Genomic DNA, 115,343 nt, shown 5'->3' on the forward strand with positions numbered 1-115,343 from the left:
TCCAATTTGGGGAACACTTACAAATATGAAGTATAAAGTTTTTCATGATCGGAACTCCGAATTCGGTATGATTCACTTCTGGATGAAATTGTACGGCATAAATATCTTTATTTTTATGAATTAAAGCTGCAATAGCACAAGAAGAAGTATGTCCAATTACTTTTAATTCTTTTGGAATATTTTTTATTTCATCAAAATGACTCATCCAAACAATAGATTTTTTAGGAATTCCGTGGAATAAATCATTTTTACAATGATCTATCATAAAAATAGATTTTCCATATTCTTTATACTTTGATCTTTCTATTTTCCCTCCAAAAAGAAAAGAAATAAGTTGCATTCCATAACAAATTCCAAGTATAGGAATATTTAATTTAAATATATTTTTAGATATTAATGGAGGATTTTCGTCATAAACAGAAAAAGGACTTCCAGATAAAACAATCCCTTTTGGTTTTTTGGATAAAATATTATGAATAGAAATATCATAAGGATATAAAACTGCATATACCCCTATATCTCGAATTCTTCGTGCAATCATCTTGCTATATTGGGAACCAAAATCTAATACCAAAATAGAGTCTTTTTTCATTATATTTTTTTTTGTATCATTGGAATTTTTTTTAAAAAAACTATAATCCAATATCTTTCCTAAAATATAAGTTTTCAAAATGAACTTTTTTTACCTTATTATAAGCTTTTTTTCTAGCGGAATCGATTGTCCTCCCTATTCCTATGATATTTAAAACTCGTCCATGTGATGTCATCCATTTTTCTTTTTCTTTTTTAGCCCCAGCAATATAAAAAGGTTCTTTTAAAGAATTTAATCCATTTATAATTTTTCCACTTTCATATTGTTCCGGATAGCCTTTTGAAGATAGTACGATACAACAAGAACATAATTTTTTCCAAGAAATAGATATTTCTTTTTGAAGAAATACCGACTGGATTATCTGAAAAAAATTACTTTCCATTAATGGCAATAAAGTTTGAGTTTCAGGATCTCCCATACGAGTATTATACTCTAATAAGTATACACTATTTGAAGTGATCATTAATCCGAAATAAATAAATCCGAAAAAAGTTAATTTTTCTAAAAAAAGTCCTTTTAAAGTTGGTTCCAATATATTTTTTTTAAAATCTATCCAAACTTCATCGTTCATATAGGGATTAGGTACTATCGTACCCATTCCTCCTGTATTGCCCCCAGTTTCTTTTTCTCCAATTTTTTTGTAATCTTTAGCGGATAAAAAAGGAATAATATCTTTCCCATTAAAAATGGATATAATAGAGGATTCATTACCTTTCAAAAATTCTTCTATGATAACTTTATTTCCAGATTTTCCAAATTTTTTATCTATCATAATAGAAGTCAAAGCCTTCTTTGCTTCGTTTTTATTTTTCACTAATATTACTCCTTTCCCTCCTGCTATACCACTTGTTTTTATAGCTACAGAATAATTTTTTTTTTCTAAAAAATCTAAAGCTTTTTGATAAGAAGAAAAAACTTCGTATTTAGGAGTCCGTACTCCATATTTTTTCATAAATGATTTAGAAAAAACACGATCACCTTCTAATCTAGCAGCAAGGTAATGTGGACCCATAATTTTTAGTCCAAAATTTTTAAATACGTCTACAATTCCATCCAATAGAAAAGTTTCTGAACCAACAATAGTTATATCTATTTCATTTTTTTTAGCATATAAACATAAATCTAATGTTGTATAAGTATTTTTAATATTTTTTCCTATTTCATCGGTTCCTCCATTACCAGGATAAAAATAAAGATCTATATTAGGAAAATCTTTTAAAATTTTTTTTCCCATAGCATGTTCACGTCCTCCATTTCCGAGAATTAAAACTTTCATAATATTTTTTTTAATGTTTAAAATGTCTTTTTCCCGTAAAAGCCATAGCTATTCCATGTTCATCACAAGCTTTTATAGATTCTTTATCACGGATAGATCCTCCTGGTTGAATAATTGCTCTTATTTTACCGGATATCGCAGCTTCATCTATTATATCCCGAAAAGGGAAAAAAGCATCCGAAACAAGGACTAAATCCTCTTTGCTTTTTTCTAAAGCTCTTTCTATAGCTTGACGAGCTGCCCAAATTCTATTTGTTTGACCGCCCGAAATTCCTAAAGTTTGTGTACCTTGAGCTACAACAATAGCATTTGATTTTACATATTTTACTACTTTTTGAGCAAAAAATAAAGATCTTATTTCTTGATCAGAAAACTTTTTTTTGGTTACTATTTGATAATCATAAGATAAAGGAGGATCTACTTGTTGGACCAATATTCCTCCATCTATTTTTACATATTCCAATTTATCAGAAATAGGATTTTTTATCCTAATGATTCTTATATTTTTTTTTTGTTTTAAAATACTCAATCCATTTTTTTCATAACTAGGAGATAAAATAACTTCTAAAAATAGACTATTCATTTTATTCGCTAATTCTTTTGTTATTGGAACATTTAATGCCATAATTCCTCCAAAAGAAGAAATAGAATCCGCATAATAAGTTTTTTGAAATGCATCTATAACATTTTTTCCTAAGGCAACACTACATGGTGTTGCATGTTTCACAGTACAACAAGCTGGTTCAGAAAATTGCGATACTACTTTCCAAGCTATATCCATATCTCTTAAATTATTAAAAGAAAGATTTTTACCATGTAATTGATGAAAATTACACATTGCTCCATTATGAATAGTACTAATATAATAAGCGGCTTCCTGATGAGGATTTTCCCCATAACGAAGATTCATTTTTTTTTCATAAGAAAAATGTAAATAAGTAGGAAAATTTTCTTCCATTAAAAGATATTGAGAAATTGCAGAATCATAAGCAGAAGTAAGATTAAATACTTTTCCTGCTAATTTTTTTCTCAACTTTAATGAAGTATTCCCATAGTTTTCAATTTCATTTTTTACTAATATATAATCTTTTTTATCTGTAATAGGGGTTACATGAAAAAAATTTTTAGCTGCTGCTCGCAACATAGATGGTCCTCCTATATCAATAAATTCAATTATAGAATTAATTGATTTTTTATGGAATTTATCAAAAAATGGGTAAAAATTTACCAATACAATATCAATAGGATTAATTCCGTGAAAATGAATACTTTTCATATGTTTATCAATAGAACGATTAGCAAGAATACCCCCATAAATAGATGGATGAATAGTTTTTATTCTTCCATCTAAAATTTCAGGAAAAGAAATGATATTTTCTATTTTTAGAACATTAGATATTCCATTTTTTTTTAAGTATTGATAAGTACCACAAGTAGAAATTATTTGATATTCTTTTTTATCTAAAAAACAGACAAAATCAAATAATTCTTCATTTTTTTCATAAACACTAATCAAAGCTCTTTTCATATATATAATATAATTAAAGAATTCGAAATTTTTATGGGATATAAAAAAAAATAATATAATAGGTCAAATATTGTTTAAATATTGAATGAGTATCTCTTTTTCTATGATAGATATTTTTTTAGATAACGATATTGGAGTTTCTTTTGAAGAAAGATTACATGATTTTTTTAAAATTATATTTCCTGAATCAATATTTTTAGTTACATAATGAACTGTAGCACCTGATATTTTTTCTTTATTATTAATCACTTTTTGATGTACTCTCATTCCATACATACCTTTTCCTCCATATTTAGGTAAAAGAGATGGATGAATATTTATGATTTTTCCATACCATTTATCACAAAATTCCGAATCAAGTATGGAAAGAAACCCACAAAGTACTATAATATCTGGGATTTTTTTTATAAAAATATTATCTATCTCTTTAGATAGAAGTATTTTTTTAGTATTTTTTAAAGAAAAAGTTGTAATATTTTCTTTCGATGCATATTGAATAGCTTTACAAGATCTATCAGAAATAACTGTATCTATCTTAACTTTAGAAAGTTTTCCATTGGAAATAGATTCTAGAATATGCTGCATATTTGTCCCTTTTCCAGAGACCAAAATAGATAGTTTTTTCATGAAAATATTTTTATTTCAAAAATACTTTTTTATCTCCTTTAACTATATTTCCAAATACAAAAGGATTTTCTCCTAAAAAACGTAATCTATCAAAAATGGGACCTTGATCTTTAATAGAAACTATTATAATCATTCCAACTCCCATATTAAAAGTATTCCACATTTTTTGATCGGATAAAAAACCTTTTTCCTGAATATGATTAAAAATAGGTAGAATAGGAATTTTTTTTTTCTCTACTATAGCTAATAAATTTTCTGGAAGAACACGAAATAAATTATCGTATATACCCCCTCCAGTAACATGAACTAATCCGTGTATTAAAAACTCTTTTAATAAAATATGAATAGTAGAATAATAAATTCTAGTTGGAATTAAAAGAGTCTCATAAAATGGTTTTTTTTGGAATTTTTTCATCAATAAATCTTCTGTATAAAAAATATTTCGAATTAAAGAAAAACCATTGCTATGTACACCTGAAGATGGTATTCCAATTAAAATATCTCCTTCTTTAATTGTTTTTTTTCCATCTATAACCTTTTTTTTCTCTACAATACCTACACAAAATCCTGCTATATCATAATCTTTTTTTTTGTAAATACTTGGAATTTCAGCTATTTCTCCTCCAATAAGACAGGTATTCGTCTTTTTACAAGAGGTAGCTATACCTTGTATAATTTTTTCTGCAATGTTAGAATCAATTTTTCCACAAGCTAAATAATCTAGAAAAAATAATGGCTTTGCTCCATGACATAATATATCATTGGCACACATAGCAAAACAATCTTCTCCAATTACATCATATTTTTGGTAATTAATAGCTAAAAGAAGTTTAGTACCAACACCATCAACCCCAGATACCAAAACAGGTTCTTTATACTCAGAGTAAGGCATTTTATAAAGTGCTGCAAAATTATCTAATGAGCCAATTACCTTATTGTTATAAGTTTTCTCTAAAATTGGACTAATTTTATATATAGTACGATTACTTTCTTTCATTATTACTATAATATACAATCATTTTTTTTTATGAATGGGATAATTTCCAGTAAAACAACCGAAACAATAATTATTACTTCCAAGAATATCGATTAAATTAGCCATACTTAAAAATTCTAAACTATCTACATCTAAAAATTTAGCTATACTTTCCTTATCTATTTTGAATGAAATTAGATCTTTTTGAGTAGGAGTATCTATACCTAAATAACATGGAGCTATAATAGGTGGAGATGCACTTCTAAAATGAATTTCTTTTGCTCCTGATTTTCTTAAAATATAAACTAATCGACGACTCGTAGTACCACGAACAATAGAATCATCAATAATGACAATCCGTTTTCCTCTAATTTCATTTAAAATAGAATTTAGTTTTAAATTAACCATTTTTTCACGCATTTCTTGTTTTGGTAAAATAAAAGATCTTCCAATATATTTATTTTTTACTAAAATTGGTTTGAAAGGAATTCCGGATGCTTTAGAATATCCAATAGCTGCTGGTACCCCAGAATCTGGTACTCCAATCACGACATCTGCTACTACTGGATGTTGTTCATAAAGAACTTCTCCACTTTTTTCACGAACTGCATAAACGTTTATATTTTCAATGAAAGAATCAGGACGGGAAAAATAAATATATTCAAAGGAACATATTCTTCGTTTTGTATCCCTTTTTTTTCTAAGAAGAGAAAATTGAATTGATTTTTGATCGACAATAGCTATTTCTCCTGGAAATAAATCTCTTACATAATATCCCCCCACAGAATCTATTCCACAAGTTTCAGAACTAAATATATAAGTTTTTTCATTAAGCATACCATAACATAAAGGTCTAATTCCATTTGGATCTCTAAAAGCAGCAATTTTATTATCCATAAGAACTATTACAGAATAAGCTCCTTGAATATCAAAAGTGGTTTTTTGAATAGCTATTTTTAGGTTATTTTCAGATTCTGATAAATATTTTTGTATTAAACGTAAAATGACTTCAGAATCCGAATCAGAGGATATAAATGTAATTCCTTTCGATTCTAAATTTTTCCGAATTTTTTTAGCATTTATTAAATTTCCATTATGGACAATAGAAATGATACTTTTACCATGGATATCTTCTCCAAAAAATGGTTGAATATTTTTTTGACTTTGTCCTCCTTCTGTAGAATATCTTGTATGTCCAATAACAGCATTTCCATGATAACATTCAGAATTCGAAATTTTTCTAAAGGAATCTAAAACAAGACCTTCACTTTTATGAGATAAAATAAATCCATCTCGTAAAACCGAAAAACCACATGCTTCTTGACCTCGATGTTGTAAGGCAAATAAACCAAACTGAATGAGAGAAAATGTATCTATTTTATGAGTAGAATAAATTCCAAAAACTCCGCATTCTTCATGAAATTTATCATAATAATTTTTTTTTTCTAGAATAGGAAATAATTGAGACATCCTCTTTTTTTTTTATGGAAAAAGAAAATATTTGTCCCTTAAATGGATTAACCTGCATTGAGCCTTTTTAATATTTCCATATAAGTATCTATTACCTCTTCCTTATCATTCAATTCATTTCTAAATCTGTCTTTATCAAGTTTTTTCATTGTTTTTTTATCCCAAAGACGACATGTATCAGGACTAATTTCATCAGAAAGTAAAATTTGATTTTTTTTATTTTTTCCAAATTCTATTTTAAAATCTACCAATAGAATATTTTTATCTAAAAAATATTTTTTCAGAATATTGTTAATATTTGAGACAATTTGATTAATTTTATTTAATTCTTCATAAGAAATTAGATTTAAGAATACAGCATGATGGTGGTTTAACCATGGGTCTTTTAATCCATCATTCTTGTAAAATATTTCAATAATTGGATTATCTATAGTAATCCCTTCATTTATATTTAAACGTCTAGACATACTTCCAGCAACAATATTTCGAACTACAAATTCTAATGGTATCATATCCACTTTATAACACAATTGTTCTCTATTATTTATCTTACGAATAAAATGATTTCTTACTCCATAATCTTTAAGGAATTTAAATATTAATGTTGTTATTTCATTATTTAAAATTCCTTTATCTTGTAATAATTCCTTTTTTAATCCATTTAAAGAAGTTATACTATCTTTATAATGAATAATAATTTCATCTGGATTATCTGTAGAATAGATTTTTTTTGTTTTTCCTTCTAATAAATACTTTTTTTTAATCATACTGCTCATAATAATCAATATTTATCTATTTCAGTCACTAATTTTTCTTTTTTTTTCATTCGAAATTTTAATAATAATTTTTTTATTTCGTTATATTTTATAGCTAATATATGAACGGATAATAGAGCCGCATTGTATGCATTATTGATCCCTACTGTAGCCACAGGAACATCTTTAGGCATTTGAACAATAGAAAGTAGAGCGTCCATTCCACCTAATAATCCATTATTAGCATAAATAGGAACTCCTATAACGGGTATAATAGTTCTTGAAGCTATAATTCCAGGTAAATGAGCAGATAACCCAGCTCCTGCAATAATAAGTTCCACACCTTCTAAAGATTCTATTTTTTTTATTGTTTTTGATAATATATCTGGTAAACGATGTGCCGATATAACATAAGTTTTGTTCTTTATATTAAATATATTTAGTATATTTTCCGATATTTTCATCGTTGGTTTATCTGATAGACTTCCACAAAATATAGCTACTTTCATATAATTTTTTTTTTTATAAAAAATATTGCACAGCATTTCTAAAAATAGAATGCTCTTTAATATCAGGTATATTTTTTAATAATCCATTATTATAACGCTCCGGATGAGTCATTCTTCCATAAATTTTTCCATTATTACTTAATAATCCTTCTACTGCTCCAATAGATCCATTGGGATTAAAAGGAAAATCCATAGTAGGATTTCCTTTTAAATCTACATATAAAGCGGCAATTTGATTTTTTCTTAATAAAATATTAATCATTTTTTCACTAGCATAAAACCTACCTTCACTATGAGATACTGGAATAGTATATACTTTATTTTTCATTCCTTTTAACCATGGAGATTGATCAGAAATAACTTTTATATGAACACATTGAGATATATGTTTTCCTATTTCATTATAGGTAAGTGTTGGAGATTTATGATTACGCAAATTGATTTTACCGTAAGGTAATAAACTAGATTTAATCAATGCCTGAAATCCATTACAGATACCTAAAATTAATCCATCATGATCAATAAAATATTCAATAGAATCTTTGATATAGGGATTATGTAACATAGACGTTATAAATTTTGCAGAACCATCGGGTTCATCTCCCGCACTAAATCCTCCACAAAGCATAAATATTTGTACAGATTTGATATATTTTACCATTTTAGATATGGATTGAATAAGATCTTTATCGCTTAAATTTCTCAATACAAAAGTTTTTACTATTGCTCCTTCTTTTTCAAAAGCATGAATTGATTCAAATTCACAATTTGTTCCAGGAAATATTGGAATAAATACACGTGGTCTTATTTTTTTAATTGATTTCCATTTTAATGGAATTTTTTTATGGAATTTTCTACTTTTTTGTAGTATATTTTTTTTAGGATATTTTATATCTCTATTATTTATAGAATATATAGGAGTTAAAGTTTTTATCCAATTTTTGATGGATTCATCTATATCAATAGAAATACCATTAAAATTTAAATTTTGAGATGAAACAACTTCTCCAATTAAAATGAAATCTTCTGAAAGTGAAGATGAGGATTCTATAATTAATGAACCTATATTTGTTTCAAGCAAATGATTATTATATTGAATTACAACACCTAAACGATTCCCAAAAGACATTTTTGCAATAGCAATGGAAATCCCCCCATCTTTTATAGTTTTCACAGAAACTATTTTACCGGAACAAATCCCTTTATAAACTTTATCATATACCTTTTTCAGAGAATCGAAATCTGGCATTTCATTTTTTAGTGGTTTATGATGATATAAGTATATTCTATTTCCTATTTTTTTTAATTCAGGTGATATAATATTCCCACAGGAACCTATGCTAACTCCAAAAGCTATTAATGTTGGTGGAACGTGAATATTTTTATATGATCCTGACATGCTATCTTTTCCTCCAATAGAAGCTAATTCAAAAGCCATTTGTGCATGATAAGCACCTAATAAAGAAGCAAATGGTTTCCCCCAATTTTTTGGACTTTTTCCTAATTTTTGATAATATTCTTGAAAACTAAAATAAGTACTTTTATAATTTCCTCCCATAGAAACAATTTTAGAAACACACTCTACTATAGCATATGCCCCTCCATGAAGAGGACTCCAATTAGATATATTTGGATGAAATCCCCAAGATGCTAAACTTACTGTGGTTGTTTCTCCATTTAAAACAGGAATTTTTTGTACACTTCCTTCCGATGGAGTCATTTGATATTTTCCTCCAAAAGGCATCAATATAGTCCCCCCACCTATAGTACTATCAAACATTTCTACTAAACTTTTTTGAGATGCAATATTTAATTTAGAAATATTTTTTAAGAAATTTTTTTTATTGAAAGTAATTTTTTGGGATTTTTTAAAAGGAGAAATAGAAGTTGGAGAACTTACCTGAACAACTTTTTTTTTATTAGATCCTCCTGTATTTAAAAAAGAACTTTTTAAGTTGAATATTTCTTTTTTTTGATGATAAAAAATTATACGTTCATTATCCGTAATCTTAGCTATAGGAATGGATAGAATATTTTCTTCATGAGATAAATTAATAAATTTTTTTACATCATCGGGATTTAAAACCACAGCCATACGTTCTTGAGATTCTGAAAGTGCTATTTCTATAGAATCTAAAGATGTATTTTTTATTGGTATTTTATCTAAATAAAGGATCGAACTATTACTCAATTCCCCTATTGCTACTGAAGCTCCTCCTGCACCAAAATCATTGCATTTTTTGATCAAAGATATGGCTTCTTTTTTTCGAAAAAATCTTTGTATTTGTCGTTCTATTATTGGATTTCCTTTTTGGACTGGAATATTGTAAGATGTATTTTTTAAATTATATTCATATTCCTTAGAAGACTCTGTTGCTCCTCCTATTCCATCTCTTCCTGTTAATCCACCAATTAACAGAATTATATCTCCTTTTTTTGGATTTTTTTGTTTTACGTAATCTACTGGAACGGCTCCAATAACCATTCCGACTTCCATCCTTTTAGCTTTATAACCTTTATGATATATTTCATGTATATGAGTAGTAGAAACTCCAACTTGATTTCCATAAGAACTATAACCATTAGCCGCTTCACGGCAGATTTTTCTTTGCTCTATTTTACCATTCAATGTTTTTGTTTTAGTTGGATCATCCGCTCCACTTAATCGAATAGATTGATAAACAAAAGCTCTACCAGATAATGGATCACGAATTGCTCCACCTATACAAGTAGAAGCTCCTCCAAACGGATCAATTTCTGTAGGATGATTGTGGGTTTCATTTTTAAATAAAAGATACCATTTTTCCTTTTTTTTTCCTATAATATCTACGTCAATTCTCATTATACAAGAATTACGTTCATTAGAAAATACATAGTTTTTCAATTTTCCTTTTTTAAAAAGAATTTGAGAAGGAAGATTAGATAAATCCATCAAATTTATAGGATCTTTTGATCTTCCTATTGAATCACGATCTTTTAAATATTTATTAAAAATATTATAATAGGTATCTTTCAATATTCCATCAAAAGTGATATCTACCAATGTCGTCAAAAAAGTACTATGACGACAATGATCAGACCAATAAGCATCTAAAATACGTAATTCTTCTTCTTTAGGATCACGATTTTCTTCAAAAAAGTATTTTTGAATAAAGAGTAAATCCTTTATTTCTATAGAAAAATTCCATTTTTTATGAATTTTTTTTATTTCTTCATGAGTAAAATTAATAAATCCTTCTAGGATTTTCATTTTTTTTTTCTCTACACATTTTATATTAGAAAAATATGGAGGAAGCATTTCTTTAAGATTTTTTTCCTTACAAATATTTGGATTTATGCAATATTTTTTAATTTTAATAATATCATTTTTTGGATTATTCAATCCTATTAATTCAATTAATTTCCCTGTTTTTATAAAAACTGTAGATATAGGATCTATCACTTTTATACATTGCATAGCCGCTTCTGCACGTTGATCATATTTTCCTGGTAAATATTCTATAGAAAAATATGGATTTTTTAAATGTAATTTTTTATGATAAATATCTGTTACAGGATCCACAAAAATTTTATATAAGCTATCTATAAAAACTTCTTGTTTTATTTGAAATATATCGTATATATGATAAATAATCACTTTAGATAACGATATATCCATATCATTTAATTCTTGATATAACTTTCTAGAATAAAGGTCGAAAAAATTTTTTTTTTGTATATAAATCCTTAAATTCATTAGATTAGAATATAAAAATAGAATTTTTCTAAATTTTAAGATTACTATTTGAATTTATCAAACGATGAAATCGATCCAAAATAGGATTTACTTTTTTATCAATAAATTCTAAAGATTGATCTGAAGAAAAACCTATAAAATTTTTAGGATCAAGCATTTGATTTAATTCTTTTTCATTAATCGGTATTTTTTCATCGTTTAAAATACGTTTTATAAAATCATTTTCTGTACCTTCTAATTTCATTTTAGAATGAGTTTTCATGGAATGAATTCGGATTCTTTCATGGATTTCTTGTCTATCTGCTCCATTTTTTACGCTTTTGACAATAATAGATTCAGTAATTAAAAATGGAAGTTCTTGATAGATATTTTTTTCTATCATTTTAGGATAAACTACAATATTTTCTAATATATTATTCCAAATCATTAAAATAGCATCTGTAGCTAAAAAAGATTGTGCAAGGACCAATCTTCTATTGGCGGAATCATCTAAAGTCCGTTCTAACCATTGAGTGGCAGCTACCATAGCTGAACTATTGGATAGAGAAATCACATATTTAGCTAAAGAAGCCATCCGTTCACTAAGTATTGGATTTCGTTTATATGCCATCGCACTGGATCCCATTTGTTCTTTATTAAATGGTTCTTCCATTTCTTTTAAATTTTGTAATAAACGCAAATCATTACTAAACTTATGAGAAGATTGAGAAATATTGGATAATAAATTTAAGATTTGTGCATCAACTTTTCTATCATAAGTTTGACCCGTAACAGGAAAAATTTTTTGAAATCCAAATTTTTTGGATAATTTTTTTTCTAGATATTTTACTTTTTTTAAATTTCCATTAAATAATTCTTTGAAACTAGCAGCTGTTCCTACAGTTCCTTTTACTCCTCTGAAACATAGATTTTGTAATCTGAATTCCAATTCTTCTATATCCATTAGGATACTTTGTATCCACAAAGAAGAACGTTTACCAACAGTAGTTAACTGAGCTGGTTGATAATGTGTAAATGCCAAAGTGGGAGTATTATGATATTCTAAGGTAAAATTTCTAAGACGAAAAAGAACATTAATTAATTTATTAAGGATAATTTCTAATCCATCACGTAGGAGAATAAGATCCGTGTTGTCTCCTAAAAAAGCACTTGTAGCACCTAAATGAATAATTGGTTTAGCTATAGTTGCTTTTTCTCCAAGTGCGTATAAATGAGCTATTACATCATGATGAAATTTTTTTTCATAGAAAAAAACTCTATTCCAATCAATATCATTTAAATGTTTTTTTAAATCATTAATTTGTTCTTCCTTAATATTTAAACCTAATTTTTTTTGATATTCTGCTAAATATAGCCAAAGTTTTCTCCAGGTAGTAAATTTTTTTTCGGGAGAAAAATTATACAACATTTCTTTACTACTGTATCGTTCTACTAAAGGATTTTTATATTCTTTCACAAAAGAATCATTTTTATATAAATGGAAATATTTTTCTAAGAAATAATTTTCAAAAAGGAAGATTTATTTTTGATAATATTTTGATTTCTTTCAGATCCTACAGAAATTAATACAATATCTAAATTTAAATAACTTTCTATAAAGTTAACATATTTCTTGCAATTTTTAGGCAAATCATCATATTCATGTATATGAGAAATATCTTTTTTCCAACCAGGAAAATCTATATAAATAGCTTCTACTTTTTTTTCTTCCAATTCTTCTATATTAGATGGAAAATATTGTATCTTTTTTCCATTAATTTTATATTTTACACATACTTTAATGAATTCTAATTCACTTAAAACATCCAATTTTGTAATGATTAAATAATTAATTCCATTAATCATACAGGAATATTTTAGAGATAAAAGGTCTAACCATCCACATCTTCTGGACCGTTTTGTAGTTGAACCATATTCATTCCCTTTTTTACGTATTATATCGCTGATTTTATTCCTAATCTCTGTAGGAAAAGGGCCATATCCTACACGGGTACAGTAAGCTTTTGCTATTCCTATAAAATTTTTCAAAAAATTAGGTGGGATCCCAGTTCCTGTACATACACCACCTGTCGAAGTTGAAGAAGGAGTTACATATGGATATGTTCCATAATTTATATCTAATAACATAGCTTGAGCCCCTTCAAATAAAATTTTCTTTTTTTGATGAAAAGCATAATGAATTTCATGTACAGAATCAATAATACGAGGATAAAGAATCTTAGCATATTCGATATATTCTTCATATATCGATTTAAAATAAATAGGATCTTTTTTATATACTTTTGTAATAATCTTATTTTTATAATCTACGTTATCTTTTAATTTTTTATGAAATACTTTTAGATTCAAAAAATCTAATAACCGGATTCCTATACGGGCTATTTTATCTTCATAAGTAGGACCAATTCCACGATGTGTAGTTCCAATAGATCTAGAACCTAAAGCTTCTTCTTTATATTCATCTAGTAAACGATGATAAGGCATGGTTAGATGTGCACGTTTTGCCAAAAAAACTCTAGAGGTATTGATTCCTATAGATTCTATTTTTTTAATTTCTTGAATCAAGGATTTAGGGTCAATAACCATTCCAGGTCCTATAATACATTTAATAGAAGGATTAACTACTCCAGATGGAATTAAATGAAGAATAAAATTACGATTATTAATATGAATAGAATGACCTGAATTATTCCCTCCTTGATAACGAATTACATAATCTGAATTTTTAGAAAGTAAATCTGTGATTTTACCTTTTCCCTCGTCACCCCATTGGAGACCAACAATAACATTTGAAGGCATGATTTTTTTACAATTTTATACTTTTTCTACAAAGTTAGTTTTTTATAAATAGATAATAAAAAATTCTAAAATTTTTTATTATTGCAAATATATCGTTTAAGATGTTGATAAGCTAACCTTGTTGCTATTCTACCTCTAGGTGTTCTTATTAAATATCCTTCTTGAATAAGAAAAGGTTCATAAACCTCTTCTATTGTATCGGAATTTTCATTCACAGCTGTTGCTATAGTATTTATTCCAACAGGACCTCCTTTAAAGGAATCAATAATAGATGTAAGAATTCTATTATCCATTTCATCTAATCCATGTTGATCTACATTAAGGGCTTTTAATCCTAAATTACATATGTTACTATCTATAATGCCATTCCCTTTTATTTGAGCAAAATCACGAATTCTACGAAGTAAAGAGTTAGCTATACGTGGAGTACCACGACTTCTAGTTGCTATTTCATAAGAAGATTCTTCGGTGATTGGAATGTTTAATATTTTTGCACTACGTTCTATAATTATTTTTAATAATTCTTTTTGATAATAAGTTAAACGTAAATTAATTCCAAATCTAGAACGCATAGGTGCTGTTAATAATCCAGATCTTGTTGTTGCTCCTATTAAAGTAAAAGGAGATAAATCAATTTGTACTGATCTTGCATTAGATCCCGAATCTATTATAATATCAATTTTATAATTTTCCATAGCAGAATACAAATATTCTTCAACTATAGGAGAAAGACGATGAATTTCGTCTATAAATAGAACATCGTTCAAATTTAAATGAATGAGGATACCCGCTAAATCTCCTGGTTTATCTAAAACGGATCCTGAAGTTACAGAGATATTAACGCCCAATTCATTAGCAACAATATGAGAAATAGTGGTTTTTCCTAATCCTGGAGGACCATGAAACAGAATATGATCTAAGGCTTCTTTTCTTTTTTTAGCAGCTTGAATAAAAATTGTTAAATTTTCTAAAATATCACATTGTCCAACAAATTCTTGAATTTTTTTGGGATTTAAAGTTTCTTCTAAAATAGGTGACACTATATATTTTTTTTCATAATAGAGTATCCAAAAAAATAAATAATAATATAAAATTCCATGATCTCAAAATATTTAAAATTGGATAATCTGTTAAATCAAATTTTATAGGAACAATAGAAACGTATCCATTTTTTAATGCCCATTCATCCGTATCCGATTTTTTATCAAAATTAATAAAATCTCCAATTAGCCAATAATAAGTTCTTCCTTTTGGATTATAACGTTTATCAAAACTTTCTTTCCATTTAGATTCTGACTGCCTGCATATTTTCATTCCTTTTATTTTTTTTTTTGGAATATTTACATTAAGACTAATACCCCCTTTTGGTATAGGATTATAAAGAATTTTTTTTACAATTTTACATACATATTTTTTGGCTGGTTCAAAATCTGCATTCCAATCAAAATCCAAAAGAGAGAAACCAACAGAAGGTATCCCCTCAATTCCAGCTTCTATGACTGCAGAAATTGTTCCAGAATACATAATATTTATGGAAGAATTAGATCCATGATTAATTCCAGAAACACAAATATCCGGTTTTCTTGGAAGTATATTACTAATAGCTAATTTTACACAATCAACAGGAGTGCCTGAACATTCCCATTCTTTTTGACATCCATTGTCTATTTGGACAGAATCACAATATAAAATGGTATCCATCGTTATAGCATGTCCTATTCCAGATTGAGGCTTATTTGGAGCAACAACATAAACTTCTCCTAAAGAATTCATAACATTAACAAGAGCTCGAATACCTGGAGCTATAATTCCATCATCGTTTGTTACTAAAATAATTGGTTTATTTTTCATTTTTTCATAAAGGATATAAATATTTGTAATTTTATTATTTATTAATCAGTATCAGAATGATTGTAGATTTTAAATTTAAAAATATAATAATTGGTTTTATTTTTACTTTTTTATTAAGTTTTTGTTCTCCAAAAGGAGAAGTAGAAAATCATAGTATTATATTAAAAAAAATATACAAAATACTTTATTTTTTACATCCTAGTCCTATTAAAATTAATAATGATTTTTCCAAAAAAGTATATAAAAAATATTTTGAAAATTTAGATTTTCAAAAACGTTTTTTTCTAAAAAAAGATCTAGAATATATCTCTTACTATAGAGAAAAAATAGATGATTATTGGATAAATGGGGACCCCATATTTTTTAATATTACGATAAATCGTTTTTATCAAAGAATAAAAGAAGTGGAAAATTTTTGTTTTAAAATTTTAAAAAAACCTTTTGATTTCAATAAAAAAGAAATATTTGTTCCTGGAGAATATAAATATTTTTATCCTAAAAATAAAGAAGAATGGATAGAAGAATGGAGAAAATATTTAAAATATTTAACTCTTATGGAAATAGTAACTTCAATAAATACAAATAAAAATTTTTTTAAAAATTACAAAAAGAATATTTGGAAGAATCTATTTATTAATAAAGAAAAAAAATCGAGAAAAAAAGTGGAAGAGGATCTCCGGGAATATTTCAGAAAATTAAAAATGAAAAAAAAAATAGACTGGTTTTCTATGTACGTAAATACTATTATATCTCATTATGATCCTCATACTATTTATTTTTCTACTAAAGAAAAGGAAAATTTTGATTTGAATATATCTGGTAAAACAGAAGGAATTGGCGCTGAATTAACAGATTATAAAGGTTATGCAACGGTTATAAAACTTATCGTTGGTGGACCTGCATGGAAAAGTAAAAAGATAGATATAGGAGATAAAATTATTCGAGTAGCAAAAAATCCAAATTCAGAATCTCAAAATATTATAGGAATGTTATTAGAAAATTCCGTTCGTCTTATAAGAGGTAAAAAAGGAAGTAAAGTAAAATTAACAATTCAAAAAAAAAATGGTTCTATAGAAGAAGTTATCATTATTAGGGATATAATTGAAAAAGAAGAAATTTTTGCAAAAAGTGTCATCTTATTGGATAAGAATAACAATAAATATGGTTTAATTCATTTGCCAGAATTTTATTTTAATCCTGAAAATAAAAATGGAAGAAATGCAGCTCAAGATATGAAAAACATTATTCAAAAATTAAAAAAAGAAAAAATTAAAGGTCTTCTTATTGATATAAGAAATAATGGAGGAGGATCTTTAGAGACTGTTGTTAAAATTTCAGGTTTTTTCTTAGGAAAAGTTCCAATAGTACAAGTAAAACTATCTTCTGGAAAAAAGAAAATCATCAAAAATAAGGAGGATAATATCCTTTGGAAAGGACCTCTCGTTCTTCTTGTCAACGAATTATCTGCTTCTGCATCAGAAATACTAGCGGCTGCTATAGTAGATTATAAAAGAGGGATCATTGTTGGTAGCGATCAAACATACGGTAAAGGTACGGTTCAAACATTTTATCCATTAAATTCATTTTTATTTTCTAATAATGAATTGGGGACTTTAAAATTTACCATGAATAAATTTTATCGCGTAAATGGAAGTTCTACTCAATTAAAAGGCGTAAATTCAGATATAGTAATCCCCAATAATAATGTTCCTTTTTCCATCCAAAAAATGGAAAAAGACAAACCTAACTCCATGATATGGGATCGTATTGATTCTATTCCTTATAAACCTTGGAAAGGGAAAGTAGATTTGGAAAAAATAAAGTTAAAAAGCCTAAATCGTTTGAAAAAACATCAGGATATAAATACTATATATAAAACTATACAATTATTCGAAAAAAAAATTATAAAAAAAAGAAATTTTTCTTTAAATTGGAAAGATTTTTATTATGATAATTTAAAAATAAAAAAAAGAAACGAAAACTTTCAAAAGTTAAAAGATTACTTAAATATATATGGATTGAAAGCATATCCTCCATCTTACAAAATTATTTCCAAATATAAATTGAAAAAAAAAGAGTGGAAAAATAATTTATTGAAAGATTTTCAGATAGCCGAATGTGTCAATATTTTACGAGATTTTAATGAAAATTAAAAAAAATCATTTATTACATACAGGTTTTTTTTATAGAAATTCAACTACCTGGTTTTTATCAATTTTTTCTACATCAGCAATTTCATCCTTCTCTTTGAGATAGATTAATCTTACTCCTTGTGTAGACCTCCCCATAACTCGTATATCCGATATTGGAATACGGATGATGATTCCAGACTTTTTAATAATCATTAAATCATCTGGTTCTTTTACATGTTTTATAGAAATTAAACTACCTGTTTTTTTAGTAATATTTATGGTTTTTATACCTTTTCCTCCACGATTAGTAATTCGATAATCTTTTAAATTTGATCTTTTTCCAAATCCTTTATCCGAAACTACCAAAACATTTCCTTTTTCCTCTTCTTCTACGCATATCATTCCAATTACAATATCATATTTTTTTAAATTAATCCCTATTACTCCAGAAGAAGTTCTTCCCGTTTTACGAACATGATTCTCTGAAAAACGAATAATTCTTCCACTTTTTACAGCAATAAACACATGACTTTTACCCTTAGTTAGGATTGCTTCTAATAAGGAATCTCCCTCTCGAATGATAATCGCCTTAATTCCATTTTTTCTAGGACGTGAATAGTTCTCTAAAGAAGTTTTTTTAATAATTCCTTTTTGAGTTACCATCATAACATAATGATTTTGAACATATTTTTTATCTTTCAGATCTCCAGTTAATATATAGGCATTTACTTTATCATCTTTTTGTATATGAATCATATTTTGTATAGCTCTTCCTTTAGAAATTTTTGATCCTTCTGGTATTTCATAGACTCTTAACCAAAAACATTTTCCTTTTTCTGTAAAAAAAAGTAGATATTGATGATTAGTAGCTATGAGAAGATGATTTAAAAAATCCGATTCTCTAGCACTAGCCCCTCTATTCCCTACCCCTCCTCTTCCTTGACATTTGTATTCCGATAAAGAAGTTCTTTTTATATATCCAGCATGAGAGATAGTCAGTACTACCTGTTCGTCATCAATAAGATCTTCTATGTGTACTTCATTTCCTAAGTAATCGATTTTTGTACGACGTCCATCTTGATATTTTTCTTTAATATCTAAAAGTTCTTTTTTAATAATTTTCATTCTGATAGAATGTTTTAATAAAACATTTTCCAAATTTTCTATATTTTTGACTAATTCTTCATATTCTCTTTTAATTTTATTAATTTCTAAAGAAGTAAGACTTTGCAAGCGAAGATCTAAAATAGATTTAGATTGATTTTTAGATAGTCTAAATTTTTTAATAAGTCTATCACAAGCTTCATTATGATCTTTAGATTTTTTGATTAATTCAATCATTTTATCTAAATGATCTAATATTTTTAAAAAGCCCATCAAAGTATGAACTCTATCTTTATATTTTTTTAATTCGTATTGAGTACGACGAATAATAACATCCTGACGATGATCTACAAAATGTTGGATCAGATCTTTAATATTTAGTTTAACTGGTTTTCCATTAACTAATGCAATATTATTAACATTAAAGTAAGTTTGTAAAGAAGTATATTTGAATAAATTATTCAATAATACATTAGAATTTGTATTTTGTTTAAGCATATATACTATGCGTAATCCATTTCTATCAGATTCATCACGAATTTGATAGATACCATCCATCTTTCCTACTTTTATTAACTCTACAGTTCTATTAATCATTTCTGATTTATTTACTTGATAAGGAATTTCATCTACAATGATACATTGTCTACCCTTAATTTCTTCAAAATGAACTTTTGCGCGTAATACAATACGGCCTTTTCCAGTATGAAAGGCTTTCTTTACTCCATCGTATCCATAAATAATTCCTCCTGTAGGAAAATCTGGGGCTTTAATATATTCTATTATTTGTTCTATAGATATATTATTATCATCAATATAAGCGCAAATTGCTTGAATAGTTTCTTTTAAATTATGAGGTGGAATATTGGTAGCCATTCCTACGGCTATTCCAGAAGATCCATTAATTAAAAGATTGGGAATTCGGGTAGGTAATACCGTAGGTTCTTCTAGAGAATCATCAAAATTAAGTTTCATATCCACCGTATCTTTTTTTATATCCGATAACATTTCTTCAGATATTTTTTTCATTCTAACTTCCGTATAACGCATTGCTGCAGGTGGATCCGCATCTAATGATCCGAAATTTCCTTGTCCATCTATTAAAGGATAACGAAGTATCCATTTTTGAGACATACGTACCATAGTATCATAAACAGAAATATCTCCATGTGGATGGTATTTACCTAGTACTTCTCCAACAATACGAGCCGATTTTTTATAAGTATTTTTAGAAAAAATTCCTAATTGGAACATTCCATATAGAACTCTCCTATGTACAGGTTTTAATCCATCTCTTGCATCAGGAAGTGCTCTGGATACAATAACAGACATAGAATAATCTATGTAAGAAGATTTCATTTCGTCTTCAATATTAATAGGAATTAATTTTTCTCCCATTTTTTTATATATATAGTTGTATTATTTAGTTAGCTTCTTATATAAGTATTATAAAGTAAGTAAAGGAATATCGATACTTAATATAAAAAATATTAATCAATTAAGAAAAAAAATAAATGTTTATTTTTTTTGTAAAAAACTTTCTTTGATTAAAGAATAAGGAACTTGACAGTTATAAGAACAAATTCCTATTTTTTTTAATAAAGAAAATTGAATTTTATTTTTATCATTTTTTTTATCATGTTCCATAATAAAAAAAATTTGATCAAATTCTGAATTATATATTTTTTTAATTGGATACAATCTAGAAAGATTCGATTTTATTTCTTGATAATCATTTATAGATAATCCATTTATTTTGTAAGAAATCCAAGATTCATATATCATTCCCATAGCGATTGCTATACCATGTAAAAGTGTTTCTTTTTTAGAATCTAGAAAATAACTCTCTAAAGCATGACCTATAGTATGTCCAAAATTAAGAATTTTCCTTAATCCTTTTTCTTTAGGATCTTTTTCTACAATTTTATTTTTTATCAATATAGATTGATAGATTAAATTTTTCCATTGATTTTGATCCTTATTCATTTGGTATTTTTTCATATTTATCCAAAAACTTTCATCTGCTATTAACCCATGTTTAAACATCTCTGCCATACCTGAAATAAATTCTTTTTCAGGAAGAGTTTTTAAAAAAAAAGGATCAATGATTAAAAATTCTGGACAATAGAAAGAACCTATTTCATTTTTAATAGATTCTAAATTAATTCCCGTTTTATATCCTATAGATGCATCTACCATACCTAATAACGTTGTAGGAATATTAATAAATCGAACTCCTCTTTTAAATACAGAGGCAACAAATCCACCAATATCTGTAATTACTCCCCCTCCTAAATTAATAATTAAACTATTTCTATTTGCCTTAAAATTTTCCAAATATTTCCATATTTGAATACATGTATAAATGTTTTTTTCTTTTTCTCCTGGTTTAATTTGAATAATGTTAGATTTTTCTAAAAAATTTATATGATGGAAAAGTATTGGAAGACAATGAATATAGGTACAATAATCTACTAGAATAAATGTATTTTTTATGGTATCAATATGATTAAGTAGATAATTTTCTAATTTTTGATAAGCTTCTTCATTAAAAAATATAATTTTTTTATTATCACAAAACATAAAAATAAAATCGTTTTTTTATACTTGATCAAACAAAATTAACCAATTTATTAAAAAATCGGAATAAAGATTATTATAATCAAGATCAATCCATAAAGTTTTTTAATCAATAAAGTAAAATATTTGGTATAACCAATAAGTTATAAAGATAAAAAAAACGATTATGAAAAATATATTTGGACCCCATCCTAAAATATTAATAAATTTGAATAAAAATTCCATAAAAAAAATATAATGTTTTTAATTAAAAATAAATATTTTAAACTTTTATTTTGAAAAAAATGGAAATATTTTCTTTTTCTTTAAAGTTAATAAGAATATCATATTCAACATAATAAAATGTCAGATATTTGGGATTTCTTTCAGCATTTTTTCAATCCTAGATGGATTTTTTTCTATTTTGGAAATACAGCTTTATTTATTCTTTTAGCCATTGTTTTTGCAGAAACAGGGTTTTTTATCGGTTTTTTTTTACCAGGAGATTCCTTATTATTCACTGCTGGAATATTCGGAGAAAATTTATGCAAAAATTTTTATCATGTTCCATTTTTCGTAATTATTTTAATTGTTGCATGTGTAGCTGTACTTGGTAATATACAAGGATATTGGCTTGGATATAAATCTGGAAATTTTTTGTATAAAAAGAAAGATTCCTTTTTTTTTAAGAAAAAACATCTTATTATAGCAAAATTATTTTATAATAAATATAAAACAACGGCACTTATCATGAGTCGTTTTCTTCCAATACTTCGTACTTTTGCCCCCATTGTAGCAGGGGCAATACGTATTAACTTTAAAAAATTTATGATTTATAATATTATTGGAGCTCTTGCTTGGACTTTTTCGATAATGTTAGCTGGGCATTATCTAGATAAAAGGTTCCCAGAATTAAAAAATCATCTGGAATGGATTATTTTGTTGATTGTTCTAATGACTACATTACCAATATTACTTAAATTAAAAATAAGAAAAAAGAAAAAACTCCTTATATAACTTCCCTAAAATTTATGAATTCTTTTCAAGAAAAAAAATTTTTTTAGAAGATGACTACATTGATTTTTCATAATTCCAGATAAAAATTTTGTTTTTGGATGCAATTTTATCCCTGTATATAAAAATCCTATTTTATAATTTTTTGCTCCACAAACTACTCTACCAATTTGAGATAAAAATAAGGCACCTGCACACATAATACAGGGTTCGATAGTTACATATAAAGTGCATTCTCGGATATATTTTTTACCTAAAAAATTAGAAGCTAAGTGAATCCCTAACATTTCTGCATGTGCGGTTATATCACCTAAAGTTTCGGTTAAATTATGAGCTCTAGCTATGACTATATTTTTATAGGTAATTGCAACTCCTATAGGAACTTCTTTTTCGTGAAAAGCGATCAAAGCCTCTTCAAGAGCTATTTTCATAAAATAAAGATCTTTTATTATCATTAGAATCAAAACTTTATTTCTTTATATTCTTTTTTTTGTTTTCTTCTTGATATTCTTTTTTATTACTGATAGGATCCGTTTTTTTTTCTTCAGTAGAAGTAGTAGTAATCCGAGAGTGTTTTACTCTAGCTAAAAGAGTATTTGTAGGATGTAAAATGGTATATCCTTTTGGATATATATCTTTCACTGTAATTTTTTCTCCTATATCTAAATTGCTAATATCCAATTTTATATATTCTGGAAAAAAAGAAGGAATAGCTTTTATTTTTAATTTTCTAATCGTAGAATAATATTCTCCTCCTTTAGAAACACCAATAGATCTTCCAAAAGTTTTTACAGGAATTTCTAATATAATAGATTTTTTGGGATCAATTTTACAAAAATCAGCATGCAATATTTTTTCACTAATAGGATCGAATTGAATTTCTTTTTGAACTGCATTTATATTTTTTCCTTCTATTTGAATGTTTACCCAATGTATTTTTGATGTATATATTAAATTTTTGAAACTTTCTAATGAAGTAGAAAATGGAATGTTAATATTCTTTCCATATAAAATACAAGGAACTTCTCCGGAAGATCGAATGGATTCAATCGCTTTTTTTCCTATATTTCTTTTTTTTCCGTATATATTTATATATTGCATATTAAATTAAATTATAAATTTTTTACTTATAGATTCGTCATTATGTACAGATTTCATGACTTCTGCAAAAAGTGGAGCACAGGATAATATTTTTATTTTATATAGTTTATTTTTTATTATTTTCAAAGGGATAGAATCAGTAATTACCAATTCTTCAAGAGAGGAATTTCTTATTTTTTCATATGAATTTCCTGATAAAACTGGATGAGTTGCTATAGCACGTACACTTTTAGCACCTTTTTTTTTGATTAAATTGGCTGCTTCTGTTAAAGTTCCAGCTGTATCTACCATATCATCTATGAGTATGATATTTTTTTCTTTCACATTTCCAATAAGATTCATAAATTCTATTTCATTTGCTTTTTTTCTTTCTTTATAACAAATAACTACATCTGTTCCTAAATAACCAGCATAACTCCTAGCTCTTTTTGCACCTCCCATATCTGGAGAAGCAATGGTTAGTTGGTCCATATTTAATTTTTTAATATAATCAATAAATATTCTAGATGCATATAAATGATCAACAGGAATATCAAAAAATCCCTGAATTTGATCTGCATGAAGATCCATAGTCATAACTCTATTAGCTCCTGAGGCAACCATTAAATTAGCTAAAAGTTTTGCTGCAATAGGAGTTCTTGGTTTATCTTTATGATCTTGTCTTGCCCATCCAAAATAGGGGACAACAAGTGTTATATTATGAGCAGATGCCCTACGTGCTGCATCACACATTAAAAGTAATTCCATCAAATTATCTACTGGAGGGTAAGTAGATCCAATCAAAAAAACTCTTGATCCACGAACAGATTGTTCAAAACATGGGGTATATTCTCTATCACTAAATTCCAAAAAACGAATTTTTCCAAGTAAATTACCATAATAATAGGCTATTTTTTCTGATAATTTTAATCCACTTCTTGTAGAAAAGAAGAGTACCTTTTGATTCATAATTATATTTTTTTATGCAAAAATACTTTTTAAAGATGAAACAATATTTAAATTTATTAAGAAACGTATTAAAAAATGGAATAAATAAAATGGATCGTACTGGTATAGGGACGAAAAGTATATTTGGATATCAGATGAAATTTGATTTGAAAAAAGGATTTCCTCTTTTAACTACCAAAAAATTAAATATACGGTCTATTATCTATGAATTATTATGGTTTTTGAAAGGAGATACAAATATAAAGTATTTAAAAAAAAATAAAGTATCTATTTGGAATGAATGGGCTGATAAAAATGGAGATCTAGGTCCAATATATGGATTACAATGGCGTAAATGGCCTACTTATGATGGTCGTTATATTGATCAGATAGTTAATCTTATAGAAGAAATAAAATTTAATCCTAATTCAAGACGTTTAATAGTTTCTTCTTGGAATGTAGGAATGATTCAAAATATGGCATTACCTCCCTGTCATTTACTTTTTCAATTTTATGTTTATGAAAAAAAAATATCGTTGCAATTATATCAAAGAAGTGCAGATATTTTTCTTGGATTACCTTTTAATATAGCTTCTTATGCATTATTTCTTACTATGATAGCTAAAACGCTTAATTTTAGAGAAAAAGAATTAATTCACACTATAGGAGATGCTCATGTATATAATAATCATATAGAACAAATTCAACTTCAAATACGTCGTACTCCAAAACCATTGCCAAAAATTATTTTAAATTCTTCTGTGAAAAATATTTTTCAATTTAATTTCGAAGACTTTGAATTAAAAAATTACAATCCTTATCCTCATATCAAAGGTAACGTAGCTATTTGATCAGTTTTTGAGTAACTAATTTTTAAAATAATCGTAATTATTAGACATAGATATAGTTGTTATTTTTTATGAATTTAAAATAAAATCTATTTTTTTTAGAAATACCGATTGATTCTACTACTCTTTTTTTTAAAGAATATGGCATATGATCTAAAAATTTAATAGGATCACGGGTTCTAAAAAAAATAGATGTTTTTGATGAAGGATCTTAAACTTTTTATAAATATTTTAGATAATATCTAAATTTCCAATAGATATATAGATATTTGGATCTTCTATAGATAAATTTTTATTCCATCCCATTTTTATATATATGGATAAGGTATTTTTATCGGTTTATTGATATATTTTTATATAGGTAATCCCATTTTTTAAGCCATTATTACTGAATAAATATTTCCAATATTTTAACTTGAAACCGAAAATATTCATTCTATTTATACTTTTATAGTTCTAATTTATATCCACTTTTTTTTTCTAAAATGAGTATTTTTCTAATTACATCATCTAATAATTAATACATTAAGATTATTACGAGGATATTTTTCCGTATATCCTTTTGATTGATTAGACTTTTTTCACTATTTCATAAGATGTTTATCCTATAAAATGATTAAAAATAAAGTTTAAACTTACAGATAATAAAGCTTTTATTTTTTTTATTTTATATCCAATGGTTATAAAATCGTTAATAGTGCTAAAAAAATTTGAACCCCAACTATTACATTATTTTTTTTAATAAAAATAGATATTTAAAATGGCTATAAATTGTTTTTAATTTTTGATAATAATTATAATCAGAAGAACCAGTCATTTTATTACAAGTAATAACTTTAATTCTATTTTGTAAAAAATTTTTCGTAAATTATTTCCGTTTTTTTACTAGTTGTATTATCTATCTATCTAAAAATAAACTATTTTTTATATGAAATTTTCATTGGTTTTCCATTTAGATAAAATTGATTCCATGGTAATTATCAAAATATATTCTTTTAATATTTGATAATCCAATTATTATTTGAAGTTTTAATTTTTCAAGCAAATAATTTTTCTGTTTATCAATTTTTTCAAGTAATTTATTTTCTACTTTTCTAACTATAATAAAAAGATTAATTTTTTTTGGAGATTTTTCAAAAAAGGTTTCATGCAAGGTATTCAAAGCTTTTTTAAAATCTTTTTTTTGAATTACGGCTGATATATTTTTTTCCGTAGAACCTTGTGATATCGCTCTTACATTAATTCTATTTTTTCCTAAAGAAGAAAACATTTTTCCACTGGTTACATGAATATTTTTTATATTTTCTCCTACTAGAGCAATGATACAAAGATCATATTCTATTTTTAATGGATCGATATATTTTTGATATATTTCTTTAGAAAATTCACTATTTATTACCGTTTTTGCTTTAATAATATCCATTTCATGAATACCTGTAGTAATGAAATGTTCTGAATAATTTTTGATTATGAAAATTACATTTATTTTTTCACGTGATAAAACTTCAAATAAACGTTTGTAATAACCTGATATACCTATCATTCCACTAACTTTTTTAAGAGTAAACAAAGCTAAATTCTGAATTCCAGAAATACCAGTAACTAGTTTACGTATTTTTTTTTTTTGACTAATATGAATTAAAGTTCCTGGATCTATTGGATAAAAGGTATTTTTAATTTGTATAGGAATATTTTTTTTCATAGCTGGTTGTATCGTTGGAGGATAAATGACTTTTGCTCCAAAATGCGATAATTCCATTGCCTCTTCATAAGAAATTTCTTTTATAGGAAATGCTTGATTAACCATTTTTGGATTCGCGGTCATCATTCCACTTACATCAGTCCATATTTCAAGTAAACTCGCAGATATTGCAGAAGCTAAAATAGCTGCAGTATAATCAGATCCTCCTCTTCCAAGAGTAGTTGTTTGTTTTTTTAAATTTGATCCTATGAAACCTGGTAAAACCACATATTCTGATTTTTCTTTACGAAAAAATTGAAGAATATGGTGATTACTTGTAATAAAATCTACTTTTGCACATCCAAATTTGGAGTCTGTAATAATTAACTCCCTACTATCTTTGAAAATTGCATTTAATCCGTATTTTTTTAGTTTTTTTGCAATAATAAAAGAAGAAAAAAGTTCACCAAAACTCATAATTTCATCTAAAGTACGTTTTGAAAGTGCTTTTACTTGAAAAATACCGTGACATAAACTTTCTAAATTATTGATATTTTTTTTTATCCAACTAATTAAATGACTTTGATAGTAGATAGGAAATAATTCTTTGATAATATTAAAATGCCGAATTTCTATTTTTTCTATAATATTTTTATAAACATTATTTCTTTCATAAGCTAATTTACTACATTGGATTAATTGATCGGTGATATTTCCTAATGCAGATACCACGATAGCATATTTTCCTTTTGGTTTTTTTTCTAATAAAGAACAAATCCGTTTTATGGAATCAGAATGAGCTACGGAACTTCCCCCAAATTTTAAAACTTGCATTTTTTAATGAATTAGTTAATAATTTTTACCTTTTTATTCATTTAGAATAGAATTCCTATTTATTTATTAAACTTTATAAAAATATAAACATTTTTTGGAATCATGCTTGTTATATGGTTAATAAAAATCGTGTGATTTTTATATTATTATTACTCTATTTTTTTATAAAAAAAATGAGAAATAAATATATTACTTTAAATTTGTAGAATGTTCGTTTTTTATAAATATGAATCAAAATATAAAAAAAGTATGCACTTAACTTTTTATGAAAAGGAAAAAATTATTCTACATATGGCTGGAGAATTAGCAAAAAAACGTTTGAAAAGAGGATTAAAATTGAATTATCCTGAATCTGTAGCTTTTATCACTCATTATGTTATGGAAGGTGCACGTGATGGAAAAACAGTGAAAGAACTTATGTATGAAGCTGGAAATATTCTTCACGATGGTCAAGTGATGGATGGAGTATATGAATTACTTCATAATATTCAAATAGAAGCCACTTTTCCTGATGGAACAAAATTAGTAACTATACACAATCCTATTAAAAAAATACTTAAAAAAAAATCAAATTTCATTCCAGGACAATATAAACTTCTTCAAGAGGATATTTTTTTATTACCTGGTAGATTTCGTATAAAAAGAATAGTTTCTAATATGGGAGATCGTCCTATACAAGTAGGATCTCATTTTCATTTTTATGAAACCAATATTTCTCTTCATTTTGATAGAAATGGAACTAAAGGATATAGACTCGATATTCCTTCTGGTAGGTCTATCCGTTTTGAACCAGGAGAAAAAAAAGAAATTTTTTTGGTAAAAATAGGAGGTAGCAAAAAAATTTATGGTTTTTCTGGAAAAGAAAATACGAAAATATGAAAAAAATAGATAGAGAATCTTATGCCAATATGTATGGACCTACAAAAGGAGATAAAATTCGTTTAGGAGATACGTCTTTATGGATTGAAATCGAAAAAGATTATACCATTTATGGAGATGAATGTATTTTTGGAGCAGGAAAAGTAATCCGAGATGGAATGGGACAACATCCATTGGCCACGAACAATGAAGGAGTTTTAGATTTAGTATTAACTAATGCCGTTATTATTGATTATTGGGGGATCGTAAAAGCAGATATTGGAATAAAAAATGGAGTGATTGTTGGGATTGGAAAAGCCGGAAATCCCTATTTTATGGATGGAGTAACTCCAAATATGTATATTGGAGTGGGGACTGAAGTAATCTCTTCAGAGAAGATGATTGTGACAGCTGGAAGTGTAGATAGTCATGTTCATTTTATATGTCCGCAATTATTTGAAGTAGCATTAGAAAATGGAACAACAACTATTGTTGGTGGAGGATCAGGTCCTACTACAGGAACTATAGCAACTAATTGTACTTCTGGAGTATGGAATATTCAACGAATGTTAAAAAGCACCGATCACATTCCGATAAACTTTGTTTTTCTTGCGAGTGGTAGCAGTTCTAATCCTGAAGCTTTAATTGAACAAATAAAGGCTGGTGCAGGTGGATTAAAAATTCATGAAGATTGGGGAAGTACTCCATATGTTATAGATCAGTGTTTAGAAGTATCGGAAAAATTAGATGTACAAGTTAATATTCATACAGATTCCTTAAACGAATCAGGTTATGTCGAGGATACCTTAAAAATATTTAAAAATAGAACCATTCATACTTATCATACAGAAGGAGCAGGTGGAGGACATTCTCCTGATTTATTGAAAATTATATCTTATTTGAATGTTTTACCATCATCTACAAGTCCAACTATGCCTTATACTTATAACACTGTTGATGAGCATTTAGATATGTTAATGATATGTCATCATTTAGATTCTAATATTCCAGAAGATATTGCTTTTGCAAAATCACGTATTAGATCTGAAACGATTAGTGCAGAGGGGGTATTACATGACATAGGAGCTATTAGTATGATCAATTCTGATTCTCAAGCTATGGGAAGAATTGGAGAGATAATAAAACGTACTTGGCAGACGGCTGATAAAATGAAGAAACAGAGAGGATCTTTAAATAATGATTCTCATAAAAATGATAATTTTAGAGTAAAAAGATATATATCTAAATATACCATAAATCCTGCTATTACTCATGGAATTTCAGAATATATTGGGTCAATTCATCTTGGAAAAATGGCAGATTTAGTTTTATGGAAACCGTCTTTTTTTGGAGTTAAACCGGAATTAGTAATCAAAAGTGGAATGATTGTATACGCAAGCATGGGAGATCCTAATGCTAGTATTCCTACCCCTCAACCATTTATGTATCGTAAAATGTTTGGTTTTTTTGAACCAAAATTGAGTAGTCTTTTTATTTCTATCCATGCGATAAACGATGGGTTTATAGAAAAAAATGAAATAAAAAAGCAACTTAAAATAGTAAAAGGATGTCGAATTTTATCTAAAAAAGATATGATATTAAATGGAGAGACTCCAGATATAAAAATAGATCCAAAAACCTATAGCGTTTATATAGATGGAGAAAAAATAAGATCCAATCCATCGTATATTTTACCTCTTTCTCAAAGATATTTTTTATTCTAAATTTTCTGAATAGATAAAAAAAATACCCAGAGCGGGATTCGAACCCGCATGATTTAAAATCACTAGATTTTGAGTCTAGCGCGTCTACCTATTCCGCCATCTGGATTCTTTGATATATTCTATTATTTATTAAAAAAAAATAAATAGTATTAGACTATTTTTTTTTTCATTTTTTTATGTATATCTATATGATATAAAAAATTAACATAATATCAAAATATAGCGTATAAATGATCTTTAATAAATAAGTTTATGTATTATAATTTTTGATTTTTTCAAAAAATTTAATCCATCATTTTTTTCGGAATATTTATGTAAATATACCACTCTTTTAATTTTAGATTGATGAATCAATTTACTACATTCTTTGCATGGAGAATGTGTAATATATAAATACGAATCTTTACAAGATTTTGAAGAAAAAGCCATTTTTAATATAGCATTTGCTTCTGCATGTAAAACATACCATTTAGTATTTCCATTTTGATCTTCACATATATTATCAAATCCACTTGGAGTTCCATTATATCCATCGGATATAATACGATGATTTTTTACTATAATAGCTCCTACTTTTTTATTTTTACAATAAGATAATTTAGAACATTTTATGGCTTTATTCATATAAAATATATCCTTTTTTTTATAAATTTCACAATTCATTATAAGATATTTTATGGAAAAAAAACATGGATTACGTAATATAAAAATTAAAAATTTAATAAATATTTATAAAAAAAAAAAGGAGAATAAAATGTTCCTTGTTGAAGGAGTTAAAGAATTTGAAATGGCTATAATAGGAAATTATAGACCAATAGGAATATTTATATGTAAAAATATATTTTATCAAAATAATATGATAAAATCCTTTCATAATATTGTATTTGTTATTAATATAAAAACTTTTAAAAAATTAGCATGTAGAAAAAATTCAGGTGGAATCATTGCCTTGTTTAAGGAAAAAAAATTTTCTAGTCTAGAAAGTATAAAAGTTCCTAAAAATCCTTTTATTCTTATATTGGATGGAATAGAAAAACCAGGAAACTTGGGATCTATATTAAGGACTGCTGATGCGGCAGGAGTACATTTTATTATATTATGTAATACGAAAACATATATTTTTAATCCTAATGTAATTAGATGTAGTGTAGGATGTGTTTTTACAAAAACAATTTTTATAGAAAAAATAAAATCAATTATTTCTTGGTTACAAGAAAAAAACATAGAAATTGCCGTAACAGGATTCCATAATAAAAAATCTAAAAAATTATATCAAACTAAATTTTCTTCACATTTAGCTATTGTTTTAGGTTCCGAAAGCAAAGGAGTATCCAATATATGGTTTAATATATCCGATAAAATAATAACGATTCCTATGTTTGGATCTATCGATTCTATGAATGTAAGTAATGCAACATCTGTAATTATCTATGAAATCATTAGACAAAGAAATACATATAAGTTTTCTAAATAGTTTTTTTAAAATTTTGTTTTTCATATACATGATCTATTTTCAAGTTTTTACTTTTGGATGCTTCTACAGATAATCGATCGCAATATTCATTAATATAATGAAGATTATGACCTTTAACCCATTGAAAAATAATAAAATGTTTATGAAATAAATTTAAAAATCGTATCCATAAATCCACATTTTTTTTTTTTTTAAAGTTATTTTTTTTCCATTTAAAAATCCAATTTTTTTGAATAGAATTTATTATATATTTAGAATCAGTAAAAATAATAATATTTTGTTTTTTTTTCGTAATTTTTTCTAGACCAACTATTATAGCTAATAGCTCCATCCTATTATTGGTTGTATAACGAAATCCTTCAGAAATAATTTTCCAATAAGACGTTCCTGCAATTTCTATAAAAATAGCATATCCTCCTGGACCAGGATTCCCTTTAGAAGATCCGTCAGTGTAAATATGAATTTTTTTATTCACTAAAATATCTGTTTATTTTTTTCACGTTCAAATTTTTTTAATTGAAATTGGATTAAATTAAAACATTTTTCTTTTAGAAAATTTTTATCTTTTAAGGATAAGTTTTTTGTTAAAATAGAATGGTGTTGTTTGATACGTATTTTTCCAGGTCTTCCTTTTATAGGAGATCTAGGAAACTTTTTTTTTATATCAGCTATAGTAAATGGAATAATCGATATCTTTTTTATTATGGCTATATAAAAAGCTCCATTTTTAAAATGATCTAAAAAAATAGAGGGATTAGGAACTCCACCTTCTGGAAAGATACAAATACTTTTTCCAGAATCAATTTTTTTTTGTATTTGTTTAAATACTTGCATACAACTAGACAAATTTTTTCTATTTATTAATATATTACTTCTTTTATAAACAAATCCGAAAAAAGGAAGTTTAGCTAATTCCGCTTTTCCTACAAAAACTAAAGGATGATTTCTCATCAAAGAATAAATCAACATAATATCCATGATAGAACTATGATTGCTAATAATCATATATTGTTTTTTTGTATCTAAAATTTCTTTATCTTTTTCTAATACATACCAAAAACCCATAAGAAAAAGATTACTTCTAGCCCAAATTTGGTAAAACCAATATGCGATATAATAATATTTATCTTTAAAAAGAAATGGAATCGAAGCTCCTGCTAATAATGGTATTAGAAATATATTTATTATAAAAAACCATACACGCCATAATAATATTAATGATACTTGAATAATTTTCATTTTCATTAATTAACGAAATTCATCAATATATTGTAATTCATTCATATGATTTATCATAATGTATTTTGTTTTTATTTTTTTACTTTTTTTTAGATAAATTTTAAAAAATTTAAAACTTTTTTTTTTATTTTTAAAAAATAGTTCAAGAAATTTTTTTCTATAAAAATGGGGTTTTATAAAAAAATCTGATATTTATATAAAGTATTTCCTGATACATGTATACATTGGGAGAATTTATTATAGAAAATAGAGATCATTTTTCGTATCCTACAGAAGGATTATTACGTCTATTTAGCTCTATAAAGCTAGCTGCTAAGGCAATTAATAAGGAAGTTAATAAAGCTGGTTTAACAGAAAAAATTATAGGAAGTTCTGGAATTATTAATATACAAGGAGAAAATCAACAAAAATTGGATAATTTTGCACATCAAGTTTTCATAGAATCCTTGAAAAGCAGAAATATAGTTTGTGGAATTGCTTCAGAAGAGAGTAAAGATTTTATAGTTGTAAAGGGAGAAAAAGAAAATTCTTTTCAAAAAAAATATATTGTTTTAATAGATCCACTGGATGGTTCATCAAATATAGATGTAAATGTATCAATTGGTACTATATTTTCAGTATATAGGAGAAAATCTTCTATGAATTTAACAATAGACGATTTTTTACAGAAAGGAAATAAACAAATTTTAGCAGGGTATATTATTTATGGATCATCTACAATATTAGTATATACTACAGGAAATGGAGTCCATGGGTTTACTTTAGACCCATCGGTTGGTACCTTTTATTTATCTCATCCGAATCTTCGTTATCCTAAAATAGAAAGAATTTACTCTATTAATGAAGGAAATTATTCTAGATTTCCTAACGAAATCAAAAAATTTATAAGATATTGTCAAGAAAAAAAAGAAAATCGTCCTTATACAGCACGTTATATTGGTTCTTTAGTAGGAGATTTTCATAGAAATATGATCCAAGGAGGTATCTATATTTATCCTAAAACAGCATATTCACCAAAAGGAAAATTGAGATTACTTTATGAATGTAATCCTATGGCTTTTTTAACGGAACAAGCTGGTGGAAAAGCTTCTGATGGAGAAAATAGAATTTTAGATATAGAACCTTTAAATTTACATCAAAGAACACCATTTATTTGTGGACCTGTAAGGATGGTTACTAAATTAGAAGAATTTATAAATCCATAAGTAAAGTATGAAAGTTCAATTAAAAATAAAAGGATCAAAAAACATTATTAATACAATTAAATACGGAAAATCCTTATTTTTTTTTCCTATTTATACATACGTACTATTATATTCAAATAAAAGATACCCTGAAGGGATAAAACTAATTGGAACTTTAGTAAAAAAAAAAATTTTAAAAAATCGGTTCATAGAAATAAAATAAAACGTTTATTACGGTCTTCTTTTTTATGGAATAAATCTATTTTAGAAAAAAAAAAAGATAAATATAAAAGCTATCATATAGTTTTTTTTTATAAAGGAGTTTTTTTACCAAATTTTGAAGAAATTAATCAATCTGTTAAAAAAATATTTTATGAAGTCATTAAATGGAAATAAATAATTATGGAGTCACAATCCTTATTTATTATTATTGAAATAATTGACCTGCATTTGCCCCAAATATTTTGACTGAAAAAGCAAGTAAAATAATTCCAAATATTTTTTTTAGTATATCTAATCCATTATTTCCTATTGTTTTAGCAATAAAATCACATTTATCTATCACAAAATAGACCACTATCATATTAAGAATTAAAGATAAAAGAATAATATTAACATCATAAGTTGACCTTAGTGAAATTAAAGTGGTTAAAGATCCTGGTCCAGCTATAAGTGGAAAGGCTATTGGAACGATAGAAGTTTGAGAATTTTTTGTAACTTTATGAATATCTATACCTAATATCATCTCTAGTCCTATTAAAAATAAAACTATAGATCCTGCTACCGAAAAAGAATAGATATCTACACCGATAATTTTTAACATAGGAAGGCCTAAAAATAAAAAAGATAAAAATATAACAAAAGAAGATATTATTACTTTTTTAGTATCTATAATATTACCTTTGGATTTAAATCCCATAATTATAGGTGCATTTCCTAGTATATCTATAATACTAAAAAGTATCATAAAACAACTTATTAATGAATGTATCCATTTCATATTCTAAAATATATTCATAATTAATATTAAAATCACAAATTAAACAAAAATACAATCAGTCTTATTAATTTAAAAAAAAATTTAAATATATTTTTTTTTTATGTTGATTACTTTTTTAAAAGCTATTTTCATAGGCTATCCATCCGGCTTTTCTATAATTTTCTGCAACTATTTTTGGATTATCGGATTGATAAATCGCTTTTCCAACAATAATAAAATCGCAATTTTTTTTGATAAAAGCCTGATTAGGATGAATGTAATTATTCCCTTTATAGTTTTTTATTGAATCAGAAAAATGTATACCAGGAGTAAATAATAATAATCTATTGTCAACTTTTCTTTGTGCTACTGTACCAATTACTTTTGAATTTTTTAAAGAAATATTTAATGCTTTTCTTATATAGTTATCATCAGATAATCTTCCATAAGAAGACATTTCAGATATAGTAATTAATCCAATATTAGAAGGAATATTTAAATTTTCTATACTTTTACTTCCTGCAAGTACATGTACTGTGATCAAATCCGCCCAAGAAGAAATTTTATGTATCCCATGATGTAGTTGAAGATAATTTGTAGGTCCTACATCGCATAATTTTCTATCTTCAAATAATAAAAATTTCTTTTTTAAAGAAATTTTTTTAAGAAAGCTTATAAATGAAAATGAAAAATCACTAATAATATCTACATGAAGCTTTAATCCACAAATTTGATCTCCAATTAAATTTACTAACTCTAAGATTTTTTCAGAATGTATTAAATCTGCTGAAAAAATCAAATTAGTTTTTTTTTTTAATGCTATATCAATAAGTTTTTTTCCTATTGGATGATAAATTTTTTCTTTTTTTTCTTCATAAGAAATACGTTTTTTCTGAATATTTTTTATATATTTTTTTTGAAAAAAAAACTTAATTATATGTATTTCTTTTTTTTTTAAAAGATTTTTTTTTTCTAATATTTTAAAAACTTCTCCTATACGAAATAAAGATCGTATCTTAAATCCTTTATTTTTGATATTTTCTATTCCTCCTTGTTCACGATCGAGAATAGATAAAATATTTTTTATAATCAATCCTTCTTTTTCAAGATCTATTACGGTTTTTAATAAACTATCTCCACTCGTTATTACATCTTCTATGATAAGGCATTTTTGTCCTTTTTTGTAAATTCCTTCTATCATTTTTTTTGTTCCATAACCTTTATTTTCTTTTCTTTTAATAATTAAAGGAATATTAGATCTTAATGATAAAGCAGTAGCTATAGGTAAAGCTGCATAGGGGACTCCACAAATTAATTCAAATGTATGAGGTGGAACTTCATTTAAAAGAAGATCCGATAGTTTTATTAATAAATCTGGTCTAGAAGCAATTGGACGTAAATCTATATATATGGGAGAATTCATTCCACTTTTTAAGGTAAAATGACCAAATTTAAGAATCCCTAAATTATAAATTTTTAAAAAAAATTGTTCCTTGTCCTTCATAAAAAACCTTTTTTAGTAAAGTTAAAAATTTTATACTTTTGGGATTCTTTTGTAATATTACATAATATATATGCTATGATTATGAAAAAAATAGATATTTCCACTAATATAAATGGAATAAAATTTTCATCATGTATCATGAATGCTTCAGGTATTTTATGTTGTACCGAAAAAGAACTTTACAATCTTATGATTAGTTCTTCTGGAGCTGTAGTTACAAAAAGTTGTACTATAAAACCAAGAAAGGGGAATTTAAAACCAAGGTATTTTGAATGGAAGGGAGGAAGTATTAATTCTATGGGATTGCCAAATCTTGGACTAGATTTTTATTTAGATTTTTTAGAAAAAAAAAATTCTCAAAAACCTTTTTTATTATCTATATCAGGACTTTCTATCGAAGAAAACTATCTTATTCTTCGTAAAGCAAATATTTCTTCAAATATGAATGCTATAGAATTAAATTTATCCTGTCCAAATCTATTGGAAAAAGATAAAATATTAGGTTACGATTTTTCTAAAATTTCAGACTTTCTAGAAAATCTATTTCAATTCTATAAAAAACCTTTAGGAGTTAAGTTGCCTCCTTATTTTGAAGATTTCCATTTTAGAAAAATGGCTTTTATATTAAATAAATATCCTATTTCTTTTGTTACTTGTATTAATAGTTTACCAAATGGTATTTGCATTGATATCAATAAAGAATCTGTAGTGATTCATCCAAAAAAAGGGTTTGGTGGAATAGGTGGATTCTCGATAAAACCATTTGCACTTGCTAATGTTAGGAAATTTTATACTTATCTTCGGAAAGATATTCCTATAATAGGATGTGGAGGAATTTGTACTGGAAAAGATGTATTTGAATATATATTGTGTGGAGCATCTGCAGTTCAGATTGGGACTCAATTTTTAAAAGAAGGGATTCCTGTATTTGATAGATTAATCAAGGAATTAATTACTATTTTAAAAAATAAAAATTATTCATCTTTAAATAATTTTAAAGGAAAATTAAATGTATTTTAGTAAGATTTAGCAAAAACTACTCGTTGAGTAGAAGGGGAACCAGAATAAATACATTTTCCAATTTTTTTTTCATTTGGAATCGGAATACAACGTATAGTAGCCTCGGTTTCTTTTTGAATTTTTTTTGCTGTACTCATAGTACCATCCCAATGAGCAAAAATAAAACCTCCTTTATCCTTTATTTTTTTTTTAAAGTCTTCATAATGATCTGAAATAATGGTCAATTTTTTTGTTCTATTTAAAGCTTTTTTATAAATATTTTTTTGTATTTTTTCAAGAAGTTCTGGAATCAATGTGATGATCATATTCCAAGATATATGTGATTTTTCGTAAGTATCTCTTCTAAATACTTCAACTTTTTCCATTTTTATTTCATTTTTTCCAATACTAATCCGTATGGGAATTCCCTTCATTTCGTATTCATGAAATTTCCATCCTGGAGTAAAAAGTTCTCTATTATCATATTTTATACTAATTCCTTTATTTTTAAGAATTTTTTTAATTTTTTCAACTATTTCATTTATTTTAACTAATTCTTTTTGGTTTTTATATATAGGAATAATAACAGTTTGTATAGGCGCTATTTTTGGAGGTAATATCAAACCATGATCATCTGAATGTAACATTGCTAATCCACCTATTAATCTAGTAGATACACCCCAAGAGGTAGACCATACGTATTCTTTCCCCCCATTTTTATTAGTAAATTTTACATCGAAAACTTTTGAAAAATTTTGGCCTAAAAAATGCGAAGTTCCAATTTGTAGTGATTTTCCATCTTGCATAAGCGCTTCAATACAATAAGTAGTTTCAGATCCAGAAAATTTATCCATATAAGGTTTTATTCCTTTCAATACAGGAATAGCCATAATATTTTCTGAAAATTTAGTATAAATATTTAATATTTTTTTAGTTTCTTCTATAGCTTCATTTTTTGTAGAATGAGCTGTATGACCTTCTTGCCATAAAAATTCAGAAGTTCTTAAAAATAAACGAGTATGCATTTCCCATCTGATAGCATTACCCCATTGATTAAAAAGAATAGGAAGATCTCTATAAGATTGAATCCAACGTCTGTAAGTTTTCCATACGATACTTTCAGAAGTTGGTCTAATTACTAATTCTTCTTTTAATTTAGATTTTGAATCAATTGTTAATTTTTCTTGATTCTTATTTTTTTTAAACTTGTAATGCGTAACTATAGCACATCCTTTAGAAAAATCATCAATATGTTTTTTTTCTTTTGAAAAGAAAGATTTAGGAATTAATAAGGGAAAATAAACATTTTTATGGCCCGATTCTTTAAACATTTTGTCCAATTTTTTTTTCATTATTTCCCATATAGAGAATCCATATGGTTTAATAATCATAAAACCACGAACTCCAGAAAATTCTGCTAATTCAGATTTAATGATAATATCATTATACCATTTGGAATAATCCTCATTACGTTTAGTTAATTGATGCATATTGATTTATTAATATTAATTGAAAATCAAAAGGATATGATAAATATAAAAAAATTATTTTATATATACATTTGATTTTATCTATAAATTAGTAATTAATTAAAAAAATAAATACGTTATATTATCATGGCACATCCTAAAAGAAGACAATCTAAATCCAGAAAAAATAAAAGAAGAACTCATCTAAAAATAAAGGAACCTTTATTAGTTAAATGTTCTTTAACTAATCAAAAGCATTTATATCATAATGCTTATTGGCATGAAGAAAAACTTTTTTACAGAGGTAAAAAGGTATTGAAAGAAAAATAATCCATATTCATTTCATTTAATAATATATATATATATAGAAAAACTTAATGGATTACAAAAATATTAAATCGCTTATTCAATTTATTTCTAAATCTGATATTTATGAAATAATGATTAAAATAGGAGAAACAAAAATTCATATTAAAAATAAAATATTTATAAAAAAGAAAAAAAATACATTGAATCCAATTTTTACAAATAATCAGAGAAAAAGATCTTCCCATATTTCTGATTTTTACGATAATTTTTCTAAATTAGAAGAAAAAAATATTGAAAAAGATCGTTATTTAACCATTAAATCTCCTATGATTGGAACTTTTTATCGTAGACCACATCCAGATAAAGATCCTTTTGTTAATGTTGGAGATAAAATAAAAATAGGGGAAAAAGTTTGTGTAATAGAAGCCATGAAATTATTTAATGATATAGAATCTGAAGTAGATGGAAAAATTGTTAAAATTCTTGTAGAAGACTCTTCTCCAGTTGATTATGATCAACCTTTATTTATTTTAGATCCTAATTATTAGTTATTGTAATTTCAATAAATATATGTTCAAAAAAATATTAATAGCTAATCGTGGAGAAATTGCCTTACGGATTATACGAACCGCTAAAGAAATGGGAATAAAAACAGTAGCTGTTTATTCTACTGCAGATAAATATAGTCTTCATGTTTATTTTGCGGATGAAGCTGTATGTATTGGTCCTCCTTATTCTTATCAATCTTATCTAAATGTTCCAAATTTAATATCTGCTGCTGAAATTACTAATGCAGATGCTATTCATCCTGGATATGGATTTTTATCCGAAAGTGCCTATTTTTCATCTATGTGTAGAAAACATAAAATTAAATTTATTGGTCCTCGTCCAAATCAAATAATTAAGATGGGGAATAAAATATCAGCTAAAAAAACTATGAAAAATGCTGGAATTTCGTGTTTACCTGGATCAGATTGTTGTGTTGAATCTTCTTATAAAGAAGTGGAAAAAATAGCAGAAAAAATAGGATATCCTATTATGATTAAAGCAGTTTATGGAGGTGGAGGTAAAGGAATACGATCGGTTTTGGATAAAAAAGAATTAAAAAAATCTTGGGAAGAAGCAAAAAAAGAAGCTTCAGCATGTTTTGGAAAAACAGATATGTATATAGAAAAATTAATTATAGATCCAAGACATATAGAAATACAAATAATTAGTGATCGATATGGAAAATCCTGTCATTTATCCGAAAGAGATTGTTCCATTCAACGAAGAAACCAAAAATTAGTAGAAGAGGCCCCTTCTCCATTTTTAACTATTTCTTTGAGAAAAAAAATGGGAGAAGAAGCTGTAAAAGCTGCTGAATTTATTCATTATGAAGGTATAGGAACTATAGAATTTTTAGTAGATAAAAATAAAAATTTTTACTTTATGGAAATGAATCCAAGAATTCAAGTAGAACATACTATTACCGAAGAAATAACCGGTTTAGATCTTGTACAAGAACAAATTTTTTTAGCTTATGGAAAAAAAATTTCGGGAAAAAATTATTATCCAAAAATGTATTCAATAGAATGTAGAATTAATGCTGAAGAACCTTATCAAGATTTTCGTCCTGTTCCTGGAAAAATTATTCAAATCCATTTCCCAGGAGGTAAAGGAGTCCGTATAGATACGCATATTTATGCGGGATATAGAGTCCCACATCATTATGATTCTATGATTGCAAAAATTATCACCACTGCAAAAAGTAGAAAAGAAACTATTGATAAAATGCGGCGTTCCTTAGAAGAACTTTTAATAGAAGGAATTCGGACTACCATTCCCTTTCATAGACAGCTTATGCAAAATAATGATTTTTTAAAAGGAAATTATAATACAAATTTTTTAAAAAAACTTCACTTAGATTCTAAATTTGATAATGATCATTCAAATTATTGATTTTTTTTTTCAAAAAATTTTAAAAAATCAATGATTTCTTGAATATTTCCATTCATAAATCCGGTAAGATCATGGATAGATTTATGAATTCTATGATCTGTAACTCTTTTTTTAGGATAATTATAGGTACGTATTTTTACAGATCGATCTCCTGTAGAGACTAAAGATTTTCTTTTTATAGATCTTTCTTTAGATTGTTTTTCCATTTCATTTTGATAAAGACGTGATCGTAAAACGTTCATAGCTTTTTCAAAATTTTTATGTTGAGAGCGTTCTTCTTGACATTCTACCGTAATTTTACTTGGCAAATGAGTTACCCGTACAGCGGATTCTGTTTTATTTACATGTTGCCCTCCAGAACCACTAGATCGAAATGTATCTTTTTTTATATCAGATAAATGTATGTCCATTTCTATATCTTTTATTTCAGGAAGTACAGCAACTGTAATAGCCGATGTATGTATTCTTCCTTGAGATTCAGTCTTTGGAATTCTTTGCACTCTATGTACTCCAGATTCAAATTTTAAGTTTCCATAAACTCCTCCTTTTATATTATTTCCACTTACATTTAAAATTATTTCTTTGTATCCTTTAATTCCTCCTTTTTGAATATTTATAATTTCATATTTATAACCTACTTGTTTAAAATACATTATATACATTCTTAATATATCTTCTACGAAAATACATGCTTCATCTCCTCCTGTTCCAGAACGTAATTCTACAATTGCATTTCTATGATCATCGTCGGTTTCTTCTGTATTTATATTAGAAAATAGAATATTATATGATTTTTTTTCAATAGAATATAAATCTTCTAAAATTTTATTTTTTTCTAAAGAAGCTATTTCCTTCATTTCAGGATCAGAATCATTTTTTAAAATTTCGTTGGCTTCTTGAAGAGAGGATAATTTTTTTTTGTATTTTTCATAAATATCCATTATATTTTTATATATTCGATATTTTTTTAAGTATATTTTATATTTTTTTTGATTTCTATTATATATAATTTTAGGATCTAAAATAAAATTGGATATTTTTTGAAATTCTTTTTCAATTACTTCAAATTTATTAATCAACGAATTTTTTTTCATTATTTTTTTTTCGTTAAGTAAAAAAAAAATATTTTATAATATAATTATTATGTTTATATTTTTATTTCCAGATGTTTATTATCGTATTCTATTCATAGAACGAATTAATTCTATATCTTTTTTTATTTTTTTATTAGAAAGATATAGAAATAACATCGTTGATAATATAAGAATAATAAGATTTTTTTTTATTAAAAAATATTTATAATAATACGAAAAAAAAAGAATGTATATTAAAGTAGCACTATTTATAAGTATATTTAAACAATTACAAAAAATTTGAATTTCTTTTTTTTTAAAAAAAAGAAGACTTATAATAGATAAAATAAAAGTTATAATTAAAAAAATTAAAAATATTTTATCTATAAAAAAGGAATTTTTTATTTCTTTTTGTTGATAATAATAAACGTATAAATATAAAGAAATAGAGGAAATTAATATAGATAAAAATAAATAAAAAGTTTGTATTCGGTATAACATAAGATTAAAAAAATATTTTATAATTTTTTAGATTGAAATTCAAATTAATTTGTATAATTGCATTTATAGTAAAGATACTATCTTAAAAGCCAAGATTGGCATATATAAAATCTAACCCAATTACTTTATTATGTATGATATTACTGAATTAAAAAGTAAAAAACTTTTTGAATTACAGGAGATTGCTCGTACTTTAGGATTAAAAAAATATACACAATTACGAAAAAACGAACTCCTAGAAAAAATAATTTCCATTTTCAATAAAAAAAAATATACTCAAATGTCTTCTTCAAAGATAGAAAATTCTTTATTAAAAAAAGGATTTAAAATTCGAAAAAAAACAGAATCTAAGATCCTATTTTCAGAAAATATTAATGAAAAAAAGAAATTCCTTCCTAAGGAAAATTTAAATAAATCTTCCAAAATTCCAGAAGAAACTGGAAAATATAAAAAAAAATATTTTCCAAGTTGGAAAAAAATTGATAGATCGGAATCTAAAACTCCTATTAGTACAGAGAGTAGTGGATTTTCACAAAAATCATCCAATAAATATCGTGCTCCTGAATATGAATTTGAGGGAATTATAATTAGTGAAGGAGTTCTAGATATTATGCAAGAAAACTATGGTTTTTTAAGGTCTTCTGATTTTAATTATTTATCATCTCCTGATGATATTTACGTTTCTCAATCTCAAATTAGACTTTTTGGAATGAAAACTGGAGACACGATAAGAGGTGAGGTTCGTCCTCCTAAAGAAGGAGAAAAATATTTTCCTTTAATTAAAATTCTTGAAATTAATGGAAGAAATCCTTCTTTTGTAAGAGAAAGAGATTCTTTTGAACATTTAACTCCACTTTTCCCCAATGAAAAATTTAAATTAGCTGAAAAAAATGCGACTCTTTCTACAAGAATAGTAGATCTTTTCACACCAATAGGAAAAGGACAAAGAGGAATGATTGTAGCCCCTCCAAAAACAGGAAAAACTACTTTATTAAAGGAAATAGCTAATGCTATTGCTGCTAATCATCCTGAGGTTTATCTAATTATTTTACTTATTGATGAAAGACCTGAGGAAGTTACAGATATGCAACGAAACGTTAAAGGAGAAGTAATCGCTTCTACTTTTGATGAACCAGCAGAAAGACATGTAAAAGTAGCTAATATTGTATTACAAAAAGCTAAAAGAATGGTAGAATGTTCTCATGATGTTGTTATATTATTAGATTCTATAACCCGTTTAGCACGTGCATATAATACTGTTTCTCCAGCTTCTGGAAAAGTTTTATCAGGAGGAGTAGATGCCAATGCTTTGCATAGACCAAAAAGGTTTTTTGGTGCGGCTAGAAATATAGAAGATGGAGGTTCTTTATCTATTATTGCTACCGCTATGATCGATACAGGATCAAAAATGGATGAAGTTATTTTTGAAGAATTTAAAGGTACCGGAAACAAAGAACTTCAATTAGATAGAAAAATTTCTAATAAACGAATTTATCCAGCTATTGATCTTGTTTCATCTAGTACAAGAAAGGATGATCTATTGTTAGACACAAATACATTGCAAAGAATGTGGATTTTACGAAAACATCTTTCCGATATGAATCCAGTAGAAGCCATGGAATTTTTAAGATCTCGTATGGCTAGAACTAAAAATAATGAAGAATTTTTAATATCAATGAATGGATGATCAAAATTTTTTATTGATACTTGATTTTGTTAATGAAAAACATTATATTATAAATTATATGACGCGGGATGGAGCAGTTGGTAGCTCGTCGGGCTCATAACCCGAAGGTCATAGGTTCGAGTCCTATTCCCGCTATTTTTTTATAACTTCATAAAATTCTTAATATCCTTTTTTTTATGGTATTCTATTATTTTTTGGGAATTTTATGTTCTTTTATTTTTTTTATATTTATCTATTTTTTTAGAAAATTAGAATTTTTTTTAATAGAAAAATTAAAAGATCATCGAAATGAAATACAAAAAATATTTCAATATGATAGAATTGAATTTGAAAATTCTTTTAAAGAGATTAAGAATGAAATGGTACAATCTATAATAGATTTTCAAAATTCTATTGATGGAAGAATTCAGTTTTATATTGAAAATCAATCTAATAAATTAAATTTTATTCATTTAGAACAAGAAAAATTGGTTAGAATAACAGAGAAAAAATTAGAAGAAATCAAAGAAAATGTGAATGAAAAACTTCAAAATTCTTTGAATTTACATTTGGATAAATCTTTTGAAATCATTGGGAATCATTTGTCTTTTTTACAGGAAAGGGTGGGAGATATGAAGAATTTAGCACAGGATGTAAATGTTTTAAAAAGAACTTTAAATCATGTAAAAATATGTGGAAGTTTTAGTGAAATGCAATTATCTATGCTTTTGCAACAGATTCTATCCCCAGAACAATATGCCTGTAACGTAGTGACTAAATCTAGTACAAATTTTGTAGTGGAATTTGCTATTAAACTTCCAGGACTTGGAGATGGAAATATTATTTGGTTACCGATTGATGTAAAATTTCCAAAAGAAACTTATGAAAAAGTACAAATAGCTTATAATTTAGGAGAAAAAAAAAATATAGAAATAGCTAAAAAAAATATGGTATCTGTTCTTAAAAAAATGTCTAAGGATATTAATGATAAATATATAGATCCTCCACATACTACTGATTTTGCTATTCTTTTTTTGCCATTTGAAGGAATATATGCTGAAATAGTGAAAAATTCCAGCTTATTAGAAGAATTACAAAGAAAATATAAAATTGTAATTACCGGACCTTCTACATTGGCTGCTATGTTAAATAGTTTACAGATTGGGTTTCGTACTTTAGCTATTCAAAAAAAAAGTTCCGAAGTATGGAAAGTTTTAGAAACTGTAAAAAAAGAATTTATAAAATTTGGATCATTACTTCATCAAGCACAAGATAAATTACAAGAAGCGGCGAAAAATATAGATAAAGTAATGGGTCTTAGGAAAAATTTAATTGAAAAAAAATTAAGAGATATAGATAATTATTAGCGGAGAGAAAGGGATTCGAACCCTTGACACTTTTTTTGTGAACACGCTTTCCAGGCGTGCGCCTTAATCCTCTCGGCCATCTCTCCTAATCCAAAATAAAAGTAAGACTATAAGCCGGATTCTGTTTTTATACCTATCATTTATCTAGGATAGTAGTTACCTATTATCTCTATCTGCCTACCCCCCGGTATCAACCGAGTCAGTTTTCCGGTATATATGGCATTTCACCGTACAGAGTTTACATGATTTCACTACAGCTTATATTTTTTATAGATATATTTATTCTGTACTTCCTTTCTGTTGCACTATTCCTCACCTTACGGTGGATGGATGTTATCCATTGTACTGCTCTATGGTGTCCGGACTTTCCTCATTTTTTAATAATGTGATAGGACGTCTTACTTTTATTTTATTACCATATTGGAGTAAATATTTTTTATATTTTCATTTTCTTTAAGTTTTTCAATAAAATTTGATATTTTTTTTCCATTTTCTTTTGAAATAGATTTAGGATGTTTAGCAATTTGTTGGATGATAGATTTATGAAAAATTTTTAATTTTTCATAATTATTTTTCATTAAACCAAAATATTTAAAATCTGTATATATATACATTTTTTTTTCATCCTTTCTGATCTCTTTTGCTCCAAAATCTATGGAAATTAGTTCAAAATTATCCATTGAGCAAGGAATATCTTTTTTTTTTATAGAAAAAATACCTATCCGATTAAATAAATGAGTCAATGTTCCATTATGAAATAATCTTCCTCCATTTTTGTTAAAAAAAATTTTTATATTGGAAGTTGTTTTAATACTATTATCCGTCATACATTCTATAATCAAACTAATTCCTTGTATTTGTCCCTCTAAATTTAAATTTTTGTAATTATTTTTATTATTTTTTGAAGCTTTTTGTATAGTTTTTTCTATAGTTATTTTTGGGATATTCAATGATTTTGCGTTAATAATAGCTTTTTTCAAACGAAAAGAATTATTATTTGATCCTGATTCTCTGACAGCCATATAAATTTCTTTAATGATTTTAGAGAATTTTTTAGATTTTATAAAATCTTGATGAGATTTTCTATGTTGGATATTTGTCCACTTACTATGTCCTGACATGTAATTTTTATAATTATTTATAAAGTACTTTTGAATAGACAGATTTTTTTTATCTATCTTCGCTAAAAAATCACTATAAATAAAAAATTGGAAAAGCAATTTAGTAAAAAAAATAATTATGTCAAAAGTTTGTGAACTTACAGGAAAAAGAGCAATGATAGGGAATCGAGTTTCTCATGCTAACAATAAAAATAAACGTCATTTCAATATAAATTTATGCAAAAAACGTTTTTTTTTAACAAAAGAAAAAAAATGGATTACTTTAAAAATTTGTACTTCTGTTATTAAATTGATTAATAAAATTGGAATTGAAAATACATTAAAACGTTTTAAATATAAATATTATGGGAAAGAAAGGAAATAGAATACAAATAATATTGGAATGTTCTGAACAGAGAAAAATGGGGGTTTCTGGCTCCTATAGATATATTACTACAAAAAATAAAAAAAATACTCCAAATAGAATGAAATTAAAAAAATATAATCCCAAATTGAGAAAATACACAATTTATAAGGAAATAAAATAAATATGTCTAAAAAAATTGTAGAAAATAAAAAAAAAAAAAATGATAAAAAGATGATTATGGCAATTCGAGTAATTAAATCTAAAAAATCAGGTTTTTACACTTTTGAAAATAAAATTATAACCGATAATGAAGTAGATAAATTTTTCCAGTATAAAATAAAAAATTAATTGTGTAGTCTTTAAATTCAATCAATAAAAATGTTTTTTCTAAAAAAAAATAAAATAAAAGAAGCATTCGATCAGGAATTAAAAAAAACTAGAGAATCTTTTTTCTCTAGAATAAAAAATATTTTTTTACGAAAATCAACATTGAAAATTGATATAGAAGAATTTCTAGATCATATAGAAGAGATATTATTATCTTCGGATATAGGGACCAAAACTACCATTAAAATTATTAATAATCTTGAAAATAGAATTAAAAAGGAAAAATATGAAGATCATCAAAAATTATATGAATTTTTGAAAGAAGAAATGAAAGTTCCTTTCATGAATATTAAAAATGAAGGGTTAGAACGAACAATAAAAAAATATAAAAAAAAACCATATGTAATTATGATAATTGGAGTAAATGGAGTAGGAAAAACTACTACTATTGGTAAATTAGCATTTTTTTTAAAAAAAAAAGGATTTAATTTAATTATAGGAGCTTCGGATACATTTCGTGCAGCGGCTATAAGACAACTTGAAATATGGTCAAAAAAAGTCAATATTCCATTGATAAAAAAACATATGGATGCAGATCCCGCTTCTGTTGCGTACGATACTTTGCAATCTGCAAAATCTAAAAATATGGACGTTGTATTGATTGATACAGCTGGTAGATTACAAAATAAAATTGGACTTATGGAAGAACTTTCTAAAATAAGTAGGGTTATGAAAAAAGTTATACCTGAAGCTCCTCATGAAATTATGCTGGTTTTGGATTCTACAACGGGTCAAAATGCGTTTGAACAAGTGAAAAAATTTTCTTTTTTTGTGAAAATTTCTTCTATAATATTAACAAAATTAGAAGGTACTGCTAAAGGAGGAGTAGTCATAGGAATTGTAGATCAATTTAAAATACCTATTAAATATATTGGAATAGGAGAAAAAATACAAGATTTGAAAGAATTTGATGGTAAAAAATTTATCGATTCTTTTTTTATTAGTACTACTACTCATCAAAAAAATAAAAAAGATATAATACAAGATAATTGACATTATTTTTTTTCATTTTAAATGATATAGTCTTGTTATTTTTTTTTCTATTTTTTATTAAAATTTTTTAATTATGGAAAATAATAAAATTAGTGTTACTTCAGATAATATTTTTCCAATTATAAAAAGATTTCTTTATTCTGATCAAGAAATTTTTTTACGAGAACTAGTTTCCAATGCAACAGATGCAATTTTAAAATTAAAAACTCTAGAAAAAGTAAAAGAAATAGATGAGGTAATTAATGATAATTTATTGAAAATTAAAATAAGAATAGATAAAAAAAATAATACAATTCATATCATTGATAATGGAATTGGAATGACAAAAGAAGAAGTAGAAAAATATATAAATAAAATAGCTTTTTCTGGAGCGGAAGAATTTATTCAAAAATATCAAGATAACGCATCTTCTATTATTGGTCATTTTGGATTAGGATTTTATTCTTCTTTTATGGTAGCAAAAAAGGTAATTATTATTACTCAATCTTATATAAAAAATTCATATACAGTATTATGGTCATGCGAAGGAACTCCAAAATTCAGTATGGTAGAAACTGAAAAAAGAAAAAGAGGAACAGAAATAATTTTATTTATTAATGAAGATAGTCAAGAATTTTTAGAATACAATCGTATTTTAAAATTACTTCATAAATATTGTAAATTTATGCCGATTCCTATATTCCTATTTTCAGAAGAAGAAAAAGAAATTAGAATCAACAATATTGATCCTATTTGGAAAAAAAATCCTATTCATTTAAGTGACAAAGACTATTTAAATTTTTATCATGAATTATATCCAAAACATTTCGAAGAGGCATTATTCTGGGCTCATCTAAACATAGATTATCCTTTTCATTTAACAGGAATTTTATATTTTCCAAAAATAGAAAATAAAATGAATGTTCAAAAAGGTAGAATTCATTTATATAAAAATCAAGTTTATATAACGGATAATTTAAAAGGAATAGTTCCAGATTTTCTAAGTTTATTAAAGGGGATTATAGATTCCCCAGATATTCCTCTCAATGTTTCACGTTCTCATTTTCAATTGAATACATCAGTAAAAAATATATCAAAATATATAATAAGAAAAGTTGCTGATAAACTTAATTCTATGTTTAAAAAAGATAGAAAAAATTTTCAAAAAAAGTGGGAATACATAAAAATTATCATAGAATATGGGATGATTAGTACAAAAAATTTTTTTGATAAAGCTAATAATTTTTTCATTTATCTTACAGTAAATGGAGAATTTTTTACTTTAGAGGAATTAAAAGAAAAAGTAAAAAATTCTCAAAAAAATAAAGATGAAAAAATTGTTTTTCTTTATACTTCAGATAAAGAAAAACAATATAGTTATATTAAAGAAGCAGAAAAAAGATCTTATGAAGTTTTAATTTTAAATAGTCCACTTACCGCACATTTAATACAAAAATTGGAAATTACTTATAAGGATATTTTTTTTGTTCGTGTAGATTCAGATCATATTGATAAATTAATCGATAATAAAAAAGAAAAATATTCTTCTGAACTTTCTGAAAAAGAAAAAGAAGATTTAAAAAATTTTGTAAATAAAAATTTAATAAAAGAATATGAGTTTTCCGTAAAATTGGAAAACTTATCTAAAATTGATCCTCCTTTTTTGATCATTATACCAGAATTTATAAGAAGAATGAGAGAAATTAGTACTTTAGGAAAAGATATTATAAAACATGATAAAGAAAAATTTTATCAATTAATTGTAAATACAAATCATATTTTAATGAAGAAAATATTAAGGGAATCATGTAATGCAAGAAAAAAAGAACTTATTCAAGAGGCTTTAAATTTTACACTTTTATCAAATAATTTATTAAAAGGAAAAAATCTCATTATTTTTATTTCAAAAAAAATAGAAGATCTTACTAATCAATAAAAATCAATTGGTTAGTTATTATTAAATTTTCTTAATTTAATACTTGTTAATACTTTTTTTGTATATAAAGGAAAATCTGAATTTTGTATCCAATCATAATAATTGGTATCTTTTTCAAAAATTTTGAATATTTTTTCTCCTTTATATTTTCCAAAATTGAATATTTCATCCCCATTTTCATCTATTTTTATAAAACCAGCAAGATCGGCTATATTTTTTTGATAAGAAAATTTGTTTAGACTTTTTACATCTTTTTTGAGATCTTTATATTTTTCTAATTGAGCAAGTAATATTTCATACGTAGCAAATGTATCTGCTTTGGAACTATGAGCCTTTACAAGATCTTTTTTACAATAATATTTATAAGCAGCTGAAAGATTTCTAGGTTCCATTTTGTGAAAAATTACTTGTACGTCTATTGTATTATGTTTTTTTATATCAAAAGAAATTCCTGCACGTAACATTTCTTCCACTAAAATGGGTATGTCAAATCTATTAGAATTATAACCTGCTAAATCCGTATTTTCAATCATTTTTAGAATCGGGATCGCTACATTTTTAAATGGTAATTTTCCTTCTACATCTTCATCTTTTATTCCATGAATAGCGGTAGATTTTGGTGGTATAGGCATTTCAGGAAAAATAAGCCAAGTTTTATCTTCTTGTTTTCCATTTGGAAATATTTTCAATATAGAGATTTCTATAATTCGATCTTTTCCAATATTTATTCCTGTAGATTCTATATCAAAGAAACAAATAGGACGATTTAATTGTAATTTCATGTTTTTTAATGTAATTTTTTTCTATTAAATCTATGAAAATATATTGAAGTTATCATATATAAAATGATAATACATGGAATAGATACCATATGTAAAGTTAATAAAAGAAGTAGACTCATTAGTAAAAATAAATAGCGTATTTTATTTTTTTTCCAAGAAAGACCATAAAAATTAAAGGAAATCATCGGTATCTTAGTTATTAAAAAATAACAGGAAAAAAAAATTATTAAAAACATTATAATAGGAGAAAATATCATTTTTTTTATTATAATATTTATATTATTACTGGGTATATATTTTTTCATTATAATAGATAAAGAAGTAAAAAATATGGTATTCACTGGAGTGGTCAACCCATAATTTTTTTTATCCATATAATAAGTTATATTAAATTTAGCTAAACGCCATGCCGAAAATATGGTAATCAAAAAAGAAGACCATTCTATGAATGGTATTCTTTTTTGATTACCATTCATATTTTGAAACAAAAGAAAAACTATTATCGATGGTACTAACCCAAAAGATACCATATCTGCTAAGGAATCTAATTCTTTACCAAACTTATTTTCTATTTTCATGGATCTAGATATAAATCCATCTAAAAAATCAAAAATTAATGAAAATGTAGTACAAATAGCAGAATACTCAAAAAGTTTTGATTGTAAAAAAATAATAGAAATACACCCAAAAAATAAGTTTAATAGAGTAAAAATATTTGGAATAATTTTTGTTATTTTTTTCATTAATATATAATATTATCAAAATAATATTTTATTTTTTATACGTTATGATCAATTTTTTTTACGAAATTTCTAATTTTTCTATTCAAAATGAATCTATATTTATTCAATCTATTTGTATTATATTAAAAAATGAAGGAAAAAATGTTGGAAATATTAATTATATTTTTTGTAGTGATAATTATATTTTAAATATAAATAAAAAATTTCTTCGAAAAGATTATTACACTGATGTCATAGCGTTTTCAGGATTTGATGAAAAAAAAAAAAGTATATATCAGGAGATATCTATATTAGCATAGATAGAGTTTTAGATAATTCTAAACAATGGAATCAATTGTTTCAAGTTGAATTAAAACGTGTTATGATCCATGCTATATTACATTTTTTGGGGTATGATGATAAAAAAATAAAAAGTAAAAAATTAATGAGAAAAAAAGAAGAGTTTTATTTAATTTTATTTCAATAGAAAAATTATGTTTTTAGATACATATGATATTATTATTGTTGGAGGAGGCCATGCAGGAGCAGAAGCAGCATCGGCCTCTTCTAAAATGGGATCAAAAACTTTACTAATTACAAGTAATTTACAAACAATTGGTCAAATGTCATGTAATCCAGCTATAGGAGGAATAGCTAAAGGACAAATAATAAGAGAAATAGATGCTCTAGGAGGTTATTCAGGGATAATATCCGATTATAGTATGATTCAATTTAGAATGTTGAATAAGTCTAAAGGGCCTGCTATGTGGAGTCCTAGAGCACAATGTGATAGAAAATTATTTTCTAATAATTGGAGATTTTTTTTAGAAAAAAATCATCAATTAGACCTATATCAAGATACGGTTACTTCTTTAATTGTAAGAAAAAAAATAGTTAAAGGAGTGATCACCTCTTTTGGAATAAAAATAATGGGAAAATCGGTCATACTTACAAATGGAACATTTTTAAATGGAAAAATCCATATTGGTGAAAAAAAAATTAATGGAGGTAGAATATCGGAAAAAGAGGTTAGAGGGATAACAGAACAATTAACTCAATTTTTCGGATTTAAACATGGAAGAATGAAAACAGGTACTTCACCTAGAGTAGATGGACGCTCTTTGAATTACAAAAAAATGAAAGTTCAAAAGGGAGATTGTAATCCTAAAAAATTTTCTTTTTCAAAAACAATAAAATTAAAAAAACAATGTGTATGTTATATTTCTTATACAAATGAAAAAATTCATGATTTTATTCAAAAAAATTTGATATATTCTCCTATTTTTACAGGATCAATTCAAGGTGTTAGCCCTAGATATTGTCCTTCTATAGAAGAAAAAATTTATAGATTTTCCGATAAAAAAGAACATCATATTTTTGTAGAACCAGAGGGATGGAATACAGTAGAAGTATATATAAATGGATTTTCGACTTCTTTACCAGAAAAAAAACAATACCAAGCTTTAAAAAAAATTTCAGGATTCGAAAAAGTTAAAATGTTAAGACCTGGATATGCTATTGAATATGATTATTTTTCTCCAATCCAATTAAAACTTACTTTGGAAAGTAAGTTAATCAAAAATCTTTTTTTTGCGGGACAAATTAATGGTACTACAGGTTATGAAGAAGCTGCTGCGCAAGGATTAATTGCTGGAATTAATGCTCATCTAAAAATTCATGAAAAAAAGCCATTTATTCTAAAAAGAAACCAAGCTTATATTGGAGTATTAATAGATGATTTGATTACAAAAGGGACAGAAGAACCCTATAGAATGTTTACTTCAAGAGCAGAATATAGAATGTTATTACGTCAAGATAATGCGGATGAAAGATTAACCCATATGGGTTATAAAATTGGATTAATTTCAGAAAAAAGAATGAAATTAGTAGAAAAAAAAAAATATAAAGTTGAAAAATGTATTTCTTTATTTAAAAAAATTAATCTGACTCCAAAAATACTTAATCCAATTCTAAATATTAAAAAATCTCCTATTGTATATCAGGAAAAAAAAATAGATATAATTTTATCTCGTTCGGAAATCGATATACAAGATATAATTTCTATCCCTTTTTTAAAAAAAGAGATAGAAATTAATAATCTTAATCAACAAGAAATATTAGAGCAAGTTTCTATTCAAATTAAATATAAAGGATATATTGAACGGGAAAAAAAAAATGCTAAAAAATTGTTAAAACTTGAAAATATTCGAATTCCACATAATTTTGATTATGAAAAAATTAAATCTTTATCTATAGAATCTAGGGAAAAATTAACTTATCACCGTCCGGAAACTTTTTCACAAGCTTCAAGGATTAGTGGGATTTCTCCTTCGGATTTAAGTATTTTATTAGTTTATATAGGTCGTTAATTTTCAGTTTTAGATAGAATAAATAAATCTTCATCTTCTTTTTTCATATAGAATTTTTCCCTAGCTATTTTTTCCAAGTATTTAGGATCATTATTTAACTTTTTAAGATGATCACCTTCCAAAAAAATTTTATTTTTTAAATAATCTCTATCTAATATCATTTTATTGATAGTTTTTTTTAGTTTCCAATGTAAAATTAAAGAATTGGTATCAAAAAAAAACATCCATATAAAAAAAGATAAACTGATCCAAAAATATTTAGTTTTAAATATTTTATACATTATGTATTTTTTTTTCATTTATCCAATTTTTTATAGTGTTAACTCCTATACTTATAGTCCAATATATAATCAAAAAAAATAAAAAAAAAATACACCAAAATCCAGATATTGTGATGAGTATAAAAAATAAAAATCCTATAAATTTGATTATCATAATATAATTAATAAATTTGAAAAAAAAATTATACTTTTTTTTATAAAAAGTTTATTAATTTCGTAAAAAAATAAAAATGATTTTTAGAACCGAAAAAGATACATTAGGAATGGTAAAAGTTCCTATGGATAAATATTGGGGGGCTCAAACCGAAAGATCAAGAAATAATTTTAGAATAGGAAGAGAAGGATCTATGCCGATAGAAATTATTCATTCTTTTGCTCTTTTAAAGAAAGCAGCTGCATATGCCAATTTTGAATTTGGAATTTTGTCGAAAAAAAAAAGAGATTTAATTACTTTGGTTTGTGAAGAAATTATAGAAGGAAAATTAGATGATCAATTTCCTTTAGTTATATGGCAAACAGGATCTGGTACACATACTAATATGAATATAAATGAAGTAATTTCCAATCGATCACATGTTTTAATGGGAGGTAAACTTGGAAAAAGTAAATCTTTTATACATCCAAATGATGATGTAAATATGTCACAATCATCTAATGATACCTATTCAAGTGCAATGAATATTGCATCCTATAAAAAATTGATAGAAAAAACAATTCCTTCTATAGAAATTCTACGTAATACATTGGAAAAGAAAACAAAATTATTCAAAAATGTGATTAAAATAGGGAGGACTCATCTTATGGATGCCATTCCTATAACTTTAGGACAGGAATTTTCCGGTTATGTTTCTCAAATAGATCATGGATTAAATTCTATTAAAAAAACTTTAGATCATCTTTCTGAATTAGCTATTGGAGGAACAGCTGTTGGGACAGGATTAAATTCACCTAAAGGATATGATATAAAAGTAACTGATTATATATGTAAATATACTGGACTTCCATTTAAAGTAGCAAATAATAAATTTGAAGCAATAGCATCTCATGATGCTATTGTAGAATCTCATGCTTCTCTCAAACAAATTTCGGTTTCTTTGATTAAAATAGCAAATGATATTAGATTTTTATCTTCGGGACCTCGTTCCGGAATAGGAGAAATTTATCTTCCTGAAAATGAACCTGGATCTTCTATTATGCCTGGAAAAATTAATCCAACACAATGTGAATCTCTTATAATGGTTTGTACACAAGTCATAGGAAATGATTTATCTATTTCAATAGCAGGAGCATCCGGAAATTATGAATTAAATGTTTCTAAACCATTAATGGCTTATAATTTTCTTCAATCTTCGCAACTTATTTCTGATGCTTGTAGTTCTTTTTCTAATTTATGTGTTAAAGGAATTATCCCAAATTATACAAAAATTAAAGAATTATTAAATAGATCTTTAATGTTAATAACAGTACTTAATAATTGTATTGGATACGAAAAAGCAGCAAAAATTTCAAAAAAAGCTTATGAAAATAATAGTACTCTAAAAGAGGAAGCGGTACGATTAGGATATTTGACAATTGATGAATTTGATAAATTAGTAAGACCAGATAAAATGATATAAATCATTATCATAATTAGGAAAATATTTCCTTTACGTTTGTTTCGGTTATATTTGCTATGTTTCTTTCCGAAATAGAATAAATATTTGAAAGTTTTTTTAAAATTATTTTTAAGTAAATCGGTTCATTTCTTTTTCCTTTAAAAGGATAAGGAGATAAAAATGGAGAATCTGTTTCTAATACTATATTTTTTAAATTAATTTTATGTAAAAATGAACTAATATTATTATTTTTAAAAGTAATCATACCTCCAATTCCGATTTTTAATCCAAAATTAATAATTTTTTTTGCTTGTTCTAAGTTTCCAGAAAAACAATGAAAAATTCCTTTTACAGGATAATTTTTTTTTAAAATATCAAAAACTGGATCAAAAGCTTTTCTACAGTGAATCACTATAGGTAATTTTTTTATTTTTGCATATTGTATTTGAGTTTGAAAGGCATATCTTTGTTCAAGAATAAATTTTTTTTCTAAGTGTAAATCTATTCCAATTTCTCCTATAGAAATAAAAGTATGTTGATCTAACCATTTTTTAATGCTATTTAATTCATTTTCTAAATTTTCTGGGGTAACTTTACTAGGGTGTAATCCTATCATGGGAAAACATATATTTGGATATTTTTTTTCTAATTTTAGTATTTTAGGAATTGTGGTACTATCTATAGAAGGAATATACAATTTATGGATTTTGTTATGAATTGCAGTTTTTATGACAAAATCTCTATCTTTATCAAATTGTTTCATATATAAATGAGTATGTGTATCAGTAATTTTCATATAAATAAACATTAAAAAATTTTTTCTGTCTGTATGAAAGCTTATATATTTCCTGGTCAAGGTGCACAATATATGGGAATGGGAAAAGATTTATACAATTTTTCTAATTTAGCAAAAAAATTGTTTCAATTATCCGATGATATTTTAGGATTTCATATGAAAAATATTATGTTTAATGGTTCTATGGAGGTTCTAAAAAAAACTAAATATACACAACTTGCTATTTATATATATTCAGTAATAAAAGCAAAAATTTTAGATAATTTTAATCCAGATATGGTAGCTGGACATTCTCTTGGAGAATTATCTGCTTTAACTGCTATTAATGTATTTTCTTTTGAAGATGGATTAATTTTAGTAGATAAAAGAGCCTCTATTATGCAAGAAATATGTGAATATATACATGGAGGAATGGCAGTAATATTCGGATTAGAAGATGAAATTATAGAGAAAGTTTGTAAAGAAGATAATGGGATAGTTGTTCCTTCTAATTATAATAGTCCTGGACAATTGGTAATTTCTGGAGAAGAAAAATCTTTAAAAAGAGTTTGTCAATCTTTAAAAAAAATAGGAGCTAAAAGAATATTAAGACTTCCTGTTCATGGAGCCTTTCATTCTCCAATTATGGAGCCAGCTAAAAAAAAATTATCAAAATTTATAGAAAAAATTTCATTTAAAGACTCTCAATGTCCAATATATCAGAATGTAACGGCTAAATCAGTTACAAAATCTAACGATATAAAAAAAAATCTTATAGAACAATTAACATCTCCCGTTAAATGGAAACAATTAATAGAAAATATGATTGATAATGGAGCAGTTTCCTTTATAGAAGTAGGTCCAGGAAATATTTTACAAGGAATAACGAAAAATATTTTCAAGAAAATTTATAAAAAATGATTTTTATTAGTATTATGCGGCAATATGAACATTTTTTTTATAGTCATGGAAAATTGTTATTAACAGGAGAATATTTTATTTTATATGGAGCTTATGGTTTAGCTTTACCTACCGTAAAAGGACAATCATTTACTATATATTATGATAAAAATTGTTCTGGATATTCTGGATTGCATTGGAAAAGTTTTGATAATATAGATAAACCTTGGTTTGAAGTATTTTTTAAACTTCCTTCTTTAGATATTTGTTATGATACAGAAAAAAAAATAGCTTTTAGATTAAGAAATATATTGTTGGAATCTAGAAAAATTAAAAAAAATTTTCTTAAAAATTCATTTGGTATTTTTTATGTAAAAACGAAATTAGAATTTCCTATAAATTGGGGGTTAGGTAGTAGTTCTACTTTAATTAATAATATAGCAAAATGGGCTAGTATAGATCCTTATATGTTATTAGAAAAAAATTTTCCAGGAAGTGGATATGATATAGCGTGTGTATCCAATTCAAAACCAATAATTTTTAAATTAAAAAATAAAAAACCTCATGTTATTCCTATAAATTTTAATCCTCCATTTAAAAAAAAACTTTTTTTTCTATATCTTAATAAAAAAAAAAATACTTGTGAAGGAATTCGATTTTTTCGTTCAAAAAAAAACATATCTAGTAAAAGTATTGATTCTATTTCTTCCATAACTAAAAAAATTATAGTTTGTAAAACTTTGAAAGAATTTGAAATATTATTACTTAAACATGAAAGGATTATATCCGGAATACTTGATATACCTACTGTAAAAGAACATTATTTTCCAGATTATTTAGGTATCGTAAAAAGTTTAGGAACTTGGGGTGGGGATTTTGTTTTAATAAGTTTCAGAAAGGGAATGAAAAAATATTTTTCAAAAAAAGGATTTAATACTATTCTTTCATTTGATGAAATGATTCTTTGATCATAAAATATAAAGTCTATTATTTCAATATTTAAATTGTAAAAATTATTTATATTTTATTCAAAATTTATTTATTATGTGCAAAATTATTAATTTTGATATTAATGGATGTAATTATAAACTTCCCATAGTTTATGGAACTTTTTTTGAAGAAAAAGCTATTAATATATCTAAACTTAGAGAAAATACCGGATTTATTACATTTGATCCAGGATTAAAAAATACAGGAATTGTTAAAAGCTCTATTAGTTTTATAGATGGGGAAAAAGGAATTCTATTATATAGAGGTTATCCAGTTGAACAACTTATTAAAAAATGTTCATTTATAGAAACTAGTTATCTACTATTAAATGGAGAACTTCCTAATACTGAACAATTAAAATTTTTTTCTGAAAAAATAAAAGAATTCAATTCCATTAATCATAAAATATATCAAATACTGGATAAGTTTCCAGTTTTTTATCATCCTATGGGTATATTATCATCTTTAACGTGTATTCTTACTGCATTTACAGATTATATTAATATAAAAGAGGAAGATATGTTTTTATATCTTTTAGCAAAACTACCTGTATTAGCAGCTTTAACTTATAGAAAAAAAGTAGGTCTTCCTCCATCTTATGCCGATAAGGATTTATATTATACTTCTAATCTTTTAAAAATGTTTTTTTCTATTCCAAAGAAATGTTATCAAATTAATCCAATTATTACAGATGCTTTAGATAAACTTTTAATATTACATGCAGATCATGAACAAAATTGTTCTACTACTACTGTACGTTTATTAGGTTCTGCATATGTAGGATTATTTTCATCTATATCCTCTGGAATTAGCGCTCTTTGGGGAAGATTACATGGAGGAGCTAATCAGGCAGTTATAGAAATGTTAGAAAATATTCTTAAAAGTGGTGGAAATATAAAGAAATGGGTGGATAAAGCAAAAGATAAAAAAGATCCGTTTCGATTGATGGGATTCGGACATAGAATTTATAAAAATTTTGATCCTAGAGCTAAAATAGTTAAAAAAATAGCCGAAAAAATTATTTGTGAATTAGGAATTCATGATCCAATTTTAGAATTAGCAAAGGAACTTGAAAAAATAGCTATTCAAGATCCATATTTTATAGAAAAAAAATTATATCCAAATATAGATTTTTATTCAGGAATTATTTATCAAGCTATAGGAATTCCAAAAGATATGTTTACGGTTATGTTTGCTTTAGGTAGATTACCTGGATGGATGGCACATTGGAAAGAAATGAGATTGAATCAAGAACCTATAGGAAGACCTAGACAAATTTATATAGGATATAAAAAAAGAAATATATAATAAAATTATTATATAATGTGCGGGCGAAGGGATTCGAACCCTTATACCTAATGGCATCAGATCCTAAGTCTGACGTGTCTACCAATTTCACCACGCCCACATTATAAATTTAATAGAAATTTTTATTATTAAATAAATGAAGAGGATATAATTTCCTTATTTTTATTTAAAATTTTATATTCCGTGTATTTAAATGAATTTCTAGGAATAATTTTAATCCATTTTTTATATTTAAATAACCATTTTTGTTGAATTGAAGGAAATCCTTTTTTAAGATAAGCTGCGACAAAAGAATGTATATGTAATTGTATTCCCTTTTCTCCTTTATGATTCATAATTTTTTCTAAGATAAATTCTAGATTATGAATATAAATTATAGGAGATTTTGATTTTTGATATTTTTCATTATATTTTAATTCAGGTCTTACTCTCTGACGAGTGAATTGAACTAATCCAAATTCATTTGGAGGTAATATTTGGTGTTTAGCTTTATCGTTTTTCATTTTTTCTTTTAAATGTTCATACAATCTTCTTTTTTGATAAGGGTCATACATATCTATAAAATCTACAACAATGATTCCTCCCATATTTCTCAATCTAATTTGTCTAGCAATTTCTGTTGCAGCTAAAAGATTTACTTGCAATACATGATCAATTCTTTCTGATTCCGTACAATTTTTTTTAATATGATTAATCATTCCACTATTAACATCTATGACATGTAATGCTTCAGTATGTTCAATTACAAGATAAGCCCCATTTCCTAGAGGAACATTTTTACCTAAAAAAATTTGTATTTGTTTTTCAATTCCATATTTTTCAAATATGGGGATATTACCTTTATAATATTTAATAATACTTTTTTTTTCTGGAGCAATAAAAGATAAATAAGAACTAATTTCTTTACAAAGAAAACTATTATTACAATAAATTGATTTAAAATCATCATTAAATGTATCTCTTAATAAACAAGAAGTTTTATTATTTTCACTTAAAACTTTAACTGGAGGTAATTTTATCAAATTATTTAATATTTTTCTCCATTTTTTTATCAAAATAAAAAGTTCTTTTTTTAAAATCTGTTCAATTTTAAAACATGCTACTGTACGAATGATTATACCAAATTTTTTTGGTTTTATTTTTTGCATGTATAAAATCAATCTATTTTTTTCTTTTATATTTTTTATTTTATGAGAAATAGTAACTTTTTCCGAAAAAGGAATTAATACTAAATTTCTTCCCGGAATACAAATTTTTGCCGTTAATTTTGGTCCTTTATTCGAAATAGGTTCTTTCGATATTTGAACTAAAATATTTTGTCCAAGATATAATATTTTTTCTATAGAACTTTTATCCTCTTTATTATTTAAAAACAAAGTATTATTTAAAAAATTTTTTTTTTTATTTATGGTAATTAAATCTAACATTTTTTCGATTTGAAAACCAAGATCATCATAATGTAAAAAAGCACCTTTTAAATAACCTATATCAATAATAGCAGCATTTAATCCATATGAAATTTTTTTAACTATTCCTAAGTATATATCCCCTACAGAAATTTTATTATTGTAATTTTCTTGATGAAGTTCCAACAACTTTCCTTTTTCTAAAAGAGCTATCTTAACTTCTTGTTCTTCTGCATTTATAACTAATTCTTTATTCATACACAAAAACAAGAAAAAAAAAATTAGAAATTATAATAGATTAACTTTTGATAAAGATGATCAAATTTTTATTTTTTTTTCTTATGTCTATTTTTTCTATTTCTTTTTTTTCTTTTATGGGTAGCTATTTTTCGTCTTTTTCTTTTTTTTCCGTTTGGCATAATAATTTTAAATCGTTGTTGATTTATCTTTAGACATATTATTTTTTTTAATAATAGAAACGTTTTTCTTTACTAATTCAGTAAATGCTTTTGAAGGTTTAAATGCTGGTATATTATGCTCAGGAATTACAATAGATATATCCTTGGATATATGACGGCCTAATTTTTCAGCTCTATATTTAATAATAAATGATCCAAATCCTCTTAAATAAACATTTTCTCCAGATGTAAGGCTTTCTTTTATTTTTTTCATAAAAGTTTCTATAACCTTTTTTGTATCAATTCGTTCAGATCCAGTTTCTGATATGATTTCTGTTATTATATCTGCTTTTGTCATGTTTAATCCTTCTAATAATATCCAAAATTCGGTTTCTTAAATATACCAATTTTTTATAAAATTGCTCTAAAATTAAATTATACATGGATTTTTCTAAAAAAATAATAAATTGGTATAAAAATAATCATAGAAAACTTCCTTGGAGAAAAAATAAAAATCCATATTATATATTAGTTTCAGAGTTTATGTTACAACAAACAAAAGTTTCTCAAACTCTAAAATATTATTCGGATTTTATACAAAAATTTCCAAATTTAGAAAAGCTTGCTCAAGCTGAAGAAAAAGAAGTATTAAAAGTATGGGAAGGATTAGGGTATTATAAAAGAGCTATAAATTTACATTCTTTTGCAAAAAAAATAAGAGAAAAATCTATTGGATTTTTTCCTAAAAAATACAAAGATCTTATTAAATATAAAGGGATAGGACCATATACGGGAGCTGCAATAGCTTCTATATGTTTTGATGAAGTAGTTCCATCTATAGATGGAAATTTTTATAGGTTATTTTCTAGATATTTAGGAATTTATAATAATATTACATCAATATTGACGAAAAAAATATTCCGAACTTTAATTTTAAAAATGATGGATAAGAAAAATCCTGGTATTTTCAATCAAGCTATCATGGATTTAGGTGCTACTTTATGTACACCAAAAAAGGTTAAATGTTTTTTATGTCCTATAAAAATTGATTGTTTTTCATTGAAAAATGGAACTATATATGAATTACCTGTTAAAAATATAATAAAAAAATCTATAAAGAATAGATTTTTTTATTATATTTTTATATGTAATAATAATAAAAAATTTTTTATTAAAAAGAGATCTAATAAAGATATATGGAAAGGACTTTATGAGTTTCCTTTAATAGAATCAGAAAATGGGCTAACCCATTTAGAAATACGGGATAAAATTTGGAAAAAATATAAAATATTTTCTGAAAATATCATTTATCAAGTAAAACATAAAATAACTAATCAAATTTTATTTATTCAATTTTTGAATTGTAAAATGATACAATCTATTCAAATAAAAAAAAGTTTAAATAATTGTTTTTATATTTCATATAAAAAAATTTGTAATTACCCTTTTCCTAATCCTATTATTTTGTTTTTGAAAAATAAAAAAATGATTTAGTTTTTTTTATCTTTGATTAAATAAAAATTCAATTTTTTGTTCATCATCATTATTTTCTTTTCTAAAACTTAAAAAATTCAATATATTGGAAAGAGAATCTTTGACGAATTTTTTTTTAAAAAGTACTTTATATATTCAAATAATTCTTTATTTTTTATTAATAATAATCTTACTATTATTTTCTGCTCTTATATCTGGATCAGAAACTGCTTTTTTTTGTCTTGAAAAAAAAACTATTGATAGGGAAATAAGAAAAAATCCTTATAGAGGAGATAAAGTATTAAAAATACTAAAAAATAAAAAAAAACTTTTAGCTACTATACTGATATCTAATAATTTTTCTAATATTGGAATAGTTATATTAAGTTCATCCTTAATAACAGAATATTTTTTTAAAAATAGTTTTTTTTATAAAGTTCCTATAAACTTTCTATTAGAAGTAATTCTTTTAACTTTTATTTTACTTTTATTTGGAGAAATAATTCCAAAAATATATGCTAGAAAAAATAATTTTCGTTTTGCTATTTTAATGTCTCAAACAATAATTAACCTTAGTAAAATATTGGATCCTATCAGTAAAATTATGATTATAGTTTCTAGATTTATAGAGAAAAAAATAAAAAAAAAAAAGAATAGAATATCCGTAGATCAACTTTCAAAAGCTTTAAAAATTGCATCTTCAAATCAAAAAAATATTAAAGAATGTCAATTTTTGAAAAGAATTGTTGATTTTGGAAATACGGAAACACATCAAATTATGACTCCAAGAATAGATATGTTTGCTTTAAATAAAAATACATTATTTTCTAATACTTTAGAATTAGTTCGTTATCAAGGATATTCTAGAATACCGATTTATAAAGATAGTATTGATGATATTGAAGGAGTACTTTTTGCTAAAGATCTTCTTCCATTTATTCATGAAAAGGAATTTGAATGGACTCAACTAATTCATACTCCATTTTTTGTTCCAGAAAATAAAAAAATAGATGATCTTTTAAATGATTTTAAAAAAATAAAAATACATTTAGCAATTGTTGTTGATGAATATGGAGGAACTTGTGGAATAGTTACTCTTGAAGATGTTATTGAAGAAATAGTAGGAGATATTATTGATGAATTTGATGAAGAAAACTTATCTTATTCTAAATTAAATCACAATAATTACTTATTTGATGGAAAAACTTCTTTAATTGATTTTTACCGTATTATGAAAATAAAAGAAGAAGTTTTTTTTGAGAAAAAAAAAGGTGATGCAGATACTCTAGGTGGTTTTATTATGGAAATAAATAAAGAATTTCCAAAAAAAAAACAAAAAATTAATTTTTTAAATTATTCTTTTCTGATAAGAAGAATAGATAACAAAAGAATAAAAAGTATAGAAGTAATAAGAAAAAAAAATTAAATTATTTTATTTATTACGATAAATAGAATTAAATTTATATAATAATAAGATAATCAATGAACGATACAATTTATTTTCTTTTTTTTAAGATAGATTAATCTTATGAAAAAGAAAAAAGTAATAATCTTTTTTTGTAGTATTATTTTAATAATAGGAGTAACATTTTTTTTATATAAAAAATTTTTTTTATTTCCATTAGAAAAAAAAGCTTTAACAGAATTAATTTACGCTCAAAAATATCTTTCAGAAGGATTTATAAATAAAGCATTAAATAAAAAAAAACTTAAAATACCTTATCTTGGATTTTATGGAATTGTTACTAAATATCCTTCAACTAAAGCAGGTAATATATCTAAATTTTATGCAGGAATATGCTATTATAAATTAGGAAATTATAAGGAATCTATAAAAATGATGAATCATTTTTATGCAAAAGATGAATTTTTATCTTCTATAAAATATGGAATAATAGGAGATGCTTTTACACAAATTAAAAATAATAATGAAGCTTTAAAAAATTATATAAAAGCTGCTAATATAAGAGAAAACGAAATTACTACACCTCTTTATTATTATAAAGCAGCATTATTAAACTTTTCCATTAAAAAATATAGGGATTCTAAATTTTTTCTGAAAAAAATAGAAAAAAAATATCCTTTTTTTTTATATAAGGATAATGTAGATAAATATATCATGTTTATTGAAAATAAATTATAATAATTCTTGATTATGAAAATAGATTCTTCATATCAAATAGATAAAAATAAAATAAAAAATAAAAAATTAAAATTTGCCATTATTGTTGCAAAATGGAATCCCGATGTGACAAAAAAATTATATAAAGGTGCTTATGAAACTTTAATTCAATCAGGTATTTTAAAAGAAGAAATAAAAACATGGGAAGTTCCTGGAAGTTATGAACTTATTTATTCTGCTAAAAAAATAGCTTTTTGTTATAATTTTGATTCAATTATTGTTATAGGATCCCTTATAAAAGGGGAAACTCATCATTTTGATTATCTTTGTCAAGCTATTTCACAAGGTATCAAAGATATAAATATTAAATATGATGTTCCTGTTATATTTTGTGTTCTTACTGATAAAAATAAAAAGCAATCTTTTGATCGATCAGGTGGAAAAATTGGAAATAAAGGAATAGAATGTGCAAAAACTGCATTATATATGGCTTTTTTTAAAAATTCTATTGAATAAAATAGTTCCTTTATGAAGGATATTATTCAATTTTTACCTAAAAAAGTAATCAATCAAATTGCGGCTGGTGAAGTTATACAACGTCCTTCTTCTGTATTAAAAGAACTTTTAGAAAATTCTATAGATGCAAAATCCAAAAGTATTGATATCTTTATAAGAGATTCAGGAAAAACATTAATTCAATTAATAGATAATGGAGAAGGAATGAGTTATAATGATGCTAGGAATAGTTATCAAAGATATACTACTTCTAAAATAAGAACCAATGAAGATATTTTTAGGATTAATACAAAAGGATTTCGTGGAGAAGCTTTAGCTTCCATTGCTTTCGTTTCTCAATTGGAAATACAAACTAAAAATAAAAAAAATCCAATTGGTATTCACATTCTTGTAGAAGAAGGAAAAATTAAAGAACAAATTCCTATTAACATGCTTAAGGGAACAAGAATTTCAGTAAAAAATATTTTCTATAAATTTCCTGCAAGAAGAATATTTTTAAAATCTTCAAAAATAGAATTTAAACATATTATTAATGAATTTTATAAAATTATTTTAGCACATAGAGATATTGTTTATCGTTTTTATCATAATGATAAAATTATTTATTTTTTAAAAAAAGCTTCTTTAAAAGAAAGAATAAAAGAAATTTTTATTAAAAATAAAAAATTACTCCCTATTTTAATCAAAAAAAATAAAATTATTATAGAGGGATTTATTAGTAAACCAAATTCTTCAATAAAAAAAGGAAATCATTTTTTATTTGTGAATCAACGTTGTATAAATAATATCCTTTTACATAAAAAAATTATTCATTCTTATGAAGGTCTTTTAAAAAATTTAAAAACAGTTTCTTATTTTATTTTTATTTACATAGATCCAATTTTAGTGAATTGGAATATTCATCCTACAAAAACAGAAGTAAAATTGGAAGAAGAAAATTTGATTTGTAATATGATTCAACAAGAAATCAAAAATATTTTATGTTGTCAATATAAAGTAAAAAAAGAGGAATTAAATAATTCAGATTTATTATTAGATTTTAATTCCTCAAAAAAAGAATCATTAATTTTTATGAATCATTATGATTCTTTTTTTGAGGAATTTTCTTATAAAGAAAAAGTAACTCAATTAGATAATTGGTTCCATCAAATGAAAAAATCTAATTATTTTATTGATGTTAATCTTACGAAAAAATTATCTAATTACATATTTCATGAAAAAAAAATAAAAACTTTTCAAATAAATGGAAAATATATAATTTTTTTATGGAATAATGAAAATATAATATTAGTAGATCAACATAGAGCTCATCAAAACATATTATTTGAATTTTTTTTTAAGGAAAGAAAAAAAAAATTAATAAGCCAAAAATTTCTTTTTCCAATTGAAATTAAACTTTTAAATAATGAATTTATTTCATTGAAAAATATTCAATATGAATTGATTGAAATGGGATTTCATTTATACTTTTGGAATCAATCTGTATATTTATATTCTATTCCTGAGAATATTCATCAAAATATATTAGTTGAAATTTTTCAAAATATTTTAACATATAATTTTATTAATGGAGCAAAAAATAATAAAAAAATACTTATTCAATCTATATCTAAATCTGCAGCTGTAAAATCCGGAACAGAATTACATTCTAATAAAATGGAATGTTTAATTAGAGATTTTTTTTCTTGTAAAAATATCAATTATACGTATTCAGGAGATCCTATATTTTTTATTTTTAATAAAAATTTTTTAAAAAAAACAATTTTGTAAGTGAATTTTTATACATCAAATTTCAATTCAGATGCTGTAAAACACTTGATTAGTATTAATATACTTGTATATACAGCTACCTTTATTTTTTCACAATATCAAATAGAATATCTACTTTCTTTATATCATCCTCTAGATGATCGATTTGAATTATATCAGATTTTTACTCATATGTTTGTACATTCTAAACATCTTTTTTTACACATAATTTTTAACATGTTAGCCTTATTCATGTTTGGAGGACAAATGGAAACTTTATTAGGAATCAAAAAATTTTTAATAGTATATTTTTTATCTGGTATTTTAGCTTCTTTATTACAATTAGGATTTAATACTAGTATCCTATATTATTTCGTTCATACATTGGATTTTTCACAAGCAAAAAAAATTTTTGATTATTTAAATCAAGAACAACGAATTAATCTTTATAGTTCAATGTATTCTCCTATGATGGGGGCTTCTGGAGCTGTTAGTGGAATAGTAGGAGCTTTTGCTAGATATTTTCCAGAACATAAAATATTTATTTTACCTTTCCCTTTTCCAATTGCTGTACGAAAAGCTCTTTTGATTTTTATTTTTGGAAGTTTTATTTCTGCTATTTTTAACTTTTCTCCTGGTGTTGCACATTTTGCTCATATTGGAGGAATTATTTCTGGTTATTCTATAGGAAATTTTTTTCTAAAAAAAAGAAAATAAAAAAACATATTTTAATAAATTATAAACTATTTTTTATAGAAAAAAAAATAGAATAAAATATAGGAAAAATATATCAATAAAAATATAAAAAAAAAGTATAAATAAGAATTTTGTCCATATATCGTAGTCATAGTACGATTCCAACGAAATTTCCAATTAAAAAAATTTAAAGGATTTTCTCTATCCCAGTCAATACTCATCCATATAAATATAGGTTTTCCGACTATATGATCTTCTGGTACAAAACCCCAATAACGAGAATCCGAAGAATTATGTCTATTATCACCCATCATGAAATAATAGTTTTTTTTTATTTTATAAAAATTATTTTTTTTATTATTAATAAAAAAATAAAAATATTTTTTTTCAATATTATTTCCTTCAGAAACAATAATATCATAATAAATGTTAATATTATTTGAATTTAATTTAATTAAATCTCCTTTTTTGGGAATCAATAATGGACCAAAAAAATCTCTATTCCAACCAAAATTATTTGGAAATATAGAATTTTCTTGAAAAGAAATTGGTAAAATATATTTTTTTATAAAAATTATGTTATCAAATAGATTTTTAATTTGAATTGCTTTTTTTTCTGTCAACATTATTTGATAAAAATATTCGTCATTTTTTTCTAATATCATTTCAACCTCTTCAATATTCATATTTTCTTTAATAAATTCTATATTTAATGGTATATTTTTTGTTTTAATAAGATAAATATGTTGTTTTTCTAAAATATTTTTTTTGTAAGATTTTTCTTTTTGATAGTTTACAAATAAATCTCCATTTTTTATATAAATTATATCACCTGGTAATCCAACACAACGTTTAATATAATTTTCTTTTCGATCTATAACTTTATGATTAGAATCTTTAGGATAATTGAAAACAACAATATCGTTTCTTCGAATTGGTTGTATTGGAGAAAAACGTAAATAAGGCCATTTAAAAATAGAAATATAAGATTTCCATTTACCAAAAATAGTGTTATGAGTAAATGGAATAGATATTGGAGTTATTGGCATACGTAATCCATAATGAATTTTACTTACTAATATAAAATCACCTACAAGTAAAGTCCCTTCCATAGAAGAAGTAGGGATTGCAAAAGGTTGAAGTATATAAGTATGTATAAGAAAAGAAAAAATCATAGCAAATAAAATATTAGATTCTATATCACTTTTTGATTTTTTTATTTTTGATAATTCAATATTTTTAGAGTAATTTATATAAAAAATATATCCTCCTAGAGTTAAAAAAAATAAAATAATATTTTTTTTTGAATTTTTTCCAAAATTTTTAAGTAAGTCTATCCATAAAATTCCAAATAAAAAAATACTTGTTAGTGGAATAAATAATAAAAATAACCACCATATAGATCTTCTATAAATTTTTAAAAGGATAATAATATTGTAGATAGGTATAATTAATCTATAAGAATCTATTCCTAATTTTTTATAAAGTCTCCATGTTCCTAAAACATGAATAAAATGTTCAAAACACAAAAAAATACTACTGAAAAGAAAATATTGAAACATAAAAATATACTTAATTTATATAAAATTTTTATATACCTAAAACTTCTTTCATAGAAAAAATCCCCCTTTTATCTTTTATCCATTCTGCAGCAATAATAGCACCTATAGCAAATCCTTCTCTATTATTAGCTTGATGTTTAATTTCTATATTTTCTATTTTAGATTGATATAAAACTCTATGTATACCTATTTCATTATCCAATCTTTTTGAAATAATTAATATTTGATTTTTTGTTTTTTTTTTATCTAAAATCCAGGTTTTTTTCATTTTATTCTTAATAATATTTTTTGCTAAAACAAGAGCAGTTCCACTAGGTCGATCCATTTTTTCTTTATGATGAATTTCTTCAATTTTTATTTTATAATTTATAGAATATGGAAATAGTAATTTTGATAATTTATGATTGATTTCATAAAAAATATTCATTCCTATACTAAAATTGGAAGAATATAAAAAAGTTCCATTTTTTTTTTTACATATATCTTTAACAAGATTAAATTTTTCTAACCATCCTGTAGTTCCACACACTACAGGAATATGATTTTCTATACAAATTTTGATATTATTAAATGCTGAATCAGGACAACTAAATTCTACTGCTACATCTACATTTTTTAATGAAATATTATAAGGACTTTTATTAGAAAAAAAAGAAATTTGATGATTTCTAATTTTTGCTATTTTTTCTATAGATTTCCCCATTTTTCCATATCCTATTATGGCTATATTCATATTTTTTTCAAATTTTTATATATAAAATTAATTATTCAAAGATAGATTAACTTTAGTTCTGAAATTTTATTTTATTAAAATAAATTATATTTATAATTATAAAATAAAATGAAAAAAAAAAGTAATTACTTTATAGAATAAAATTGAATATTATAGTGAATAGTATATGTATGAAAGAGTAAAAAAAAATATGATCAGTATATTATAATTATTATTTTATTTATTCAAAATAAAAATGGATAAAAACATTATAAAACCCACGTGGTGAAATCGGTAAACACGCCACTTTGAGGGAGTGGTATCCTCTAATAATGGATATGCTGGTTCGAATCCAGTCGTGGGTACAAAGTATTTATAGTAAAAATTTAAAAATAAAAGAATACGTTTTTTATTTATTATCCTAACTTCTTTAAAATAAAAGTTGAATAATATTATTTTATGCATCTATTTTAGTAGGTATATTATATTCTATACACTACCTATATAGAATAAATCCATTGATTCTATATAGAGAATATATTAAATAAAAATCATCTCTCTTCTTACTGATAAGAATAACTACTTCCCTATCCCAACTACAAATACCTATAATATAGAAAAAATTAGTTATATAATTTTAGGAATTATTAGATTTTTTTTCTGAATTATTATCTTTTTTTACACAAAAAAATGATTCCTTTCTTAACAAGCAGTAATTTTTTCAAAATTATCCTTTTATAAAAAAAATCCATATAAAACTATAATAGTTTCATTTTTTTTATTGGATTGTTTAAAGAGTCAATATTTTTTTATGAAAAATTTAATTTTATAATGAATAAATTTTTATTTACTTTACTAATATTATATAATAAATTTTATTTTATGAAATAACTCCAGATCCTATTAATTCTTTATCTATATACCAAGCTGCAAATTGTCCTTCATTTATAGCACATTGCATTATTTCAAACTCTATAAACATTCCGTTTTTTATTTTGTATAAAAATGCTTTTTGCAATGGTTGTCTATAACGAATTCTACAAAATACCTCCATTTTATTTCCATCTAAAAGTGCAAGATCATCTCTTATCCAATGAATATCTTTTTCTTTAATAAATAAAAATTTTTTATATAGACCAGGATGATTTCTTCCCATTCCTGTATAAACAATATTTTTTTTAATATCTTTTTCAATAACAAAAAGTGCTTTTTTATATCCTCCTAAAGAAATACCTTTACGTTGGCCTTTTGTAAAAAATGGTGCTCCTTGATGATATCCAATCAATTTACCATCCGATTTTTTATATTTTTTTTTTCTGGATAAAAAAAATAATTCTTCTTTTTTTGAACAAAAAAATTTTTTTTTTTTATTATATATTGAGGATTTTGAATTAATATTAATGATTTCTCCTTTTTTAGGAAGTATTTCTTGTTGAAGAAATTGGAATAAATTAATTTTTCCAACAAAACATAATCCTTGAGAATCTTTTTTAGATGCATTACACAATTTATTTTTTTCTGCTATTTTTCGTACTTGATTTTTTGTAAATGAACCTAATGGAAATAAAGATTTTTCTAATTGATATTGCGATAATTGACATAAAAAATATGATTGATCTTTATTAGAATCTTTTCCAATAAAAAGACGATAGATAATTTTATTATTTTTTATAATTATTTTTTTATTAACATAATGACCTGTAGCAATAAAATCGGCTCCTAAATCTATGGCTTTTTTTAAAAAAATATTAAATTTAATTTCTCGGTTACATAATATATCTGGATTAGGAGTTATTCCATATCTATATCCGTTAAACATATAATTTATAATGTATTTTTTGTATTCTTTTTTCATTTCCACTACTTGGAAAGGTATTCTCAATTTTTGAGAAACTAACATAGCATAAATACTATCTTCTACCCAAGAACATTTATTGGTATTGATATTAGAATTATCCCAATTATTCATAAATAAACCGATTACTTCATAACCTTTTTTTTTAAGAAGTAAAGCTGCAACACTAGAATCCACACCACCTGAAAGACCTACTACTACTCTTTTCATAATAAAAAGGAATATTTAATAAAAACTAATTATATATAAAATATTTTATTTTATGAAAACATTTCTCTAACACGATCAAAAAAAGATTTTTCTGAATTTCCAGGATGAGGAAAAAAATTTTCATTTTTTCTCATTTTTTCGAAAAAATTTCTTTGTTCTTCATTAATTTTTTTAGGAGTCCAAACATTTACATGAATGAAAAGACTTCCATATCCATATCCTTCAATATTAGGTAACCCCTTATTTTTTAATCTAAGAGTTTTTCCGGATTGTGTTCCAGGATCTATTTTAATACGAGCCTTTCCATTAATAGTAGGAACTTCTTTTGAAGATCCTAATATAGCATCTGGAAATGATATGTATAAATCATAATGAAGATTATTCCCTTCTCTTTTTAATTTAGGATGAGATATTTCTTCAATTAATACAATTAAATCTCCTGGAATTCCGTTAAATGGAGCTTCATTCCCTTTTTCAGAAACTTTTAATTGAATTCCTTCTGTAAGACCTGCTGGTATTTGTATATTAACTAATTCTTCTTCTTTAATTAATCCATGTTTATTTGCCCCATATGGAATTTTTTCAATATTTTTTCCAGTTCCAGAACATCTATTACATTGAGATGTTGTTTGCATTCTTCCTAAAATAGTATTAGCTATATGTGTTATTTGACCTGTACCCTTACAAGGACTACAATGTTTAAATTTTACTCCTTGAGCTACTTTAAGTCTTCTTACTCTCACTTTTTTTTCTATTCCATTAGCTATTTCTTCTAATGTTAGTTTTACTCTGATTCTAAGATCACTTCCCTTAATAGTTTGGTGTCTTGTAGATTTTCCAAATCCAAAACTAGAAAACCCTTCACCAAATGCATCAGCAAAAATATCCCCAAAATTTGTAAAAATATCTTCCATATTCATTCCTGATCTACCAGAGCTACTACCTTTTATACCGGAATGTCCAAATTTATCATAACGTTGTTTTTTTTCTGGATTTCCTAATATTTCATAAGCTTCCGCAGCTTCTTTAAATTTTTCTTCTGCATTTTTTTTATTATCCGGATTTTTATCTGGATGATATTTAATTGCTAATTTTCGATAAGCTTTTTTAATTTCTTCTGAAGAAGCATTTCTAGAAATATTTAATACTTCGTAATAATCTTTTTTCATTATGAAGATAAAAGTTTATTATTTACCGGTAATGACTTTAGCATGTCGGATGACTTTTTCCTGTAGGATATATCCAGATTCTATAATTTCTATTACTTTTCCTTTTAAATTTTCTGTTAAAACTGGTATTTGTGTAATTGCTTCATGAAAATCGGTATTAAAATCATCTCCTTTTTTAATTTTAATTTTATTCAATCCTTTTTGTTTTAAAATTTTTATAAATTTTTCCTGTATTAAAGAAATTCCTTTAATTATAAGTTCATCTTTTGACTTTTTAAGCTCTTTAAGACCTCGTTCAAAATCATCTAAAATTGGAATTAAATCTATAATAATTTGTTGATGAACAGTTCTAAATAGATCTAAACTTTCTTTTTTAATACGTTTTTTATAATTTTCAAATTCTGCAAAAATACGTAAAAATTTATCTTTTTCTTTTTCTAATTTTTCTTTTATAATTTCTATTTCCTTTAATGGATTATCCTGAATTTCTTCCTTTAATGGATTATCCTGAATTTCTTCCTTTAATGGATTATCCTGAATTTCTTCCTTTAATGGATTATCCTGAATTTCTTCCTTTAATGGATTATCCTGAATTTCTTCCTTTTTTTTTAATTTTTTTTGATTCATATTCATAAAATAAAAAATATTGATATAATAATTCTATGTTTTAGAAGCAAATTTTTTGCCATATTTTATAATTATGTCATTATGACAGGTTATAAAAATCCAATATAATTTTCATAAAGGATTAAATTTTAAGGTTTTTCGAATATTATTCAATCTTTTAAAAGCAATATTTTTGGCTTTTTTAGCACCTAAATCAAGAATACGATCTAATAAATATTTTTTTTTTATTAAAGAAAAAAAAATTTTTCTTTCAACTGAAAATTTTTGAATTATACATTCATATAAGGCTATTTTAGCCTCTAAATATCCATATCCCCCCTTTAGATATTTTTTTCTCATTTCTTCTACTCTATCTATAGGAGCTAATAATTTATACAAGTACATTATATAATTTTTATCTGGATTTTTTTTTTCGTTTAAAGACTTATTATCTGTATGAATACTCATAATTTGTTTTTTTAATATTTCGTCTGAAGAAAATATATCAATCCAATTTCTTTTTGATTTACTCATTTTTTTTCCATCTGTACCAGGAATTGACATAGTTTCTTTTTTAAGAAATGCTTCAGGTAATACAAATATTTTTTTTCCTATTTTTTTATTAAAACGATTAGCTATGTAACGTGCTATTTCTACATGTTGTAATTGATCTTTTCCTACAGGAATTATTTCGGCATTATAGAGTAATATATCAGCTGCCATTAAAATAGGATATGAAAATACTCCTACATTAATTTTTTCATTATTTTTCATTTTTTTTTTGAATGAATGAGCTAATGTAAGTCTTTGATAGGGGAAAAAACAATTTAAATACCAAGCTAGTTCAGTAACTTCTGAAACGTCGGATTGTCTATAAAGTAAACTTTTTTCTGTATTTAATCCAAAAGCTAACCATGCTGCCGTAATTTGATAGGTATTATAACGGATAGTTTCTAGATTTTTCATTTCTATCAGTGAATGTAAATCGGCTATAAATATGTACGAAAAATATTTAGAAGAATTATTAGCTATATTTATAGATGGAATGATAACTCCTAAAATATTTCCTAAATGAGGAATTCCCGTACTTTGAATTCCTGTTAACATATTTTTATTCATATAAAAATCATTTTATTTTATTAAATATTAACAAATGTAATTAAATGAAATATCATTCATTTATATAGATTTTTACTTTTTTATTTTTTAGATTAAAGCTTCTAATCCACTAATGATTTCAAGTATTTCTTTAGTAATATTAGTTTGTCTTTCTTTGTTATAATTCAACATAAGATTTCTTTTAATATCATTAGCATTTTCTGTAGCTTTATGCATAGATATCATACGTGAAGTATGTTCTGAAGTATATGATTCTAACAAACTTTTAAATATTTTTACGCTAATAAGTTTTGGAATCATATAATCTAAAATGACCATATTAGATGGTTCTAAAATAGAATATTCATATTCTGATAATTTTTTATTACTAAAAGTAGGAATAGAAATTGGAAGAATTTTTTCAACAATTACTTTTTGAAATAAAGTATTTTTTAGATAATTATATATCAAATAAATAGAAGAAATTTTTTGAGATAAAAAATCTTCAATAATTTTTTTTACAAAAAAATATATATCAGAAAAATTATTTAAAAATTTTTTTTTATATTCATATTCATACAAAGTATATTTTTTTGATAAGAAAAAATCAAACCCTTTCTTTCCAATAGAAAAAAAAATATCTCCATTTTTTACTGAATGATCTTTTTTTTGAATTATTTTATGAATTTTATCAAAAATTAAGGAATTAAATGAACCACATAATCCACGATTAGAAGTAATTACGATAAACAATTTTTTTTTTTTAGATGAAAAAAAATAATTATTTTTTTTTAAAATTTTTGTATTTTCATGGAATGAATATAAAATATTTTGAAATAATTGTTCTATATATTTTGAATATTTTTTGAAATGAATAAGAGATTCTTTTGATTTTCGTAATTTTATGATAGAAATCATTTTCATGGCTTCTGTAGTTTTTATAATAGAAGCTATAGATAAGATTCTATTTTTTATTTCTTTGGGATTAGACATAATTAAGAAGATAGATATTTTTCACTTAATTCAAGTGCCACCTCTTCTAATATAGATGCTGATGTTTCATCAAAAAAACCATTTTTTAAAGAATCCAATAAATTTTTGTGTTTCTCATTTAAATAAAAAAGATACTCTTTTTCAAAAGATGAAATTTTTTCAATAGGAATATTTTTTAAAAAATTTTTAGTTCCAGCATAAATAATAGCAATTTGATCGGAAATATTATATGGATTATGAGGGGCCTGTTTTAATATTTCTATATTTCTTTTTCCTTTTTGTATAATATTCATAGTTGTAGGATCTAACTCAGATCCAAACTGAGAAAAAGATTCTAATTCTCGAAATTGAGCTTGATCTATTTTTAGGGTTCCAGATATTTTTCTCATAGATTTAATTTGAGCAGATCCTCCTACTCGGGAAACGGAAATACTTTCATTAATAGCTGGACGTACTCCAGAATGAAATAGATTTTTTTCTAAAAAAATCTGTCCATCTGTTATAGAAATAACATTGGTTGGAATATAAGAAGATACATCTCCAGATTGAGTTTCAATAATAGGAAGGGCCGTTAAAGATCCTCCTCCCTTTACATATTTTTTAATAGATTCTGGAATATTATTCATTTGTTTTGCCATCTTTTGATCTTGTATAATTTTAGCAGAACGTTCTAATAAACGAGAATGTAAATAAAAAACATCTCCTGGATATGCTTCTCTACCAGGAGAACGTCGTAATAATAAAGATATTTCTCTATAAGAAACAGCTTGTTTGGATAAATCATCATAAACTACTAAAGAAGAATGACCTGTATCACGAAAATATTCTCCAATAGCAGTCCCAGAAAAAGGGGCAAAAACTTGTATGGATGCAGGGTCTGATGCTTTAGCTGCTATTATAACAGTATAATGCATAGCCCCTTTTTCTTCTAGAATTTTTGCTATTCTAGCTATTGTAGATCCTTTTTGGCATATAGCTACATAAATACAATAAACGGGTTTATCCGTTTCAAAAAATTCTTTTTGATTAATAATAGTATCAATAGCAATAGTTGTTTTTCCAGTTTGTCTATCTCCAATGATCAATTCTCTTTGTCCTCTTCCTATAGGGATCATACTATCTATAAATTTTATACCGGTTTGAAGAGGTTCTTTTACAGGTTCTCTATAAATAACACCTGGTGCTTTTCTTTCTAATGGCATTTCAAATAGTGGTCCTACTATTTCACCCTTTCCATCTATAGGATTTCCTAGTATATCTATTACACGTCCTAGCATACCTTTTCCAACTTTTATAGAACAAGTTTTCCCTGTACGTTTAATCATATCCCCCTCTTTTATATCTTTTGAATGATTAAGCAATACTATACTCACATAGTCTTCTTCTAAATTCAATACAATTCCTTTTATACCAGTATGAAATTCTACTAATTCTCCACAGAATGCCGAATTTAGACCAAAAGATCGAGCAATTCCATCACCTATTTGAACTACAATTCCATATTCAGATAATTTTGATTCATATTGAAAATCCGATAATTGTTTTTTAAGAATGGATGATATTTCAGAATATTTTAAATCGTACATGAAAATAAATACTTTATATTGAATTTTTGAATATATTTTGAATACTTAATAATTGGTTCTTTACACTTAAATCCCATTCTTTATATCCTATTCGAAATAAAAATCCACCAATAAGAGATTTATCAATTTTATTAATAATGTGATATTTTTTATTTTTTGATTTTTCTGAAGAAATAATTTTATGTATTATCATTTTTTGAATATCTATACTTAAAGGAAAAAAAGAAGTAATAATGCATTTCAATAATCCTTTCTTTTCTTTATATATTTTTTGATATTCTAAAAAAATTTTTTTTATAAGATATTCTCTATTACGTATAATTAAAATTTTTATAAAATGAAAAATAAAAATATCAAAAGAATAGAAAATTTTCTCTAAAATTTTTATTTTTCTTTCTGAATTTAACAAAGAAGAATGAAAAAACTTATTTAACTCTACATTTTTAGATAATAGAAAAGATATTTTTTTTATTTTTTGATAAATAGAATCCATGTTATGGGTTTTCATAGAACTTTCAAAAAGTACCATAGCATAATGTTTAGTTATTCTTCTTTTCGAAAACATTTTAAAATGTTTATTAGTTTAATTTATTTAGCCATTCTTTTATAAATTTCTCTTGTTTTTCCATTTTTTGATTTTGATCCAATTCTTTTTTTAATATTTTTTCAGCAATTTTTATGGAAATATTTCCTATTTGATTTTTCAAATCATGAATAGCAGCTTTTTTTTCTATTTGTATAATTTTTTTTGTTTCTGTTAATATTTTTTTTTTCTCTAAAAAACCTTCTTCTATTGCTTTATATTTAATATTTTCTTTCATTTGAATAGCTTCTTTCAAAATCATATCTCTTTTTATACGAGTTTCTTTTAAAATTTTATTTTTTTTCTTTTCTATAAAATCCAATTCTTTTTTAATTTGATTAGCATTTTCTATAGAAATTCGAATTTTTTCTTCTCTTTGATCAATGAATTTTATTATTGGTTTCCAAGCATATTTAGAAAGAAATAATATCAATATTACAAATATTATTGTTTGCCAAATAATTAATCCAATAGAAGGAGTTATCAAATCCATTACAAAAATCTATTTAAACACAGCTAATAAAGCAGTTACTATTCCAAAAAGGGCAGCACCTTCAATAAGAGCTGATGCAATAATCATTGCATTTTGTATTTTTTCTGAAGCTTCAGGTTGTCTAGCAATAGAATCCATAGCTGAACTTCCAATTTTACCAATTCCTAAACTAGCTCCTATCACAGCAATTCCAGCTCCTAAAGCAGCTAAACCGGAATATGTTAAATCTATATCCATAATATAATGTTATTTCATTTTACATTCATAATTCTTTACGGTTGTTCCTATGAGCAAAGCAGATAAAGTTGTAAAAATAAAAGCTTGTAAAAAAGCAACCATAATTTCTAAAAGGGAGATAAAAAAACCAAAAATAATGGAAAAACTAGTAATTAAAAAACTTTTAAAAATAAAAATAAGACAAATAAAACTTAAAATGACAATATGTCCAGCAGTAATATTAGCAAATAAACGAATACATAAAGTTAATGGACGAATTAAAATCCCAATCAATTCTATTGGAGCTAATAATAATTTTATTCCTATTGGAACATTGGGCATCCATAAAATATGTTTCCAATAATTTTTATTAGCTCTCATATAGGTTATTATAAAAGTTATTATAGATAAAAATAACGTAATACTTATGTTTCCTGTAACATTTGGAAATCCTGGCAGCATCCCTATTAAATTGTTAATCAATATAAAAAAAAACATAGTCAATAAAAAAGGAAAATAAATTTTATATTTTTTTTCCCCAATATTGGGAATAACAATCTCATCACGAATAAATAGTATTAAAAATTCCAAAAAAATTCCTAAACTCCATTTTATTTGATAAGTTTCGTAACTTTTTCTCATTTTTATAAAAATGAAACATAATAAAATAAAGGAAATAAAAATAGATACTACATTTTTTGTAATAGAAAAATCTAATGGTTTATCATTTTTTGGATAACCTTTTGAATCCATATATAAATTTCCAATAGTATCGGTTTTATATATTTTTTCTTTAAACATTTTATAATTTCCATATTTTCCTTTTACTACTTTTCCATGAGAAAATTGAGAAGAAAAAAAAAATTCTAATCCATTATTCCATAAAAATATAGGTAAAGAAAAATTTTTATCCCCAATAATATTCCATTCATGGGAATCGCTGATATGTTCAATAATTGTCTTAGCTACATCAATATTTTTTTTTTCTTTTGCGAAAATATTCACATGAATAAAACCAAAAAAAATAAGGAATAATAAATAATATATTACTAATTTGTTTAACCCCATTCATTCAATAGACGAATAGAAAACAAATTTAGTTTTTTTTCTATAAAAAAAAACGAGAATTTATTAAAAAACAAATTCTGAATTAAAATCAATTTAAAAAATGAAAATATAGATTAAATTAAAAAATTTTATCATCATGTAATGAAATTCCTATATCATATAATTCATTTCGAATTTGATCTGAAAGAATCCAATTTTTCTTTTTTCTTTCTTCTGTTCTAATTTTTATTAATTTTTCAGTAATTATTTTTAATTTTTTAGAAGATTTTTCCAAAAAATTTTTTTCAACAATTTGAATACCAAGAATATCAAAAATAAAATAATTCATATATTTTTTCAATAAATGAATAGTTTCTATATCATTATCATTGATAAAAGTAGAATTAATGATATGAGATACTTTAAATAAATAAGAAATTAATAATGGAGTATTAAAATCATCATTGATTGCTTCATAACAGTTTTTTATCCATTTAGAAACATCAAATATAAAACTATTAGTTTTTTTTTTTTTAGAAGAAAAAAAATTTAATTTTTGGATTCCATTCATTAAACGATAATATCCTTTTTCTGCATCTATAAGTCCTTTATTAGAAAAATTTAAAATACTACGATAATGAGATTGTAAAATAAAAAATCGAATAATAGTTGGATGAAAAGTTTTTTTCCGACATTTGGAAATCAAATCTTTTAATTCTAAGTAATTCCCAGTTGATTTACTCATTTTTTTATCATTTAATGTTAACATATTTGTATGCATCCAATAATTTGCAAGTTTATTATTATTATAAACACCTATCGCCTGTGCTAATTCACATTCATGATGTGGAAATTTAAGATCAATACCTCCACCATGAATATCAAAAAATTCTCCTAAATATTTTGTGCTCATAGTAGTACATTCTATATGCCAACCTGGAAATCCTTTACCCCATGGAGAATTCCAATTCATAATATGATTTTTTTTTGCTCTCTTCCAAAGAGAAAAATCTTGAAAACAATTTTTTTCTTTTAAAAATTTTTTTTGTTTACTAAATAGTTTATCTATTCTATTATGACTTAATATTCCATAAGAATAAGATTTTCTATACTTTTTCATATTAAAATAAATAGATCCATTTTTTTCATACGCTAATTTTTTTTGAATCAATTTTTGAATTATATCAATTTGTTCTATAATATGACCAGTTGCAGTAGGTTCAATACTTGGAGGTAAAATATTGAAAAGATTTAAGGTAGAATGAAAAGAAATAGTATATTTTTGTACAATTTCCATAGGTTCAAGTCCTTCTATACGAGATTTTTTTAAAATTTTATCCTCTCCGTTATATTTTCCCTTTTCTAAATGTCCTATATCTTCTAAATGTCCTACATCCGTGATATTTCTTACATAACGAACTTTATAGCCTAAATGTTTTAAATAACGAAAAACTAAATCAAATACAATAAAAGTCCGACAGTTTCCTAAATGTAGATGATTATAAACTGTAGGACCACAAACATAAATTCCCACATATTCTTTATGAATAGGTTGAAATAATTCTTTTTTTCTAGTTAAAGAATTATATATTCGTATATGATTTCGTATATTTTTTTTTTCTTCTATTTTCATATATTTTTATATTCCTTCTTATAATAATATATTCTATGAAATTCCAATATAATGGAAAAATTCTTTTCGAATTTCCGAGTTTTTTTTAAATATTCCTAATAATTTGGTAGTAATAGTTTTGGTATTGATATCTTGAATTCCGCGAGAATTTACGCATAAATGTTTTGCTTCTATAATACAAGCAACATTTTTTGTATCTAATATTTTTTGTAAAGATTTTACGATTTGTATAGTTAAACGCTCTTGAACTTGTGGTCTTTTTGAATAGTAATTCACTATTCTATTAATTTTAGAAAGACCTATCACTTTCCCATTAGAAATATAACCAACGTGAGCTTTTCCAACAATAGGTAAAAAATGATGCTCGCATATAGAATATATTGTAATATTTTTTTCTATTAACATTTGGTTATACCTGTATTTATTTTCAAATGTAGATACTTTAGGGAAAGTCTTGGGATTAAGACCACTAAATATTTCTTTTATAAACATTTTTGCTACTCTTTTAGGGGTACTACGTAAACTATCATCATTCATATTCAATCCTAATATTTCCATAATATGAAAAAAATATTTTTCTATTTTAGAAATTTTTTCTTCGTCACTGATAAAAAAAGCATCGTTACGTAATGGAGTTTCATGATCTTCTAAAGAAGAAATAGTTTCCTTTATTTTTTTTTTAAAAAATTTTTTATGTTTCTCTTCCATCATTAATTAACTTAATCAATCCATGATAAACAAAGGTACAAAAAGGATTATGTCTTTTTTTTTAAAAAAAAACTATTCTAATTTTTATATTTTGCATATTTATTCAATTTTTTTTTAAGATCAAAAGGTATCCTACAAATAGGAATAGGAATTACTTTATGCATGTTTTTTTGATGTAAAGTTTGATATTTTTTAAGGATATTTTTTTCACTTTCCTTAAAAATATCATAATTGAAAAATTTTGTTTTTTTTTCTGTAATTTTCATTGCCCATTCCAATTCTTCATAAGTGGCTTTTAGTTGATCTTCATCAGATCTTTGATCTTCCCATAATCCATCCGTAGGTTTTGCTTTTTGTATACAATTAATAATTTTTAATTTTTTAGCTAAAAAACGTATTTCACTTTTTGTTAAATCTGCTATAGGATGGAGATCCACTCCACCATCTCCATATTTTGTAAAAAATCCAACCCCGAAATCTTCTATTTTATTTCCAGTTCCAACTACTAAATAATTATTTATATTAGCATAATAGTATAAAGTTATCATACGAATACGAGATTTTATATTTGCTAAAGCAAGTAAATTTTTTTTTTGAAAAGGATCGTTTACTGTATGAATAAAAGATAAATATAGAGAAGATAAATCTTTTTTTATATGATGGACATTTAAAAATTTAGATTTTAAAAAATTTGCATGTTTTTGAGATAATAAATTTTTATTTTTATCTAGTATTGGCATTTCTAATATTAAAGTTGGATACTTAGTCATAGCAACTAACAGCGATGTTACAGATGAATCTATCCCCCCGGATAGACCAATAATAAATCCATTGGATTTAGATTTTTTTATATATTTTATAAGCCAATATATAATATATTCAATTATTTTTTTTGCATTTATCATTTTAAATGATTTTTATATTTTTCATAAAAAAAATTTTAAAAAAAATGTCCTTAATTCTTAATTTAGAAACTTCTACAAAAAATTGTTCGGTAAGTATTTCAAAAAATGGAATATGTATTACATCTATAGAAGAATGCTCGGAAAAATATCTTCATTCAGAAAAATTACATACATTTATACAATATGCTATAAAAATTTCTAAAATTGATATAAATGATTTACAATCAATTTGTGTTAGCAAAGGTCCTGGTTCATATACTTCATTAAGAATAGGAATATCTGCCGCTAAAGGTTTGTGTTTTTCATTAGGTATTCCTTTATTATCGTTAGATTCATTAACAATTATGAGTCAAAAAATAGATATTAAAGATGGATTTTTAATACCTATGATACATGCAAAATCCGATTTTTTTTATACTTCCTTATTTAATAGATCTAAAAATAGGGTAGCTCCTATCTCTATAAAAAATCTCAATGATCAATATTTCAGATTTATCACAAAAAATCAAAAAGTATATTTTTTTGGTAATGTAAATTTTCAAGAAAAAAAAAAAAGTTTATTGACAGATTATTTTCATTGTTTTTCTCATATTTATCCCTCTGCAATAGATATGGCTTTTCTTTCTTATGTTAAATTTTGTAATAAAAAGTTCAATAAAATTGAAAAATTTATTCCATTTTATTTATAATAAATAAAATCTATTTTTTTTCATTTATATATATGTTTTTTTATTTATTCCAAAAAAAGTAAAAATATATATTTTTTTTGAATAGGATTATTAAAATTGAAAAAAAAAATAGTCCAATAAAAGTTTATTAAGCTAGAAAAATTTAAATTTTTATTCAAAAAAAAGATTATTATTCTCGTTTATTTTTTATAAAAAATATGAAGGATATTTAATTAAAAATATTCCTATTCATAAATTAAAAAATCAAGTATTTTTACTAAAAAAAATTATTCAGGTTATGCTTTCAGGAGTAATTGATATTGTTGTTCATTATTTAAAAAATTTACCAACTAAATTACCAGAATAATTAGTTTTTTCGGCTTATTTAAAATGGGTTTTTTTTTATTTATTAATAAATCGTAGTATATAACAAAGAGAATCCACATAGTTTTTTTGATATTCAAATATCCATACTATTATATAGCTACTGGAAGTCTTAGGATAGGTGATTTGTAAAAATTTTTATCCACATCATAATTTTGTAAATTTTTAAGATAAAATATAAATACAAAATTAAAAAAACTACGTGAAAATTATTGGAAAAAAGCTTTTTTTGAAAAAATAGGATTGGAACGTTGAGGAATATTACATAATTTATAGGGATTAAATTTTCAAGTATTGAATTGAATGATAAGTATAAACGAAACTATATTATCTAAAAAAATGTAGAGCGTTGATTTTTGAGTACTTTAGAATGTGTATGTGTAAAAATCCTATATATAGGGGATCATGTAATTATTTATTAAAAACAAAATTACTTATTTTACAGGAATATTGTTCAGTTTAAATAGTATGAATAAAATACAAAAAAAAAAAATAGGATCTCATAATAATTTTATCGTAATTGAATGTTCTAATAAAATATTAGAATAAGGTTGGATGTAAATTTTATTGAAAAAAAATCAAAGGGAAAAATATTTCATAATAAATCATGATCCAAATTAATTTCCGAAAATTATTACCGTTTTTAACTCCAATTATATTTTTATATATAATTATTTCTTTAGGATGGAAAACTTCTATAAATACTTTTATTAATGTAGGAATACTGATTGGAATGATGTTAATATTAAGTTTTTTTCATTTTTTTATCCTTTTTGAAAAAAAATTAGATAAAGGATATCAATCTATGATATTTTTATCTTTTTTCGTTTTTATTCCCTCTCTACTATTTTCTATGGGAAAAATTTTTTTTTCTAGTCACGAAACAATTACAGATGTAAGAGGGGTTTTATTAACGAGTTTAACTATATATATATTAATTCGTATTACCTATTTTATGCGAAAAATATACGTAAAAATTAATAATCCTATTTTTATTTTTATTACTAGTTTTGTGTTTTTATCTTTTTTAGGATCATTATTTCTAATGTTACCATCATCAACCGTTAAAAAAATATCATTTATAGATGCATTATTTACTTCTACTAGTGCTGTATGTGTTACTGGATTAGGTGTATTAGATACTTCTAAAGATTTTACCTATTTAGGAAAAGTTATTATTCTAATTTTGATAGAACTTGGAGGATTGGGAATTTTAACCGTAACTTCTTTTTTTAGTTATTTTTTTAGGGATGGTTTTTCTTTTAGAGAGGGGGTCTATATAAGCAATTTTTTGAATACAAAGACTACAAATAATGTTCTTTTTTTAGCTGTAAAAGTAGTTTTACTTACTTTAATAGTAGAAATGGTAGGGGCTTTATTAATCTATTTGTCTATTAAGAACGAAAGGAATATTATAGAATCTGATAGTCTTTTATTTTTTTCTATTTTTCATTCTATATCTGCTTTTTGTAATGGTGGTTTTTCTACTCTTAATAAAGGTCTTTATTCTGAATCTGTAAGATTTAATTATTTATTTCAATTTATTATTGCATGTTTATTAATATTGGGAGGAATAGGTTTTAATATTTTATTTAATTTTTTTACATATATATGGTTAACGTTAAAAAAATATTTTTACAAAATTTTTAAAGATGAATATTTTAGATGTCCTGTACATATTTTCACTTTAAATACAAAAATTGTTTTATTTACAACTTTTTTTTTACTTTTTTTTGGAACTATTTTTTATTATATAAGCGAATATCATTATTCACTTTCTGAACATTCTTCTATTTTTGGAAAGTGTATTATTTCATTTTTTTCTTCTGCTACATCTAGAACAGCTGGATTTCAAGTATTAAATATGGAAAAATGGACTTCCTTAACTATATTATTTACTATTTTTTTGATGTGGATTGGTGCATCTCCTGCTTCTACAGGTGGAGGGATTAAGACAAGTACTTTTGCATTAGCATTAATGAATATTATCTCTTTATCTATAGGAAAAGATAGATTAGAAATTCAAAGAAAAGAAATTTCTTCAAAATCTGTTAGACTTGCTTTTGCCATTATAATATTATCTCTCATTATCATATATATAAGTATTTTTATTATTCTTTTTTTAGATCCAAAAAAAGATATTTTATCCATTTCTTTTGAAGCTTTTTCGGCATTTTCAACAGTAGGATTATCTTTAGGAATTACTCCTAATTTATCCAATGGAAGTAAGTTAGTTTTAATTACTTTGATGTTATTAGGAAGAATAGGCGTTTTTAATATTATGATAGGATTATTAAAAAGAAATAGAATAAATTCTTCTTATTATTATCAATATCCTCAAGGAAATATTCTCATTAATTAAAAAAGTATGAAAATTATAATTATTGGGTTAGGAAATTTTGGAAGATCTTTAGCACTTAATTTAACAGATAACGGACATGAAGTTTTTGGAGTAGATCACAAAATGGAAAAAGTTGACTTATTAAAAGATCGTATAGCTAATGTAGTTTGTATGGATGCTAATAATGAATTAGCTTATAAAGTATTGCCTATACAACAAGCGAATTTGGGTATTGTTGCTATTGGAGAAAATGAAGGGGCATCAATAGTAACAACGGCTATATTAAAAAAATATAAAAATCTTAGAATAGTCAGTCGATCTTTATCAACAATACATGATACTATATTAGAGGCCATGGGAATCAATGATGTAATTCATCCAGAACAAGACGCCGCTTTTCGATTGACAAAACAAATATCTTTTAATTATGCTTTAGATTATTTTAGAGTAGATAATAAACATTCTATTGCAGAAGTTTTTTCTCCATATTCCTTTAGTGGAAAATCAGTTAAAAGTCTTAAACTAACACAAAAATATTCTGTTTCCTTAATTACTGTCATACGAGAAATTAAAAATTCTATTTCTTTCAATGAAAAATCTAAAAAAAAAGTGATAGGATTGGTTACTGGGGATACTATTTTACAAAAAGGAGATATATTGACTATTTTTGGATCTAATAAATCTATAATGAATTTTTTAAAAGATCAATTAACAAATACTGATTAAAATACTTATGATAAAATATGGAAATTATTCTTTTTTAAATAAAAAACCTATTTTCAATGATTCATTGATTTTTACTAGGTGTAATAATGGTATAAAGGTATTTTTATATAATTTTTAAAATTTTTTTTAGTTAAATATCTTTATTTTTTTACATATAAGGATATTTATATTTTTTACTTTCTTGAAAAAAAGGATTTCCAATGAAATTGAGATTTTTTCTATTTATATTGAAAAATAATATGTAAATAAAAATATTACCTATTAGTAATAAAGACCCTATTTCATGTAATCCAAATTGTGGATATAAATGTTTATTTAAAATTATTTCTGGAGCAATTAAATTGTATATATCTATATAATGGCCCACGAGTAATAAAGAAGAAACTATAAGTACTATTTTTGTATTAATTTTATTTTTACTACTCATCAAACCAAAAAAAGGAACAAAAAAATTTAGAATAATCATCCAAAAATGGATATTCCCATATAGTTCCTCTCTTTTCAAAAAGTGAATAACTTCTTCTGGAATATTTCCGTACCAATAAAGTAAAAATTGTGAAAACCAAAAATAGGTCCACAATAAACTACTAGAAAAAAGATATTTACTTAAATCATGCAAATGATTTTCATTAAATAATGGTAAACATCCAATTTTTTTTAGATAAATAGAAAGAATAGTAATAGATCCAATACCGGTAACCATATAAGAGCTTAAAATATACCAACTAAACAAAGTACTAAACCAGTGAGGATTCAAGGACATAATCCAATCCCATCCCATAAAAATAGATGTTATAGAAAAAAATATTATAAACATAATGGAAAAAAAATTTAATTTTTTGTAATCTTTCAAAGAACTTGTCAGATTCAAAATCTGAGATATTCTTTTTAATTTAAAATAAAAAAAATTCCAACCTATTATATAAATTAAACTTCTGATTAAGAAAAATGGTATATTTAAAAAAGCTTTTTTACTTGAAATAACTTTATCATACTTTAATGAAGTAGAATAAAATGGATTAATATCCATCCAATGAAAAATATGAATAATACCCATAATATTTAATAAAAAAAATATTAAAATAAAAAAACATCCATATGGAATAAAAGAAGCTAATTCTTCTATAAGAGGATGAATTATGATCGACCATCCTGATTTTGATACATATTGTATTCCTAAAAATAATAAAGATCCTAGAGAAATAGTAGTAAAATAAAAAATAGCTATATATAACCCTATCCAAGGTTGATTTTCTTTTTTTTCATCTTTTTTATGTGAAACATTTCTTAAGAAAAAATATTTTTTTTGATTAAAATTTATTCTATTTAAAACAGGAATTTTATCCCAAAAAATAAGAAAAAATCCTAATGTCATTAGAAAAAAAATAATTTTTTTAAATTTTTTAGAAAATTGATACATTGTATTTTATCTATTTATTTTTTAGATACATTACATATTCTGATAATTTCCATCTATCCCTTTCATTTAATTGAGAAGCATAAGAATTCATATTATTTTTCCCATAAGTAATAACATTATAAACACTTTCAATAGTCAGATCTCTATCTTTATAATTAGGAATACCGAATATTTTTTCATTTTTGACTAAAATTCCTTGTCCATCTCCACTATCTCCATGACATATAGAACAATTTATTTTATATAATTTTTCTCCATTTTTTACGTTATTTTTGGATTTATTCTTGTTTTTTATTTTGTAAGAAAGAAATTCATAAGAATTATTGGGAATAGTTCCTTTTACTGGTAAAAGAGAGGAAGTTTTTTCTTTAAAAAAAAGAGGAATTTTTATTTTTTTAACATTTATTTTATAATTAGGATATGGTTCTGAATAAGGTTCATAAGCATCCGAATAATACATATCCGGCATATATACTCTATTGGGTTTTGATTTATCAAACCAACAGGAATTTAATCCTACATTAAATAAAAAAAGTAAAATAATATAAAAATATTTATGATTCATCATTTTTTTATAATCAATTTTTAAACTATTCTTTTTACGTTTACTTCCATAGCTCCATTTTTTTTTAATAAATTCAATAATTTTTCAACATTATTTTTTGTATTAATTTCTATTAAAAACATATTATCAGTAGTTCTTGGATCTGGATTTTTGGGATAAGATCCTGGAAATAATTTACATTGGATAAGATAAGTAATACACATAAAATGTGCAGAAAAAAAAATTGAAAATTCAAATATTACAGGAATAAAAGAAGGTAGGTTTCTAACCCAAGAAAAAGAAGGTTTTCCTCCAATATTCTGGGGCCAATCATAAATCATGGTATACCAAGTAAGTATACTTGCTAAAAAAAATCCAAAAAATCCATATAAAAAGGATAAAAAGGATAAATTAGTTTTTTTTAATTCAAGTAATTTATCTAAATTATGAACTGGAAATGGAGTATATACTTCATATATAGTTATCTTTTTTTTTATAAGAATTTTTATACTATTGATCATTAAATGATCATTATCGTATAATGCATGAATATTAAATTCGGATTGATTCATTTTTATTTTTTTGTAATATTTTTTATACTTTTAGAAGATTTTAATATTGTTTTTAATTCTGACTGTGATATAACTGGGAATACACGTATATATAGTAAATAAAGAACAAAAAAGAAACCGATAGTTCCTATAAAAATTCCTACATCAACAAATGTAGGAATAAACCCTGTCCATGATGAAGGTAGATAATCATGACTAAGATTTAAAACAATGATATCAAATCTTTCAAACCACATTCCAATATTTATGATGATAGCTATTATATAAGACCAAAAAAAACTTCTACGTATTGATTTTATCCATAAAAATTGTGGAATTAAAACGTTACAAATGATTAAAATCCAAAAAGCCCACCAGAATGGTCCAGTTGCTGCTTTTACAGAAAAATAAATAAATTTTTCAAAGGGATTATTAGAATACCATGCTAAAATAAATTCAGATATATATGCTAATGTAACTATTCCACCTGTTAATAAAATAATCATATTCATATATTCAATATGATTTCTTGTAATATAATTTTCTAGAGATAGTACTTTTCTCGCTACACCTAATAAAGTTTGAACCATAGCAAAACCAGAAAATATAGCTCCTGCCACAAAATAAGGTGGAAAAATAGTACTATGCCATCCCTTAATTACAGAGGTAGAAAAATCAAAAGAAACAATGGTATGTACAGAAAAAACTAATGGAGTGCACAGACCTGCTAAAACTAAAGAAATTTCTTCAAATCTTTTCCAATCTTTGGATGTTCCTCCCCATCCAAAACTAAGAATACCATAGATTTTTTTTTTTAGAGGATCTTTTACTCTATCTCGTATCATGGCAAAATCAGGAATTAATCCCATAAACCAAAAAACAGTAGAAACGGAAAAATAAGTACTAATAGCAAATACATCCCATAAAAGTGGAGAGTTAAAATTAGGCCATAAACTTCCAAATTGATTAGGAATAGGTAATACCCAATGTGCATTCCATGGTCTTCCCATATGAATAATAGGAAATAATCCAGCTTGTATTACCGCAAATATTGTCATAGCTTCAGCTGATCTATTAATAGATAAACGCCATTTTTGACGAAATAATAATAAAACTGCGGAAATTAAAGTTCCTGCATGACCAATACCCACCCACCAAACAAAATTAGTTATATCCCAAGCCCAATTAATGGTTCTATTTAATCCCCATACTCCTATTCCTGTATTTAAAGTGTAAAAAATACATCCTAATCCCCAAAAAAAAGCTAAAATTGAAATAAAAAAAGAAATCCACCATAATGGTCCAGCTTTTCTTTCTATAGGGTTCAATATATCTTCAGTAATATTTTGAAATGTTTTATTTCCAATAATTAATGGTTTTCGTATAGAATTGGATTCATGATTAGTTAGCATAATTTTTTTTTCTATCTATTTCAAATTTTTAACTTTTAATTGATAAGATACATTTGGTCGGATTCCCAGAAAATCAAGAAGTTTATAATTTCTTTTATCTCGTATTTTTTTTAAAATTTGACTATTTTTTTCATTGATATCTCCAAAAACAATGGCATTTGTTGGACAAGAAATACTACAAGCAGTTTCAAATTCTTCATCTTTTATTTTTCTATTTTCTTTTTTTGCTACTCCTATAACATATTGGGTTCTTTGTATACATAAAGAACATTTTTCCATAACCCCTCTAGTTCGAACAACTACATCTGGATTGAGAACCATTTTCCCTAAACTATTATTCATATTATAATTAAATTTTTGATTATTAACATAGTTAAACCAATTAAATCGTCTTACTTTATAAGGACAATTATTGGCACAATAACGTGTTCCTACACAACGATTATAAATCATCATATTTTGACCTTGCATTCCATGAGAGGTAGCTCCAACTGGACAAACTGTTTCACAAGGTGCATATTCACAATGCTGACACATTATAGGTTGAAAAGAAACTTTTGGATTTTTAAAAAAATCCTGATCATTTTTTGATGAATTTATTTTTTTTGAATAATATCTATCAACCCTTAACCAATGCATATCTCTAGATTTTCTTATTTCTTCTTTCCCAACAACAGGAACGTTATTTTCCGTATGACATGCAATCACACAAGATCCACAACCAATACAAGCGTTTAAATCTATCGATAAATTAAAATGATGTCCATTTTTTACTTTTTTATTATTTTTATCTTCCCAAAGAGAAATTTTTTCTGGAGGTAACATTCCTTTATGAGTAAGAATTTTTTCTTCTTCATTCCAAATTTTTTTAGATTTTTTTAAAAAAGTTTCTAAATCTGTTTCTTTAATTAAATTTCTTCCTACTGTTGTATTTTGTACTTGAAAACAAGAAAATTTATGTATTTTATTTACTTTTTTTATCTGTATATTTTTTTGTATTAAACTAAAATTTTCATAGACTGTGTAGGCATTTTTTCCTTGGCATATTTTAGATAATTTTCCTATTTTTTGTCCGTATCCAAAAGATAATCCTATTGAACCTATACCTTGTCCCGGTTGGATATATACAGGAATATTTTTAATTAAAATTTTATGGTTTTTGATTAAATTCACACAATTTCCATTTATAGATCCACTTCCAGTATACCAATTTTTTAGTCCTATTTTTTTTGCATCATATGAGGATATAGTTAGATAGTTTTCCCAAGTAGTTCTTGTAATAGGATCTGGAAACTCTTGTATCCAAGGATTATCATGTTGATTCCCATCTCCTATGCTTATTTTTGTGTATAATCTAAGTTCTAAATTTTTTTCCCCTTTTTTTTCATTATTGATTAACTTTATTCCATATTCGTGGATTTTTTTTTGATAATCATATGTAAGTTTATTAGTTTTTATATTTTCTTTTTTTTCAACTACTCCATGAAATAAAGCTTCATTAAAAGAAGAAACATTAGATTGTGGAATTATTTTTTTTTCCCAAATTTTTTTTAAATATTCGTAATAATTTTTTTCTGGGATTTCTCCCCAAATTATCAAAGATTCTTGAAATTGTCTTGTATTAAACAGAGATTGAATAGTAGGTTGAATTAGAGTATAAAAACCAGTTAAAGGATGGGTATCCCCCCAACTTTCAAGCCAATGAGGAATAGGAGCTAATACATTCATAGTTTCATTAGTTTCATCTTTTTTCATAGAAAAAGAAATAGTAATTGGAATTTTTTTTAAAAATTTTTTTATTTTACTAGAAAATGGAAGACTATAAATTGGATTAGTATTATGAATTAAAATAGCTCCAATTTTTTCTTTTTCTAAATCTATTATGAATTTTTGTAATTTTTTATCATTACTTTCTTTTGATAAAATAAATTTATTCTTTTGTAAAGCATTACTTTGAATTTTTTTATTTATTAAAAAAGATAGAATATAAGATTCTAGATTTCCATCTGCAAAAATCACACTTTTTGATCCTTTTTCTAAAATTAAATCTGCTATTTTATTAATTTCCTCATCTTCATTTTCATTTATTTTTTTTTCCAAAAATATTTTTTGATAAATTTTAAATAATATTTTGTTAATTTCGGAAGGTTTTCTTGAAATTCTAATATCTGCATTTGCTCCAGATAAAGTCATATTACTTTCTATCTGAATATGTTTCAACATAGATCTTTTTGGAATTTTATTATTTACATAAGATTTTGCCATATTTTCTGGACTCCAATCTCCTAAAAAATCTGCATCGAAAGATACTATTAATTCCGTTTTTGATAAATCAAAAAGTGGAAAAGCACGAATTCCAAATATTTTTTCTGTAGCATCTAAAGCTACAGAATAAGAAATAGCATCATAAGTAATCCATTTAGTAGTAGGATATGTATTTTTAAAATCCTGAATTAATTTTTTTGTAGAATAACTTGGATAAGAAGAGGAAAGAATCACAATATCCTTTTTCATTTTGGATATTTTTTTTAAATGGTTTATTACATAATTATCGATTACATTCCAAGAACATTTATTTCCATTAATAAAAGGATTTTTTAACCTTTCTTCATCATAAAGAGATAATAAAGAAGATTGTATTCTAACTGATGTTGTATTGAAATATTTTGAAGTTAAATTAGGTTCTATTTTTATTGGACGTCCTTCTCTTGTTTTTACCAATACACTTCCAATATCAAAAGAATCCATCATCGTAGAGGCATAATAAGTTGGAATTCCAGGAGTTATAATATCTGGTTTTACAATGTATGGTATAGATTTTATAACTGGTCCTTTACATGCTGCTAAAGTTACTGAAGCAGTACTAAATCCTATCCATTTAAGAAAATCTCGTCTGGATGTTTTATTTTTTTTAACAAATACTTGAACTAAAGTATTTTTTTCAAAATGAGAAGTACCCACACTTTTTTTTTTATTATTTGATTCCATCATGAATAAATATTTTTTTTAATAGAAAATGAATTATAATATCAGTAGTAAGTTTTTTCAATAATGACATTTAGCACATTCTAGACCACCAATCATATCTACTGTTATTTTTTTTTCTTTTTTTTGTTTTATAAAATCGGGAAAATATTCTTTATAATATTGATTTTCAGTATCTATTTCTGTATTTTTATGACAAGAGATACACCATTCCATCGTAAAATTATTAGCCATTTCTACTTGATCCATATTTTGAACTTTTCCATGACATGCATTACATGATAAATCTACTTTTTTTGATTTTTTTATCATTTTTTCCCCGGTAATTATATGTTGAGAATGATCAAAATATACAAAATCAGGCATATTGTGTATACGTATCCATTGAATTGGATGAGTCTTTTTAGAATATTTTCTTACTTCTGGATCCCAACCTACTGAATGATATATTTTTTGTATTTCTTTATTGTATTCCTCTCTACTTTTTCCTTTTTCTATATAATCTCCTTTATATTCGTTGATAGTAATATGACAATTCATACAAATATTTGCCGAAGGGATACCAGAGACTTTGCTATATTTTGCGGAGTTATGACAATATTGACAATCAATTCCATTTATTCCAGAATGAATTTTATGAGAAAAGTAAATGGGTTGGTCGGGTTTATATCCTTTATTAACATCTATTTGCATTAAAAAAATCCATATTCCATATATTCCTAATATGAAAAAAAATCCTATAAATGAAGAAAGAAAATACCAATTTTTTTTTTTATCTCCTAAAAATTTATATAAAAATAAATAGGTTAATATCCAAAAATTTTTTTTATTTTTTTTTTCTGTAAAAAGAAAATCTTTACTTAGTAAATGAGTTAAAATATAAATTTTATATAGTATCCAAAGTAAAATTATAGAGAAAATAAAAAGACCAAAAAAAATGATTTTTATTAGAAATTGATTTTTTTCTAGTTCGATATTACTATAAAATTCTTGTTTATTTTCTTTTTTTTGTTTATTATCTTGTGTTTTTGATTTTTTAATAAAGTATAATATATCGTCTATTTGTTGTTCAGATAATTGATTAAATGAGTTCATTTCTACGTTCCCATATTCTTTATAAATAGAAATAGCATCTAGATCTCCACTATTCCTTAAGGATTTGTTGTCCACTATCCATTTATGTAGCCATTCTCTATTTCTTTTTTCCGTTACACCATATAAAGCTGGTCCTATCATTTTTTTTTCTAAATCTAAGGAATGACAGGATGTGCAATTTTGTTTAAAATTTTTTTTTCCATTTTCGAAATTCCCTTCTATATTTTTTGCTTCAATTAGAAATATAAAAGTAGAAAATGAAAAAAAAATAGAAAATAAAAAATTTTTCATAATTGATGAATAAATTCATAACATTTTTAATCAACAAAAATAGAATAAAAGAAAAAAATTCGTAAATTCCTTTTTTAAAAAAAAGAATAAATTCTTTATTGTTTATTCATAAACAGAACGTGAATAGATTTTATTTTTTAATATTACTAATCATAACAATAATAATGTTCAATTCTAATCATTTGAAAGCAAATCACGAAGCTACGAAAATTAGATTTTTTGAAGAAACACTGATAAATGGACTACATATAATATTCCACCAAGATAATACAAATCCATTGGTTTCTATTTCGGTTTTATATCATGTAGGAACTAAAAATGAATTCCCTGGAAAATCTGGATTTGCTCATTTTTTTGAACATCTTATGTTTGAGGGATCTAAAAATATTAAAAAAGGAGATTTTTTTAAATATATAGCTTCTAATGGTGGAAAAAATAATGCTTATACCAATCATGATGAAACTTGTTATTACGAGGTTCTACCCTCAGATCGTTTACCATTAGCTTTATGGTTGGAATCTGAAAGGATGCTTCATGCAAAAATAGATGAGGAAAGTATTAATATTCAAAGAGAAGTAGTAAAAGAAGAAAAAAAAATGCAAATCGAAAATCAACCATATGCTAAAGCTATTTCCGAAATTATACCTTCTTTATTATTTAAAAAACACCCATATAAATATCCTATTATTGGTTTTGAAAAAGATTTAAATACGGCAACAAAAAAAGATTACAAAAAATTTTATGAAACTTATTATGTTCCAAATAATGCTACGTTGGTGGTGACTGGAGATTTTGAAATGAATGAAGCAAGGAATCTTGTTCATAGATATTTTTCTTCTATTCCTAAAGGAAAAATAGATTTTAATATGAAAAAAATAGAAGAAGAACCCATTAAAAAAGAGATTTTTTTTACATATATAGATAAAAATACTAAAGTTCCCGGAGTTTTTTTATCATATAGATTTCCAAAAATGACTGATGAAGATACTTACGTATTAAAAATTATAGATCATGTTCTTTCTTCTGGAGAAAGTTCACGTATAATGAAAAATGTAATCAATAAAAAACAATTTGCTTCTTATGCTGGATCTTTTTTAGATTCTATGGAAGATTATGGTATTTTTATTATATACGGATTAATCAATCCAAAAATAACTTTAGATCAATTAACTAAAGTTATAGATGAGGAAATAGAAAATTTGAAAGAAAAAGGGATTACACAGTATGAATTAAATAAACAAAAAAATTTTTTTGAAAAAAAATTTCTTTTTGATAATTATTATATGAGTGGAATAGCATCAAATTTATCCCACTATTTTTTATATTATCAAAATACAAATTTAATTAATACAGATATAGAAAAATATCGTAAAATATCTGTAGAAGATATTAAAATTGTTGCTAATAAATATTTAAATAAAAATTGTAGAGTACGTTTATATAATGTTCCAATTAGTTAATTTTTTAAAAAACATTATTTTTATCATAATAATTAACCTTTTTTTTCAAACTAATATGTTTTCTCAAAAATTTGATCGAAATTTACCACCTAAATCTTTAAAAAAAAAGATATTCATTAATATTAAAAAACCAGTTTTTTTTAAAATGAAAAATGGATTAAAAGTTTTAATTGTGGAAAATCATAAACTTCCTTTAGTTAGAATTGGATTAGAATTAGATTATAAACCCTTCTTAGAAAAAGATAAAGCTGGTATCAAAAAAATTTTTGGAAAAATGCTTCGTTCTGGAACCAAAAATTATTCTAAAGAAAAATTAGATGAAGTTATTGATTATATAGGAACAACTTTATATACTTCTTTCTCAGGTATATCTATTTCTACTTTAAAAAAAAATTTGGAAAAATCAATTTCTATTATGAGTGATATTTTGTTGAATAGTAAGTTTGATAATTCTAAAGAATTAGAGAAAATAGTTAAACAAAAAATTATAGACATCAATCTATCAGAAAAAGATCCAAATGCTATTTTACAACGTGTACGAAATGTTTTATATTTTGGAAAAAATCATCCTTATGGAGAATATGAAACTTACGATACTATAAAAAATATCACTCTTAACGATTTAAAAAAATTGTATCATAAATATTATATTCCGAATATTTCCTATCTTTCTTTTATAGGAGATATTTATCCACAAGAAGCAAAAAAATTATGTGAACGTTATTTCCATAAATGGAAAAAAAGATCTTTTTTTCATGAAAAAAAAAATAGAGCTGAACTGATAAAATCTCCGGATCTAGAAATAGATTTAGTTGATATTCCAACTCTTACCCAATCTACAATTTGTTTTGGAGGTCCTATTTTTTTAAAAAAAAATGATCCTATATATTTTTCTTCCATTTTAGCAAATGGAATTCTAGGAGGAGGACCTCAAAGTCGTTTATTTTTAAATCTTAGAGAAAAAAAAGCTTATACATATGGTGCTTATTCTATTTTAAAATCGGATAAAAATATAGGTTATTTTTCCATTTATACTCAAGTAAGAAATGGAGTTACTGATAAGGCTATAGAAGATATTTTAAAAGAAATTATAGAAATAACAAAAAACAAAGTTTCCTTAGAAGAATTAAAAATTAAAAAAGAAGAAATATGTGGTCAATTTATCATGGATTTAGAAGATCCTAATAGAATTAGTGATCTTTTTATTAGTGAATTAAAAAATAATCTTCCAAGTAATTTTTACAAAAATTATTTGAAAAATATACAGTCTGTAACTATATATAATATACATTCTTCATGTAAAAAATTTTTTTCTGTAAAAAATGGAAGAATTTTAATTATTGGAAAAGTTAATGATATTTTACCTAATCTTAAAAAATTTGGTTATCCTATTCGTTTTTTTGATAAATTTGGAAAAATATTAAAATGAATGAAATCATGAATGAAGATACCTCTTTAGAAGATCGTATTATTTCTGTATTAAAAAAAATATATGACCCAGAAATACCAGTAGATATTTATGAACTTGGTCTTATTTATGATATTCAAATTTCTAGAAAAAAAGAAGTGAAAATTTTGATGACTCTCACAACGTCTAATTGTCCAGTAGCCGATATTTTACCTATAGAAGTAAAAGAAAAAATTCAATCTATTAAAGAAATTAATAATGTAAATGTAGTTTTGACATTTGACCCACCTTGGGATAGAGGATTTATGAGTGAAGAAGCTCGTTTAGAACTTGGAATGTTATAAATTTTAATATTAAGATAAATATGAGCCTTTTTAGTTTACTATTTTATGGATTATTAATTCTTTTGATTTTATCTTTTTTTTCTAGTTTTATTTTTATAGTTCATCAGGAAACTGCATCTGTTATTGAAAGACTTGGAAAATTTCATAATATCCGTCAGGCTGGACTTCATTTTAAAATTCCTATTATAGATAATGTAGTTGGAAAACTTACGTTAAAAATTCAACAATTAGATATTTTGGTGGATACAAAAACTAAAGATAATGTTTTTGTGAAAGTAAAAATTTCTGTACAATTTAAAGTTATCGAAAATAAAGTATATGAAGCTTTTTATAAATTAGATAATTCTAATACACAAATTACATCCTATATTTTTGATGTAGTAAGAGCAGAGGTTCCAAAAATGCGTTTAGATGATGTTTTTGAACGAAAAGATTATATTGCTATTGCTGTAAAAAGAGAATTAGAAGAATCTATGTTAGATTATGGATATTCTATTATTAAAGCATTAGTTACAGATTTAGATCCTGATGATCAGGTAAAACAAGCCATGAATCGTATTAATACTGCTGAGAGAGAAAAAGTTGCTGCGGAATATAAAGCCGAATCTGAAAGAATACAAATTGTAGCTAAAGCTAAAGCGGAAGCTGAAAGTAAAAAATTACAGGGAAAAGGAACCGCGGATCAACGTAGAGAAATTGCCAGAGGGATTTTAGAATCTGTTGAAGTGTTAAATAATGTTGGAATTAATTCACAAGAAGCGTCTGCTTTAATTGTAGTAACGCAACATTATGATACCCTTCAATCTATGGGAGAAAGTTCAAATACAAATTTAATTTTATTACCTAATTCACCGGGAGCAGCTAATGATATGTTGAATAATATGATAACTTCATTCAATATATCTAATCAAATTGGAGAATCTATAAAAAAGAAAAATGAGAGTAAAAATAGTAAAAAAAATAAATGATAAAATTATAAAATTCCATGGAAATAATAGGAATAGTAAAAAAAATATTTGATATTCAAAAATTTGATAGTGGATTTCAAAAAAGGGAAATGGTGATCACTACAGAAGAGCCATATCCTCAAAACATATTACTGGAATTTATTCAAGATAAAGTGGAATTATTGAATTCTATAAGACCAAAAGATAAAATAAAAGTTTTTATTAATATTCGTGGAAGAGAATGGACTAACCCAGAAGGAATTATAAAATATTTTAATTCTATACAAGGATGGAAAATTGAGGAAATCCAACAGTCTTTAGGATCTTCAAAAAAAACATCTACTATATCTCCATCTTTATCTTCTGATGATTTTGATGATTTACCTTTTTAATTTTATCTTATTCTTATAAAAGATGATTATTGACCAATTTCTGATAAATAATATCTTTTTTAGGATTCCATTTTCTGGATGGAGAATATTTTTTTCCATAAAAAATAATTTGAAGATGTAATTTTTTCCATTTTTTTTTTAAAAATATCCGTTTAGCATCTTTTTCCGTTTGTTTTACATTTTTTCCGTTACTTAATTTCCATCTGAACATCATTCTATGAATATGGGTATCTACAGGAAAAACCGGTATTTTTGATCTATGAAATAAGAAAACAGAAGCACTTTTATGACCAATTCCAGGTAAAGATTCTAATTCTAAAATATTATTTGGAATAATTCCATGATATTTATTTATTAAAATATTCGATAAATTATAAATATTACTAGATTTTTTATTATAAAGTCCAATATTTTTTATTGAATTTTTAATCTCATTTATAGTAAGTTGAATAATGTCTTGAGGATTTTTAATTTTTTTAAAAAAATGTTTTGTCAATTCGTTAACTTTTTCTTCCTTACTCCTGGAAGTTAAAAGTATAGCTAAAAGTAAAGTAAATTCATTAATATAATATAATGAACTGATTGGATTAGGATAAATAAAATCTAAGGTATCTATGATAATTTTTATTTTTTTTTTATTTTTAATACTGAATTAAGTTATTTTATTGCTTTTGAATAGAGATGTGAATATCATTCTTTTTATCATTCATTTTCAATGTTATTTGATCTCCTTTTTTTAAGGTTTCACTAATAATACATTCCGATATAGTATTTTTTACAAATTTTTCTATTATTTTTTTTAATGAACGGGCTCCATATTCTTGATCAAATCCTTTTTTATTAATAAAATCTTTTACTTCTGGAAGTAAAATTAATTTATATCCTAAATAAGACATATGAATACTTATTTTTTCTAATTCTATATGAGTAATTTTAGATATATCTTCTGGCTTAAGAGTATTAAAAATGATAATATCATCTATTCTATTTATAAATTCTGGAGAAAAAGTCCGTTTCAAAGTTTTTTCTAAAATATTTTTATAATCATTTGATTTTTTTGATTTAGTATAAAAACCTATTTCTTGACCAAATTCTCTTAATTTTTGAGTATCCGTATTTGAAGTAAAAATAATTACAGAATTTTTAAAATTTACTTTTCTTCCAAGACTATCAGTTACACATCCATAATCAAGTATTTGTAATAAAACATTAAATATTTCATGATGAGCTTTTTCTATTTCATCTAATAAAATAACAGAATAAGGTTTACGACGAATAATTTCTGTTAACTGCCCCCCTTCTTCGTATCCTACATAACCAGGAGGAGCTCCTATTAATCTAGAAATAGAAAATTTTTCCATATATTCACTCATATCGATACGTACTAATGATTCCTCTGAATCAAAAAGTTCTTTTGCAAATACTTTTGCCAAATAAGTTTTTCCAACTCCTGTTTTTCCAAAAAAAATAAAAGATCCTATAGGGCAATTAGGATCTTTTAATCCTGTTCTATTTCTTTTAACTGATTTCACTATTTTTTCTATAGCTTCATCTTGTCCTATTATTTTTTTTTTTAGAATACTTGTCATTTTATTCAATTTTTTCATTTCCGCTTGAGCTATCCTATTTACTGGAACTCCACTCATCATGGAAACTACTTCTTCTACGTTTTCTTCAGAAACTATTTCTTTATTTTCTTTGGATAAATTTTCCCATGATTGTTGTGCTTTTATCAATTGTTTTTCTATACGTTTTTCCATATCACGTAAATGCGCGGCTTCTTCATATTTTTGGCTCTGAACTACTTTCAATTTTTTTTCTCGAATATTTTCCAATTCTTTTTCCAAAAAAACTACTTCTTGGGGAACTTTAATATTTTTAATATGGACACGAGATCCAGCTTCATCAAGTGCATCAATAGCTTTATCTGGTAAATAACGATCTACAATATATCGTACAGTTAAATTTACACAAGCTTTTATAGATTTTTCTGTATAAATTACATTATGATGATTTTCATATTTTTCTTTTATTTTTTTTAAAATTTCAATAGTTTCTTCTTCAGAAGAAGGTGGTACTATAATCTTTTGAAATCTACGTTCTAATGCTCCATCTTTTTCTATATATTGTCTATATTCATTTAATGTAGTTGCTCCAATACATTGAATAGATCCTCTTGCTAAAGCTGGTTTAAATATATTAGAAGCATCTAATGAACCAGTTGTTCCTCCTGCTCCAATCATTGTATGAATTTCATCTATAAAAAGAATTAAATTTTCATCTTTTTCTGACTCATTTATAATAGTTTTCATTCTTTCTTCAAATTGACCTCTATATTTAGTTCCAGCAACTAGAATTGCTAAGTCTAAAACAACTATTCTTTTATTATATAATACTCTGGAAACTTTTTTTTGTACAATACGTAAAGCTAAGCCCTCGGCAATAGAAGATTTTCCTACACCTGGTTCTCCTATAAGGAGAGGATTATTTTTTTTTCTCCTGCTCAATATTTGAGATACTCGTTCAATTTCCTTGTCTCTTCCTACTACTGGATCTAATTTACCATTAATAGCAATAGAATTTAGATCAATTCCAAAATTGTCCAATATTGGAGTATTTCTTCTTATAGAAGAAGTTCCTCTATTATTGTTATTGTTATTGTTATTGTAATAACCAGATCCCATTCTAATTCCTCCAAATCCTCCATAATAAGAAGAGGAAATATCATTTTCAATATTTTCATCTAAATAAGTATAATAAAAAAAAAATCTATAATGATTCATAAATAAAAATGTTTCGAGGAAGATAAATTATATTTTTTTTTATTTTTTTCATTATTATATTGGTATTTTTGGTATAGAATATGAAAATTTTAAATTTAATTTTTCTATCAATTTATCTACACACTTATTTTTTTTAGATAGAAAATTATATTGTTCTTTTGGAAAATTGTCTAATTTTTTTGTTAAAGTTTTAAATTTTAAATGAGGGTTATTTAATTTTTTCCGTAAATATTTTATAAAATATGCTTGGATTAAAAAAAATTCTCTATTTTCTAAGTTTGAAGGAATTATTAAAATTATTCTACTTTCGAAAATTTGGAATTGTATTTTATTTTTTAATGAATTTAAATAAATTGGATTTATTTTTTCGGAAATTTTTTGTATAAAAATTTTCCAATTTTCTTTTAAAAATTGAATTTTTTTATTTTTTAATTCAGAAGTATACCGATTAAAATTCCATTTATAAAAATAAAAACCATTAACTAATTGTATTAAATAGATTTCTATTATTAATCTAGAATTTTTACTCAAAATCGATTCCTTTTCCATATTATGACAAATCATTAAAGCTTTAATTAAAAAAGAAGAAGATAATTTTTTTGATTGTTTTATATAAGATTGTATAATAGTTTTATTTTTATATTTTAAAAGAAATATGGTATCAGTATTTTTAGATAATAATAAATTTCTAAAATGATTAGTTAATCCATTTATAAAAGTGGTAGATGATATTCCATTTTTGAAAATTTGATTCAATAATATTAATATTTTAGATATTTTTTCATTTAATAGATAATTAATCATATTAAAATAGTAATCTATATCCAAAATACCTAGTTTTTCCATTACTAATTGTTTAGAAATTTTTTTTTTTTCATAAAAAGTAAGTCGATCAAAAGTATAAAGAGCTTTACTAATTGAACCATTACCATATTGAGATATGAGAAATAAAGCTTCCTTTTCTATTTGAATACATTCTTTTTCCGAAATTTTTTTCAAAAAAAAATAAATTTCTTTTAAAGAAATTTTTTTAAAGTTATAAACTTGACTATGTGAAATAATGGAATCAATAATTTCATGATTCTCTGAACAACAGAAAATTAATAATACATGTGAAGGAAGTTTTTCAATACTTTTTAAAAGTAAGTTCAAAGATTCTTGAGAAAATAAATGAATGTCATTTATGATAAGTATTTTATACTTCCCTTTTTTTGGATATATAAAAATTTTTCTTATTATTTCAAAAATAAATTCTATTGGATGATTAAAAAATCCACTAATTTCAAAAACATTCAAGTATCCTACTTCTGAAAAAGAATTTAATTCATTGGATAAAATTTTCGCACAGGTATTTTTTCCAACTCCTTTTGGCCCCAAAAATAATAAAACTTGAGATAAAAAACTATTTTTTATTGCATTTTTTAAAATGATTATAACTTCATTTTGACCAATGAGATCATTCCATTTTATAGGCCTATATTTTCTAGTTAATACAGTTTTATAAGAAGATACCTTATTATCCATTATTCTAATTTACTAATCCGATAAAATTTCTTTAATTTTATCAGAAGCTTCTTTTAAAGTATAAGTAGAATAAATTGGTAATTTACTAGTCTCAAGTTTTTTTTTAGCTATTATTTCATTTGTTCCTTGTAAACGAACTACAACGGGGATTTTAATATCATGATCAATATGATGATAGGAATTAATAATTCCCTCTGCAACAGTATCACAACGAACAATCCCCCCAAAAATATTTATTAATATAACTTGTACCGATGGATCTTTCCATATAAGAAGAAAAGCTTTTTCTACACGTTTTTTATCAGCATCTCCTCCTATATCTAGAAAATTAGCTGGATATCCTCCACAAGATTTAATCATATCCATCGTAGCCATAGCTAATCCAGCTCCATTTACCATACAACCTACATTACCTTCTAACTTTATAAAATTCAATTTATATTTAAACGCTTCTATTTCCATAGAATTCTTTTCTTCTCTATCAAATAGATTAGCATATCTTTTTTGACGAAATAAGGCATTATCATCTATAATTATTTTTGTGTCTACTGCTATAATTTTATTATCAACAGTATAAATTAAAGGATTTATTTCTAACAATGTAGCATCACAAGATAAATAAGCATTATAAAGAGAAATTAAAAAAGAACTTAAGTTTTGTATTCCTAAATTAAATCCAATTTTTCTAGTTTGAAATAGATGTAATCCCCATGATGGATCTATTTCTTCTATATATATTTTATCTGGATATTTTTTTGATATATATTCAATATCCATTCCTCCTTCTTTAGAATAAATAATTACATTTTTTTCTAAATCACGATTTAGCATTATTGATAAATAATATTCTTTAGGAAGATGAGCAGAAAAATAAACATCTTCAGAAATTAAAACTTTATGAACTAATTTACCTTTTTTTGAAGTTTGTGGAGTAATTAGATAATTTCCTAAAATTTCTTTGGATTTTTTATATACTTCTTCCAAAGATCGTACAATTTTTATTCCTCCACCTTTTCCACGTCCTCCTGCATGTACTTGTGCTTTAATAACTAAAGATTTTTTATTAGTTTTTTTAAAAACAATTTTTGCAGCTTTTACAGCTTCTTCTGGAGAAGTAGCAATAATCCCATATGGGACATGAACTGAAAAAGAATTTAATATTTCTTTTCCTTGAAATTCATGTAAATTCATTTAAAATATTTTTTAAAAGTAAATTTAAACTAAAATTAGTTTTTTTTTTGAAAAGTTTTGTATAGTTTATTAATCATAATATGATTAAATTTACATAAAACTTTATGGTTCAATCTAAAAATATTTATAAATTCTTTGGAAAAAAAGAAATTTTGAAAGGAGTCAATCTTAGAGTTAAAAAAGGGAATATAGTATGTATATTAGGTGAATCTGGATCTGGAAAAAGTACTTTATTACATATACTGGGAACTTTAGAAAATCCTACTTTTAAAAAAAATAAAAAAACGGTTTTAAAAATAGATGGAGAAAACGTATTGTCTATTACGGAAAAAAGATTATCCATTATTAGAAACGAAAAAATTGGATTTATATTTCAAACTCCTCAACTTTTTCCTGAATTTACAGCATTAGAAAATGTTTTTTTGCCAATTTTGATAAAAATAAGGGATCAAAAAAAATGTAAAAAAAAAGCAAAAAAATTATTGAATAAATTGAATATTTCTCAATATGAAAATTCAAAACCTGAAGAATTATCTGGAGGTCAAAAACAAAGGATATGTATTGCAAGAGCATTAATTAATGACCCCAAAATAATTTTTGCGGATGAACCTTCAGGAAACTTAGATATAAAAAATGCTAATAATTTACACAATTTTTTTTTTTCTCTAAAAGAAGAATTTAAACAAACTTTTTTAATTGTAACACATAATCTAAAATTAGCAGATATGGCAGATGAAAAATTTAAAATAGAAAATGGAATAGTAATAAATTAAAAAAAATGCTTTTAAATAAACTTTCTATTAAACATATTATCAAGAAACCAAGAATATTGAATAAATATCCAGCTCCTCTTTTTTTAATGATTCATGGATATGGAAGTAATGAAAATGATCTTTTTTCTTTTCAAAAAGATATTCCAGAAAATTTTTTTATAATTAGTATTCAAGGATGTTATTCTTTTGGTTCAGATAAATATTCGTGGTATGATATCGATTTTTCTAATGAAGATCGATTTATTAATATTTACCAAGCTAAAAAAACTATTGAAAAAATATCTTTTTTTATAGATGAAGCTATTAAAGAATATCAATTAAATCAAAGTCAAGTATGGTTATGTGGATTTAGTCAAGGAGCTATTCTGAGTTATGCTATTGCTTTCAAAAAACCTGAAAAAGTAAAAAAAGTTATTGCTTTAAGTGGATATTTAGAAAAAAAACTTTTGCCAAAAAATATGAATTATTCTTCTTATATAGATTTAAAATTTTTTATTTCTCATGGAAAATATGATACCATTTGTCCTATAAATTTAGTAAAAAAAGGAATTAATTTTCTTAAAAATAAAAAAATACTTTCTTTACAATATAAAGAATACGATTCTGGCCATTCTTTAAACAGTTATAATTATCAGGATATCATTAATTGGATAAAAAAAAATAAATCTTTTTAATAAAAATTTGATGAAAAAATCCACAAAAATACTTTTTTCCTTATTTATTTTTATAGGATCTATTTATTTTTTTTGGAATAAAAATTATTTATTGGGAATTATCCTAATTATTTTTGGCTTATTTCCTATTTTTTTTTATTTCAGGAATGAATTTTTATTATTAGCCTTTTTTAAAATAAAAAGAAAAAATATGAAAGGATTAAAGAAGTCATTAGACTGTATAAAAAATCCAAAATTACAATTGACAAAAAATCAAATGGCCTATTACTATTTTCTTCGTGGAATTTTATATTCAGAATCCAATATTCATCAATCGGAAAATTATATGCAAAAAGCTATAGATTTTGGATTAAAATTTAAGCAAAATATAGCAATAGCTAAATTAAACTTAGCAATATATTCTTTATCAATAGGAAATAAAAAAAAAGCTGAACTATTGTTGTCAGAAGCAAAAAAAATGGATATAAGAGGATTATTGCATGATCAAATTCAAATAATAAAAATACAAATGAAAAAAATGAATCTAGGAGATAAACAAAATCCTTATATTAGAAAAAATTATTTAAAATAAATATATAAAAACCATAATTATTTATATTAAATCAATCAATTATCCTTTTTTATTTTTGTTTTGAATAAAATTATATCTAATAATTTTATAAATTCTTCTATCTTAACATAGAAAAAATATTTTTTTTATTAGAATTATAACTCCAATATTTTAGGAATATTTTTTTCATTTTTTTCCATTAAAAATTTTATTGGATTTTCTATTGATTCTTTGACAGATACTAAAAATCCAACAGCTTCCTTCCCATCAATTATTCTATGATCATAGGATAAAGATAAATACATTATTGGACGTATTTCGATAGATTTATTAATAACTACTGGCCTTTCTACTATTTGATGCATTCCTAAAATAGCACTTTGTGGTGGATTTATTATTGGAGTAGAGAGCATAGATCCAAATATTCCACCATTAGTAATAGTAAAAGTTCCTCCTTCCATTTCATCTATAGATATTTTTCCATTTCGAACACGTGTAGATAATCTACTAATTTCTTGTTCTATACCACGAAAAGATAAATGTTCTGCATTTCTAATTACAGGAACCATTAACCCTTTTGGTCCGGATATAGCAATACTAATATCACAATATTCAAAATTAATTTTTTGTTCTCCATTTATTATTGCATTAATATCTGGATATATATGTATTCCTCTAATACAAGAAATAGTAAAAAAAGACATAAATCCTAAATTAACTCCATGTTTTTCCTTAAAAATACTTTTGTATTTTTTTCTTATTAAGAAAACTTCCTGCATATTAACTTCATTAAAAGTAGTTAGCATAGCAGTTTTGTTTTTGACAGAAACCAATCTTTCAGATAGTTTTCTTCTAAGAGAAGAAAGAGTAGTCACTCTTGTTGAACGATACATTGGAGTAGGTTTTTTTTCTATAAAAGAATGGTAATTTATATCATTATTAGTATTAGTCTCAATACAATCTTTTTTTGTAATTCTTCCATTTTTTCCCGTTCCTTTAATAGATTCTATAGGAATATTTTTTTCTTTTAATATTTTTTTTGATGCTGGAGAAGGCCAGTTTTTATTATCAGAAATTATTTCCTTTTTTTTATTTTTATTAATCTTATCTATTTTTTTTTCAGGATATAGTTTTTGATATTTTTTATCATAAGTTTCTCTTTTTTTAGAAGTATCTATAGTACAGAGAATATCCCCAACTTTTAGTTGTTTTCCTTTTTTTCCAATCAAGGAAATTATACCATTTTCCTCTGCAGTAATTTCTAAAGTTGCTTTATCTGAATCTAATTCAGCTATTAACTGATTTTTGGATACATAATCTCCATCTTTAACTAACCATGAGGTAACTTCTACCTCTGTAATTGATTCTCCTGGAGAAGGTATCTTTACTTTTATTATCATAGATAATTTAAATTTTAAGTATTATTTTATAATTTTAAAATTATAGAAACGCCTTTTCTAATATTTTATTTTGAATTTTTAAAAAATCTATATAAGATCCTGTAGATGTACTAGAATTTTCCGATGGTGCTATTAAATTAAATGAAAGACTATTTCCTATTTTTCTAAAAATAAAACTCCACAATCCCATATTTTCTGGTTCTTCTTGTACCCAAAAGACTCTTTTTTTATTTTTGTATTTATTAAATAATTCTATAATTTTTTTATTTTTTAAAGGATAAATTTGTTCTATACGAATTATAGATGTTTTTTCATCCTTAATAGATTCTTTTTTCTTTAGTAAATCATAATATATTTTTCCAGAACAAAAAATTAATCTTGTTACTTTATTAATATCTATAACTGAAGTATCGTCTAAAATTTCTTGAAATTTTCCTTCAGAAAGTTCATCCATTTTTGATATACATTTTGGATGACGAAGTAAACTTTTAGGAGTAAAAATGACAAGCGGTTTTCGAAAATTTAGTTTCATTTGTCTTCTCAAAAGATGATAAAAATTAGCAGGAGTAGTACAGTTAACTAAAAATAAATTATTGTTAGCACAAAGTTGTAAATAACGTTCAATACGTGCAGATGAATGTTCTGGACCTTGTCCTTCGTATCCATGAGGAAGTAGCATTACAATTCCATTTTTAATTTTCCATTTATCCTCTCCAGAGGATATATACTGATCTATAATAATTTGTCCTCCATTTCCAAAATCACCAAATTGAGCTTCCCATAAAGTTAAAGTATAAGGAGATAACATAGCATATCCATATTCAAAACCTAAAACTCCATATTCGGAAAGTGGCGAATTGTAAACTTGCATTTTTCCTTGTCCTATTCGAATATGATTAAGCAAAAAAATATCCTCTTCATTTTCAGTTTTTACAATGGTATGTCGTTGAGAAAAAGTTCCTCTGATAACATCTTCTCCTGATAGACGAATATTAAATCCTTCATCTAAAAGCGTCCCATAGGATAGTAACTCGGCCATACTCCAATCTACTAATTTTTTTTGAATCATTTCTAATCTTTGTTGAAAGATAAATTTCGTTTTTTTAAAAAAAATTTTATCCGTAGGAAGAGTAAAAATTTTATTGGAAATATCTATAAGTCTTTCAATGGAAAATTGAGTATTTACTTTTTTAAAAATTTCATTAGTTTTAGAAGGAAAATTTTTCCATTCTTCTTCTAAAAATGAATTTATAATATTCCATTTAATAGTTTTTGATTCATCAAATCCGATATTGAGAATTTTTTCATATTTTTTTTCCATTTTTTGGATTTCAATTGAATTAATGACTCCTTCTTTTTCTAATTTTTCTTTATATAAATTATATGAGTTTATATGTTTGGAAATAACTTTATATAAAGAAGGTTGAGTAAAACGAGGTTCATCTCCTTCATTATGTCCATATTTTCTATATCCAAGTAAATCTATGAAAATATCTTCATGATAATGCATTCTAAAATCTACAGCAAAATGAATTGCTCGAATAACAGATTCTATATCATCCGCATTAATATGTAATACTGGAGAAAGAATTACTTTTGCTATATCTGTGCAATAGGGGCTAGAACGTCCTTCTGTAATATTAGTAGTAAATCCAATTTGATTATTAATTACAATGTGAATTGTACCTCCCGTTTTATAACCTTTTAATTTAGATAATTGTATCACTTCGTATACAATTCCTTGGCCGGATAAAGAGGCATCTCCATGAATAAGAATGGGAACTATTTTTTCTGAATTACTATTTTGATTATAATCAATATCTATTTTAGAACGAGTTAGTCCCTCAACAATAGAATTTACTGATTCTAAATGAGATGGATTTGGAACAAGACTTATTTTTATATATTTACCACTGTAAGTTTTTCTAATTTTTGTAAAACCCAAATGATATTTAACATCACCGGAAAAGGATTTTTCTTTATATTCTTTTTCTTGAAATTCACTGAAAATATGAGAATATTTTTTTTTAAAAAAATTAGAAAGAATGTTTAAACGACCTCTATGAGACATACCTACGATAAAATATTCGGTCATATATTTATTGGAAGTATAATCTATCATTTCTTCTAATGCAGGTAATATAGATTCATTTCCTTCTATAGAAAATCTTTTTTTTCCTACGAATTTAGTATGAATAAAATTTTCAAAGGTTACTGCTTCATTTAATTTTTTTAAAAAAAATTTTTTCTTTTTTTTGGAAAATTCAAATTTTTCTTTTCGAAACCAATTTTCAATCCATTCTATTTTTTTAGTATCCGATATGTACATATATTCTATACCTATAGAATTACAATAAATACTTTTTAGATGTTGAATAATATTTTTTAAAGTATTTTTTCCAATACCAATTAATTTTCCTGCTTCAAACGAAATATCAAGTTCTTTTTCAGATAATCCAAAATTTTTTAAATCTAAAGATGGTAAATGGGTTTTTCTTTTTTGTATAGGATTTGTTTTAGTAAATAAATGACCAATTTTTCGATAAGATTGAATTAAGTTATAAACTAAAAATTCTATATTAATATTAGATGTATTAATAACTGGAACATTTATAGCTTTATTATTAGTAGATAGTTGATTCATTGTTTCATGAAAATCAAATCCATAAAAAAAAGCACACCAACTAGGGTCTACTGAATTAGGATTTTCTTTATATTTTTTATAAAGAAATTCGATGTTATGGATATCGTTTAGAAAAGAATATCGATTATCATTCATATGAAAATTTTTATCTAAAAAAATTTATCAAATTTAAACAAATTAAAAAAATCTCTCAAAAAGAAATTTAATCCTAATTTTTTAAAAATTTTAAATATTCTTTCGTTTCTTTCAAAACTAAACTTAATCCGTCTATATTTATACCTATTGCCATAGAAAAAAAAGATTTCCCCCAATATTTTCCATGGATATAATCCGCCATTTTATGGATAATTTTATGAGCATGAATATTTTTATTTTTGATAACAGAATCAGAAATCGAGATAAAAATCATTATTTTATTATCTTGTATAAAACTTATTACCATAAATAAATTCGATACTTCATTTCGTAAATCTAAAACAATTTTCTTAACAAGGTTGATTTTTAATGTTTTATTTTCATTAGAAATATCGCATATATATGTGATAAAAGGTAATTGAATAGCTTTTAATAAAAACTCTTTTTTTAAAATTTTAATTTGCTGTAAATAGCTTTTTTCAATTTTTTGTTTTAATTTTTTATTTTCTATTTTTAAACTAAGAAAACTTTTTATCGGAGATTCCGGATATTTCATAATTTTTTTTAATGATTTATATTGAAAATGAATAGATTTTAAATATTGAATAGCTTTTTTTGAAGTTATAGCCTTTATCCTACGTATTCCATACGATATAGAAGATTCTGATAAAATTTCAAAAACTTGAATTAATCCAGTACATTTTACATGTGTTCCAAGACATAATTCAGAAGAATCTCCAAACGTGATTACACGTACTTTTTCTTTATATTTTTCATGAAATATTCCTAAACAACCTTTTTTTATTGCTTCTTTTAATGGAAAAGATCTTTTTTCTTCTAAAAGAAGATTAGAAAAAATTAATTCTTGAACCAATTTTTCTACTTTATTTAATTCTTCTGTAGTTATTTTTTTATAATGTGAAAAATCAAAACGTAAATAATCTTCTCTAATAGAAGATCCTTTTTGTTGAATATGTTCCCCAAAAACTTTTTTTAATGCAAAATGTAATAAATGAGTTGCTGTGTGATTTTTTTCAATTTCTATTCTTCTATTTTTATTTACTATTGCTTGAAAAAAGGAATCAATATTTAAAGGTAGTTTTCGAACAATATGTAAAATAATATAATTTTCTTTTATTGTATTTTCAATAAAAATATTATCTATTTTATTTTTTATAAAACCATTATCCCCTAATTGTCCACCTCCTTCAGGATAAAAAGGAGTTTTGGAAAAAACTAATTCGTAATAAAAATCTTTTCTTTTTTTTACTGATTGATTTTCTACCTTTCTATATTTTAAAATCATAATTTTATATTCTAAAAAATCATATCCTATAAAATTTTCATTTTCGTACTTAAATTGATTATTATGAATTTTTATCCAATCACTTTTAATGAGTGTATTATTATCTTTTTTAGATTTTTCTTTTTGTTTTAATAATTCTTTTTGAAATGATTTTTCATCTATAGAAAAATCATTTTTTTTAGCCAATATTCTAGATAATTTTATGGGAAATCCATAAGTATCATACAATTGAAAAATACTTTTTCCATCAATAATTTTTTTATTTTTTTCTTTAGTTTTTATGATTAAATGATGAAATCGTTCATATCCTTTTTCAATTACTCTAAAAAAAGAGGTCTCTTCTTCTTCAATTACATGCTTTATGTATTCTTTTTTATTTTCCAATTCAGGAAAAAATATTTTCATTTCTCTTACTAAAGATTCCACAATTTGGTAAAGAAAAGGCTTTTTTTTATATAAAAACCGAGTGGCATAAATAATGGATCTTCTTAAAATTCTTCTTATAACATAACCAGCTCCAGTATTTGATGGTAATTGACCATCGTAAATAGAAACAACTAGAGCTCTTA

Annotated in this window: 105 protein-coding genes, 5 tRNA genes, 1 other RNA gene and 1 pseudogene (2 of these 112 only partly in view); 46 read left to right on the forward strand and 66 right to left on the reverse strand. The window is 24.4% G+C overall.

What is annotated here, in order from left to right; all coding sequences use genetic code 11:
* From guaA to surE, 13 genes are all read right to left on the reverse strand, one after another.
* Positions 1 to 592: the start of a glutamine-hydrolyzing GMP synthase gene (guaA, locus tag DM780_RS02270; RefSeq protein ID WP_110548976.1), read on the reverse strand. Its footprint begins 962 nt before the window's first position; the window shows 592 of its 1,554 coding nt (coding positions 1-592); the start codon lies at positions 590 to 592; its stop codon lies off the left edge, out of view.
* Positions 593 to 632: 40 nt separating this feature from the next.
* Positions 633 to 1,868: a phosphoribosylamine--glycine ligase gene (gene purD / locus DM780_RS02275; protein ID WP_110548822.1), complete on the reverse strand. Its 1,236-nt coding sequence runs from the start codon at positions 1,866 to 1,868 to the stop codon at positions 633 to 635.
* 10 nt (positions 1,869 to 1,878) lie between these two features.
* A complete protein-coding gene (purH, locus tag DM780_RS02280; protein ID WP_110548823.1) occupies positions 1,879 to 3,396 on the reverse strand; it encodes a bifunctional phosphoribosylaminoimidazolecarboxamide formyltransferase/IMP cyclohydrolase in 1,518 nt (505 codons plus the stop codon).
* A 63-nt stretch (positions 3,397 to 3,459) separates the two neighbouring features.
* Entirely contained in the window at positions 3,460 to 4,023 is a 564-nt protein-coding gene (locus tag DM780_RS02285) for a formyltransferase family protein (RefSeq protein WP_110548824.1), read from the reverse strand.
* Between the two features lie 10 nt (positions 4,024 to 4,033).
* Positions 4,034 to 5,020: a phosphoribosylformylglycinamidine cyclo-ligase gene (gene purM / locus DM780_RS02290; protein WP_110548977.1), complete on the reverse strand. Its 987-nt coding sequence runs from the start codon at positions 5,018 to 5,020 to the stop codon at positions 4,034 to 4,036.
* A gap of 18 nt (positions 5,021 to 5,038) precedes the next feature.
* A complete protein-coding gene (purF, locus tag DM780_RS02295) occupies positions 5,039 to 6,469 on the reverse strand; it encodes an amidophosphoribosyltransferase (RefSeq protein WP_110548825.1) in 1,431 nt (476 codons plus the stop codon).
* A gap of 47 nt (positions 6,470 to 6,516) precedes the next feature.
* Complete coding sequence (gene purC / locus DM780_RS02300; protein WP_197712981.1) at positions 6,517 to 7,245, reverse strand: phosphoribosylaminoimidazolesuccinocarboxamide synthase; 729 nt, start codon at positions 7,243 to 7,245, stop codon at positions 6,517 to 6,519.
* A gap of 5 nt (positions 7,246 to 7,250) precedes the next feature.
* On the reverse strand, positions 7,251 to 7,733 hold the full coding sequence (gene purE, locus DM780_RS02305) for a 5-(carboxyamino)imidazole ribonucleotide mutase (RefSeq protein WP_110548978.1): 483 nt from the start codon (positions 7,731 to 7,733) through the stop codon (positions 7,251 to 7,253).
* Positions 7,734 to 7,746: 13 nt separating this feature from the next.
* On the reverse strand, positions 7,747 to 11,469 hold the full coding sequence (locus DM780_RS02310) for a phosphoribosylformylglycinamidine synthase (protein ID WP_110548827.1): 3,723 nt from the start codon (positions 11,467 to 11,469) through the stop codon (positions 7,747 to 7,749).
* A gap of 28 nt (positions 11,470 to 11,497) precedes the next feature.
* On the reverse strand, positions 11,498 to 12,925 hold the full coding sequence (purB, locus tag DM780_RS02315; protein WP_110548828.1) for an adenylosuccinate lyase: 1,428 nt from the start codon (positions 12,923 to 12,925) through the stop codon (positions 11,498 to 11,500).
* Between the two features lie 35 nt (positions 12,926 to 12,960).
* Positions 12,961 to 14,268, reverse strand: coding sequence for an adenylosuccinate synthase (locus DM780_RS02320; RefSeq protein WP_110548829.1), 1,308 nt, complete (start codon positions 14,266 to 14,268; stop codon positions 12,961 to 12,963).
* Positions 14,269 to 14,333: 65 nt separating this feature from the next.
* Complete coding sequence (ruvB, locus tag DM780_RS02325; RefSeq protein WP_110548830.1) at positions 14,334 to 15,308, reverse strand: Holliday junction branch migration DNA helicase RuvB; 975 nt, start codon at positions 15,306 to 15,308, stop codon at positions 14,334 to 14,336.
* Between the two features lie 13 nt (positions 15,309 to 15,321).
* Positions 15,322 to 16,119, reverse strand: coding sequence for a 5'/3'-nucleotidase SurE (gene surE, locus DM780_RS02330; protein ID WP_110548831.1), 798 nt, complete (start codon positions 16,117 to 16,119; stop codon positions 15,322 to 15,324).
* Between the two features lie 56 nt (positions 16,120 to 16,175).
* Here surE and DM780_RS02335 point away from each other — a divergent pair, with 56 nt between their 5' ends.
* Positions 16,176 to 18,272, forward strand: a complete 2,097-nt coding sequence (locus DM780_RS02335) for a carboxy terminal-processing peptidase (RefSeq protein ID WP_110548832.1) — start codon at positions 16,176 to 16,178, stop codon at positions 18,270 to 18,272.
* 30 nt (positions 18,273 to 18,302) lie between these two features.
* Here the strand turns inward: DM780_RS02335 and gyrA are convergent, their stop codons facing one another.
* Entirely contained in the window at positions 18,303 to 20,753 is a 2,451-nt protein-coding gene (gene gyrA / locus DM780_RS02340) for a DNA gyrase subunit A (protein ID WP_110548833.1), read from the reverse strand.
* 120 nt (positions 20,754 to 20,873) lie between these two features.
* Complete coding sequence (gene aroB / locus DM780_RS02345; protein ID WP_110548834.1) at positions 20,874 to 21,938, reverse strand: 3-dehydroquinate synthase; 1,065 nt, start codon at positions 21,936 to 21,938, stop codon at positions 20,874 to 20,876.
* A gap of 339 nt (positions 21,939 to 22,277) precedes the next feature.
* Here aroB and DM780_RS02350 point away from each other — a divergent pair, with 339 nt between their 5' ends.
* Positions 22,278 to 22,931 (forward strand): DedA family protein, encoded by a 654-nt coding sequence (locus DM780_RS02350; RefSeq protein WP_110548835.1) that lies wholly within the window; start codon positions 22,278 to 22,280, stop codon positions 22,929 to 22,931.
* A gap of 5 nt (positions 22,932 to 22,936) precedes the next feature.
* On the opposite strand, the gene DM780_RS02355 is transcribed toward DM780_RS02350, so the two are convergent.
* From DM780_RS02355 to DM780_RS02365, 3 genes are read right to left on the reverse strand one after another with little or no spacing between them, the layout of a single operon-like run.
* On the reverse strand, positions 22,937 to 23,383 hold the full coding sequence (locus DM780_RS02355) for a nucleoside deaminase (protein ID WP_110495369.1): 447 nt from the start codon (positions 23,381 to 23,383) through the stop codon (positions 22,937 to 22,939).
* Between the two features lie 13 nt (positions 23,384 to 23,396).
* Positions 23,397 to 24,029 carry a 50S ribosomal protein L25 gene (locus DM780_RS02360; RefSeq protein WP_110548836.1) on the reverse strand — a complete coding sequence of 211 codons (633 nt, stop codon included), beginning with the start codon at positions 24,027 to 24,029 and terminating at the stop codon, positions 23,397 to 23,399.
* A 6-nt stretch (positions 24,030 to 24,035) separates the two neighbouring features.
* A complete protein-coding gene (locus tag DM780_RS02365) occupies positions 24,036 to 24,977 on the reverse strand; it encodes a ribose-phosphate pyrophosphokinase (protein WP_110548837.1) in 942 nt (313 codons plus the stop codon).
* 35 nt (positions 24,978 to 25,012) lie between these two features.
* Between DM780_RS02365 and DM780_RS02370 the strand changes: the two genes are divergently transcribed.
* Positions 25,013 to 25,807, forward strand: a complete 795-nt coding sequence (locus tag DM780_RS02370) for a thymidylate synthase (protein WP_110548838.1) — start codon at positions 25,013 to 25,015, stop codon at positions 25,805 to 25,807.
* 949 nt (positions 25,808 to 26,756) lie between these two features.
* On the opposite strand, the gene DM780_RS02375 is transcribed toward DM780_RS02370, so the two are convergent.
* The gene (locus DM780_RS02375; protein WP_235611979.1) at positions 26,757 to 28,319 is read right to left on the reverse strand and encodes an aspartate kinase; all 1,563 of its coding nucleotides are present in this window, start codon (positions 28,317 to 28,319) and stop codon (positions 26,757 to 26,759) included.
* 249 nt (positions 28,320 to 28,568) lie between these two features.
* Here DM780_RS02375 and DM780_RS02380 point away from each other — a divergent pair, with 249 nt between their 5' ends.
* On the forward strand, positions 28,569 to 29,198 hold the full coding sequence (locus DM780_RS02380) for an urease subunit gamma (protein ID WP_110548979.1): 630 nt from the start codon (positions 28,569 to 28,571) through the stop codon (positions 29,196 to 29,198).
* A complete protein-coding gene (gene ureC, locus DM780_RS02385) occupies positions 29,195 to 30,901 on the forward strand; it encodes an urease subunit alpha (protein WP_110548839.1) in 1,707 nt (568 codons plus the stop codon). The genes DM780_RS02380 and ureC overlap by 4 nt, the downstream gene beginning before the upstream one ends.
* A 23-nt stretch (positions 30,902 to 30,924) precedes the next feature.
* Here ureC and DM780_RS02390 read toward each other — a convergent pair.
* Both DM780_RS02390 and DM780_RS02395 read right to left on the reverse strand, forming a co-directional pair.
* A tRNA-Leu gene (locus tag DM780_RS02390) sits at positions 30,925 to 31,007 on the reverse strand.
* 131 nt (positions 31,008 to 31,138) lie between these two features.
* Positions 31,139 to 31,564 carry a deoxycytidylate deaminase gene (locus DM780_RS02395; RefSeq protein WP_110548840.1) on the reverse strand — a complete coding sequence of 142 codons (426 nt, stop codon included), beginning with the start codon at positions 31,562 to 31,564 and terminating at the stop codon, positions 31,139 to 31,141.
* Between the two features lie 13 nt (positions 31,565 to 31,577).
* Between DM780_RS02395 and DM780_RS02400 the strand changes: the two genes are divergently transcribed.
* Positions 31,578 to 32,375, forward strand: coding sequence for an RNA methyltransferase (locus tag DM780_RS02400; RefSeq protein WP_110548841.1), 798 nt, complete (start codon positions 31,578 to 31,580; stop codon positions 32,373 to 32,375).
* On the opposite strand, the gene DM780_RS02405 is transcribed toward DM780_RS02400, so the two are convergent.
* Both DM780_RS02405 and DM780_RS02410 read right to left on the reverse strand, forming a co-directional pair.
* Positions 32,368 to 32,850, reverse strand: coding sequence for a ribonuclease HI (locus DM780_RS02405; RefSeq protein ID WP_110548842.1), 483 nt, complete (start codon positions 32,848 to 32,850; stop codon positions 32,368 to 32,370). The two genes, DM780_RS02400 and DM780_RS02405, sit on opposite strands and share 8 nt — an antisense overlap.
* Positions 32,850 to 33,614, reverse strand: coding sequence for a lysophospholipid acyltransferase family protein (locus DM780_RS02410; protein WP_110548980.1), 765 nt, complete (start codon positions 33,612 to 33,614; stop codon positions 32,850 to 32,852). The genes DM780_RS02405 and DM780_RS02410 overlap by 1 nt, the downstream gene beginning before the upstream one ends.
* Positions 33,615 to 33,829: 215 nt before the next feature.
* Between DM780_RS02410 and fbp the strand changes: the two genes are divergently transcribed.
* Together fbp and DM780_RS03085 are read left to right on the forward strand one after the other, a co-directional pair.
* Positions 33,830 to 34,819: a class 1 fructose-bisphosphatase gene (gene fbp, locus DM780_RS02415; protein WP_110548843.1), complete on the forward strand. Its 990-nt coding sequence runs from the start codon at positions 33,830 to 33,832 to the stop codon at positions 34,817 to 34,819.
* 171 nt (positions 34,820 to 34,990) lie between these two features.
* Positions 34,991 to 35,194: pseudogene (locus tag DM780_RS03085) on the forward strand (ribonuclease P protein component); the annotation flags it as partial.
* A gap of 31 nt (positions 35,195 to 35,225) precedes the next feature.
* On the opposite strand, the gene DM780_RS02430 reads toward DM780_RS03085, so the two are convergent.
* Positions 35,226 to 35,798 (reverse strand): MarC family protein, encoded by a 573-nt coding sequence (locus DM780_RS02430; RefSeq protein WP_110548844.1) that lies wholly within the window; start codon positions 35,796 to 35,798, stop codon positions 35,226 to 35,228.
* A 115-nt stretch (positions 35,799 to 35,913) separates the two neighbouring features.
* Positions 35,914 to 37,281, reverse strand: coding sequence for an orotate phosphoribosyltransferase (pyrE, locus tag DM780_RS02435; RefSeq protein WP_110548845.1), 1,368 nt, complete (start codon positions 37,279 to 37,281; stop codon positions 35,914 to 35,916).
* A gap of 75 nt (positions 37,282 to 37,356) precedes the next feature.
* On the opposite strand from pyrE, the gene DM780_RS02440 reads away from it, so the two are divergent.
* Positions 37,357 to 38,301, forward strand: coding sequence for a dihydroorotate oxidase (locus DM780_RS02440; RefSeq protein WP_110548982.1), 945 nt, complete (start codon positions 37,357 to 37,359; stop codon positions 38,299 to 38,301).
* Here the strand turns inward: DM780_RS02440 and proS are convergent.
* Positions 38,298 to 39,770: a proline--tRNA ligase gene (proS, locus tag DM780_RS02445; RefSeq protein ID WP_172540208.1), complete on the reverse strand. Its 1,473-nt coding sequence runs from the start codon at positions 39,768 to 39,770 to the stop codon at positions 38,298 to 38,300. The two genes, DM780_RS02440 and proS, sit on opposite strands and share 4 nt — an antisense overlap.
* Before the next feature lie 126 nt (positions 39,771 to 39,896).
* Between proS and rpmF the strand changes: the two genes are divergently transcribed.
* From rpmF to accC, 3 genes are read left to right on the forward strand one after another with little or no spacing between them, the layout of a single operon-like run.
* Positions 39,897 to 40,079 carry a 50S ribosomal protein L32 gene (rpmF, locus tag DM780_RS02450; protein ID WP_110548846.1) on the forward strand — a complete coding sequence of 61 codons (183 nt, stop codon included), beginning with the start codon at positions 39,897 to 39,899 and terminating at the stop codon, positions 40,077 to 40,079.
* A 47-nt stretch (positions 40,080 to 40,126) separates the two neighbouring features.
* Positions 40,127 to 40,606 carry an acetyl-CoA carboxylase biotin carboxyl carrier protein gene (accB, locus tag DM780_RS02455; protein ID WP_110548847.1) on the forward strand — a complete coding sequence of 160 codons (480 nt, stop codon included), beginning with the start codon at positions 40,127 to 40,129 and terminating at the stop codon, positions 40,604 to 40,606.
* A 22-nt stretch (positions 40,607 to 40,628) separates the two neighbouring features.
* Entirely contained in the window at positions 40,629 to 41,999 is a 1,371-nt protein-coding gene (gene accC, locus DM780_RS02460; protein ID WP_110548848.1) for an acetyl-CoA carboxylase biotin carboxylase subunit, read from the forward strand.
* On the opposite strand, the gene prfA is transcribed toward accC, so the two are convergent.
* Positions 41,993 to 43,093 (reverse strand): peptide chain release factor 1, encoded by a 1,101-nt coding sequence (gene prfA, locus DM780_RS02465; protein ID WP_110548849.1) that lies wholly within the window; start codon positions 43,091 to 43,093, stop codon positions 41,993 to 41,995. The two genes, accC and prfA, sit on opposite strands and share 7 nt — an antisense overlap.
* A gap of 78 nt (positions 43,094 to 43,171) precedes the next feature.
* Positions 43,172 to 43,573 carry a DUF4293 family protein gene (locus DM780_RS02470; protein ID WP_110548850.1) on the reverse strand — a complete coding sequence of 134 codons (402 nt, stop codon included), beginning with the start codon at positions 43,571 to 43,573 and terminating at the stop codon, positions 43,172 to 43,174.
* 130 nt (positions 43,574 to 43,703) lie between these two features.
* Here DM780_RS02470 and rho point away from each other — a divergent pair, with 130 nt between their 5' ends.
* From rho to DM780_RS02485, 3 genes are all read left to right on the forward strand, one after another.
* Entirely contained in the window at positions 43,704 to 45,260 is a 1,557-nt protein-coding gene (gene rho / locus DM780_RS02475; RefSeq protein ID WP_110548851.1) for a transcription termination factor Rho, read from the forward strand.
* A 62-nt stretch (positions 45,261 to 45,322) separates the two neighbouring features.
* Positions 45,323 to 45,395: transfer RNA gene (locus DM780_RS02480), tRNA-Met, on the forward strand.
* A gap of 41 nt (positions 45,396 to 45,436) precedes the next feature.
* Positions 45,437 to 46,606, forward strand: a complete 1,170-nt coding sequence (locus DM780_RS02485; RefSeq protein WP_110548852.1) for a DNA recombination protein RmuC — start codon at positions 45,437 to 45,439, stop codon at positions 46,604 to 46,606.
* Here DM780_RS02485 and DM780_RS02490 read toward each other — a convergent pair.
* The 3 genes from DM780_RS02490 to DM780_RS02500 form a co-directional block, all read right to left on the reverse strand.
* A tRNA-Ser gene (locus DM780_RS02490) sits at positions 46,607 to 46,692 on the reverse strand.
* 8 nt (positions 46,693 to 46,700) lie between these two features.
* Positions 46,701 to 47,011, reverse strand: an RNA gene (gene rnpB / locus DM780_RS02495) — RNase P RNA component class A.
* Positions 47,011 to 47,727 (reverse strand): YebC/PmpR family DNA-binding transcriptional regulator, encoded by a 717-nt coding sequence (locus DM780_RS02500; protein WP_110548853.1) that lies wholly within the window; start codon positions 47,725 to 47,727, stop codon positions 47,011 to 47,013. Before DM780_RS02500 ends, rnpB begins: the two co-directional genes overlap by 1 nt.
* A gap of 118 nt (positions 47,728 to 47,845) precedes the next feature.
* Between DM780_RS02500 and rpmB the strand changes: the two genes are divergently transcribed.
* From rpmB to htpG, 5 genes are all read left to right on the forward strand, one after another.
* Complete coding sequence (rpmB, locus tag DM780_RS02505) at positions 47,846 to 48,091, forward strand: 50S ribosomal protein L28 (protein ID WP_110548854.1); 246 nt, start codon at positions 47,846 to 47,848, stop codon at positions 48,089 to 48,091.
* Positions 48,072 to 48,254, forward strand: a complete 183-nt coding sequence (gene rpmG, locus DM780_RS02510; protein WP_110548855.1) for a 50S ribosomal protein L33 — start codon at positions 48,072 to 48,074, stop codon at positions 48,252 to 48,254. Before rpmB ends, rpmG begins: the two co-directional genes overlap by 20 nt.
* Before the next feature lie 2 nt (positions 48,255 to 48,256).
* Positions 48,257 to 48,421 (forward strand): DUF4295 family protein, encoded by a 165-nt coding sequence (locus DM780_RS02515; protein ID WP_110548856.1) that lies wholly within the window; start codon positions 48,257 to 48,259, stop codon positions 48,419 to 48,421.
* 30 nt (positions 48,422 to 48,451) lie between these two features.
* On the forward strand, positions 48,452 to 49,453 hold the full coding sequence (ftsY, locus tag DM780_RS02520; protein ID WP_110548857.1) for a signal recognition particle-docking protein FtsY: 1,002 nt from the start codon (positions 48,452 to 48,454) through the stop codon (positions 49,451 to 49,453).
* A gap of 73 nt (positions 49,454 to 49,526) precedes the next feature.
* Complete coding sequence (htpG, locus tag DM780_RS02525) at positions 49,527 to 51,368, forward strand: molecular chaperone HtpG (protein ID WP_110548858.1); 1,842 nt, start codon at positions 49,527 to 49,529, stop codon at positions 51,366 to 51,368.
* An 11-nt stretch (positions 51,369 to 51,379) separates the two neighbouring features.
* On the opposite strand, the gene DM780_RS02530 is transcribed toward htpG, so the two are convergent.
* A complete protein-coding gene (locus DM780_RS02530; RefSeq protein ID WP_110548859.1) occupies positions 51,380 to 52,150 on the reverse strand; it encodes a 3'-5' exonuclease in 771 nt (256 codons plus the stop codon).
* 5 nt (positions 52,151 to 52,155) lie between these two features.
* Complete coding sequence (locus tag DM780_RS02535) at positions 52,156 to 52,893, reverse strand: CDP-alcohol phosphatidyltransferase family protein (RefSeq protein WP_110548860.1); 738 nt, start codon at positions 52,891 to 52,893, stop codon at positions 52,156 to 52,158.
* 44 nt (positions 52,894 to 52,937) lie between these two features.
* Between DM780_RS02535 and DM780_RS03065 the strand changes: the two genes are divergently transcribed.
* The 3 genes from DM780_RS03065 to mnmG are packed head-to-tail and all read left to right on the forward strand — an operon-like array spanning position 52,938 to position 55,241.
* Positions 52,938 to 53,192 (forward strand): rRNA maturation RNAse YbeY, encoded by a 255-nt coding sequence (locus tag DM780_RS03065; protein WP_262494721.1) that lies wholly within the window; start codon positions 52,938 to 52,940, stop codon positions 53,190 to 53,192.
* Positions 53,189 to 53,359 (forward strand): rRNA maturation RNAse YbeY, encoded by a 171-nt coding sequence (locus DM780_RS03070; RefSeq protein ID WP_262494730.1) that lies wholly within the window; start codon positions 53,189 to 53,191, stop codon positions 53,357 to 53,359. The genes DM780_RS03065 and DM780_RS03070 overlap by 4 nt, the downstream gene beginning before the upstream one ends.
* 7 nt (positions 53,360 to 53,366) lie before the next feature.
* On the forward strand, positions 53,367 to 55,241 hold the full coding sequence (mnmG, locus tag DM780_RS02545) for a tRNA uridine-5-carboxymethylaminomethyl(34) synthesis enzyme MnmG (protein WP_110548861.1): 1,875 nt from the start codon (positions 53,367 to 53,369) through the stop codon (positions 55,239 to 55,241).
* Here mnmG and DM780_RS02550 read toward each other — a convergent pair.
* Positions 55,238 to 55,522, reverse strand: coding sequence for an FtsB family cell division protein (locus DM780_RS02550; protein ID WP_110548983.1), 285 nt, complete (start codon positions 55,520 to 55,522; stop codon positions 55,238 to 55,240). The two genes, mnmG and DM780_RS02550, sit on opposite strands and share 4 nt — an antisense overlap.
* A gap of 230 nt (positions 55,523 to 55,752) precedes the next feature.
* Here DM780_RS02550 and fumC point away from each other — a divergent pair, with 230 nt between their 5' ends.
* Positions 55,753 to 57,138, forward strand: coding sequence for a class II fumarate hydratase (gene fumC, locus DM780_RS02555; protein WP_110548862.1), 1,386 nt, complete (start codon positions 55,753 to 55,755; stop codon positions 57,136 to 57,138).
* Positions 57,139 to 57,151: 13 nt separating this feature from the next.
* Here fumC and DM780_RS02560 read toward each other — a convergent pair whose 3' ends face one another.
* Complete coding sequence (locus DM780_RS02560) at positions 57,152 to 57,913, reverse strand: TatD family hydrolase (RefSeq protein WP_110548984.1); 762 nt, start codon at positions 57,911 to 57,913, stop codon at positions 57,152 to 57,154.
* 33 nt (positions 57,914 to 57,946) lie between these two features.
* Between DM780_RS02560 and fabD the strand changes: the two genes are divergently transcribed.
* The 3 genes from fabD (at position 57,947) to DM780_RS02575 (ending at position 61,090) form a co-directional block, all read left to right on the forward strand.
* On the forward strand, positions 57,947 to 58,813 hold the full coding sequence (gene fabD, locus DM780_RS02565) for an ACP S-malonyltransferase (RefSeq protein ID WP_110548863.1): 867 nt from the start codon (positions 57,947 to 57,949) through the stop codon (positions 58,811 to 58,813).
* Complete coding sequence (locus DM780_RS02570; protein ID WP_110548864.1) at positions 58,810 to 59,760, forward strand: GYDIA family GHMP kinase; 951 nt, start codon at positions 58,810 to 58,812, stop codon at positions 59,758 to 59,760. The genes fabD and DM780_RS02570 overlap by 4 nt, the downstream gene beginning before the upstream one ends.
* 76 nt (positions 59,761 to 59,836) lie before the next feature.
* On the forward strand, positions 59,837 to 61,090 hold the full coding sequence (locus DM780_RS02575; RefSeq protein WP_110548865.1) for a citrate synthase: 1,254 nt from the start codon (positions 59,837 to 59,839) through the stop codon (positions 61,088 to 61,090).
* Between the two features lie 18 nt (positions 61,091 to 61,108).
* Here DM780_RS02575 and DM780_RS02580 read toward each other — a convergent pair.
* From DM780_RS02580 to DM780_RS02590, 3 genes are all read right to left on the reverse strand, one after another.
* Positions 61,109 to 61,190, reverse strand: a tRNA-Leu gene (locus tag DM780_RS02580).
* Positions 61,191 to 61,218: 28 nt separating this feature from the next.
* A complete protein-coding gene (locus tag DM780_RS02585; RefSeq protein WP_110548866.1) occupies positions 61,219 to 62,754 on the reverse strand; it encodes an Rne/Rng family ribonuclease in 1,536 nt (511 codons plus the stop codon).
* A 168-nt stretch (positions 62,755 to 62,922) separates the two neighbouring features.
* A complete protein-coding gene (locus DM780_RS02590; protein WP_110548867.1) occupies positions 62,923 to 63,252 on the reverse strand; it encodes an HU family DNA-binding protein in 330 nt (109 codons plus the stop codon).
* An 83-nt stretch (positions 63,253 to 63,335) separates the two neighbouring features.
* On the opposite strand from DM780_RS02590, the gene mutY reads away from it, so the two are divergent.
* The 6 genes from mutY (at position 63,336) to DM780_RS02620 (ending at position 69,471) form a co-directional block, all read left to right on the forward strand.
* Complete coding sequence (gene mutY / locus DM780_RS02595; protein WP_110548868.1) at positions 63,336 to 64,388, forward strand: A/G-specific adenine glycosylase; 1,053 nt, start codon at positions 63,336 to 63,338, stop codon at positions 64,386 to 64,388.
* 85 nt (positions 64,389 to 64,473) lie between these two features.
* Complete coding sequence (gene gldE / locus DM780_RS02600; RefSeq protein ID WP_110548869.1) at positions 64,474 to 65,793, forward strand: gliding motility-associated protein GldE; 1,320 nt, start codon at positions 64,474 to 64,476, stop codon at positions 65,791 to 65,793.
* Between the two features lie 102 nt (positions 65,794 to 65,895).
* Complete coding sequence (locus DM780_RS02605; protein WP_110548870.1) at positions 65,896 to 66,510, forward strand: tetratricopeptide repeat protein; 615 nt, start codon at positions 65,896 to 65,898, stop codon at positions 66,508 to 66,510.
* A gap of 12 nt (positions 66,511 to 66,522) precedes the next feature.
* Positions 66,523 to 67,005, forward strand: coding sequence for a 6,7-dimethyl-8-ribityllumazine synthase (gene ribH / locus DM780_RS02610; protein WP_110548871.1), 483 nt, complete (start codon positions 66,523 to 66,525; stop codon positions 67,003 to 67,005).
* Between the two features lie 12 nt (positions 67,006 to 67,017).
* On the forward strand, positions 67,018 to 68,775 hold the full coding sequence (mutL, locus tag DM780_RS02615; RefSeq protein ID WP_110548872.1) for a DNA mismatch repair endonuclease MutL: 1,758 nt from the start codon (positions 67,018 to 67,020) through the stop codon (positions 68,773 to 68,775).
* The gene (locus DM780_RS02620) at positions 68,776 to 69,471 is read left to right on the forward strand and encodes a rhomboid family intramembrane serine protease (protein ID WP_110548873.1); all 696 of its coding nucleotides are present in this window, start codon (positions 68,776 to 68,778) and stop codon (positions 69,469 to 69,471) included. It begins immediately after the preceding gene.
* A gap of 26 nt (positions 69,472 to 69,497) precedes the next feature.
* Here the strand turns inward: DM780_RS02620 and lepB are convergent, their stop codons facing one another.
* Both lepB and dapB read right to left on the reverse strand, forming a co-directional pair.
* The gene (gene lepB / locus DM780_RS02625) at positions 69,498 to 71,012 is read right to left on the reverse strand and encodes a signal peptidase I (RefSeq protein WP_110548874.1); all 1,515 of its coding nucleotides are present in this window, start codon (positions 71,010 to 71,012) and stop codon (positions 69,498 to 69,500) included.
* A 28-nt stretch (positions 71,013 to 71,040) separates the two neighbouring features.
* Positions 71,041 to 71,745, reverse strand: coding sequence for a 4-hydroxy-tetrahydrodipicolinate reductase (gene dapB / locus DM780_RS02630; RefSeq protein ID WP_110548875.1), 705 nt, complete (start codon positions 71,743 to 71,745; stop codon positions 71,041 to 71,043).
* Between the two features lie 255 nt (positions 71,746 to 72,000).
* Here dapB and DM780_RS02635 point away from each other — a divergent pair.
* Positions 72,001 to 72,089: transfer RNA gene (locus tag DM780_RS02635), tRNA-Leu, on the forward strand.
* A gap of 515 nt (positions 72,090 to 72,604) precedes the next feature.
* On the opposite strand, the gene mnmA is transcribed toward DM780_RS02635, so the two are convergent.
* The 13 genes from mnmA to nadE form a co-directional block, all read right to left on the reverse strand.
* Positions 72,605 to 73,789, reverse strand: coding sequence for a tRNA 2-thiouridine(34) synthase MnmA (gene mnmA, locus DM780_RS02640; RefSeq protein ID WP_110548876.1), 1,185 nt, complete (start codon positions 73,787 to 73,789; stop codon positions 72,605 to 72,607).
* A 50-nt stretch (positions 73,790 to 73,839) separates the two neighbouring features.
* Entirely contained in the window at positions 73,840 to 74,961 is a 1,122-nt protein-coding gene (locus DM780_RS02645; protein ID WP_110548877.1) for a DnaJ C-terminal domain-containing protein, read from the reverse strand.
* Between the two features lie 15 nt (positions 74,962 to 74,976).
* The gene (locus DM780_RS02650; RefSeq protein WP_110548985.1) at positions 74,977 to 75,585 is read right to left on the reverse strand and encodes a nucleotide exchange factor GrpE; all 609 of its coding nucleotides are present in this window, start codon (positions 75,583 to 75,585) and stop codon (positions 74,977 to 74,979) included.
* Between the two features lie 111 nt (positions 75,586 to 75,696).
* Positions 75,697 to 76,683, reverse strand: a complete 987-nt coding sequence (gene trpS, locus DM780_RS02655; RefSeq protein ID WP_110548878.1) for a tryptophan--tRNA ligase — start codon at positions 76,681 to 76,683, stop codon at positions 75,697 to 75,699.
* A gap of 87 nt (positions 76,684 to 76,770) precedes the next feature.
* On the reverse strand, positions 76,771 to 77,655 hold the full coding sequence (gene atpG / locus DM780_RS02660; RefSeq protein ID WP_110548879.1) for an ATP synthase F1 subunit gamma: 885 nt from the start codon (positions 77,653 to 77,655) through the stop codon (positions 76,771 to 76,773).
* Between the two features lie 2 nt (positions 77,656 to 77,657).
* On the reverse strand, positions 77,658 to 79,241 hold the full coding sequence (atpA, locus tag DM780_RS02665; RefSeq protein WP_110548880.1) for a F0F1 ATP synthase subunit alpha: 1,584 nt from the start codon (positions 79,239 to 79,241) through the stop codon (positions 77,658 to 77,660).
* A 13-nt stretch (positions 79,242 to 79,254) separates the two neighbouring features.
* Complete coding sequence (gene atpH, locus DM780_RS02670) at positions 79,255 to 79,806, reverse strand: ATP synthase F1 subunit delta (protein WP_110548881.1); 552 nt, start codon at positions 79,804 to 79,806, stop codon at positions 79,255 to 79,257.
* A gap of 13 nt (positions 79,807 to 79,819) precedes the next feature.
* Complete coding sequence (gene atpF / locus DM780_RS02675) at positions 79,820 to 80,317, reverse strand: F0F1 ATP synthase subunit B (RefSeq protein ID WP_110548882.1); 498 nt, start codon at positions 80,315 to 80,317, stop codon at positions 79,820 to 79,822.
* Between the two features lie 9 nt (positions 80,318 to 80,326).
* A complete protein-coding gene (gene atpE, locus DM780_RS02680; protein ID WP_014246453.1) occupies positions 80,327 to 80,554 on the reverse strand; it encodes an ATP synthase F0 subunit C in 228 nt (75 codons plus the stop codon).
* Positions 80,555 to 80,563: 9 nt separating this feature from the next.
* Positions 80,564 to 81,601, reverse strand: coding sequence for a F0F1 ATP synthase subunit A (gene atpB / locus DM780_RS02685; protein ID WP_110548883.1), 1,038 nt, complete (start codon positions 81,599 to 81,601; stop codon positions 80,564 to 80,566).
* A 118-nt stretch (positions 81,602 to 81,719) separates the two neighbouring features.
* Positions 81,720 to 83,213 (reverse strand): cysteine--tRNA ligase, encoded by a 1,494-nt coding sequence (gene cysS, locus DM780_RS02690; RefSeq protein WP_110548884.1) that lies wholly within the window; start codon positions 83,211 to 83,213, stop codon positions 81,720 to 81,722.
* A 33-nt stretch (positions 83,214 to 83,246) separates the two neighbouring features.
* Entirely contained in the window at positions 83,247 to 83,924 is a 678-nt protein-coding gene (folE, locus tag DM780_RS02695) for a GTP cyclohydrolase I FolE (protein ID WP_110548885.1), read from the reverse strand.
* 74 nt (positions 83,925 to 83,998) lie between these two features.
* Positions 83,999 to 84,826 carry an NAD(+) synthase gene (nadE, locus tag DM780_RS02700; RefSeq protein ID WP_110548886.1) on the reverse strand — a complete coding sequence of 276 codons (828 nt, stop codon included), beginning with the start codon at positions 84,824 to 84,826 and terminating at the stop codon, positions 83,999 to 84,001.
* A gap of 44 nt (positions 84,827 to 84,870) precedes the next feature.
* Here nadE and tsaB point away from each other — a divergent pair, with 44 nt between their 5' ends.
* The 4 genes from tsaB (at position 84,871) to DM780_RS02720 (ending at position 88,945) form a co-directional block, all read left to right on the forward strand.
* Positions 84,871 to 85,515 carry a tRNA (adenosine(37)-N6)-threonylcarbamoyltransferase complex dimerization subunit type 1 TsaB gene (gene tsaB / locus DM780_RS02705; protein WP_110548986.1) on the forward strand — a complete coding sequence of 215 codons (645 nt, stop codon included), beginning with the start codon at positions 84,871 to 84,873 and terminating at the stop codon, positions 85,513 to 85,515.
* A 181-nt stretch (positions 85,516 to 85,696) separates the two neighbouring features.
* Positions 85,697 to 85,861, forward strand: a complete 165-nt coding sequence (locus DM780_RS03090) for a hypothetical protein (RefSeq protein ID WP_110548987.1) — start codon at positions 85,697 to 85,699, stop codon at positions 85,859 to 85,861.
* 624 nt (positions 85,862 to 86,485) lie between these two features.
* Positions 86,486 to 88,240 carry a TrkH family potassium uptake protein gene (locus tag DM780_RS02715; RefSeq protein ID WP_110548887.1) on the forward strand — a complete coding sequence of 585 codons (1,755 nt, stop codon included), beginning with the start codon at positions 86,486 to 86,488 and terminating at the stop codon, positions 88,238 to 88,240.
* 6 nt (positions 88,241 to 88,246) lie between these two features.
* Positions 88,247 to 88,945, forward strand: coding sequence for a potassium channel family protein (locus DM780_RS02720; protein WP_110548888.1), 699 nt, complete (start codon positions 88,247 to 88,249; stop codon positions 88,943 to 88,945).
* Between the two features lie 148 nt (positions 88,946 to 89,093).
* On the opposite strand, the gene DM780_RS02725 is transcribed toward DM780_RS02720, so the two are convergent.
* From DM780_RS02725 to DM780_RS02750, 6 genes are read right to left on the reverse strand one after another with little or no spacing between them, the layout of a single operon-like run.
* The gene (locus tag DM780_RS02725) at positions 89,094 to 90,365 is read right to left on the reverse strand and encodes a hypothetical protein (protein WP_110548889.1); all 1,272 of its coding nucleotides are present in this window, start codon (positions 90,363 to 90,365) and stop codon (positions 89,094 to 89,096) included.
* A 10-nt stretch (positions 90,366 to 90,375) separates the two neighbouring features.
* Complete coding sequence (locus DM780_RS02730; protein WP_110548890.1) at positions 90,376 to 90,930, reverse strand: c-type cytochrome; 555 nt, start codon at positions 90,928 to 90,930, stop codon at positions 90,376 to 90,378.
* Positions 90,931 to 90,950: 20 nt separating this feature from the next.
* The gene (locus DM780_RS02735; RefSeq protein WP_110548891.1) at positions 90,951 to 91,481 is read right to left on the reverse strand and encodes a DUF3341 domain-containing protein; all 531 of its coding nucleotides are present in this window, start codon (positions 91,479 to 91,481) and stop codon (positions 90,951 to 90,953) included.
* A 2-nt stretch (positions 91,482 to 91,483) separates the two neighbouring features.
* Complete coding sequence (gene nrfD, locus DM780_RS02740) at positions 91,484 to 92,872, reverse strand: NrfD/PsrC family molybdoenzyme membrane anchor subunit (protein WP_110548892.1); 1,389 nt, start codon at positions 92,870 to 92,872, stop codon at positions 91,484 to 91,486.
* 15 nt (positions 92,873 to 92,887) lie between these two features.
* Positions 92,888 to 95,863: a 4Fe-4S dicluster domain-containing protein gene (locus tag DM780_RS02745; protein WP_110548893.1), complete on the reverse strand. Its 2,976-nt coding sequence runs from the start codon at positions 95,861 to 95,863 to the stop codon at positions 92,888 to 92,890.
* Positions 95,864 to 95,917: 54 nt separating this feature from the next.
* The gene (locus DM780_RS02750; RefSeq protein ID WP_110548894.1) at positions 95,918 to 97,243 is read right to left on the reverse strand and encodes a c-type cytochrome; all 1,326 of its coding nucleotides are present in this window, start codon (positions 97,241 to 97,243) and stop codon (positions 95,918 to 95,920) included.
* Positions 97,244 to 97,407: 164 nt separating this feature from the next.
* On the opposite strand from DM780_RS02750, the gene DM780_RS02755 reads away from it, so the two are divergent.
* From DM780_RS02755 to DM780_RS02775, 5 genes are read left to right on the forward strand one after another with little or no spacing between them, the layout of a single operon-like run.
* On the forward strand, positions 97,408 to 98,703 hold the full coding sequence (locus tag DM780_RS02755; RefSeq protein WP_110548895.1) for a M16 family metallopeptidase: 1,296 nt from the start codon (positions 97,408 to 97,410) through the stop codon (positions 98,701 to 98,703).
* 55 nt (positions 98,704 to 98,758) lie between these two features.
* The gene (locus DM780_RS02760; RefSeq protein WP_235611981.1) at positions 98,759 to 100,132 is read left to right on the forward strand and encodes a M16 family metallopeptidase; all 1,374 of its coding nucleotides are present in this window, start codon (positions 98,759 to 98,761) and stop codon (positions 100,130 to 100,132) included.
* Positions 100,133 to 100,140: 8 nt separating this feature from the next.
* Positions 100,141 to 100,455 carry an iron-sulfur cluster assembly protein gene (locus tag DM780_RS02765; protein ID WP_110548988.1) on the forward strand — a complete coding sequence of 105 codons (315 nt, stop codon included), beginning with the start codon at positions 100,141 to 100,143 and terminating at the stop codon, positions 100,453 to 100,455.
* A gap of 20 nt (positions 100,456 to 100,475) precedes the next feature.
* Positions 100,476 to 101,423, forward strand: a complete 948-nt coding sequence (locus DM780_RS02770; protein ID WP_110548897.1) for an SPFH domain-containing protein — start codon at positions 100,476 to 100,478, stop codon at positions 101,421 to 101,423.
* Between the two features lie 17 nt (positions 101,424 to 101,440).
* Positions 101,441 to 101,794 carry a DUF3127 domain-containing protein gene (locus DM780_RS02775; RefSeq protein ID WP_110548898.1) on the forward strand — a complete coding sequence of 118 codons (354 nt, stop codon included), beginning with the start codon at positions 101,441 to 101,443 and terminating at the stop codon, positions 101,792 to 101,794.
* A gap of 13 nt (positions 101,795 to 101,807) precedes the next feature.
* Here DM780_RS02775 and DM780_RS02780 read toward each other — a convergent pair whose 3' ends face one another.
* The 4 genes from DM780_RS02780 to sucC are packed head-to-tail and all read right to left on the reverse strand — an operon-like array spanning position 101,808 to position 107,292.
* Positions 101,808 to 102,440, reverse strand: coding sequence for an endonuclease III domain-containing protein (locus DM780_RS02780; RefSeq protein WP_172540215.1), 633 nt, complete (start codon positions 102,438 to 102,440; stop codon positions 101,808 to 101,810).
* Between the two features lie 16 nt (positions 102,441 to 102,456).
* Complete coding sequence (locus DM780_RS02785; protein WP_110548900.1) at positions 102,457 to 104,577, reverse strand: ATP-dependent Clp protease ATP-binding subunit; 2,121 nt, start codon at positions 104,575 to 104,577, stop codon at positions 102,457 to 102,459.
* A gap of 54 nt (positions 104,578 to 104,631) precedes the next feature.
* On the reverse strand, positions 104,632 to 106,101 hold the full coding sequence (locus tag DM780_RS02790; RefSeq protein WP_110548901.1) for an AAA family ATPase: 1,470 nt from the start codon (positions 106,099 to 106,101) through the stop codon (positions 104,632 to 104,634).
* Positions 106,102 to 106,113: 12 nt separating this feature from the next.
* On the reverse strand, positions 106,114 to 107,292 hold the full coding sequence (gene sucC, locus DM780_RS02795; protein ID WP_110548902.1) for an ADP-forming succinate--CoA ligase subunit beta: 1,179 nt from the start codon (positions 107,290 to 107,292) through the stop codon (positions 106,114 to 106,116).
* 104 nt (positions 107,293 to 107,396) lie between these two features.
* Between sucC and DM780_RS02800 the strand changes: the two genes are divergently transcribed.
* From DM780_RS02800 to DM780_RS02810, 3 genes are read left to right on the forward strand one after another with little or no spacing between them, the layout of a single operon-like run.
* Positions 107,397 to 108,065, forward strand: coding sequence for an ABC transporter ATP-binding protein (locus DM780_RS02800; protein ID WP_110548903.1), 669 nt, complete (start codon positions 107,397 to 107,399; stop codon positions 108,063 to 108,065).
* 5 nt (positions 108,066 to 108,070) lie between these two features.
* Entirely contained in the window at positions 108,071 to 108,739 is a 669-nt protein-coding gene (locus DM780_RS02805) for an alpha/beta hydrolase (RefSeq protein WP_110548904.1), read from the forward strand.
* A gap of 10 nt (positions 108,740 to 108,749) precedes the next feature.
* Positions 108,750 to 109,310 (forward strand): hypothetical protein, encoded by a 561-nt coding sequence (locus DM780_RS02810; protein WP_110548905.1) that lies wholly within the window; start codon positions 108,750 to 108,752, stop codon positions 109,308 to 109,310.
* Between the two features lie 134 nt (positions 109,311 to 109,444).
* Here DM780_RS02810 and odhB read toward each other — a convergent pair whose 3' ends face one another.
* The 3 genes from odhB to alaS form a co-directional block, all read right to left on the reverse strand.
* Positions 109,445 to 110,689 (reverse strand): 2-oxoglutarate dehydrogenase complex dihydrolipoyllysine-residue succinyltransferase, encoded by a 1,245-nt coding sequence (odhB, locus tag DM780_RS02815; RefSeq protein WP_110548906.1) that lies wholly within the window; start codon positions 110,687 to 110,689, stop codon positions 109,445 to 109,447.
* 40 nt (positions 110,690 to 110,729) lie between these two features.
* The gene (locus DM780_RS02820) at positions 110,730 to 113,468 is read right to left on the reverse strand and encodes a 2-oxoglutarate dehydrogenase E1 component (protein WP_110548907.1); all 2,739 of its coding nucleotides are present in this window, start codon (positions 113,466 to 113,468) and stop codon (positions 110,730 to 110,732) included.
* A gap of 73 nt (positions 113,469 to 113,541) precedes the next feature.
* On the reverse strand, positions 113,542 to 115,343 hold the 3' portion of the coding sequence (alaS, locus tag DM780_RS02825; RefSeq protein WP_110548908.1) for an alanine--tRNA ligase. It continues 868 nt past the right edge of the window; the window shows 1,802 of its 2,670 coding nt (coding positions 869-2,670); its start codon lies off the right edge, out of view — the gene reads right to left on this strand; it ends in the stop codon at positions 113,542 to 113,544.

The sequence above is a fragment of the Blattabacterium punctulatus genome (genome assembly GCF_003226695.1).
Taxonomy (GTDB): Bacteria; Bacteroidota; Bacteroidia; order Flavobacteriales; family Blattabacteriaceae; genus Blattabacterium; species Blattabacterium punctulatus.

What these genes read in the sequence shown, in the direction of transcription:
- purD (WP_110548822.1), bottom strand. Translation starts at nt 1,868, where the DNA reads ATGAAAGTTTTAATTCTCGGAAATGGAGGACGTGAACATGCTATGGGA.
- purH (WP_110548823.1), bottom strand. Translation starts at nt 3,396, where the DNA reads ATGAAAAGAGCTTTGATTAGTGTTTATGAAAAAAATGAAGAATTATTT.
- DM780_RS02285 (WP_110548824.1), bottom strand. Translation starts at nt 4,023, where the DNA reads ATGAAAAAACTATCTATTTTGGTCTCTGGAAAAGGGACAAATATGCAG.
- purM (WP_110548977.1), bottom strand. Translation starts at nt 5,020, where the DNA reads ATGAAAGAAAGTAATCGTACTATATATAAAATTAGTCCAATTTTAGAG.
- purF (WP_110548825.1), bottom strand. Translation starts at nt 6,469, where the DNA reads ATGTCTCAATTATTTCCTATTCTAGAAAAAAAAAATTATTATGATAAA.
- purC (WP_197712981.1), bottom strand. Translation starts at nt 7,245, where the DNA reads ATGAGCAGTATGATTAAAAAAAAGTATTTATTAGAAGGAAAAACAAAA.
- purE (WP_110548978.1), bottom strand. Translation starts at nt 7,733, where the DNA reads ATGAAAGTAGCTATATTTTGTGGAAGTCTATCAGATAAACCAACGATG.
- DM780_RS02310 (WP_110548827.1), bottom strand. Translation starts at nt 11,469, where the DNA reads ATGAATTTAAGGATTTATATACAAAAAAAAAATTTTTTCGACCTTTAT.
- DM780_RS02320 (WP_110548829.1), bottom strand. Translation starts at nt 14,268, where the DNA reads ATGCCTTCAAATGTTATTGTTGGTCTCCAATGGGGTGACGAGGGAAAA.
- surE (WP_110548831.1), bottom strand. Translation starts at nt 16,119, where the DNA reads ATGAAAAATAAACCAATTATTTTAGTAACAAACGATGATGGAATTATA.
- DM780_RS02335 (WP_110548832.1), top strand. Translation starts at nt 16,176, where the DNA reads ATGATTGTAGATTTTAAATTTAAAAATATAATAATTGGTTTTATTTTT.
- gyrA (WP_110548833.1), bottom strand. Translation starts at nt 20,753, where the DNA reads ATGGGAGAAAAATTAATTCCTATTAATATTGAAGACGAAATGAAATCT.
- aroB (WP_110548834.1), bottom strand. Translation starts at nt 21,938, where the DNA reads ATGTTTTGTGATAATAAAAAAATTATATTTTTTAATGAAGAAGCTTAT.
- DM780_RS02350 (WP_110548835.1), top strand. Translation starts at nt 22,278, where the DNA reads ATGTCAGATATTTGGGATTTCTTTCAGCATTTTTTCAATCCTAGATGG.
- DM780_RS02355 (WP_110495369.1), bottom strand. Translation starts at nt 23,383, where the DNA reads ATGATAATAAAAGATCTTTATTTTATGAAAATAGCTCTTGAAGAGGCT.
- DM780_RS02360 (WP_110548836.1), bottom strand. Translation starts at nt 24,029, where the DNA reads ATGCAATATATAAATATATACGGAAAAAAAAGAAATATAGGAAAAAAA.
- DM780_RS02365 (WP_110548837.1), bottom strand. Translation starts at nt 24,977, where the DNA reads ATGAATCAAAAGGTACTCTTCTTTTCTACAAGAAGTGGATTAAAATTA.
- DM780_RS02370 (WP_110548838.1), top strand. Translation starts at nt 25,013, where the DNA reads ATGAAACAATATTTAAATTTATTAAGAAACGTATTAAAAAATGGAATA.
- DM780_RS02375 (WP_235611979.1), bottom strand. Translation starts at nt 28,319, where the DNA reads ATGCAAGTTTTAAAATTTGGGGGAAGTTCCGTAGCTCATTCTGATTCC.
- DM780_RS02380 (WP_110548979.1), top strand. Translation starts at nt 28,569, where the DNA reads ATGCACTTAACTTTTTATGAAAAGGAAAAAATTATTCTACATATGGCT.
- ureC (WP_110548839.1), top strand. Translation starts at nt 29,195, where the DNA reads ATGAAAAAAATAGATAGAGAATCTTATGCCAATATGTATGGACCTACA.
- DM780_RS02395 (WP_110548840.1), bottom strand. Translation starts at nt 31,564, where the DNA reads ATGAATTGTGAAATTTATAAAAAAAAGGATATATTTTATATGAATAAA.
- DM780_RS02400 (WP_110548841.1), top strand. Translation starts at nt 31,578, where the DNA reads ATGGAAAAAAAACATGGATTACGTAATATAAAAATTAAAAATTTAATA.
- DM780_RS02410 (WP_110548980.1), bottom strand. Translation starts at nt 33,614, where the DNA reads ATGAAAATTATTCAAGTATCATTAATATTATTATGGCGTGTATGGTTT.
- fbp (WP_110548843.1), top strand. Translation starts at nt 33,830, where the DNA reads ATGTATACATTGGGAGAATTTATTATAGAAAATAGAGATCATTTTTCG.
- DM780_RS02430 (WP_110548844.1), bottom strand. Translation starts at nt 35,798, where the DNA reads ATGAAATGGATACATTCATTAATAAGTTGTTTTATGATACTTTTTAGT.
- pyrE (WP_110548845.1), bottom strand. Translation starts at nt 37,281, where the DNA reads ATGAAGGACAAGGAACAATTTTTTTTAAAAATTTATAATTTAGGGATT.
- DM780_RS02440 (WP_110548982.1), top strand. Translation starts at nt 37,357, where the DNA reads ATGATTATGAAAAAAATAGATATTTCCACTAATATAAATGGAATAAAA.
- proS (WP_172540208.1), bottom strand. Translation starts at nt 39,770, where the DNA reads ATGCATCAATTAACTAAACGTAATGAGGATTATTCCAAATGGTATAAT.
- rpmF (WP_110548846.1), top strand. Translation starts at nt 39,897, where the DNA reads ATGGCACATCCTAAAAGAAGACAATCTAAATCCAGAAAAAATAAAAGA.
- accB (WP_110548847.1), top strand. Translation starts at nt 40,127, where the DNA reads ATGGATTACAAAAATATTAAATCGCTTATTCAATTTATTTCTAAATCT.
- accC (WP_110548848.1), top strand. Translation starts at nt 40,629, where the DNA reads ATGTTCAAAAAAATATTAATAGCTAATCGTGGAGAAATTGCCTTACGG.
- prfA (WP_110548849.1), bottom strand. Translation starts at nt 43,093, where the DNA reads ATGAAAAAAAATTCGTTGATTAATAAATTTGAAGTAATTGAAAAAGAA.
- DM780_RS02470 (WP_110548850.1), bottom strand. Translation starts at nt 43,573, where the DNA reads ATGTTATACCGAATACAAACTTTTTATTTATTTTTATCTATATTAATT.
- rho (WP_110548851.1), top strand. Translation starts at nt 43,704, where the DNA reads ATGTATGATATTACTGAATTAAAAAGTAAAAAACTTTTTGAATTACAG.
- DM780_RS02485 (WP_110548852.1), top strand. Translation starts at nt 45,437, where the DNA reads ATGGTATTCTATTATTTTTTGGGAATTTTATGTTCTTTTATTTTTTTT.
- DM780_RS02500 (WP_110548853.1), bottom strand. Translation starts at nt 47,727, where the DNA reads ATGTCAGGACATAGTAAGTGGACAAATATCCAACATAGAAAATCTCAT.
- rpmB (WP_110548854.1), top strand. Translation starts at nt 47,846, where the DNA reads ATGTCAAAAGTTTGTGAACTTACAGGAAAAAGAGCAATGATAGGGAAT.
- rpmG (WP_110548855.1), top strand. Translation starts at nt 48,072, where the DNA reads ATGGGAAAGAAAGGAAATAGAATACAAATAATATTGGAATGTTCTGAA.
- DM780_RS02515 (WP_110548856.1), top strand. Translation starts at nt 48,257, where the DNA reads ATGTCTAAAAAAATTGTAGAAAATAAAAAAAAAAAAAATGATAAAAAG.
- ftsY (WP_110548857.1), top strand. Translation starts at nt 48,452, where the DNA reads ATGTTTTTTCTAAAAAAAAATAAAATAAAAGAAGCATTCGATCAGGAA.
- htpG (WP_110548858.1), top strand. Translation starts at nt 49,527, where the DNA reads ATGGAAAATAATAAAATTAGTGTTACTTCAGATAATATTTTTCCAATT.
- DM780_RS02530 (WP_110548859.1), bottom strand. Translation starts at nt 52,150, where the DNA reads ATGAAATTACAATTAAATCGTCCTATTTGTTTCTTTGATATAGAATCT.
- DM780_RS02535 (WP_110548860.1), bottom strand. Translation starts at nt 52,893, where the DNA reads ATGAAAAAAATAACAAAAATTATTCCAAATATTTTTACTCTATTAAAC.
- DM780_RS03065 (WP_262494721.1), top strand. Translation starts at nt 52,938, where the DNA reads ATGATCAATTTTTTTTACGAAATTTCTAATTTTTCTATTCAAAATGAA.
- mnmG (WP_110548861.1), top strand. Translation starts at nt 53,367, where the DNA reads ATGTTTTTAGATACATATGATATTATTATTGTTGGAGGAGGCCATGCA.
- DM780_RS02550 (WP_110548983.1), bottom strand. Translation starts at nt 55,522, where the DNA reads ATGTATAAAATATTTAAAACTAAATATTTTTGGATCAGTTTATCTTTT.
- fumC (WP_110548862.1), top strand. Translation starts at nt 55,753, where the DNA reads ATGATTTTTAGAACCGAAAAAGATACATTAGGAATGGTAAAAGTTCCT.
- DM780_RS02560 (WP_110548984.1), bottom strand. Translation starts at nt 57,913, where the DNA reads ATGAAAATTACTGATACACATACTCATTTATATATGAAACAATTTGAT.
- fabD (WP_110548863.1), top strand. Translation starts at nt 57,947, where the DNA reads ATGAAAGCTTATATATTTCCTGGTCAAGGTGCACAATATATGGGAATG.
- DM780_RS02570 (WP_110548864.1), top strand. Translation starts at nt 58,810, where the DNA reads ATGATTTTTATTAGTATTATGCGGCAATATGAACATTTTTTTTATAGT.
- DM780_RS02575 (WP_110548865.1), top strand. Translation starts at nt 59,837, where the DNA reads ATGTGCAAAATTATTAATTTTGATATTAATGGATGTAATTATAAACTT.
- DM780_RS02585 (WP_110548866.1), bottom strand. Translation starts at nt 62,754, where the DNA reads ATGAATAAAGAATTAGTTATAAATGCAGAAGAACAAGAAGTTAAGATA.
- DM780_RS02590 (WP_110548867.1), bottom strand. Translation starts at nt 63,252, where the DNA reads ATGACAAAAGCAGATATAATAACAGAAATCATATCAGAAACTGGATCT.
- mutY (WP_110548868.1), top strand. Translation starts at nt 63,336, where the DNA reads ATGGATTTTTCTAAAAAAATAATAAATTGGTATAAAAATAATCATAGA.
- DM780_RS02605 (WP_110548870.1), top strand. Translation starts at nt 65,896, where the DNA reads ATGAAAAAGAAAAAAGTAATAATCTTTTTTTGTAGTATTATTTTAATA.
- ribH (WP_110548871.1), top strand. Translation starts at nt 66,523, where the DNA reads ATGAAAATAGATTCTTCATATCAAATAGATAAAAATAAAATAAAAAAT.
- mutL (WP_110548872.1), top strand. Translation starts at nt 67,018, where the DNA reads ATGAAGGATATTATTCAATTTTTACCTAAAAAAGTAATCAATCAAATT.
- lepB (WP_110548874.1), bottom strand. Translation starts at nt 71,012, where the DNA reads ATGTTTCAATATTTTCTTTTCAGTAGTATTTTTTTGTGTTTTGAACAT.
- dapB (WP_110548875.1), bottom strand. Translation starts at nt 71,745, where the DNA reads ATGAATATAGCCATAATAGGATATGGAAAAATGGGGAAATCTATAGAA.
- mnmA (WP_110548876.1), bottom strand. Translation starts at nt 73,789, where the DNA reads ATGAAAAGAGTAGTAGTAGGTCTTTCAGGTGGTGTGGATTCTAGTGTT.
- DM780_RS02650 (WP_110548985.1), bottom strand. Translation starts at nt 75,585, where the DNA reads ATGAATCAAAAAAAATTAAAAAAAAAGGAAGAAATTCAGGATAATCCA.
- trpS (WP_110548878.1), bottom strand. Translation starts at nt 76,683, where the DNA reads ATGAATAAAAATATGTTAACAGGAATTCAAAGTACGGGAATTCCTCAT.
- atpG (WP_110548879.1), bottom strand. Translation starts at nt 77,655, where the DNA reads ATGTCTAATCCCAAAGAAATAAAAAATAGAATCTTATCTATAGCTTCT.
- atpA (WP_110548880.1), bottom strand. Translation starts at nt 79,241, where the DNA reads ATGTACGATTTAAAATATTCTGAAATATCATCCATTCTTAAAAAACAA.
- atpH (WP_110548881.1), bottom strand. Translation starts at nt 79,806, where the DNA reads ATGTTTTCGAAAAGAAGAATAACTAAACATTATGCTATGGTACTTTTT.
- atpF (WP_110548882.1), bottom strand. Translation starts at nt 80,317, where the DNA reads ATGGATTTGATAACTCCTTCTATTGGATTAATTATTTGGCAAACAATA.
- atpE (WP_014246453.1), bottom strand. Translation starts at nt 80,554, where the DNA reads ATGGATATAGATTTAACATATTCCGGTTTAGCTGCTTTAGGAGCTGGA.
- atpB (WP_110548883.1), bottom strand. Translation starts at nt 81,601, where the DNA reads ATGGGGTTAAACAAATTAGTAATATATTATTTATTATTCCTTATTTTT.
- cysS (WP_110548884.1), bottom strand. Translation starts at nt 83,213, where the DNA reads ATGAAAATAGAAGAAAAAAAAAATATACGAAATCATATACGAATATAT.
- folE (WP_110548885.1), bottom strand. Translation starts at nt 83,924, where the DNA reads ATGATGGAAGAGAAACATAAAAAATTTTTTAAAAAAAAAATAAAGGAA.
- nadE (WP_110548886.1), bottom strand. Translation starts at nt 84,826, where the DNA reads ATGATAAATGCAAAAAAAATAATTGAATATATTATATATTGGCTTATA.
- tsaB (WP_110548986.1), top strand. Translation starts at nt 84,871, where the DNA reads ATGTCCTTAATTCTTAATTTAGAAACTTCTACAAAAAATTGTTCGGTA.
- DM780_RS02715 (WP_110548887.1), top strand. Translation starts at nt 86,486, where the DNA reads ATGATCCAAATTAATTTCCGAAAATTATTACCGTTTTTAACTCCAATT.
- DM780_RS02720 (WP_110548888.1), top strand. Translation starts at nt 88,247, where the DNA reads ATGAAAATTATAATTATTGGGTTAGGAAATTTTGGAAGATCTTTAGCA.
- DM780_RS02725 (WP_110548889.1), bottom strand. Translation starts at nt 90,365, where the DNA reads ATGTATCAATTTTCTAAAAAATTTAAAAAAATTATTTTTTTTCTAATG.
- DM780_RS02730 (WP_110548890.1), bottom strand. Translation starts at nt 90,930, where the DNA reads ATGAATCATAAATATTTTTATATTATTTTACTTTTTTTATTTAATGTA.
- DM780_RS02735 (WP_110548891.1), bottom strand. Translation starts at nt 91,481, where the DNA reads ATGAATCAATCCGAATTTAATATTCATGCATTATACGATAATGATCAT.
- nrfD (WP_110548892.1), bottom strand. Translation starts at nt 92,872, where the DNA reads ATGCTAACTAATCATGAATCCAATTCTATACGAAAACCATTAATTATT.
- DM780_RS02745 (WP_110548893.1), bottom strand. Translation starts at nt 95,863, where the DNA reads ATGATGGAATCAAATAATAAAAAAAAAAGTGTGGGTACTTCTCATTTT.
- DM780_RS02750 (WP_110548894.1), bottom strand. Translation starts at nt 97,243, where the DNA reads ATGAAAAATTTTTTATTTTCTATTTTTTTTTCATTTTCTACTTTTATA.
- DM780_RS02755 (WP_110548895.1), top strand. Translation starts at nt 97,408, where the DNA reads ATGTTCAATTCTAATCATTTGAAAGCAAATCACGAAGCTACGAAAATT.
- DM780_RS02760 (WP_235611981.1), top strand. Translation starts at nt 98,759, where the DNA reads ATGTTTTCTCAAAAATTTGATCGAAATTTACCACCTAAATCTTTAAAA.
- DM780_RS02765 (WP_110548988.1), top strand. Translation starts at nt 100,141, where the DNA reads ATGAATGAAGATACCTCTTTAGAAGATCGTATTATTTCTGTATTAAAA.
- DM780_RS02770 (WP_110548897.1), top strand. Translation starts at nt 100,476, where the DNA reads ATGAGCCTTTTTAGTTTACTATTTTATGGATTATTAATTCTTTTGATT.
- DM780_RS02775 (WP_110548898.1), top strand. Translation starts at nt 101,441, where the DNA reads ATGGAAATAATAGGAATAGTAAAAAAAATATTTGATATTCAAAAATTT.
- DM780_RS02785 (WP_110548900.1), bottom strand. Translation starts at nt 104,577, where the DNA reads ATGAATCATTATAGATTTTTTTTTTATTATACTTATTTAGATGAAAAT.
- DM780_RS02790 (WP_110548901.1), bottom strand. Translation starts at nt 106,101, where the DNA reads ATGGATAATAAGGTATCTTCTTATAAAACTGTATTAACTAGAAAATAT.
- sucC (WP_110548902.1), bottom strand. Translation starts at nt 107,292, where the DNA reads ATGAATTTACATGAATTTCAAGGAAAAGAAATATTAAATTCTTTTTCA.
- DM780_RS02800 (WP_110548903.1), top strand. Translation starts at nt 107,397, where the DNA reads ATGGTTCAATCTAAAAATATTTATAAATTCTTTGGAAAAAAAGAAATT.
- DM780_RS02805 (WP_110548904.1), top strand. Translation starts at nt 108,071, where the DNA reads ATGCTTTTAAATAAACTTTCTATTAAACATATTATCAAGAAACCAAGA.
- DM780_RS02810 (WP_110548905.1), top strand. Translation starts at nt 108,750, where the DNA reads ATGAAAAAATCCACAAAAATACTTTTTTCCTTATTTATTTTTATAGGA.
- odhB (WP_110548906.1), bottom strand. Translation starts at nt 110,689, where the DNA reads ATGATAATAAAAGTAAAGATACCTTCTCCAGGAGAATCAATTACAGAG.
- DM780_RS02820 (WP_110548907.1), bottom strand. Translation starts at nt 113,468, where the DNA reads ATGAATGATAATCGATATTCTTTTCTAAACGATATCCATAACATCGAA.